At 72.4% G+C, this 114835-nt stretch carries 94 protein-coding genes and 5 pseudogenes (2 of these 99 running past the window's edge); 52 read left to right on the plus strand and 47 right to left on the minus strand.

What is annotated here, in order from left to right; genetic code table 11:
- From ACWD5D_RS14285 to ACWD5D_RS14305, 5 genes and pseudogenes are all read left to right on the plus strand, one after another.
- Nucleotides 1–88, plus strand: partial view of a carbohydrate ABC transporter permease gene (locus ACWD5D_RS14285; RefSeq protein WP_451372965.1) — the final stretch only. 833 nt of this gene lie to the left of the window's left edge; 88 of the gene's 921 nt are visible here — the last part of the coding sequence; its start codon lies off the left edge, out of view; it ends in the stop codon at nucleotides 86–88.
- Between the two features lie 53 nt (nucleotides 89–141).
- Complete coding sequence (locus tag ACWD5D_RS14290) at nucleotides 142–1128, plus strand: hydroxyacid dehydrogenase (protein WP_451373097.1); 987 nt, start codon at nucleotides 142–144, stop codon at nucleotides 1126–1128.
- 35 nt (nucleotides 1129–1163) lie between these two features.
- Nucleotides 1164–1301 (plus strand): annotated as a pseudogene (locus ACWD5D_RS14295) (alkaline phosphatase family protein); the annotation flags it as partial.
- 14 nt (nucleotides 1302–1315) lie between these two features.
- Complete coding sequence (locus tag ACWD5D_RS14300; RefSeq protein WP_451372966.1) at nucleotides 1316–1879, plus strand: HAD family hydrolase; 564 nt, start codon at nucleotides 1316–1318, stop codon at nucleotides 1877–1879.
- Nucleotides 1880–2021: 142 nt separating this feature from the next.
- Complete coding sequence (locus ACWD5D_RS14305) at nucleotides 2022–2870, plus strand: hypothetical protein (protein WP_451372967.1); 849 nt, start codon at nucleotides 2022–2024, stop codon at nucleotides 2868–2870.
- Here the strand turns inward: ACWD5D_RS14305 and ACWD5D_RS14310 are convergent.
- From ACWD5D_RS14310 to ACWD5D_RS14330, 5 genes are all read right to left on the minus strand, one after another.
- Entirely contained in the window at nucleotides 2857–5274 is a 2418-nt protein-coding gene (locus ACWD5D_RS14310; RefSeq protein WP_451372968.1) for a polysaccharide lyase 8 family protein, read from the minus strand. The two genes, ACWD5D_RS14305 and ACWD5D_RS14310, sit on opposite strands and share 14 nt — an antisense overlap.
- A 188-nt stretch (nucleotides 5275–5462) precedes the next feature.
- Nucleotides 5463–5843, minus strand: coding sequence for a hypothetical protein (locus tag ACWD5D_RS14315; RefSeq protein ID WP_451372969.1), 381 nt, complete (start codon nucleotides 5841–5843; stop codon nucleotides 5463–5465).
- Between the two features lie 496 nt (nucleotides 5844–6339).
- Complete coding sequence (locus ACWD5D_RS14320) at nucleotides 6340–7290, minus strand: MurR/RpiR family transcriptional regulator (RefSeq protein ID WP_451372970.1); 951 nt, start codon at nucleotides 7288–7290, stop codon at nucleotides 6340–6342.
- Nucleotides 7291–7349: 59 nt separating this feature from the next.
- Nucleotides 7350–8897 carry a phospholipid carrier-dependent glycosyltransferase gene (locus ACWD5D_RS14325; RefSeq protein ID WP_451373098.1) on the minus strand — a complete coding sequence of 516 codons (1548 nt, stop codon included), beginning with the start codon at nucleotides 8895–8897 and terminating at the stop codon, nucleotides 7350–7352.
- A 304-nt stretch (nucleotides 8898–9201) separates the two neighbouring features.
- Nucleotides 9202–9858 carry a nucleoside/nucleotide kinase family protein gene (locus ACWD5D_RS14330; protein ID WP_451372971.1) on the minus strand — a complete coding sequence of 219 codons (657 nt, stop codon included), beginning with the start codon at nucleotides 9856–9858 and terminating at the stop codon, nucleotides 9202–9204.
- Between the two features lie 155 nt (nucleotides 9859–10013).
- Between ACWD5D_RS14330 and ACWD5D_RS14335 the strand changes: the two genes are divergently transcribed.
- Nucleotides 10014–10754 (plus strand): beta-phosphoglucomutase family hydrolase, encoded by a 741-nt coding sequence (locus ACWD5D_RS14335; RefSeq protein ID WP_451372972.1) that lies wholly within the window; start codon nucleotides 10014–10016, stop codon nucleotides 10752–10754.
- Entirely contained in the window at nucleotides 10751–13096 is a 2346-nt protein-coding gene (locus tag ACWD5D_RS14340) for a glycoside hydrolase family 65 protein (protein WP_451372973.1), read from the plus strand. Before ACWD5D_RS14335 ends, ACWD5D_RS14340 begins: the two co-directional genes overlap by 4 nt.
- A gap of 59 nt (nucleotides 13097–13155) precedes the next feature.
- Here ACWD5D_RS14340 and ACWD5D_RS14345 read toward each other — a convergent pair whose 3' ends face one another.
- Together ACWD5D_RS14345 and ACWD5D_RS14350 are read right to left on the minus strand one after the other, a co-directional pair.
- Complete coding sequence (locus ACWD5D_RS14345) at nucleotides 13156–14049, minus strand: M48 family metalloprotease (protein ID WP_451372974.1); 894 nt, start codon at nucleotides 14047–14049, stop codon at nucleotides 13156–13158.
- Nucleotides 14046–14429 carry a BlaI/MecI/CopY family transcriptional regulator gene (locus ACWD5D_RS14350; protein ID WP_451372975.1) on the minus strand — a complete coding sequence of 128 codons (384 nt, stop codon included), beginning with the start codon at nucleotides 14427–14429 and terminating at the stop codon, nucleotides 14046–14048. Before ACWD5D_RS14350 ends, ACWD5D_RS14345 begins: the two co-directional genes overlap by 4 nt.
- Before the next feature lie 255 nt (nucleotides 14430–14684).
- On the opposite strand from ACWD5D_RS14350, the gene ACWD5D_RS14355 reads away from it, so the two are divergent.
- A complete protein-coding gene (locus ACWD5D_RS14355) occupies nucleotides 14685–15695 on the plus strand; it encodes a lysylphosphatidylglycerol synthase transmembrane domain-containing protein (RefSeq protein WP_451372976.1) in 1011 nt (336 codons plus the stop codon).
- 289 nt (nucleotides 15696–15984) lie between these two features.
- Here the strand turns inward: ACWD5D_RS14355 and ACWD5D_RS14360 are convergent, their stop codons facing one another.
- From ACWD5D_RS14360 to ACWD5D_RS14375, 4 genes are all read right to left on the minus strand, one after another.
- The gene (locus ACWD5D_RS14360) at nucleotides 15985–17415 is read right to left on the minus strand and encodes a sensor histidine kinase (protein ID WP_451372977.1); all 1431 of its coding nucleotides are present in this window, start codon (nucleotides 17413–17415) and stop codon (nucleotides 15985–15987) included.
- Nucleotides 17412–18077, minus strand: coding sequence for a response regulator transcription factor (locus tag ACWD5D_RS14365; RefSeq protein WP_451372978.1), 666 nt, complete (start codon nucleotides 18075–18077; stop codon nucleotides 17412–17414). Before ACWD5D_RS14365 ends, ACWD5D_RS14360 begins: the two co-directional genes overlap by 4 nt.
- Nucleotides 18031–18798 (minus strand): phosphatase PAP2 family protein, encoded by a 768-nt coding sequence (locus ACWD5D_RS14370; protein WP_451372979.1) that lies wholly within the window; start codon nucleotides 18796–18798, stop codon nucleotides 18031–18033. Before ACWD5D_RS14370 ends, ACWD5D_RS14365 begins: the two co-directional genes overlap by 47 nt.
- Before the next feature lie 208 nt (nucleotides 18799–19006).
- Entirely contained in the window at nucleotides 19007–19666 is a 660-nt protein-coding gene (locus tag ACWD5D_RS14375) for a DedA family protein (protein ID WP_451372980.1), read from the minus strand.
- A 514-nt stretch (nucleotides 19667–20180) separates the two neighbouring features.
- Between ACWD5D_RS14375 and ACWD5D_RS14380 the strand changes: the two are divergent.
- Nucleotides 20181–20309 (plus strand): annotated as a pseudogene (locus ACWD5D_RS14380) (HoxN/HupN/NixA family nickel/cobalt transporter); the annotation flags it as partial.
- 96 nt (nucleotides 20310–20405) lie between these two features.
- Here the strand turns inward: ACWD5D_RS14380 and sthA are convergent.
- On the minus strand, nucleotides 20406–21812 hold the full coding sequence (gene sthA, locus ACWD5D_RS14385; RefSeq protein WP_451372981.1) for a Si-specific NAD(P)(+) transhydrogenase: 1407 nt from the start codon (nucleotides 21810–21812) through the stop codon (nucleotides 20406–20408).
- Nucleotides 21813–21981: 169 nt separating this feature from the next.
- Nucleotides 21982–22188, minus strand: coding sequence for a hypothetical protein (locus ACWD5D_RS14390; protein ID WP_451372982.1), 207 nt, complete (start codon nucleotides 22186–22188; stop codon nucleotides 21982–21984).
- Between the two features lie 200 nt (nucleotides 22189–22388).
- On the opposite strand from ACWD5D_RS14390, the gene ACWD5D_RS14395 reads away from it, so the two are divergent.
- The gene (locus tag ACWD5D_RS14395; RefSeq protein WP_451372983.1) at nucleotides 22389–24227 is read left to right on the plus strand and encodes a glycoside hydrolase family 15 protein; all 1839 of its coding nucleotides are present in this window, start codon (nucleotides 22389–22391) and stop codon (nucleotides 24225–24227) included.
- 38 nt (nucleotides 24228–24265) lie between these two features.
- On the opposite strand, the gene ACWD5D_RS14400 is transcribed toward ACWD5D_RS14395, so the two are convergent.
- Entirely contained in the window at nucleotides 24266–27007 is a 2742-nt protein-coding gene (locus ACWD5D_RS14400) for a SpoIIE family protein phosphatase (protein ID WP_451372984.1), read from the minus strand.
- Nucleotides 27008–27247: 240 nt separating this feature from the next.
- Between ACWD5D_RS14400 and ACWD5D_RS14405 the strand changes: the two genes are divergently transcribed.
- A complete protein-coding gene (locus ACWD5D_RS14405) occupies nucleotides 27248–28291 on the plus strand; it encodes a hypothetical protein (protein ID WP_451372985.1) in 1044 nt (347 codons plus the stop codon).
- Here ACWD5D_RS14405 and ACWD5D_RS14410 read toward each other — a convergent pair.
- From ACWD5D_RS14410 to ACWD5D_RS14440, 7 genes are all read right to left on the minus strand, one after another.
- On the minus strand, nucleotides 28254–29024 hold the full coding sequence (locus tag ACWD5D_RS14410) for a 2-phosphosulfolactate phosphatase (RefSeq protein ID WP_451372986.1): 771 nt from the start codon (nucleotides 29022–29024) through the stop codon (nucleotides 28254–28256). The two genes, ACWD5D_RS14405 and ACWD5D_RS14410, sit on opposite strands and share 38 nt — an antisense overlap.
- 59 nt (nucleotides 29025–29083) lie before the next feature.
- On the minus strand, nucleotides 29084–29377 hold the full coding sequence (locus ACWD5D_RS14415; protein ID WP_451372987.1) for a DUF1232 domain-containing protein: 294 nt from the start codon (nucleotides 29375–29377) through the stop codon (nucleotides 29084–29086).
- A gap of 69 nt (nucleotides 29378–29446) precedes the next feature.
- Nucleotides 29447–30616 (minus strand): hypothetical protein, encoded by a 1170-nt coding sequence (locus ACWD5D_RS14420; RefSeq protein WP_451372988.1) that lies wholly within the window; start codon nucleotides 30614–30616, stop codon nucleotides 29447–29449.
- 436 nt (nucleotides 30617–31052) lie between these two features.
- The gene (locus ACWD5D_RS14425) at nucleotides 31053–32417 is read right to left on the minus strand and encodes an FAD-dependent oxidoreductase (protein WP_451372989.1); all 1365 of its coding nucleotides are present in this window, start codon (nucleotides 32415–32417) and stop codon (nucleotides 31053–31055) included.
- A 280-nt stretch (nucleotides 32418–32697) separates the two neighbouring features.
- Nucleotides 32698–33957 carry a C40 family peptidase gene (locus ACWD5D_RS14430; protein ID WP_451372990.1) on the minus strand — a complete coding sequence of 420 codons (1260 nt, stop codon included), beginning with the start codon at nucleotides 33955–33957 and terminating at the stop codon, nucleotides 32698–32700.
- A 208-nt stretch (nucleotides 33958–34165) separates the two neighbouring features.
- A complete protein-coding gene (locus ACWD5D_RS14435; protein ID WP_451372991.1) occupies nucleotides 34166–34861 on the minus strand; it encodes a lipoprotein in 696 nt (231 codons plus the stop codon).
- 98 nt (nucleotides 34862–34959) lie between these two features.
- A complete protein-coding gene (locus tag ACWD5D_RS14440; RefSeq protein ID WP_451372992.1) occupies nucleotides 34960–35673 on the minus strand; it encodes a class I SAM-dependent methyltransferase in 714 nt (237 codons plus the stop codon).
- Between the two features lie 87 nt (nucleotides 35674–35760).
- Between ACWD5D_RS14440 and ACWD5D_RS14445 the strand changes: the two genes are divergently transcribed.
- The 7 genes from ACWD5D_RS14445 (at nucleotide 35761) to ACWD5D_RS14475 (ending at nucleotide 42927) form a co-directional block, all read left to right on the plus strand.
- The gene (locus ACWD5D_RS14445) at nucleotides 35761–36219 is read left to right on the plus strand and encodes a flavodoxin family protein (RefSeq protein WP_451372993.1); all 459 of its coding nucleotides are present in this window, start codon (nucleotides 35761–35763) and stop codon (nucleotides 36217–36219) included.
- 312 nt (nucleotides 36220–36531) lie between these two features.
- Nucleotides 36532–38751, plus strand: a complete 2220-nt coding sequence (locus tag ACWD5D_RS14450; protein WP_451372994.1) for a hypothetical protein — start codon at nucleotides 36532–36534, stop codon at nucleotides 38749–38751.
- Between the two features lie 150 nt (nucleotides 38752–38901).
- Nucleotides 38902–39162 (plus strand): hypothetical protein, encoded by a 261-nt coding sequence (locus ACWD5D_RS14455; protein WP_451372995.1) that lies wholly within the window; start codon nucleotides 38902–38904, stop codon nucleotides 39160–39162.
- A gap of 237 nt (nucleotides 39163–39399) precedes the next feature.
- Nucleotides 39400–40656 carry a beta-ketoacyl-[acyl-carrier-protein] synthase family protein gene (locus tag ACWD5D_RS14460; protein ID WP_451372996.1) on the plus strand — a complete coding sequence of 419 codons (1257 nt, stop codon included), beginning with the start codon at nucleotides 39400–39402 and terminating at the stop codon, nucleotides 40654–40656.
- A 69-nt stretch (nucleotides 40657–40725) separates the two neighbouring features.
- Nucleotides 40726–41751 carry an acyl-CoA desaturase gene (locus ACWD5D_RS14465; protein WP_451372997.1) on the plus strand — a complete coding sequence of 342 codons (1026 nt, stop codon included), beginning with the start codon at nucleotides 40726–40728 and terminating at the stop codon, nucleotides 41749–41751.
- 4 nt (nucleotides 41752–41755) lie between these two features.
- Entirely contained in the window at nucleotides 41756–42235 is a 480-nt protein-coding gene (locus ACWD5D_RS14470) for an SRPBCC domain-containing protein (protein ID WP_451372998.1), read from the plus strand.
- A gap of 191 nt (nucleotides 42236–42426) precedes the next feature.
- The gene (locus ACWD5D_RS14475) at nucleotides 42427–42927 is read left to right on the plus strand and encodes a hypothetical protein (RefSeq protein WP_451372999.1); all 501 of its coding nucleotides are present in this window, start codon (nucleotides 42427–42429) and stop codon (nucleotides 42925–42927) included.
- Between the two features lie 156 nt (nucleotides 42928–43083).
- Here ACWD5D_RS14475 and ACWD5D_RS14480 read toward each other — a convergent pair whose 3' ends face one another.
- Nucleotides 43084–44145, minus strand: coding sequence for a glycerophosphodiester phosphodiesterase family protein (locus ACWD5D_RS14480; RefSeq protein WP_451373000.1), 1062 nt, complete (start codon nucleotides 44143–44145; stop codon nucleotides 43084–43086).
- 170 nt (nucleotides 44146–44315) lie between these two features.
- On the minus strand, nucleotides 44316–45497 hold the full coding sequence (locus ACWD5D_RS14485; RefSeq protein ID WP_451373001.1) for a PP2C family protein-serine/threonine phosphatase: 1182 nt from the start codon (nucleotides 45495–45497) through the stop codon (nucleotides 44316–44318).
- A gap of 269 nt (nucleotides 45498–45766) precedes the next feature.
- Between ACWD5D_RS14485 and ACWD5D_RS14490 the strand changes: the two genes are divergently transcribed.
- The gene (locus ACWD5D_RS14490) at nucleotides 45767–47317 is read left to right on the plus strand and encodes an APC family permease (protein WP_451373002.1); all 1551 of its coding nucleotides are present in this window, start codon (nucleotides 45767–45769) and stop codon (nucleotides 47315–47317) included.
- 30 nt (nucleotides 47318–47347) lie between these two features.
- Here the strand turns inward: ACWD5D_RS14490 and ACWD5D_RS14495 are convergent, their stop codons facing one another.
- The 5 genes from ACWD5D_RS14495 to fae form a co-directional block, all read right to left on the minus strand.
- A complete protein-coding gene (locus ACWD5D_RS14495) occupies nucleotides 47348–48532 on the minus strand; it encodes an iron-containing alcohol dehydrogenase (protein WP_451373003.1) in 1185 nt (394 codons plus the stop codon).
- Nucleotides 48533–48562: 30 nt separating this feature from the next.
- Complete coding sequence (locus tag ACWD5D_RS14500; RefSeq protein WP_451373004.1) at nucleotides 48563–49498, minus strand: NAD(P)-dependent oxidoreductase; 936 nt, start codon at nucleotides 49496–49498, stop codon at nucleotides 48563–48565.
- Nucleotides 49499–49613: 115 nt separating this feature from the next.
- The gene (locus ACWD5D_RS14505) at nucleotides 49614–51134 is read right to left on the minus strand and encodes an aldehyde dehydrogenase (protein ID WP_451373005.1); all 1521 of its coding nucleotides are present in this window, start codon (nucleotides 51132–51134) and stop codon (nucleotides 49614–49616) included.
- Complete coding sequence (locus ACWD5D_RS14510; protein WP_451373006.1) at nucleotides 51131–52243, minus strand: mandelate racemase/muconate lactonizing enzyme family protein; 1113 nt, start codon at nucleotides 52241–52243, stop codon at nucleotides 51131–51133. The genes ACWD5D_RS14505 and ACWD5D_RS14510 overlap by 4 nt, the downstream gene beginning before the upstream one ends.
- Complete coding sequence (gene fae, locus ACWD5D_RS14515; protein WP_451373007.1) at nucleotides 52240–52785, minus strand: formaldehyde-activating enzyme; 546 nt, start codon at nucleotides 52783–52785, stop codon at nucleotides 52240–52242. The genes ACWD5D_RS14510 and fae overlap by 4 nt, the downstream gene beginning before the upstream one ends.
- 236 nt (nucleotides 52786–53021) lie before the next feature.
- Between fae and ACWD5D_RS14520 the strand changes: the two genes are divergently transcribed.
- The 3 genes from ACWD5D_RS14520 to ACWD5D_RS14530 all read left to right on the plus strand — a co-directional run bounded on the left by ACWD5D_RS14520 (nucleotide 53022) and on the right by ACWD5D_RS14530 (nucleotide 56842).
- Nucleotides 53022–53795, plus strand: a complete 774-nt coding sequence (locus ACWD5D_RS14520; protein ID WP_451373008.1) for an IclR family transcriptional regulator — start codon at nucleotides 53022–53024, stop codon at nucleotides 53793–53795.
- Between the two features lie 140 nt (nucleotides 53796–53935).
- On the plus strand, nucleotides 53936–55414 hold the full coding sequence (locus ACWD5D_RS14525) for an NAD-dependent succinate-semialdehyde dehydrogenase (RefSeq protein WP_451373009.1): 1479 nt from the start codon (nucleotides 53936–53938) through the stop codon (nucleotides 55412–55414).
- A gap of 63 nt (nucleotides 55415–55477) precedes the next feature.
- On the plus strand, nucleotides 55478–56842 hold the full coding sequence (locus tag ACWD5D_RS14530; protein ID WP_451373010.1) for an MFS transporter: 1365 nt from the start codon (nucleotides 55478–55480) through the stop codon (nucleotides 56840–56842).
- 74 nt (nucleotides 56843–56916) lie between these two features.
- On the opposite strand, the gene ACWD5D_RS14535 is transcribed toward ACWD5D_RS14530, so the two are convergent.
- Nucleotides 56917–57906 (minus strand): aldo/keto reductase, encoded by a 990-nt coding sequence (locus tag ACWD5D_RS14535; protein ID WP_451373011.1) that lies wholly within the window; start codon nucleotides 57904–57906, stop codon nucleotides 56917–56919.
- 441 nt (nucleotides 57907–58347) lie between these two features.
- Between ACWD5D_RS14535 and ACWD5D_RS14540 the strand changes: the two genes are divergently transcribed.
- Nucleotides 58348–58671, plus strand: a complete 324-nt coding sequence (locus ACWD5D_RS14540) for a hypothetical protein (protein ID WP_451373012.1) — start codon at nucleotides 58348–58350, stop codon at nucleotides 58669–58671.
- 73 nt (nucleotides 58672–58744) lie between these two features.
- Nucleotides 58745–62119: a pyruvate carboxylase gene (locus ACWD5D_RS14545; protein WP_451373013.1), complete on the plus strand. Its 3375-nt coding sequence runs from the start codon at nucleotides 58745–58747 to the stop codon at nucleotides 62117–62119.
- Between the two features lie 85 nt (nucleotides 62120–62204).
- Here the strand turns inward: ACWD5D_RS14545 and ACWD5D_RS14550 are convergent, their stop codons facing one another.
- From ACWD5D_RS14550 to ACWD5D_RS14570, 5 genes and pseudogenes are all read right to left on the minus strand, one after another.
- Nucleotides 62205–62657, minus strand: coding sequence for a hypothetical protein (locus ACWD5D_RS14550; RefSeq protein WP_451373014.1), 453 nt, complete (start codon nucleotides 62655–62657; stop codon nucleotides 62205–62207).
- A gap of 116 nt (nucleotides 62658–62773) precedes the next feature.
- Complete coding sequence (locus tag ACWD5D_RS14555) at nucleotides 62774–63268, minus strand: hypothetical protein (protein WP_451373015.1); 495 nt, start codon at nucleotides 63266–63268, stop codon at nucleotides 62774–62776.
- Between the two features lie 95 nt (nucleotides 63269–63363).
- Nucleotides 63364–64137: a polysaccharide lyase family 7 protein gene (locus ACWD5D_RS14560; RefSeq protein ID WP_451373016.1), complete on the minus strand. Its 774-nt coding sequence runs from the start codon at nucleotides 64135–64137 to the stop codon at nucleotides 63364–63366.
- 124 nt (nucleotides 64138–64261) lie between these two features.
- Nucleotides 64262–65362 (minus strand): annotated as a pseudogene (locus ACWD5D_RS14565) (chitinase); the annotation flags it as partial.
- 96 nt (nucleotides 65363–65458) lie between these two features.
- Nucleotides 65459–68092: a TIM-barrel domain-containing protein gene (locus ACWD5D_RS14570; RefSeq protein WP_451373017.1), complete on the minus strand. Its 2634-nt coding sequence runs from the start codon at nucleotides 68090–68092 to the stop codon at nucleotides 65459–65461.
- Between the two features lie 708 nt (nucleotides 68093–68800).
- Between ACWD5D_RS14570 and ACWD5D_RS14575 the strand changes: the two genes are divergently transcribed.
- From ACWD5D_RS14575 to ACWD5D_RS14600, 6 genes are all read left to right on the plus strand, one after another.
- Entirely contained in the window at nucleotides 68801–71455 is a 2655-nt protein-coding gene (locus ACWD5D_RS14575) for a glycosyl hydrolase (protein ID WP_451373018.1), read from the plus strand.
- A gap of 209 nt (nucleotides 71456–71664) precedes the next feature.
- Nucleotides 71665–72366 (plus strand): SDR family oxidoreductase, encoded by a 702-nt coding sequence (locus tag ACWD5D_RS14580; protein WP_451373019.1) that lies wholly within the window; start codon nucleotides 71665–71667, stop codon nucleotides 72364–72366.
- Between the two features lie 150 nt (nucleotides 72367–72516).
- Nucleotides 72517–73692 carry an FAD-dependent oxidoreductase gene (locus ACWD5D_RS14585; RefSeq protein WP_451373020.1) on the plus strand — a complete coding sequence of 392 codons (1176 nt, stop codon included), beginning with the start codon at nucleotides 72517–72519 and terminating at the stop codon, nucleotides 73690–73692.
- A 113-nt stretch (nucleotides 73693–73805) separates the two neighbouring features.
- Nucleotides 73806–75620: an RICIN domain-containing protein gene (locus ACWD5D_RS14590; protein WP_451373021.1), complete on the plus strand. Its 1815-nt coding sequence runs from the start codon at nucleotides 73806–73808 to the stop codon at nucleotides 75618–75620.
- 106 nt (nucleotides 75621–75726) lie between these two features.
- Nucleotides 75727–76560, plus strand: a complete 834-nt coding sequence (locus tag ACWD5D_RS14595; RefSeq protein WP_451373022.1) for an inositol monophosphatase family protein — start codon at nucleotides 75727–75729, stop codon at nucleotides 76558–76560.
- 92 nt (nucleotides 76561–76652) lie between these two features.
- Nucleotides 76653–76889 (plus strand): chaplin, encoded by a 237-nt coding sequence (locus tag ACWD5D_RS14600; RefSeq protein WP_451373023.1) that lies wholly within the window; start codon nucleotides 76653–76655, stop codon nucleotides 76887–76889.
- A gap of 130 nt (nucleotides 76890–77019) precedes the next feature.
- Here the strand turns inward: ACWD5D_RS14600 and ACWD5D_RS14605 are convergent, their stop codons facing one another.
- Complete coding sequence (locus ACWD5D_RS14605; protein ID WP_451373024.1) at nucleotides 77020–78216, minus strand: acyltransferase family protein; 1197 nt, start codon at nucleotides 78214–78216, stop codon at nucleotides 77020–77022.
- 391 nt (nucleotides 78217–78607) lie between these two features.
- Between ACWD5D_RS14605 and ACWD5D_RS14610 the strand changes: the two genes are divergently transcribed.
- The 3 genes from ACWD5D_RS14610 (at nucleotide 78608) to katG (ending at nucleotide 81988) form a co-directional block, all read left to right on the plus strand.
- Nucleotides 78608–79069 (plus strand): N-acetyltransferase family protein, encoded by a 462-nt coding sequence (locus ACWD5D_RS14610; RefSeq protein ID WP_451373025.1) that lies wholly within the window; start codon nucleotides 78608–78610, stop codon nucleotides 79067–79069.
- Between the two features lie 219 nt (nucleotides 79070–79288).
- Complete coding sequence (locus ACWD5D_RS14615) at nucleotides 79289–79726, plus strand: Fur family transcriptional regulator (RefSeq protein ID WP_451373026.1); 438 nt, start codon at nucleotides 79289–79291, stop codon at nucleotides 79724–79726.
- A 33-nt stretch (nucleotides 79727–79759) separates the two neighbouring features.
- Entirely contained in the window at nucleotides 79760–81988 is a 2229-nt protein-coding gene (katG, locus tag ACWD5D_RS14620; RefSeq protein ID WP_451373027.1) for a catalase/peroxidase HPI, read from the plus strand.
- 93 nt (nucleotides 81989–82081) lie between these two features.
- On the opposite strand, the gene ACWD5D_RS14625 is transcribed toward katG, so the two are convergent.
- Entirely contained in the window at nucleotides 82082–82645 is a 564-nt protein-coding gene (locus tag ACWD5D_RS14625; protein WP_451373028.1) for a GlcG/HbpS family heme-binding protein, read from the minus strand.
- A gap of 254 nt (nucleotides 82646–82899) precedes the next feature.
- Between ACWD5D_RS14625 and ACWD5D_RS14630 the strand changes: the two genes are divergently transcribed.
- The 3 genes from ACWD5D_RS14630 to ACWD5D_RS14640 all read left to right on the plus strand — a co-directional run bounded on the left by ACWD5D_RS14630 (nucleotide 82900) and on the right by ACWD5D_RS14640 (nucleotide 85408).
- A complete protein-coding gene (locus ACWD5D_RS14630; protein ID WP_451373099.1) occupies nucleotides 82900–84126 on the plus strand; it encodes a sensor histidine kinase in 1227 nt (408 codons plus the stop codon).
- Nucleotides 84123–84851 (plus strand): response regulator, encoded by a 729-nt coding sequence (locus ACWD5D_RS14635; protein WP_451373029.1) that lies wholly within the window; start codon nucleotides 84123–84125, stop codon nucleotides 84849–84851. Before ACWD5D_RS14630 ends, ACWD5D_RS14635 begins: the two co-directional genes overlap by 4 nt.
- A gap of 101 nt (nucleotides 84852–84952) precedes the next feature.
- On the plus strand, nucleotides 84953–85408 hold the full coding sequence (locus tag ACWD5D_RS14640; RefSeq protein WP_451373030.1) for a universal stress protein: 456 nt from the start codon (nucleotides 84953–84955) through the stop codon (nucleotides 85406–85408).
- Between the two features lie 21 nt (nucleotides 85409–85429).
- Here the strand turns inward: ACWD5D_RS14640 and ACWD5D_RS14645 are convergent, their stop codons facing one another.
- On the minus strand, nucleotides 85430–86122 hold the full coding sequence (locus ACWD5D_RS14645) for a response regulator (RefSeq protein ID WP_451373100.1): 693 nt from the start codon (nucleotides 86120–86122) through the stop codon (nucleotides 85430–85432).
- A gap of 425 nt (nucleotides 86123–86547) precedes the next feature.
- On the opposite strand from ACWD5D_RS14645, the gene ACWD5D_RS14650 reads away from it, so the two are divergent.
- Both ACWD5D_RS14650 and ACWD5D_RS14655 read left to right on the plus strand, forming a co-directional pair.
- Nucleotides 86548–88929 (plus strand): phosphoketolase family protein, encoded by a 2382-nt coding sequence (locus tag ACWD5D_RS14650; protein WP_451373031.1) that lies wholly within the window; start codon nucleotides 86548–86550, stop codon nucleotides 88927–88929.
- 61 nt (nucleotides 88930–88990) lie between these two features.
- Complete coding sequence (locus ACWD5D_RS14655; RefSeq protein WP_451373032.1) at nucleotides 88991–90061, plus strand: zinc-dependent alcohol dehydrogenase family protein; 1071 nt, start codon at nucleotides 88991–88993, stop codon at nucleotides 90059–90061.
- A 40-nt stretch (nucleotides 90062–90101) separates the two neighbouring features.
- On the opposite strand, the gene ACWD5D_RS14660 is transcribed toward ACWD5D_RS14655, so the two are convergent.
- The gene (locus ACWD5D_RS14660; RefSeq protein ID WP_451373033.1) at nucleotides 90102–90539 is read right to left on the minus strand and encodes a pyridoxamine 5'-phosphate oxidase family protein; all 438 of its coding nucleotides are present in this window, start codon (nucleotides 90537–90539) and stop codon (nucleotides 90102–90104) included.
- Nucleotides 90540–90812: 273 nt separating this feature from the next.
- Here ACWD5D_RS14660 and ACWD5D_RS14665 point away from each other — a divergent pair, with 273 nt between their 5' ends.
- The 5 genes and pseudogenes from ACWD5D_RS14665 to ACWD5D_RS14685 all read left to right on the plus strand — a co-directional run bounded on the left by ACWD5D_RS14665 (nucleotide 90813) and on the right by ACWD5D_RS14685 (nucleotide 95412).
- Nucleotides 90813–92552, plus strand: coding sequence for a sensor histidine kinase (locus ACWD5D_RS14665; RefSeq protein WP_451373034.1), 1740 nt, complete (start codon nucleotides 90813–90815; stop codon nucleotides 92550–92552).
- A gap of 118 nt (nucleotides 92553–92670) precedes the next feature.
- A pseudogene (locus ACWD5D_RS14670) lies at nucleotides 92671–92826 on the plus strand (BON domain-containing protein); the annotation flags it as partial.
- Between the two features lie 126 nt (nucleotides 92827–92952).
- On the plus strand, nucleotides 92953–93555 hold the full coding sequence (locus ACWD5D_RS14675; RefSeq protein WP_451373101.1) for an Rv1733c family protein: 603 nt from the start codon (nucleotides 92953–92955) through the stop codon (nucleotides 93553–93555).
- A 100-nt stretch (nucleotides 93556–93655) separates the two neighbouring features.
- Entirely contained in the window at nucleotides 93656–94912 is a 1257-nt protein-coding gene (locus tag ACWD5D_RS14680) for an SLC13 family permease (protein ID WP_451373035.1), read from the plus strand.
- Nucleotides 94913–94917: 5 nt separating this feature from the next.
- Complete coding sequence (locus tag ACWD5D_RS14685; protein ID WP_451373036.1) at nucleotides 94918–95412, plus strand: universal stress protein; 495 nt, start codon at nucleotides 94918–94920, stop codon at nucleotides 95410–95412.
- 156 nt (nucleotides 95413–95568) lie between these two features.
- Here the strand turns inward: ACWD5D_RS14685 and ACWD5D_RS14690 are convergent, their stop codons facing one another.
- The 3 genes from ACWD5D_RS14690 to ACWD5D_RS14700 all read right to left on the minus strand — a co-directional run bounded on the left by ACWD5D_RS14690 (nucleotide 95569) and on the right by ACWD5D_RS14700 (nucleotide 99538).
- Entirely contained in the window at nucleotides 95569–96027 is a 459-nt protein-coding gene (locus ACWD5D_RS14690; protein WP_451373037.1) for a Crp/Fnr family transcriptional regulator, read from the minus strand.
- Nucleotides 96028–96363: 336 nt separating this feature from the next.
- A complete protein-coding gene (locus ACWD5D_RS14695; protein ID WP_451373038.1) occupies nucleotides 96364–97935 on the minus strand; it encodes an amidohydrolase in 1572 nt (523 codons plus the stop codon).
- Between the two features lie 91 nt (nucleotides 97936–98026).
- Entirely contained in the window at nucleotides 98027–99538 is a 1512-nt protein-coding gene (locus ACWD5D_RS14700; RefSeq protein ID WP_451373039.1) for an APC family permease, read from the minus strand.
- A 223-nt stretch (nucleotides 99539–99761) separates the two neighbouring features.
- On the opposite strand from ACWD5D_RS14700, the gene ACWD5D_RS14705 reads away from it, so the two are divergent.
- Nucleotides 99762–100376: a TetR/AcrR family transcriptional regulator gene (locus tag ACWD5D_RS14705; protein WP_451373040.1), complete on the plus strand. Its 615-nt coding sequence runs from the start codon at nucleotides 99762–99764 to the stop codon at nucleotides 100374–100376.
- Between the two features lie 198 nt (nucleotides 100377–100574).
- Here ACWD5D_RS14705 and ACWD5D_RS14710 read toward each other — a convergent pair whose 3' ends face one another.
- Nucleotides 100575–101576, minus strand: coding sequence for an aminoglycoside phosphotransferase family protein (locus ACWD5D_RS14710; protein ID WP_451373041.1), 1002 nt, complete (start codon nucleotides 101574–101576; stop codon nucleotides 100575–100577).
- A 262-nt stretch (nucleotides 101577–101838) separates the two neighbouring features.
- Here ACWD5D_RS14710 and ACWD5D_RS14715 point away from each other — a divergent pair, with 262 nt between their 5' ends.
- Nucleotides 101839–103086: a glycoside hydrolase family 88 protein gene (locus ACWD5D_RS14715; RefSeq protein WP_451373042.1), complete on the plus strand. Its 1248-nt coding sequence runs from the start codon at nucleotides 101839–101841 to the stop codon at nucleotides 103084–103086.
- Between the two features lie 200 nt (nucleotides 103087–103286).
- On the opposite strand, the gene ACWD5D_RS14720 is transcribed toward ACWD5D_RS14715, so the two are convergent.
- Entirely contained in the window at nucleotides 103287–104063 is a 777-nt protein-coding gene (locus ACWD5D_RS14720) for an isoprenyl transferase (protein WP_451373043.1), read from the minus strand.
- 245 nt (nucleotides 104064–104308) lie between these two features.
- Nucleotides 104309–105409 carry an NADH:flavin oxidoreductase/NADH oxidase gene (locus tag ACWD5D_RS14725; RefSeq protein WP_451373044.1) on the minus strand — a complete coding sequence of 367 codons (1101 nt, stop codon included), beginning with the start codon at nucleotides 105407–105409 and terminating at the stop codon, nucleotides 104309–104311.
- Between the two features lie 350 nt (nucleotides 105410–105759).
- On the opposite strand from ACWD5D_RS14725, the gene ACWD5D_RS14730 reads away from it, so the two are divergent.
- From ACWD5D_RS14730 to ACWD5D_RS14745, 4 genes are all read left to right on the plus strand, one after another.
- Nucleotides 105760–106353 carry a helix-turn-helix transcriptional regulator gene (locus tag ACWD5D_RS14730; RefSeq protein WP_451373102.1) on the plus strand — a complete coding sequence of 198 codons (594 nt, stop codon included), beginning with the start codon at nucleotides 105760–105762 and terminating at the stop codon, nucleotides 106351–106353.
- 142 nt (nucleotides 106354–106495) lie between these two features.
- The gene (locus ACWD5D_RS14735) at nucleotides 106496–107464 is read left to right on the plus strand and encodes a threo-3-hydroxy-L-aspartate ammonia-lyase (protein WP_451373045.1); all 969 of its coding nucleotides are present in this window, start codon (nucleotides 106496–106498) and stop codon (nucleotides 107462–107464) included.
- 93 nt (nucleotides 107465–107557) lie between these two features.
- Nucleotides 107558–107824, plus strand: a complete 267-nt coding sequence (locus tag ACWD5D_RS14740) for a DUF6400 family protein (protein WP_451373046.1) — start codon at nucleotides 107558–107560, stop codon at nucleotides 107822–107824.
- A complete protein-coding gene (locus ACWD5D_RS14745) occupies nucleotides 107811–108038 on the plus strand; it encodes a hypothetical protein (protein ID WP_451373047.1) in 228 nt (75 codons plus the stop codon). The genes ACWD5D_RS14740 and ACWD5D_RS14745 overlap by 14 nt, the downstream gene beginning before the upstream one ends.
- A 28-nt stretch (nucleotides 108039–108066) precedes the next feature.
- Here ACWD5D_RS14745 and ACWD5D_RS14750 read toward each other — a convergent pair whose 3' ends face one another.
- The 3 genes from ACWD5D_RS14750 to ACWD5D_RS14760 form a co-directional block, all read right to left on the minus strand.
- The gene (locus ACWD5D_RS14750) at nucleotides 108067–108894 is read right to left on the minus strand and encodes a maleylpyruvate isomerase family mycothiol-dependent enzyme (protein ID WP_451373048.1); all 828 of its coding nucleotides are present in this window, start codon (nucleotides 108892–108894) and stop codon (nucleotides 108067–108069) included.
- A 112-nt stretch (nucleotides 108895–109006) separates the two neighbouring features.
- The gene (locus ACWD5D_RS14755) at nucleotides 109007–109585 is read right to left on the minus strand and encodes an AMIN-like domain-containing (lipo)protein (RefSeq protein WP_451373049.1); all 579 of its coding nucleotides are present in this window, start codon (nucleotides 109583–109585) and stop codon (nucleotides 109007–109009) included.
- A gap of 185 nt (nucleotides 109586–109770) precedes the next feature.
- Complete coding sequence (locus ACWD5D_RS14760) at nucleotides 109771–111678, minus strand: acyl-CoA dehydrogenase family protein (RefSeq protein ID WP_451373050.1); 1908 nt, start codon at nucleotides 111676–111678, stop codon at nucleotides 109771–109773.
- A gap of 398 nt (nucleotides 111679–112076) precedes the next feature.
- Between ACWD5D_RS14760 and ACWD5D_RS14765 the strand changes: the two genes are divergently transcribed.
- From ACWD5D_RS14765 to ACWD5D_RS14775, 3 genes and pseudogenes are all read left to right on the plus strand, one after another.
- The gene (locus ACWD5D_RS14765) at nucleotides 112077–112754 is read left to right on the plus strand and encodes a ScbR family autoregulator-binding transcription factor (protein WP_451373051.1); all 678 of its coding nucleotides are present in this window, start codon (nucleotides 112077–112079) and stop codon (nucleotides 112752–112754) included.
- Between the two features lie 152 nt (nucleotides 112755–112906).
- Nucleotides 112907–114142 (plus strand): cytochrome P450 family protein, encoded by a 1236-nt coding sequence (locus ACWD5D_RS14770; protein WP_451373052.1) that lies wholly within the window; start codon nucleotides 112907–112909, stop codon nucleotides 114140–114142.
- Nucleotides 114143–114591: 449 nt separating this feature from the next.
- Nucleotides 114592–114835, plus strand: a pseudogene (locus ACWD5D_RS14775) (class I SAM-dependent methyltransferase); its annotated part runs 56 nt beyond the window's last position; the annotation flags it as partial.

The following is a 114835-nucleotide window of genomic DNA, read 5'->3' on the forward strand; positions in this document are numbered from 1 at the left end:
GCTCGTCGCCGTACTCCCGCTGATCGCCGCCTTCGTCTGCCTGCAGCGCTTCTGGCGCTCGGGACTGACCGCCGGTGCGGTGAAGTGAAGGTGCACGTGACCCACCCCCGCCCCACTCCCCGCCCCCGCACCGTCCTCGCCATGGGCACCGACATCCACCACGCCCTGCTCACCGACGGCACCCTCGACCGGCTGCACACGGTCGCCCGCGTCGACACGACCACGACGGTCACGGCGATCACCGACGCGAGCCCGGCCGTGGCACGGCAACTCGCCCACGCCGAAGTGCTCTTCACCCACTGGGGCGCGCCGGCGCTCACCGAGGACGCGCTGCACCTCATGCCCCGGCTGCGGGCCGTCGTCCACGCGGCGGGCTCCGTCAAGCACCATGTCACCGACGCCGTCTGGAACCGTGGCATCACCGTGTCCTCCGCTGCAGCCGCCAACGCCCTGCCGGTCGCCGAATTCACCATCGCCGCCATCCTGTTCTCGGGCAAGCGCGTCCTCGACACCGCCCGCGCCTACGGCCAGGCCCGCCGACAGCCCGACCTGCTGCCGTACTTCAGCGGCCACGGCAACTACCGCCGCACCGTCGGAGTCGTCGGCGCCTCCCGCGTCGGCCGCCGCGTTATCGAACTGCTCCGCCCCTTCGACCTGCACGTCCTCCTTCACGACCCCTACGTCGACCCCGCCGACGCCCGTGCCCTCGGCACCGAACCCGTCGGCCTGGACGAACTCGCCTCCCGCAGCCACGTCGTGACCATCCACGCCCCCGAACTCCCCGCGACCCGGCACATGTTCGACGCCCGGCGCCTCGCCCTCCTCCAGGACGGCGCGACCCTCGTCAACACCGCCCGCGGCTCCCTGGTCGACACCGACGCCCTCACCGCGCACCTGCTCACCGGCCGCCTCAACGCCGTCCTCGACGTCACCGACCCCGACGTACCCCCCGCCCACTCACCCCTGTACACGCTGCCGAACGTGCTGCTCACCCCGCACATCGCCGGCTCCCTCGGCAACGAGCTGGGCCGTATGACGGACTGGGCCATCGACGAGGTCTCCCGCTACGCGCGCGGCCTGCCCTTCGCACAGGGGGTAGGCCCCGAGGAGCTGACCCGCTCCGCATGAGCCGGTCGTAAGCCCGTTGCCACGAAGGGACCTTCATGCCCGCCCGCCGCGTCCTCGTCGTCGGCGTCGACGGCGTACGCCTCGACACGCTCCACCGCCTGCCCACCCCGCACCTCGACGCCCTGGCGGCCGCGGGCTTCCTCACCCCGGTGGAGGTCGACGACGAGACACCCACCCTGTCCGGGCCGTGCTGGGCGACGATCGTCACCGGGGTGGGTGTCGCCCGGCACGGCGGAGGTGTACGAGCCGGCTGCACTCCCTCACCGGGACCGATCCCGCCGCTCTCGCCGCGACCCTGGAGTCCCGCTTCTGCGACGCGGTCCAGGAGGAGGCCGTCCCTCTCCCCAGCGCCCGTGAACTCCTCACTCTTCTCGCCGAGTCGGGTATCCCGGCCGCGCTCGTCTCGGCGTTCTCCCGGCCCGTCGTGAACGCCGGACTGAAGGTGCTCGACGCCGCCGGCGCCCCGGCCATCCGCACCACGTTCGCCGCCGGCGAGACTCCCCGCACCAAGCCCTCCCCGGACCCCTACCTGGCCGCGGCCCGCGCCCTCGCCGTGGACCCGGCGGCCTGCCTGGCCGTCGAGGACTCACCCGCCGGCATGGCCGCGGCGGAGGCGGCCGGCTGCCGGATCCTCGCCGTCCCGTCGTCCACACCGATCACCCCCGCACCCCGCCGCACCGTCCGCCGCGGCCTCGCGGGCATCGGCACCGAGGAGGTCTGGGCGGCCGGGCTGCACACGGCGTCCGCCTGACGTAGGGGGCCCGCCTGAACAGCCGTGCCCACCCGACGTACCGGGCCCGCCGGTAAACGCCGCCACCCCGCGACGTAACCTTTCTGCACCGCCGCCGCCACCTGGCTCCGTGCCCCCGCCAGCCCGCCCGAGGAGACCGCCCATGTCCGCCGACCGCTCCCGACTGCTCTACGTCACCGACCTGGCGTACCCGGCCCGCGGGCGCCGCTACGGCGACGAGGACGTCTTCCTCACCTCCCGGCTGCGCGCCCACTTCGACCTGGCCCTGTGCCACCCGCTGGACGCGGCCGCGCTCATGGACGGCTTCGACGCCGTCGTCGTCCGCAACAGCGGGCCCGTCCTCGGCTACCAGGAGGAGTACGACGCCTTCCGTGCCGCGGCGTTGAGCAAGGGAACCCCGGTCTACAACCCGCTCACCGGCAAGGCCGACATGGCGGGCAAGCAGTACCTGGTCGACCTGACCGCGGCCGGCCATCCGGTCATTCCCACGGTCGACAGCGTCACGGACCTGCACCTGCTGCCCGCGGTCCCGAGCTACGTGGTCAAGCCCAAGTTCGGCGCGGACTCCCTGGGGCTTTCGACGGTGCCCGCCGCCCGGGTCGCCGACGCACCGCTCGCGGACAAAAGCGTGCTCGTCCAGCCCCGCATCGACTTCGCCTACGAGGTGTCCTTCTACTTCGTCGACGACGACTTCCAGTACGCCCTGTACGCTCCCGACCCCAAGCGCCGGTGGGAGTTGAAGCCGTACGCGGCGACCGCCGCGGACCTGGAGTTCGCGCGCCGGTTCATCGACTGGAACGGGCTCGGCCACGGCATCCAGCGCGTCGACGCCTGCCGCGCCCCCGAGGGGGGCCTCCTGCTGGTCGAGCTGGAGGACCTCAACCCGTACCTGTCGCTGGACGCCCTCCCGGAGGAGGCCCGGGACGCCTTCGTGACCGCGCTGACGGCGTCCCTGAGCCGGTTCGTCCGGGGGGCGGTCAGCCGAGCCTGACGGTGATCCGCTGGGTCGCGCCCGTCGTCCGGGTCAGATCCCCGAACGTCAGCGTCAGGGCCTTGCCGGTGGCCGCCGAGGTGACCGTGGCCGGCGCCGCGGTCACCGCGGCGACCGCCCGCCGCCAGGTCAGGGTGAGACCCGTGCGCATACGCATCGGGTCGCTCACGGCGATCACCGCGGTCCCGTCCTCCCGCTCGCTGATCATCACGGAGCACGGGTCGCTCGCGGTGAGCGTTCCGACCGTTCCGCCGGACCAGAAGTTCACCGCGGTGAAGCCGAGCGAGCGCACGGCCACGCCCTGCCGGCTGTCGGTGTTGGCGAGAACGGTCAGCCACTGGGGGTTGGCGGCCCGTGCCCGGGTGTGGGCGGCCGTGGCACCCGGCATCAGCTGGTAGGCGTACGACGCGTTCGCCGGATCGGTGCCGTGGTCGACGTACATCGTCAGGTACTTGCGGTTCAGGACGGTCCTCGAACCGCCCTTGTTGATCGTGCTCCAGCTGCCGTCCCGGGCGTCGCGCAGCGCCCGCACGGTCGTCCCGCTCTGGAAGACGTAGCCGCCGTGCCCGCCGATGTGCGCCCACCGGGCGTCCGTGAGGGTCTGCGACCACGGGTAGGCGACGGGCTTGACCGTGCCGTCGACCGTGAAGGGGGCGCCGCCGGTGGGGCCGAGGTTGCGGTTCTCGACGGTCGTCTCCACGGCCGTCCCGTCGGTGCCGGTGATGCCGGCGCCGAGGCAGACGACCGTGTCGTCCAGGAAGAACCACGACTTCTTGGCCACGAGCGTGGACTGCAGCCCCTGCAGGTACTGCCCGACGGCGGCCCGCTGCCCGTCGCTCGCGCCGCCCACCCAGTTCACGTTCGGCTTCGCGGCACCCCAGTCACCGCCCGCCGCGTCGGCCAGTGCCTTGCGCGAGACGGTCGTCCCGGGCAGCCGGTAGGGGTCGACGGTGGGCCAGAAGGCGTCGCTGTACTGGCCGCCCGCGAACGTGTCGCCCCACCAGTACAGCATCCCCGAACCGGTGTGCCAGCCGCGCAGGTTCTCGCCGTTGCCCGTCTCGTAGTACGTGATCCTGCGATCGGCCATGCTCAGCGAGGCCGCCCAGCCAGGCCTGCGGTGCGTGGCCCGCGCCATGCTCGGGAACAGCCGGTGCCCGACGGGCTCCGGCACCGCCTGCACGGACGTGTCGTCCCCGACGCCCTTCAGCCGGGCCAGGTGCGGCAGGCTCAGCACCGGGTCGGCCAGCGGCGGGCTGTAGCGGTCGCGCTCCATCCAGCCCTTCACGAGGCCCCGCCAGCGGGCGTTCTCCGCCGCGCTCGCGCCCTGCCCGAGCAGCACGATCGAGGCGAGGATCGGGTGACCGCGCAGGTGGTCGTCCTGCTGGATCCCCCTCGGGTCCGACGCCGCGAGCCCCCGGCTGATCGCCCGGCCCGCCACGCCGTCCATCACCAGGCCGTTGTAGAGGAACGGCGCCCACGCGTGCTCCACCGCGTCGAGGACGATCTGCCGGTTCGCGTCCGTGACCTCCCAGGTGGACCCCGCGAGCAGCGCGAACAACATGCCCAGACCGCCCAGCATCACCGAACCGTACGACCCCGTGTAGGGCACGGTCGTGTGCTGGACGAACGAGCCGTCAGGGTACAGGCCGTCGCCCGAGGTGAAGTACGGGAACACGGGGGAGAGGGCGTCCCGGGCCAGGGCCACCTTGGCCGCGTCCGCGCCGACGACACCGCGCAGGGCCAGTACCCGGCACAGGTCGACCCGGTTCGCACCGGTGCTGGTGCCGGTGTAGCTCCCCACCGCCGAGTCGGGCACGAAGTGGTCCACCGCCGCCAGGTAGCCGGCGAGCTGTGCGGCCGACAGGGAGTCGTACATCAGCACGCACACGTCCAACAGCGCCTGCGGGGCGCCGATCTGCCAGCTGTACCAGTTGCCGTACCGGGCCTGGCCGGCGTTGTAGACGTCGTCGTGGAGGTGGTCGAGGCCGGTCACGACGGCGCTGCGCAGGGCGGTGTCGCCGGTCAGGCCGGTGCCCGGCTGGCAGTAGGCCTGTGCGAGCGTGCCGAGCCGGCTGTAACTGGTGTTCATGTTGCCCGAGAAGCCGTACGACTCCTGGTCGGTGTCCGGGTCCGGGTCGGCGTACACCAGGTCGGGCCAGAGCGAGCCGGTGGCCGGGGCCATCGTGGCGAGCAGTCCGCTCGCCGTGGACCCCAGGTCGGCGAGGCGGGATCGGAACGGTTCGGCGGCGGGGTCGAAGCCCTCGCCGAGGATCAGGGTGCGCCACTTCGCCCGGAGGGTCGCGAACTCGTCCGGCGCCGCGAAAGCCCGGGTGCCGAGCCCCAGGGCGAACGCGGTACCCGTGCAGGCGGCCAGAAAGCCACGGCGTGACCAAGGAGTCGTCATGACGGCGGTTTCTAGCACGCACTCGCTCAAACGCTCAATACATCTTACCGAGTTGAGCGTTTCGATCGTTTAGATTCGCTCGCGCTGCGGGGTCTACTGAAGCCCGTCCTCCTCCTGGTGGCGCTGTGCTCGTCGGCCCCGTCCGGTACCGGCGGCACCGGGGCGGCGACCGAGGGCGGTCTGCCGGCTCAGCGGCCGGTGCTGCGGGAGGCGAGCGCCTCGGAGACCGCGCGGACGCTGCGTGCGATGTGCTGGAGCTGCATGACCTCGGCGGCGTACAGCTTGATCGTGTGCTCGATCACCGACTCGGGCAGCCCGAGCACGGGCAGCTCGGTGCGCGCGGTCTGCAGGGCGGTCCGAGCCACGCGGATCTCCTGCTGGACCTGGATCTGCGCGTGCCGGGCGAGCAGCACCGGATGCCGGATCAGTGCCGGGTAGCTGGCGTAGCGGGCCGGGATCAGGTCGCGCAGCCACTTGGCCGCCGAGCGTTCCCAGTCGTAGCTGCCGGGTGTCTTGACCTGGCATGGCCAGTCGGGACTGATGCGCGTGGTGGTCAGTGTCATGGCCATCGCTTCCGGTGTGCGGCGTCGCGGGGGTGGTCCGACGGGTTTGGGGCGGCCCCGGCCTAGGGGATGGCCGGGGCCGCCACGGGCGCCTCGCCTGGGCGACGCGCCATCGAACACCCCGGGCACCGACGTGGGTAGGGGACGGCGGCTTCGGGTGTCCGTTCGAGGGCCCCGGGCGTCGGGAACCGGCGCTGCGGTTGTGTGTGCGTGCGCATCGGCGTTCCGTCGGCTTTCTCGGGGCGGCGTGCGGGCGGTGGGCCCGCTGATGGGAGCCGTGCCCGGAGTCGGCCGGGCGCGATCCGTGAGCAGTATTTATATATGCCGTCGGCTTTGCAAGACGTATGAAAACATTCATGCGCGCTTTGTGGTGGATGATCCCCCTACGGCGCATGATCCGGTGCGAGGGGCGGCCCCCGGGACCCGGTCCCCGGAGTTCGGCCCCCGCAGTTCCGTCCCCTGGGCTCGGTGCCCGGCTCGGCGGCCGGCCCAGTGCCGGGATTCAGTCCTTCAGGAAGAACTGCTGTTGATCGGCTACCTGTTCGTACTTCTCCAGGCGCCCCTGCGTGCGCTCGGGATCGGCGTCGGTCATGGCCTGGAGCAGCGCCGCGGCCATCACGCCGGGCGCGGCGTAGGAGTCGAAGACCAGGCGGGATCCGGTGCCGGTGGCGAAGACGGCGTCGGCCTCGTCGGCGAGCGGGCCGAGCGCCAGATCGGTGATCAGCGCGACCTTGAGACCCGCCTCGCGCGCGACCCGAAGCGCGGTGAGCGTCTCCTGCGCGTGCCGGGGCATCGCGAACGCCAGCACCCAGCTGCCGCCGGCCTCGCGGGACTGCAACAGCGCGTCGTAGGCCACGCTGCCGCCCCGGGTCACCAGCCGCACATCGGGGTGGATCCGGCGGGCGGCGTAGCCGAAGTACTCGGCCAGCGACACCGAGATGCGCAGGCCCAGCACGGTCAGCGGGGTCGAGCGGGACAGCTCCCGGCCGATGTGGATCACCCGGTCGGGGTCGGCGAAGTCGCGGCGCAGGTTCTCCAGGTTCTCGATCTCGGCGTCGATGGCCGACTGGAGCTCGTTGGCGCGGTTCACCTCGCCGGGGGCGCCGGCCAGGGTGCTCAGCGCGATCGACTGGAGCTTCTCCCGCAGCGCGGGGTAGCCGCTGAAGCCGACGGCCGCGGCGAAGCGGGTGACGGAGGGCTGGCTGACACCGACGCGGTCCGCCAGTTCGGTGATCGACAGGAACGCGGCCTCGTTGATGTGCTCGATCAGGTACTGGGCGACACGGCGCTGCCCGGGGGACAGCCGTGGGCCGTCGAAGAGCTCTCTGAGCTGGGAGGTCGGCGCGGCCTCGACCTCCGGGGCGGTCTTGCCCGAAGTGATCGCCGACGCCTGGGCACGTGCCTGCTGCGGCGAGGGTACTGGCCCGACTGGCCCGTCAACTTTGTCTCCCACGAACATTCAACATAGCTCACCCACCGCGGTGACCAGGGAGTTGTGATCCGACGGCAGGCTCATCTGCGGTACAGGGTGATCGAATGGCCCACTTGATCGATCGGTCCGCTGGTGGCGATCAGTTCGGCCAGCCTGCCTCGTGCCTTGGCGGCCGCGGAATCCGACACCACCAGCAGCCCGTGCACCCGGTCCAGGGGCACCGCGCGCGGATCGGAACCGTGGATGCCGTAGTACGACGGCACCCCGCTGCCCTTGTAGACCAGCCACACCCGCTCGCCCGGGTAGCGCTCCCGGAGCCGGTCGGCGAGCCGGCCCAGGTCCTGCCCCCAGTCCACGTTCGAGTCGTGCAGCAGCCGATGCGTGGCCGCCGGCCCGCCGAACGCCTCGTTGGAGTAGGGCAGGTAGTACGGGAACGCGCGCAGCGAACCGACCGCCACGGCCACCACCACGAGCGCGGTCAGCGGGCCCGGCCACCGTCGGCGCGACGTCAGCACGCAGGGCCCCGTCACCGCGAGGAACATCGGCACGAACAGCGCGTACCGCGTCCCGAAGTCCCGCGAGCCCGTCATCGCCGTGGCCAGCAGCACCGCGGGCGGCAGCAGCAGGTACGGAGCCGCCGGCCGCAGCCGTCGTACCGCCAGGACGACGACGGCACCGGCCGCACCCAGCGTGAGCAGCCCGAGCGGCGTCTTCACCAGGAGGGCGGCAGGCAGGTAGTACCAGCGGGAGCCGGTGTACAGGTGCCCGAACAGGTAGCCCTGCCACGGGCGGTCCTCCAGGGCGAACTGCACCCGCATCCCGGCCCGGTACGCGGGCGGCAGGGGCAGCAGGCCGGTCAGCCGCCCGAGCGGCCCGTGCGCCGACGGGACCGGTTCGGCCGGGTCGAACCGCAGCCGGGGATCGACCGCCAGATACGCCGCCCACACCACGGCGACCGTCACCAGCGCCACGACCACCGCCCCCGCCGGCCCCGGCAGCACCTTCCGTCGCCGCTCGGTGCCCGGCCGGGCGGCCCGCACCGACAGAGCCGCGAGCAGCATCAGCACCGGGACCGCGGGCAGTGCGCTCATCTTGGTCGCCACGGCCGCCCCCACGGCGCAACCGGCCAAAGGCACGTACAGCACCGGCCGCCGCCGCGCCCGCCACACCAGCCAGACCGAGGTCAGCACGAAACCGGCCGCCGGCACGTCCAGCGTCGCCAGCGAGCCGTGCGCGATCACGTCGGGGGAGAAGGCGTACAGCGCGAGCGCGGCCAACCCGCCCGCCGTACCCGCCACGTCACGCGCGAACGCCCACGCGACCAGCCCGAACAGCAGCGTCAGCGCGATCACCGGCAGCCGCGCCCACAGCATCAGCCGCCAGGGATCGTTGCCGGACCCGTACAGCAGATGCCGGCCCACGTCCTGCTGGGTGCCCGGGTACGACGGGTCGGCGTGCGGGTCGGCCACCGCGACACCGGCCGCGATCAACAGCTTGCCGAGCGGCGGGTGTTCGGGGTTGTAGCGCAGCCGGTGCTCGTGCAGGTAGTCGGTCGCCGTGGCCACGTACACGGGCTCGTCGATCGTGGGCGTCTGCTCGACGGCCGTGGTGATCATCGCTGCGGCCATCTGGGCCAGCAGCAGCGCCACGAGCAGGGGCACGAGCCATCGCTTCCGGCGGCGCAACCCGGCGTGCACGGTGTGCAGGCGCGCCCGCAGCGGCCTCCCCGTGGATCCGTGGCCGACGGGAGCCCAGCAGGCCCCGGTTGTCCCCGTCGCCTCGGCCGCACCCGCCGCCTCCGGCGTCCCGGGTGGCGGCGCCGCCTGCCCCGCGACGGCGGCTTCGTGCCGATCGCTCGCCATCATCCGCCCCCACGTCGTACCGGCAGCCCCTCCGCCGTGCCCACGTGTACGGTCCGCGACCGGCCGGAGTTCAGCGCACCCCCCGGACGGGCAGCGCGCCGGCCGGTACGACCAGGTCGGCCCGGTCCCGGGTCGTCGCGATCAGGTCGGCGTTGCGCTGGTCCGTGCCCAGGACCCAGGCCACGGCCGCATCGTGGTCCTTGCCGAACTCCTCGTGCCGGGCCACCAGGCGCCGTACGCGCTCCTGCTCGTCGATCTCGCAGAACCACACCTCGTCCAGGCACGACCGTACCCGGACCCACGAACCCTCTTGCAGGAGAAGGTAGTTGCCCTCGGTCACCACCAGCCGGGCGGTGGGCGGCACCGGGACGGCGCCGGCGAGGGGCTGCTCCAGCACCCGCTCGAACCCGGGCGCGTAGACCACCTCGTCGGCGTCCTCGCGCAGCCGTCGCAGCAGTGCCGCGTAGCCGGCCGCGTCGAACGTGTCCGGCGCGCCCTTGCGGTCCCGCAGGCCCAGCCGGTCCAACTCCGCGTCGGCGAGGTGGAAGCCGTCCATGGGCACGTGCGCCGCCCGGGGCGGCCCGCCGTCGTTCAGGGCGCACACCAGGTTCGCCGCCAGCGTCGTCTTGCCCGAGCCCGGGCTGCCCGCGATGCCGAGGATCGCGCGCCGCCCGTCCCGGGCGAGACAACGGGCGCGCAGGAGAAGGTCGTCGAAGGTCAGCGGCACAACGGAGAGTGTGCCACCGGCGAACCGCACGGCATACGGCGCGTGTCACCCACGGGCCCGCCCCGAGCGCGGCGCACGGCGTGTGGTGCTCGACACTCGCCGGCCTGTGCCGTTCGTGTGCCATTCGGGGGTGCGCGTGGGGAAGAGTGTCGAGTATGACTCAGCTCGGTCTGCCCGACACCATCCAGGCCTGTCTCTTCGACCTCGACGGAGTCGTCACCAAGACGGCCGTGGTGCACGCTGCCGCCTGGAAGGAGACCTTCGACGCGTTCCTGCGCGCCCACGAGGGCGAGGGGGCGCGGCCGTTCGACGAGGTCTCCGACTACGACGAGTACGTCGACGGACGCCCGCGCGCCGACGGGGTCCGCGCCTTCCTCGACTCGCGCGGCATCCGTCTGCCGGAGGGAGGTCCCGACGACCCGCCGAACGCCCTCACCGTGCACGGACTCGGCAACCGCAAGAACGGCCTGCTGCTGGAGAAGATCCGCACCGGCGGGGTCGAGGCCTACGAGGGCACGCTGCGGTACCTGGACGCGGTCCGCGCGCACGGCCTGCGCACCGCGATCGTGTCCTCCAGCGCCAACTGCCGGGACGTGCTCCGGGCGGTCGGCGCCGAGCATTACTTCGACGTGCGGATCGACGGCGTGGTGGCCGCCGAGCGGAAGCTGCCCGGCAAGCCCCACCCCGACACCTTCCTGGCGGCCGCCCACGACCTGGGCGTCGACCCCGCGCGGGCGGCCGTCTTCGAGGACGCGCTGGCCGGCATGGACGCGGGCCGCGGGGGCGGCTTCGGCTATGTCGTCGGCGTCGACCGGACCGGCCAGGCGGACGCGCTGTACGCGCACGGCGCGAGCGTCGTCGTGAAGGACCTCGCCGAGCTGGGAGGCAAGCGATGATCAGGGACCGGTCCTACACGGTCGAGCCGTGGACGGTGCGCGAGACGGAACTCGACCTCGACGTCCTCGCCCAGAGCGAGTCGGTGTTCGCGCTGTCCAACGGCCATGTCGGCTGGCGCGGCAACCTGGACGAGGGCGAACCGCACGGCCTGCCCGGCAGCTACCTCAACGGGGTGCACGAGGTGCACGCGCTGCCGTACGCGGAGGCCGGCTACGGCTACCCGGAGTCCGGGCAGACCGTCATCAACGTCACCGACGGCAAGATCGTGCGGCTGCTTGTGGACGACGAGCCGTTCGACCTGCGCTACGGCCGGCTCGTCGCCCACGAGCGCGTCCTCGACCTGCGGCGCGGGGTGCTGGAGCGGACCTGCGAGTGGACGTCGCCGGCGGGTTCCACGGTCCGGGTGCGCTCCACCCGGCTGGTGTCGCTCACCCAGCGGGCGGTGGCCGCCGTGGCCTACGAGGTCGAGGCGGTGGGCCGGCGCAGCCGGGTCGTGATCCAGTCCGAACTGGTCGCCAACGAGAGCCTGCCGGAATCCGGCGGCGACGACCCGCGCGCGGCGATGACGGTGCGATCGCCGCTGGAGCAGGAGGACGGCTTCGCCTCCGGCCACCGGCTCCGGCTGGTGCACCGCACCCGGCGCAGCGGCCTTCGGGTCGCCGTGGCCGCCGACCACGTCGTCTCCGGCCCCGAGCGCACCTCGACCCGCAGCGAGAGCGGCACCGACGTGGCCCGGCTGACCGTGACCTCGGTGCTGGAGCCCGGGCAGACGCTGCGGGTGGAGAAGCTCGTCGCCCACGGCTGGTCCGCCGCCCGCTCGCTGCCCGCCATGGCCGACCAGGTGGACGCGGCGCTCTCGGCCGCCTCGCACGACGGCTGGCAGGGCCTGCTCGACGACCAGCGGGCCCGCCTCGACGACTTCTGGACCGGCGCGGACGTGGAGGTGGACGGCGACGAGGAGGTCCAACAGGCCGTCCGGTTCGCCCTCTTCCACGTGCTGCAGGCCGGGGCGCGCGCCGAGCAGCGGGCGATCCCCGCCAAGGGACTGACCGGCTCCGGATACGACGGGCACGCCTTCTGGGACACCGAGATGTTCGTGCTGCCGCTGCTCACCCACACCGCCCCGCAGGCCGTCGCCGAGGCGCTGCGCTGGCGGTACAACACCCTGGACGCCGCCCGGGAGCGGGCTGCCCAGCTCGGGCTCGGCGGGGCGGCGTTCCCCTGGCGCACCATCGAGGGCTCGGAAGGATCGGCGTACTGGCCGGCGGGCACCGCGGCCTTCCATGTGAACGCCGACATCGCCGACGCGGTCGTCCGCTACGTCGAGGCCACCGGCGACACCCGCTTCGAGAGGGAGACGGGAGTGGAACTGCTGGTGGAGACGGCCCGTCTGTGGTGGTCGCTCGGCCACCACGACCACCACGGCGTCTTCCACATAGACGGCGTCACCGGCCCCGACGAGTACAGCGCGGTCGCCGACGACAACACCTACACCAACCTGATGGCCCGCCAGAACCTGCTCGCGGCCGCCGACGCCGTCCTGCGGCACCCGCGGGAGGCGGAGCGCCTGCGCGTGGACGAGGAGGAGAGCGCGGCCTGGCGGGACGCGGCCGAGGCCATGCACGTCCCGTACAACGACGAACTCGGCGTGCACGAGCAGCACGCCGGATTCACCCGCTACCAGCGCTGGGACTTCGCCGGCACCCGCGCCGACCAGTACCCGCTGCTCCTGCACTTCCCCTATTTCGACCTCTACCGCAAACAGGTCGTCAAGCAGGCCGACCTGGTGCTCGCCATGTACACCTGCGACTCGTTCTTCGAGGAGGAGCAGATCGCCCGGAACTTCGCCTACTACGAGCCGCTGACCGTCCGCGACTCCTCCCTGTCCGCCTGCTGCCAGGCCGTCGTCGCCGCCCGCGCGGGCCATCTCGGGCTCGCCTACGCGTACACGACCGAGGCCGCCCTGATGGACCTGCAGGACCTGGAGCACAACACCCGGGACGGGCTGCACATCGCCTCGCTCGCCGGGACCTGGATGGCGCTGGTGGCGGGCTTCGGCGGGATGCGCCGGGACGGCGAGGGACTGCGCTTCGCGCCACGCCTCCCCGAGCGGCTGCGCCGCCTCGCCTTCCGCCTGCAGTTCCGTGGCCGCTGCCTGCGGGTGGAGATCGGTGCGGACAAGGCGACGTACACGCTCCTCGACGGTCCGCCGCTCACCCTGCGCCATCACGGGGAGACGTTCACCGTGCGCGCCGAGGAGCCACTGGTCCGCGCCGTGCCCCCGCTCCCGCCACGCCCGGCCCCCGAACAGCCCCTGCACCGGGTGCCGAACGGCGGCTGAACGCGCATCGGTGGCGTGGGTGCCGGCTCAGGTCCGGCGCCCACGGGCCCGCTGTCGGCTCAGTTCAGCACGCCCGTCAACAGGCCGAGCAGGTCGCGGGTGGCGTCGACGGCGCCGAGCGCCGCGAGGGTGCCGAGGGCGAGGACGGCCAGCGCGGCGGACCACAGGTGCGGGGGCGGGGCCGTCTGCAGGGCCGCGATGCGGCGGGTGACGGCGCGATCGGTGAAGTGCAGGGCACATCCGGGGCGGGCGTCGCGCGCGGTGAGCGCGGCGCGGGCCAGTGCGCGGGCGGTGGTGCGACGGTCCCCGACGTCGTCCGCCGCCCGCTCGTCCGCCCACCGCTCCACCAGGAAGGTCACGGCGGCACGGACCGGGCCCAGCAGCGGGTTGGCCGCGGCGGCCAGCGTCGCGGCGGTCACCAACATGCCGTGCCGGTGCGCGAGATGGGCCCGCTCGTGCGCGAGGAGCACGCGGCGCTCGGACGGCTCCAGCGCGCCCAGCATCGCGGAGGTGACCACGATCCGGCCCGGCCGCCCCGGAACGGCGAACGCCCGCGCCACCGGCGAGGCGGCGACGACCAGTTCGGTGTCGGCCGGATGCCCCGCGCACAGGCGCCGCAGAGCCCGGCGCGTGGCGCGCTCGCGCCGGATCGCCCCGTACACCCGATGGGCGACGAGCAGGAGGGCGAGACCGGCCGCGACCCCGACCAGCTCGGGTACCGGGTCGACCAGCCGGCGGCCGTCCTCGCGCGCCTCCGCGACCACCGGCGGCGCGTCCCCGAGCAGCGCGGCGGCCAACAGCAGCAGCGACCAGGTGGTGGCGGCGGCGGTGAGCACGGCCGCCCAGGTCAGCACCCGCGCGGCGAGCGCGGGCGCCACGCGCCGGCCGATCGACGGGCTGACGGCCAGAAGCAGCACGGACAGCAGCAGCGGGGTGTAGACGTCGAACCTCATGCGTCGCCTCCGGCGAGCAGCTCGCGCAGCGCCCGTTCCTCCTCGGGGCTCAGACCCGTCACGAACTGCTGGAGCGCCGCGATCGGATCAGGCCCCCGGTCCAGGGCCTCGTGCATCGCCGCGGCGGTCAGCTCCGCCGCGTTCTTGGCGGGCCGGTACGCGCCGCGCCGCCCGTCGGCGTCCCGCAGCACCAGCCCCTTGTCGTACAGGCGCTTGAGGATGGTGTGCACCGTGTTGTAGGCGAGGCCGCCGCCGATCTCGGCCTGGATCTCCGCAGGGGTCAACGGCCGGTCGGTGGCCCAGAGTGCGGCCAGTACCTCGCTCTCCAGCGCCCCGGCGCCGCGCCGCTCCGCTCTGCCGCGGGACCCTGTGACAGCCATGCCCCAACCTTACAGCGCGTAGGGCCGTCCGCCGGATGGCGGTACGCGCTCGGCGAACTCTCGCGATCCACGCTAATTTGTCGGTGTTTTTCCTGACCCTCTCCTTTGTCCCTACAGGCTGTAGGGTTACGGTGTTTCTCCATGTCGCAGGAGCTGAGGGGTGATCATGGCCGGCAGCGCGCACGCCACACTTGACGCGGACCGGCGCGTGCGGATGACTCCTCAGGAGACGCGGTTCGCCGCCGAGGTGGGCGGATGAGCGGGCCGGTCGCGGCGGAGACCGCCCGCGACGACGTCCGGCCCGCCGATGGGCCGCTCGTCGCGTACCCGGCACGTCTCGCCGCCGCCGTCGGACGCCGGCGGGCCTACTGGCACAGCGCCGTCTGTCTCGCCGTACTGCTCTGCGCGGTCTACGTGGGCCGGCGGCACTGGCCGGCCGTGCGGACCGGAGCGGGGCGGCTGGCCGTCGCCGACCAGGGGTGGCTGCTCGTCGGGGCGGCCGCGGCCCTGGGCACGTGGGCCGCGTCGGCGCTCGCCCAGCAGGGCGCGGTCAGCCGACGGCTGCCCGGATCGCGGCTGCTCGCCGCGCAGTTCGCGGCTTCCGCCGCCAACCACCTGCTGCCCGCCGGGGTCGGCGCGGGCGCGGTGAACCTCAGGTTCCTGATGCGCTGCGGACTGCCCGCGGGCCGCTCGGCCGGAGCACTCGCCGTCAAGGCCGGTGCCGGCGCGGTGGTCCGGCTGGCGCTGATCGTGCTGCTCACCCTCGCCTGCCCCGGCCTGCTGCGCGTCCCGCACGTCTCCCCGGTCGCTCTCGCGGCCGGGCTCGGCGCCATCGCCTTCCTCGCCGCGCTCGTGGCCGGGCCGCTGTGGGCGCGCTGCCACCGCGCGGTGACGGGCCTGCTGGCCGACATCCGCGCCGTGCACACCTGCCCCGTCCGCGCGGCGGCCCTGTGGGGCGGCTCGTTCGCCTTCGCCGCCCTGCACTCCGCGGTGGTCATCGCCGTCGCCCAGGCCGTCGAACTGCCCCTGCCCCCGCTGCAGACGGCCCTGCTGTACCTCGCCGCGAGCAGCGCCGCCGCCCTGCTGCCCACCCCGGGCGGCCTGGGCTCGCTGGACGCGGCGCTCGTCTTCGCGCTGACCGCGTCCGGCGCCCCCGGTGCGACGGCCGCCTCCGCCGTGCTCGGCTACCGCCTGCTGACCGTATGGCTGCCGCTGATGCCGGGCCTGCTGGTGCTGACGGTCCTGGTGCGCCGCAAGGCGCTGTGAGCGGGCGGGAGTTCCCCGGCGCCCGCACCAGGTAGGACACCGGTGTTGCGGTGCGCCACACGAGAGGGAGTACGGTCGCCCAGCGCCAGGGCCGCCCGGACGGCCCGCACGCCACCTACTGAGCGGGCCCGAGACGTACCGAGCGGGCCCGAGCGCCCGCCGATGGTCGGGATGTGTCCAGGGCGACCGGTGGCAGCGTCGGCGCCATGACGTCAGAGACCTCTTCGGCCACAGCGGCCGATGCCGGTCCCGGGCAGCAGCGGCCGTGCGACAGGCCGCCTGCCAGCGGTCATCCCGCGGGCAGGCGGACCACGAAACACGCTCCGGGCGCGTGCCCGGCGTCGTGGGACACCTCGCCTCCGGCGGAGCGGGCCAGGCGTCGCGCCAGCGGCAGTCCGAGGCCCGCTCCACCGTGTCCGTCGCCGGGGTCGGCCCGCTTGCCCGGCTGGAACAACAGGTGCACGAAGGACTCGGGCACGCCCGGGCCGTCGTCCGTCACCTCCAGGCGTATTCCGTCGGCGGCCCGGCGCGCCGTCAGCGTGACGGTCGTACGGGCGTAGCGCACCGCGTTCGCGAGCAACGGACTGACGATGCGTTCGAGCAGCGCAGGCTGCACGCCCGCGGTGAGTGGCGCTCCGTCGGCGGTGACGTCGACACGCACCCCCTCGGGGGAGTTCACGGTGGCGGCCAGGTGGTGCAGGACGGGCGGCACGTCGGTCGTGCCGGGTGCCGTCGGCACGCCGTCGCGGGCCTCCTGGAGCAGCGTGTCGCAGATGGTGCGCATCGAGCGGGCCGCCTCGGCCACCACCTCGTGCGTGGCCCGGGTCTCCGCCTCGGTCCGGGGCCGGGAGCCCCACCAGTCCAGCTCGGCGACGATCCGGCTCAGCGGGGTGCGCAGCTCGTGCGACAACTCGCCGGTCAGCTGCCGTTCGTGCCGCAGCACGGCCCGGATACGGTCCAGCAGGGCGTCCAGCGAGGCGCCGAGCGCGGCCAGTTCGGCGGGCCGGCCGGTGCCGGCGAAGCGTTCCCCGGAGGCCACGGCGCTCCACTCGGTCGCCTGGTCCGTCATCGTGCGCACCGGCCGCAGCGCCCGGCCGACCGCCAGGCGGGTCAGCGCGTAGGTGCAGGCCAGAATCATGGCGTCCAGCGCGAACGAGCCCAGCAGCAGCGTCTCGGCCGAACTCCGGTACGGCGACAGGTCCAGCGCCGTCACCACGGTGGCCGGCGCTCCACGACCGGGCAGGGGGTCGACGCACAGCCGGACCGGGTCGTGGCCGTCGATGGTGGCGCAGCGGTGCCCGCCCGCCGCGGTGAGCGTGTCGGCCGTGCGGGTGAGCGCGCCGGCGCGGGAGGCGGACGGGGGGCTCTCCAGGAGCCGGGGGCCCGCGTAGATCCACACGTTGGTGTCCAGGAGCCGGTCGTTGGCGGTCTCCAGGACGCGCACCGTCGGGCCGTGTGTGTCGACCGTGGTGGCGACGGCCGCGGCGCGGGTGCGCAGTTCGTCGTCCGCCTCCCGCTCGAGCCGGTGCCCGGCCACGGTGTTGAAGGCCACGGTGAGGATCAGCATGAGCAGGGCGGCCGTCGTCAGCGCGACGAGCGAGAGGCGACCGCGCAGCGTGCGGGGCCCGAGGCCGGCGGGGAGTCCGAGACGAGCGGGGAGCCGGAGACGAGCGGGAAACCTGGGGCGTCCGGGGCCACCGGGGCGGGCCGGGGTCTTCATATGAGCCGGTGGCCGATCCCGCGCGCGGTGCCGACCGTCAGCTCGCTGCCGGCGGCCCGCAGCTTGCGCCGCAGCCGGGTCAGATACTGGTCCAGGGTGTTGTCGCTGACCTGCGCCCCCTCCGGCCAGCCCGCCCGCACCAGGTCGCGGCGGCGCACGAGCTCGCCGCCCGCCGTCGCGAGCGCGGCCAGCAGCCGGAACTCGGTGGGCGTCAGCTCGATCCGGGTGCCGTCGACGCTCGCGCTGTGGCGCACGGCGTCCAGGGCCAGGCCGCCCGCGGCGGCGGACGCCTGCGGGGGAGCGGACCGTCGCAGAGCGGCGCGGAGCCGGGCGGCCAGCTCGGCGAGGTGGAACGGCTTGGGCAGGTAGTCGTCCCCGCCGGCCGAGAAGCCGGACAGCCGGTCGGTCAGACCGTGCCGCGCGGTCAGGAACACCACCGGGGCGAGGAAGCCGTTCGCGCGCATCGCCTGGCACACGTCCCGGCCGTCCGCGTCGGGCAGCCCGACGTCCAGCACGGCGGCGGCCACGTCGGAGGTGGCCAGCCGGAGGGCGGTGGCGCCGTCGGCGGCGGTCAGCGTGTCGAAGCCTTCGTCGTGCAGGCCGCGCCGCAGTACGTCACGCAGGGCCTGATCGTCCTCGACGACCAGGATCTTGGGGCGCATGTTTCTCCAGCGGTGCGTCGGCCGTGTCCGTGAGGGGTGGGGGACCGGGCTCGTCCGGGCCGGTGCCGGGGCCGGACATCAGGCGGTCGGGCAGCCACCAGGCCGCCGCGCACAGGCAGGCGCCGAGCCAGCCGATCGCGAACAGCCAGCCGCCGAGCACGTCGGTGAACCAGTGCACGCCGAGGAAGATCCGCGTCAGACCGACCGCCGCCCCCCAACATGCCACCGTCAGGCAGACCGGGAGACGGCCCCGCGGTATGCGCAGGCACAGCGCGAGGATCACCAGACCGGCCGTCAGCGCCGAGGTGGTGGTGTGTCCGGAGGGGAAGGACCAGCCGGACGCCTCGGTCCGCCAGTACTCGTGCGGCGGGCGGGCGCGGGCGACCAGTTCCATGACGCCGTACCGGACCGCCTGGCCGGCGGCGAGGCACGCGACCCCGAGCAGCGCCGCCACCACGCGGCGGCGCCGGGTCCGGCCCGAGAGCAGCCCGGCCAGGGTGACCAGCGCGTACGGTACGACCCCGGTGCCGGTGGCGGTCAGCCAGCGGGCCAGAGCCTGCGTCACCGGCGTCCGGTGGCCGACGGACCAGTTCAGCAGGCTGTGATCGAGGAAGAGCGGCGCGCCGTTCCGGCCGGCGACGACCAGGGTGAGCACCCCGAACGCGGCCCAGGCGCCGAGCGCGACACTGCCCGCCAACTCCGCGATGCCCTTGCGATTCATGGCACCCACCGCGTCCGCGGCCCTGCCGCCGGTTGCCACCCATCCGCCTGCCGCGGTCCGGCCACCGTCCCCAGCCCCCTTGCCGTCCCCAGCCCGGTCACTGTCCGCAGCCCCCTCGCCGCCCCTGGCTCAGTCGCTGTCCGCGGCCCGGCCGCAGTCCGCCGCCCGGCCCACGTCCGGGGCCGGGGCTCGCACTGCGGCAGCTTCGTCACCGGGCCTCCTTGGCGGCCCTGCGGGAGCGCAGCACCTCGGCGGCGAGCGGGATCAGCGACACGATCACGATGAGCGCGATGACCGGCAGCAGGTACTTGTCGACGTTCGGGATCGAGGAGCCCAGCGCGTATCCGCCGAGGGTGAGGCCGATGCTCCACACCAGGCCGCCGGCCACCTGCCAGATCGTGAACGTGCGGGCCGGCACGCCGAGCGCGCCCGCCATCGGGTTGAGCACCGTCCGCACCACCGGCACGAAGCGGGCCAGCACGATCGCCTTCGCGAACCCGTAGCGCTCCAGGAGTTCCTCGGCGCGTTGCGCGCCCTCGTGCAGCCGGGCCGACCGGCTGCGGGCCAGCAGGGTCCCGCCGGCCTTGCGGCCGATCAGGAACCCGACCTGCGAACCGGTCACGGCTCCGACGGCCGCCGCGACGAGCAGCGGCCCGAGGGACAGGTGCACGCTCCGGTCGGAGGTGCCGGTGCACAGCAGACCGGCGGTGAACAGCAGGGAGTCCCCGGGCAGGAAGAAGCCGATCAGCAGGCCGGTCTCGGCGAAGAGCACCACGCCGACGCCGATCACGCCGAAGGCGGCCAGCAGCGAGTTGGCGTCGAGCAGGTTGACCGCGAGCTGCGACGACAGGTATGAGGGAGTGGCCATCGCCGCACGCCCTTTCCTTCGGCTAGGTCTTGCTTCGACTGACTCCGACTACACATTTGTAGACGACGACTCAACTGTAGACGATCGGAGCCCGGTCGTGGTTCCCGTCCCGCACCGGCCCGCCGCCGCTTCACTCGCACGGGGCCTTTCCCTCTCCATGGGCAAGGCCTGCCGCCGCCTTTACTGCACAGCTGTTGCGAGTGCGGAGCGATGGCGCAAGGCTGTGCCGCGCAGCCGTACCCGCGCCACCGAAGGACGACCCTCCCGATGACGGCCGCCCCTGGTTCCGCTCCGTCCCTCCCCGCCCGGGCCGAGGACGAGCGCTCGGCCTGGCACCGCGTCCGAGGCTCCATGACGCGGCAGGAGCGGACCAGGGCCGGCGGCATGGCCGCCTTCGTGCGCGCCCCGCACCTCATCGGCGGGGGCACCCTCGTCGGGATCGTCGCACCGCGGCATCTCGGCGCCGGCGGTGCTCCGGCCGGAGGCTCGGCGGACTCCGCAGACGCGGCGGACTTTCGCCCACGGCTGGGCCTTCTCCAAGCCGGTCCGCACGATCTACTACAACCTCACCGTCACCGTCACCGGCCCGTCCGTCGCCGCAGCTCTCCTCATCGGCACCGTCGAACTGCTCGCTCTCCTCGCCGGCGAGGAGAAGCGGACGGCGGGCCTGGCCGCCCCGGCCGAACAGCCCGTCGACCGACCCCGGAGGCGTCCGCGCTTTCTCCCCGAGGCGGTCGGTTCACTCCTCGAGATGGTCGATCTGCCGCAGCTTGTTCGTCGCGTCCAGCGCGGCCACCTTGTACGACTCCGCAAGCGTCGGATAGTTGAACACCGCGTCCACCAGGTAGTCCACCGTGCCCCCGCACCCCATCACGGACTGCCCGATGTGGATCAGTTCGGTCGCCCCGGAACCGAAGCAGTGCACGCCCAGCAGGGTCCGGTCCACCGGTGAGACCAGCAGCTTCAGCATGCCGTGGGAGTCGCCGATGATCTGCCCCCGCGCCAGCTCCCGGTACCGGGCGATGCCCACCTCGAACGGCACCCGGTCCTCGGTGAGCTGGTCCTCGGTCCGCCCGACGAAACTGATCTCGGGAATCGTGTAGATCCCGATCGGCTGCAGGTTGTGCATCCGCCCGACCGGCTCCCCGCAGGCGTGGTACGCGGCCGCCCGGCCCTGCTCCATGGAGGTCGCGGCGAGCGCCGGGAAACCTATGACGTCACCGACGGCGTAGATGTGCCCGACCTCGGTGCGGTAGTGCTCGTCGACCCGGATCCGGCCGCGTGCGTCGGCCGTCAGACCCGCCTTGTCCAGGCCGAGGCCGGCGGTCAGCCCCTGCCGGCCCGCCGAGTACATGACCGTGTCGGCGGGGATCTTCTTACCGCTCTCCAGCACGGTCAGGGTGCCCCGGGGATGCCGCTCGACGGCCGCCACCGTCTCTCCGAAGCGGAACGTCACGGCCAGGTCCCGCAGGTGGTACTTGAGGGACTCCACCACCTCGACGTCGCACAGGTCCAGCATCCCGGGCCGCTTCTCGACGACCGTCACCTTGCTGCCCAGTGCGGCGAACATCGAGGCGTACTCCATGCCGATCACCCCGGCGCCCACGATCACCATGGAGCGCGGCACCCGCTCCACCGAGAGCACGTTGTCGGAGTCCATGATGGTCCGCCCGTCGAACTCCACGCTGTCCGGGCGGGCCGGCCGGGTGCCGGTGGCGATGACGATGTGCTCGGCGCTCAGCAGCCGTTCGTCGCCCGTCACGTCGTCGCTCAGGGCGATCGTGTGCGGATCGACGAACCGGGCCGTCCCCGGGAACAGGGTCACCTGGTTGCGGGAGAGCTGGCTGCGGACCACGTCCACCTCGCGGCCGACCACGTGCCGGGTGCGCGCGGTCAGGTCGGCGACGGTGATCTCCTCCTTGAGGCGGTAGCTCTGCCCGTACATGTCGCGCTGGGTGAGACCGGTCAGGTAGAGCACGGCCTCGCGCAGCGTCTTGGACGGGATGGTGCCGGTGTGCAGGGAGACACCGCCCACCATGTCGGGGCGGTCGATGACGGCGACCCGGCGGCCGAGCTTGGCCGCGGCGATGGCGGCCTTCTGTCCGCCGGGTCCGGATCCGATGACGAGCATGTCGAAGTCGGGCACCCTCGGGAGTCTGGCAGCCGCCGGGCACCCTGCGGAAGGCCCCTGCGCCGCACAGCCTTCCCGGCCGCCGACGGACACACCGATGCGCCGAGCGGACCCGGAACTCTTTCGCGGAGCACCGTGCGCCCGCCCGGCCGGACCCCCGTTGTCGTGTGATTCCCGGACCGCCCTAGGGCAGCAGCTTCTCCACGGCCGCCCATCCTTCGGTCTCCAGCTTGCGCCGCGCCCAGTCGAGGTTCTTCGGGGTGACGTCCCTGCCCGCCGCCATCACCAGGTCCTCCGGCGTGACATTCTGCGAGGGAGCGGTGTGAAGCAGGGCGTCCGGGGTGGTGTGGTCGTCGGGCGACCGGGATCCTTCGGGTGCTGACGTCGACATGATGCCTCCTCCTCGGTCCGGATGACCGCATCCGTGCCGGTGCCGCCGAACGGGGCACACTCTCACCATTGCCCGCCTTCGCGCACCCTGCATCCGGAGGGCATGGCGCGCCGAGACACTGAGCGGTTGCCCAGGCCGGAAGAATTCACCCGCACCTAAGCTGGTACAAGCAGGCACAAAACACCGGGGAGGCCCCAGCGATGGCCGACATTCGCTTCCAGCAGGATCTGTCCGGGATCCCCCGCTACCTGCCGATCGCCGAGCACGGCCTCATCGGCGACCTGCGCACGGTCGCCCTGGTCGGCAGCAACGGCACCATCGACTGGTACTGCTGCCCGTCCTTCGACGCCCCCAGCGTCTTCGCGGCGGTCCTGGACGCCGAGCGCGGCGGGCGCTTCGAGCTGGCCGCCGCCGTACCGGCACGCACCAAGCAGTTCTACTTCCCCGACACCAATGTGCTGATCACCCGGTTCTTCACGGAGGACGGCGTCGGCGAGGTGCAGGACTTCATGCCGGTCAGCGGGGCGGAATGCGGCGCCGCGGTCCGGCACCGGCTGATCCGGCGCGTGGTGTGCGTCCGCGGCACCGTGCCCTTCCGGGCCCTGGTCGCCCCGCGCTTCAACTACGGCGCCGACCAGCACACCGTGAGTGAGCGGGACGGCCTGGTGGTCTTCGATTCCCCCAAGCTGTCCCTCGCGCTCACCTCCACGGTCGCCCTGGAGCACGACGGCCGGGACACGTGGGCCGACTTCAAGCTCAGCGAGGGTGAGACCGCCGTGCTCGCCCTGGACCAGGTCGGCGCAGAGGTGAGCCCGCGCGCCTGCGCCCACGCGGAGGCGGAGCACGAGTTCAACGCGACCGTCGCCTACTGGCGGCGCTGGCTCCAGCAGTCCCGCTACCGAGGCCGCTGGCGCGAGATGGTGCACCGCTCGGCGCTCACCCTCAAGCTCCTCACCTACGCGCCCACCGGCGCCATCGTCGCCGCGCCCACCACCAGCCTGCCCGAGCAGATGGGCGGCGAGCGCAACTGGGACTACCGCTACGTCTGGGTCCGCGACGCCGCCTTCGCCGTCTACGCGCTGCTGCGGCTCGGCTTCAGCGGCGAGGCCGAAGCCTTCATGAAGTTCCTGACCACCCACATCAGCCCCGGGGACGGCGCCGCCTCCGGCCCGCTGCAGATCATGTACGGCATCGACGGGCGCACCCAGCTGCCCGAAAGCGAACTGTCCCACCTGGAGGGACACGAGGGCTCCTCCCCGGTCCGGGTCGGCAACGCCGCCGCCGACCAGCTCCAGCTCGACATCTACGGCGCCCTGATCGACTCCATCTACCTCTACGACAAGTGGGCCCAGCCCATCTCCAGCAGCCAGTGGGACGACGTGTGCCAGCTCGTCGACTGGGTGTGCGACCACTGGGACCAGCCCGACGAGGGCGTGTGGGAGACCCGCGGCGGCCGCAAGAACTTCCTGTACTCGCGGCTGATGTGCTGGGTCGCGATCGAGCGGGCCATCCGCCTCGCCACCCACCGGGGGCTGCCCGCCGACCATCGCCGCTGGCGCCAGCAACGCGACGCCATCTACCGGCGGATCATGGACCGCGGCTGGTCGGAGTCCCGGAGCGCCTTCATGCAGACCGAGGAGGGCGACGTGCTCGACGCCTCCGTGCTGATGATGCCGCTCGCCAAGTTCATCGCCCCCACCGACCCCAAGTGGCTGTCCACCCTGGACGCCCTCACCGAGGACCTGGTCTCCGACTCCCTCGTCTACCGCTACGACCCGCAGGCCAGCCCCGACGGCCTGCGCGGCGACGAGGGCACCTTCTCCATCTGCTCCTTCTGGTACGTCGAGGCACTGGTCCGGGCGGGCCGGCTCGACGAGGCCAGGCTGGCCTTCGAGAAGATGCTCACCTACGCCAACCATCTCGGCCTGTACGCCGAGGAGATCGGCCGCACCGGTGAGCAACAGGGCAATTTCCCGCAGGCGTTCACCCACCTGTCCCTGATCAGCGCCGCCTTCAACCTCGACCGCGCCCTCGGCTGACCGCGGTCCGGCCCGGTCTGACCGGACCGGGCCGGGCCTCAGGGCAACGGCTGCTCCGCCCAGATGATCTTGCCGGTGGGCGTGTAGCGGGTACCCCAGCGCTCGGCGAGCTGCGCGACCAGGAACAGGCCCCGGCCGCCCTCGTCGGTGCTCGCCGCGTACCGCAGATGCGGCGAGGTGGTGCTGTGGTCGGAGACCTCGCAGATCAGCGTGCGGGCGCGCAGCAGCCGTACGCCGATCGGGGCGCGCGCGTAGCGGATGGCGTTGGTGACCAGCTCGCTCAGCATCAGCTCGGTCGTGAACGACAGCTCCTCGAGCCCCCACTCGGACAGCTTGCGGGTCACCGCGGCCCGTACGTCCGAGACGGCCGCCGGGTCGGACGGCACCTGCCACTCGGCGACCCGGTCGGAGCCGAGGACCCGGGTGCGGGCCACCAGCAGCGCCACGTCGTCGCTGGGCCGGGCCGGGAGCCGGTCGAGCACCGTCCGGCAGGTGTCCTCCGGCGAGGCGTCCCGCGCGCGGCCGAGCGCGTCACGCAGCAGCTCAAGACCCTCGTCGATGTCCCGGTCCCGGTCCTCCACCAGCCCGTCGGTGTACAGCACCAGCCGGCTGCCCTCCGGCAGTTCCAGATCGACGGTCTCGAACGGCAGCCCGCCCAGGCCCAGCGGGGGCCCGGCCGGCACGTCCGGGAACTCCACGCGGCCGTCCGGGTACACCAGTGCGGGCGGCGGATGACCGGCCCGCGCGACGGTGCAGTGCCGGGACACCGGGTCGTACACCGCGTACAGGCAGGTCGCCCCGGTGACCGCGGCGGCGCCGTCGGCCGGGGTCTCGTCCTGGTCGATGCGCCCCACCAACTCGTCCAGCAGGCTGAGCAGTTCGTCCGGCGCGAGATCCAGCGAGGAGAAGTTGTGCACGGCGGTGCGCAGCCGGCCCATCGTCGCCGCCGCGTGCAGCCCGTGCCCCACGACGTCCCCCACCACGAGCGCCACCCGGGCACCGGACAGCGGCAGCACGTCGAACCAGTCGCCGCCCACCCCCGCCTGCGCCGGCAGATAGCGGTAGGCGATGTCCAGGGCGTCCTGCTCGGGCAGGGTGCGCGGCAGCAGGCTGCGCTGGAGCGTCACCGCCATGCTGTGCTCACGGGTGTAGCGGCGGGCGTTGTCGATCGACACGGCGGCCCGCGCGGCCAGTTCCTCGGCGAGGGCCAGTTCCTCCGCGTCGAACGGCTGCGGCTTCTGCGACCGCCAGAAGGTGGCCACCCCGAGGACCAGGCTGCCCGCCCGCAGCGGCACGGTGATCAGCGAGTGGATGCCGTACGCCATGATCTGCTCGGTGCGCTCCAGGTCCTGCGCCTGCCAGCCGGTCGCCTCGTCCAGCCGGGGCTCCGCCACGGACTGTCCCGTCGTCAGACTGCGGGCCTGCGGTGAGGTCGCCACGAACCGGATGCGTTCGCCCACCTGGTACAGGGGGGCGTCCTTGCGGACACCGGTGCAGGCGGCCCGGCGCAGCGCGGTGCCGGGTTTGGGTTCCTCGCCGTTCAGCACCGCGTCGAACAGGTCCACGGTGGCGAAGTCCGCGAAGCGTGGGACCGCGAGTTCGGCCAGTTCCTCGGAGGTCCGGGTGACGTCCAGGCTGGTGCCGATGCCGACTCCGGCGTCGTACAGCATGTTCAGCCGCTCGCGGGCCACCTCGGCCCGGCCGGACAGGGCGCGCAGCTCCGTGGAGTCGCGCAGCGTGGTGACGCTGCCGGGCGGGCCGCCGCGCAGGTCGGTGGGGCGCTGGTTGATGGCCAGCAGCCGGTCCTTGACCAGGTGCACCTCGTCGGTGGCGACCCGTCCCGAGGCGAGCAGCCCGGCCGTCTCGTCGTCCAGCCCCAGCTCCAGCACATGCCGCCGCTCGGCGTCCTCGGGCAGGTCCAGCAGTCGTTGGGCCTCGTCGTTGGCCAGCAGCAGGCGGCCGTCGCCGCCGACGATCAGCACACCCTCGCGCACGGCGTGCAGCACCGCGTCGTGGTGCTCGTACATCCGGGTCATCTCGTACGGGCCGAGCCCGTGCGTCTGGCGCAACAGCCGTCTGCTGACCAGGGCGGTGCCGCCGGTGGCCAGGGCGAGGGCCGCCGCCGCCGCGCCGAGCAGCAACGGCAGCTGCTGTTCGGCGACCCCGCCGACGTGCGCGGTGGTGATGCCGGCCGACACCAGGCCGACGACCTTGCCGGCGGAGTCCTTCACCGGCACCACGACCTGCACGAGCGGGCCGAGGGTTCCGTTGACCTCCTCCACGACCGTGCCTCCGGCGAGAGCCGGACCGATCGTGCCGACGAACTTCTTGCCGATCCGGTCCTTCTTGGGGTGCGTGTAGCGGATGCCTTCGGTGTTCATCACGACGACGAAGTCCACCTCGGCTCCCTTGCGGGCGGCCTCGGCGCGCGGCTGGAGGACCGCCGTCGGGTCCGGGGTGCTCAGCGCGGCGGCCGTGCCGGGCGCGTTCGCGAACGCCTGGGCGACGGCGAGGGAGCGGTTGCGGGCCTCCTGCTCACTGTCGTGCCGTACCTGGAGGACCTGCGCCACCACGGCCGACACGACCAGCAGCAGCACGATCACCACTTGCAGGACGAACACCTGACCGGCGACGCTCCGTCCGCTCACCGCCGCGCGCAGCACCGCGGGCCGGGCGCCGTTCACGCCGTCTCCGCCCGGTCTCGGCGTGGCGAGCGGCGGGCGCGGACGCCCGAACGGACGGGGCGGCCGTGTGTCGGGCCGGCCGGGCATTCGGACCATGAGCCATGTCTACACTGCCCGGCCGCGACAGGCGAGAGAGTTGGTGCAGGTGCGGGTGAGATCGACGAGATCCGGGGCCGGGGGATCGGGGCGGGCACGGTGACCCGGCCGGACCACGCTCACACCACTGCCTCACCCGAGTGGCGGGACCCCGAGAGGGCTCCTCGTAATGGACAACGTAATACCGCGTGCCGCAACGCGGGGGCGTCGGCGCGGCTGCACCCTTCGTCAGGAGCCGAGATGACCACCCGCTCTTCGTCCGTCAGTCCCGACGACCCCGACATATCGCCCGAGCACGCCGCCGCCACGGTCGACGTACCGCGCGCGGCCGGTGTCGACCGTTCCGTGGCGGACGTCACCCGCCTGATCACCCTCCTCACCCGGCCGCCCCGCGACACGGACAGCGCCGACGAGGCGATCGGCGCCGCCGGGCAACAGCGCCCGGTGGACGGGGTCTCGCGGCTGATGGAACCGCCGCACCGCACGCCCGCGAAACCCCACCGCGGGCGCGCGGCCGTCCCGGCGACGCCCGTCAACCGGCCCGTCGAGGGTCTTGCCGAACTGCTCGCCGGGCGGGTCGCCGCACGACCCGGGGGCGCCCACACCGGACCACAGCCGGCGCCGCCCGCCGCCGAGTCCGTCTCCGCGCGCAGTACGACTCCGCCCGCGACGACCGCGCCCGCGAAGTCTCCGGCGGCCACGATCTCGGTGGTCAAGTCTCCGACCGCCAAGTCCCCGTCCACCGCGTCCACCGCGTCGCCCGCATCCTCCACGTCGGCCTCGGCGTCCCCTGCGGCGTCTGCGTCGGCTGCGGTCTCTGCTTCGGCGTCGGCGTCTGCCACGTCCGCCCCCGAGACCGGCACGGCGGTCGGCCCCCGGACGTCCGGGGGCCTGGACTGGTGTGCGCGCGCCACCGCGCTGGCCGTGTTCCTGTGCGGGGCCGCCCACGCCCCGCGCTACTGGACCGGCCCGGCCTCCGGCGTCCTCGGGGCCACTCTCCTGGCGTCCGGCGCCTGTGTGCTGCTGGCCCTCGCGCTGCTGGTGCGAACGCCGCAGGTCCGGCTGGGGGCGGCGACCTGCGCGCTGGCCGTCGCGGCGGCGCTCGTCGCCGCACAGGCGCTGGGCGGGAGGTCCGGCCTGCCGGACCCGGCACTCTTGCAGGCCGCACTGCTGGCACCGCCCTGGCTGGCGGGCACGGCCGCCGCCGTCGCCGCCCTCGCGGCCCTGACCGTCCTGCTGACCGGCCTCACTGTGGCGAACCTCCGCCACGACGAGGGGAGTTGAGCCGGCCGTCCGTCGAAGTTCGCACGGGCCGCAGGATCAGGTGACCGTCCTCTCGGACGGCCGCCATGGCGAACGGGAAGGTGTCCGCCTCCAGGCACATCGCCGCGTCCTCGGGGTGGACACCCGCCCGGCCCAGCCGCACCTCCTCGGCGAGCCGGAGCGCGCCGCCGGAACGCCGGGCCCGGTCGAGGTACGGAGCGGGGTCGGCGTACGGGGTGAGGTCGGTGTACGGGGCGGGGCCGGCGTCGGCCGAGCCGGCCCGGGCCGCGATGTACTGGGCGCAGGCCAGGTCCTCTTCGGCCGTCCCGCCGTCCCCGGTGACGACGAAGGTCACGGCGTCCGGGCGGACCCGCCGCAGCAGTTCGGCCGTCGCCCCGGCCACGACGAAGCTCGCGCACAGCAGCAGCCGCGCGTCCGCGACCGCCAGCGCTCCCGCCGTCCCCGCCGTGGTCTTCTGCACGACCGTACGGCCGCGTACGTCGAGGGAGCGCAGCTGGGCGGGCGAGTTGGCCAGGTCGAAACCCGGCACCGGCGCGCCGTCCTGGAAGGCCAGCCAGCCGGGGTGACGGGACTTCAGCTCAAGGGCCTCCTCCTGGGTACCGGTGAAGACGATCTTCTCCGCACCGCCCCTGAACGCCCAGGCGGCCACGGTGAACGCGCGCATCACGTCGACGACCACGGCGACGTCCGGTTTCGTCGGTGCGGTCTGAATGCCGGTGTAGGTAGGTCGCATCGGACCATCGTGTGGCATACCGGAACCGGCGCGCCGCGCGGGGGCGTGCGTACCGGCGTTCAGAACTCGCCGGCCTCCGGCGGCAGTCGGCGCGTGGCGCGCAGGCTGCGCAGGGCGAGGAGCAGGACGCCGATGTCATCCAGGTAGACGGGGTCGGGCAGCAGGTCGGTGGGCAGCACGAGGTAGAGGACCGCGCCCCAGAACACCCAGCGCGGCCCCGTGGGCAGCCCCGCCCGCCGCAGGGTCCGGCGAGCCCGGACCAGCCGGACCAGCAGGACGACGGCGACGGTCAGCAGCAGGACCGCGATGACGACGGCGGCGGCGATCAGCAGCTGGATCGTGGTCGAGTCCATGCGGTCTCCTGTCCCTCGGCTCCGGCGGACGCCGGACCGGTCTCCCTCACGAGTCCGCGCCGGTCCCGGTCACGACGGCCGGCCGGGGCCGTCGGAGCCTGGCGCGTCGTCCGGCGGCGGTGCCTGACGCGATGTCCTGGGGGTGAACCCGAGCCGCTCGAACGTCCGCGTCAGCTGCTGCAGCGGGGACGGCGTCCGGGCCGCGCCGGGCCGCTGCTGCGGCAGGGCCGGGACGGTCCCGTCGCGGTAGGCGGCGAGCGCCTCGTGGGCCTGCTCGGCCGCCTGCCGGTACAGGTCCCGGGACTTCGTCATGGCCTCCAGCGCCTCGGCGTACATCGCCACCCGCCGACGCTCGCGCTCCAGCTCCTCCTGGACGGTCAAGAGCGTCCAGTTCTCGCGCAGATCCGTCAACGCCTCCGCCATGCCCTGCGGCAGCGGCCGGGGCAGGGCGGCGAAGTGCCGTACGGCGCCGAAGAGTTCGGTGGGCTCGGAGCCGTCGAGGAAGACGCTGCGCACGCGGTGCGCCCGCGGGTCGTAGCCGTCCGGCGCGGGGTCCGGGGCCAGCAGGACCGCTCCGCCGCGCGGCACCTCGACGTCGAGGTCCTTCAGCGCCCAGTTGACGGCGCGCAACTGCTGCGGGGCGGCGCGGTGCTCCAGCACGCGGTGGCGCAGCCCCGGCGGCAGCAGCCGTGCCAGGGGCAGCCTGCCGTGCTCGTCCGGGGTCATCGCCTCGTGCACGACCAGGTTGACGCACCAGGCCTCGCGGGCGGCCTCCCGCAACCGGCGCCGCATCTCCTTGTCGTCCTCGGGCAGCGCGTTGACCTGCCGGAAACGCAGACCGGCGACGGTGGGATGGTGGTCCCAGTCACCGTCGTAGCCCGGCGCCGAGCCGCCCTCCGGCCAGAACAGGGTGGCCGGCGAGGCCCACGCCTCGTCCCACGGCTGCTCCGCCTCGGCGACCAGCGTCCACTCGTACCCCTCGGGGCGGGTCTGCCTCGGTACGAGGGTGAGCCGGGCGCGCACCGTGACCGTACCGGCGGCGCGCCAGCGTGCCTCGAAGATCCGGTGGACGGAGCCGTCGGGCACGAGCGGCTCGGCGAAGTCGTCGATGTCCCCGCCCTCCCTGTGCCGGTGCAGGGTGCGGCGGACGACGTCCTCGGTTGCGGGGCCTGTGTGGCGGCCGCGGGCCGCCCAGAGGGTCCCCGGGATGGCAGCGCGGTCGGTGGCGGAGTTCGACATGAGCCAATCTGCTGATGGGGGCGGGTGCGCCCTCCAGTATCACCGCTCGGGGTCGTGACGGGTCGGCCGGGGCCCGCGGGCGGCGCGTCGCGGCGGACGGACGCCCCCGCGTGCGGTGCCCGCGCGGACGCCACGGTGCGCCGGGCGCGCTGGGTGTGTGCCGTGCACCCGGGGAGCGTGCCGTACGCCCCCGGCGACCGCCGTCCCCGCCGTCGGGCGCCCAGACTGGTCCGGCGAACGGGGCCCGTCCACCCATCCGCTTCGGGACGGGCCCTGTTCCGTGGCCAGCCATGGGCTGACCGTGGACGAACGGCGGCGGTGTCCACAGGCGGCCCGAAAGCGCAGGTCCCTGGGGACTGGACACCGCTGGACCCCGACAAGGCCGATCGACGGCCCGGTCGAGGTCCAGCGGTGAAGAAGGGGGGACAGGTGAGACTCAGGCGCCGCTCTCCCGGAGCATGTCCTCGCGCTCGACGATCTTCACGCGGTCGCGGCCCTGCGGCTCGCCCAGCGCCCGCTCGGCGGCGTCCAGCCTGTACCAGCCCTCCCAGGTGGTGAAGCGGACCTCGCGCTCGGCGAGGAAGGCGTCCACCGCCTCCGGCTCGGGCGAGGCGGGGATGTGCAGACGGCCGTTCGCGTGGTCGTCCAGCAGGTTGGCCACGGTCTCGTTGGCGTCGCCCTTGGTGTGGCCGATGAGACCGATCGGACCGCGCCGGATCCAGCCGGTCACGTACGTCGACCGGAGGTGGGAGCCGCTCTCCTCGACGACCCGGCCGCCCTCGTCCGGGACCGTGCCCGAGGCGGTGTCCCACGGCAGCTTGGGCAGTTCCTCGGACAGGTAGCCGACGGCCCGGTAGACCGCGGTGACGTCCCAGTCCTTGAACTCGCCGGTGCCCTTGACGTTGCCGGTGCCGTCGAGGGCGGTGCGCTCGGTGCGCAGCCCGGTGACCTCGCCGTCCTTGCCGAGGATCTCGGCGGGAGACTCGAAGAAGTGCAGGAACAGCTTGTGCGGCCGGTCACCGGTGTCGCGGATCGCCCAGTTCTCGAGGGTCTTGGCGACCATGTCGGCCTGCTTGTTGCCGCGCCGGGTCTCGATCGAGCCCGCGTCGTAGTCGATGTCCTCGGGGTCGACGATGACCTCGATGTTGGGGGAGTGGTCCAGCTCCCGCAGCTCCATCGGGGAGAACTTCGCCTGCGCCGGGCCGCGCCGGCCGAAGACGTGGATCTCCAGCGCCTTGTTCGCCTTCAGGCCGTCGTAGACGTTCGCCGGGATCTCCGTCGGCAGCAGCTCGTCCGCCGTCTTGGCGAGGATGCGAGCCACGTCGAGGGCCACGTTGCCGACGCCGAGCACGGCGACCTTCTCGGCCTCCAGGGGCCAGGTGCGCGGCACGTCCGGGTGGCCGTCGTACCAGGAGACGAAGTCCGCAGCGCCGTAGGAGCCGTCGAGGTCGATGCCGGGTATGGACAGCTCACGGTCGGCCATGGCGCCGGTGGAGAAGATCACCGCGTCGTAGAACGCGCGCAGGTCGTCCAAGCTGATGTCGGTGGGGTAGTCGACGTTGCCGAAGAGGCGGATCTGCGGCTTGTCGAGCACCTGGTGCAGGGCGGTGATGATGCCCTTGATGCGCGGGTGGTCGGGGGCGACGCCGTACCGGATCAGGCCGAACGGGGCGGGCATCCGCTCGAAGAGGTCGATGGACACGCCGGGGTCGGCGGCCACCTCGGACTTCAGCAGGGCGTCGGCGGCGTAGATCCCGGCGGGGCCGGCTCCGACGATGGCTACCCGCAGGGGGCGCGGCATGATCAGGTTCCCTTCGAGCGTGAAACAGGCGACTCGTCGGAAACCCTAAGCTAAGGCAGCCCTAAGTTAGTACGCGGGTCCGGTCTATGACCTCATAAGTCGATCTTATGTCATGTCCAGGTGTCACTTATGGCGCCGGAGGCGGTCGCGCAGAGGGTGGATCGCGCCGGTCAACAAGACGTGGTGGAAGCGGCGTTGCCCGGCGTGGTGGTGGACCGGCGGGAGAGCCGGAGGTGGTGCGCCCGTCGTCGATGCGTCTGGTTCCGGTTCGTCGTGCGCGTCACGCGGGGCGGATCACCCGGTGGATCGCCTTTTCTCCGGCGCCGTAGACCGACTCCTCGCGGATGGACGACCCCGGGCCGGGGGCGTGCACCATCATGCCGTCGCCGACGTACAGGCCCACGTGCCGGTCGTCGTCGAAGAACAGCACCAGGTCCCCGGGCCGGACGGATTCGAGAGTCACCGGGGTGCCCGCGAGCGCCTGCTGGTGCGCGGCTCGTGGCAGCGTGACGCCCGCCGCCCTCCAGGCACCCTGAGTGAGGCTGGAGCAGTCGTAGGAGTCCGGTCCGGTGGCTCCCCAGACGCAGGGCTTCCCGATCTGCGCTCGTGCGAAGGCGATGGCCCTGGCGGCTCGTGCGAGGGGGGTGGGCTCGGGGGTGGGGGTGACGGTGGCCGCCGGCGTGGGCCAGGTGTCCTGTGCGGGTGGGATCTGAGGTGCCGGGGGAGGGGCGTCGAGTCGGGCGGTGTGCCGGGACAGCAGGTCCCGGGCGGCTGCGAGCTTGCGTCGGACGTCGGCCTTGGAGTCCGCGGGGGAGGGGCGCTGGGGTACGGGGACGGGAAGTGCGGTCGTCTTTGCCGTAGCGGCGGAGAGCGGGTCGGGCATGCCGGGGCCGAGGGACTCCGCCGGACTCGCTTCGGCCGGCCGAAGCGCACTCCTGACGGGCAACTCCCCATAAACCGGAGGGAGTTCACTCGCTCCGTCGACGGGAGGTTCGGCCGGTCGCCCTGCGGGAAGTTCAACCGGTCGCCGCGCGGGCAGTGTCGCGGAACGCCGGCTCGACAGGTCTGTGCCGCCCGCCTCCAGGGCGAGCCGCGGCCGCGCGCTCGTACCGGCCGGGGAGGCGCCTTCCGTGAGTTCCGCCGTCGCGCGGCCCGCGCCCGGTGCCGGGGCACCCGTGGGCGGAGCGGGCAAGGCGGGCCGGTCGGTCGCCGTGATCTCCTGCGCGTCGCCCCCCGGACGGCAGATGTCCGCCCGCTCCCGGTTGCGAGCCGGAATCACCGAGGTGTCCGGCAGTCGGTCGGCCGGGAGGGTCGCGGGCACCGTCGGGCCGAGCTTCGCGCGAGCCGCGTCGAACCACTGCCGGGCCACCGCGTCGAGCGCGGGATCCGAGGGCCGGCTCTGCCGCAGGGCGGGCGGCGCGCCCCTCCTGCGTGTCGCCACCGCCATCGCCCGGGTCGCGTTGAAGTTCCCCGTCGCGTTCTCGGCCCGGTCGTAGAGGGAGTCGATCCGCTGCCGCACCTCGTCGCGCTCCGGCGCCATGGGAGACGTGCTCCTTCCTTGCCCTGTAAGGCAGTTGGGCCGACCTGCCGGAAGGTCGTCGGATCTCCCGGCCCGGTGTGCCACTGCCCCGCTCACGGAGCGGGGCAGCCGCGTGGCCTGGCGTCAACCTAACGAACTTGTGTGCCTCGTGTGAAGGTTGACGAGTGGAATGCCTGATGCGTATGCGCGAGGTTCGTCGATGCGTTCGTCAGGCGACACGGAGAGTGCGCTTGGCCAGCTCGTACGCCGGCAGCATCGCCTCGTGCTCCTCGGTGTCCATCCCGCCGAGGTGCAGCACGACCGGGCCGTCGGGCGTGGTGACCGCGAGGGCGCGCTCCTTCTTGGTCTCCTCCAGGAGCTTGCTCGTGTAGAGGTACTCCACCTCCACACCGGCGACGCCACCACCCGTCTTCACGTCGCGGTACTTCTCCTTGCTGACGTTGTCCTCGGCGGCGACGAACGCGCGCAGCACGGTGCGTGCGTCCGCGCCGCCCGGCTCGCCGGTCCACACGCGCAGGAAGCCGATGTGGCCGGCGGGCTTGGCGTCGATCTCGCAGGCGGCGGTGACCGGACCCTGACGCAGGAAACTGTCGGCGAGTGCCCCCGACAGATCGCCGTCCGGCCCGTTCGACGCCTTGGACAGCTCCTTGCCGGCGTCGATGCTCTTGGCCTTCCAGTGCTGGGCGACCGCGAAGCTGACGGGCAGTTCGCAGGCCGAATCAGCGGCGCCGATCGTGCCGCCGCTCGCCACTGCCCCCTTCGTCCCCGCGCCGTCCGCCGTCGCCGACGCGCTCGCGGAGGCCTTCCGGTCACCGTCCGATGACTGCGCACAGCCTCCCAGCACCGCCGTCAGCACCACAGCCTGGACCGCTGCACCCAGCACGGACCCCACCCTGACCTGCACCGTCGTCTCCCCTCCCGTTCAGAGCCGTCAATGTAACCGAGGGGACCCGCAACGTCGTACGCGAGACGCGAGACGGCGTACGCGAGACGGCGTACGCGTCAGGCCGCCTCGCGCCCGCAGTGGAGGAAGAGGTGGGGTTCGGGTACGGCGTCGGGGTGGGCCGGGGAGAAGAGGGCGTGCTCCTCGGCCAGCACGGTCAGGCCCGCCTCCGTCGCGAGCCGGGTGAAGTCCGCGGCGGCGAAGCTCGTCACCCGCACCGGCCGGCCCATGAACACCCCGTCGACGGCCTCCAGATCGAGGGGCACGGTGGCCAGCACGGCGAGGCCGCCGGGGCGCACCGCACGCGCCACCTTGGCCACGACGGCGGACTGTTCGGCGCGGGACATCTGCAGGAGGGAGAAGTACACGCACACCGCGTCGAACGAGCTGTCGGTGAGCGGCAGTTCGCGGATGTCGACGAGGCGGAACTCGGCCTCGGGCACCTGCCGGGCGGCGAGGTCCACCATGACCGGGGAGACGTCGACGCCGAGCACGTGGTGTCCCGCCGCCGCGAGGGTCTGTGCGGTCGGCCGTCCCGTTCCGCTGCCCACGTCCAGGACCCGGCTGCCCGGTTCCAGCCGCTCCAGCAGCCACCGGAGCGAGGCCAGGTGTGCCTCGGAGGAGGCGAACGCCTTCTCGTAGTCGAGTCCCAGCGCGTCGAACACCACGGCGGCCGGTGCCCGGCGGTCGTCCTCGGCCACGACGGCTCCTCTCGTCCGCCCCGACGGGTGTCCGGCCCCGTGCGGGTGCCGTGTCCCGGCAGGTGCCGGCATCCTCGCACCCCGGCCAGGAGCCGACAACGGTGCGTCGGTCCGGGCACCGTTTGCGGGCCGTGGCGCCGGCGGGGCAGGGTTCGGGGCGTGCCTACCCTGCTGATCGTGCATCACACCCCGTCGCCCAACTGCCAGACGATGTTCGAGGCCGTCCTGTCCGGCGCGACCACACCGGAGATCGAGGGCGTGCGCGTCGTCCGCCGAGCCGCCCTGTCCGCCACCGCCTCCGACGTCCTCGACGCCGACGGCTACCTCCTCGGCACCCCGGCGAACCTCGGCTACATGTCCGGGGCCCTCAAGCACTTCTTCGACCAGGTCTACTACCCCTGTCTGGACCAGACCCAGGGCCGGCCCTTCGGCTACTACGTGCACGGCGGCAACGACGTCACCGGCGCGGTCCGCGCCATCGAGGCCATCACCACCGGCCTGGGCTGGCGCCGTGCGGCCGAGGCGGTGAGCGTCACCGGTGAGCCCGGCAAGGCCGACGTACAGGCGTGCTGGGAGCTGGGGGCCACGGTCGCGGCCGGGCTGATGGGTGACGGGTGAGAAGCCGGACCGGGAAGCGGTGCGCGTAGCCCGTTCGGCGGACGTGGTCCCGGCGCACCTCCCGCGAGGAGAAGCGGGCGAACGGCAGGGGTGTGTGTGCCGCGGTTGTGCGACTGCCATATGCCGCCGGGGCGCGGGGACCCGCGGTGGCAGGGGACCGCAGCGCATCCTCCGCCCGAGGGGGGGCGGGTGTGCGCTGCCCGGAGGGATGGAGGTGCGGGCGCGGTGTCCCTCGCCCACGATGGGACCGAGGCCGCGCCCCGCAGGACGCGGTCGCACTCTGTCGCACGTCGTCGAGTCGAGGAGCGTCGGATGCGAGCGGACGGCCACGCACCCAGGCGGCCAGGGCGGAACGAGAGGGACGAGCCGGACGCGCGCGACGAGCCGGATGGTCGGGACGAGCAGGACGCTCGGGATCTGCTGCGCCGCTGCGCGCAGGACGTCGCCGAGGTCGCCGAGGGCATCCGCGCGGTGTCCGCGCGCACGAGTACCGCGCTGCTCGCGCCGTCCCTGGCCGGGTCGGCGCGCCGGCATCCCCGTACGGGCCTGGCCGCGCAGTGGGCGCTGCTGCGGGCCCTGACGAACAAGCGGGGCCTCGGCGGCCCGGCGATCACCGCGCCCAAGGGCATGCGGCACGTTCTCGGCGCGGCCGGGGCGGCGCTGGGCCGGGAGAGCCTGGCCGCGACGGTGGCGGTCACCTCGCTGCGGCTGGGGATCGCCTCCTTGCTGGTCGACCACCCCGAGCTCGAGCGCGACCCGGGCATGCGCCGGCTGACGAACGCCCTCACCGCCGATCGCGCCCCGGTGGCCGTACGCGCCCTGCGCGGCCTGTTCAGGGACCCGGGTGCCCAGCGAGCGCTGTCCGGGCTCGCTCCCCTGATGTCCGAACTCCTCACCGTCCGAACCCTGTTGGACGAGGGTCCGGAGAACGACAGCACACGACGGGCGCCGGGAGTGCGCCGCGAGCTGTCCGCCGGTCCGGCGCACGGCATCAGCGGCTCCCGGCACACGGACACGGACCCCGACCGGGGCGAAGGCGCCGCCGACGCCGTCGACCTCACCGACCAGGAGAAGCAGACCATCGCCACCGAGGGCTCCTTCCTGGGCTTCCTGCGCAACATCGAGACGCTCTCCACCGACGGGCGGATCCTCGTACAGAACGTGCGCGGACCCGACGGCGTCGTCCGGTACGTCGTCCAGGTTCCCGGCATGGCCCCCGGCCGCCCTCGCAACGACTCCCCCCAGGACCTCGTCGGCGCCTGGCGCGACCTGTTCACCGCCGACTCGCCCGGCACCCGCTCGATCCTGCGGGCCCTCGAGGACCACGGCATCCCGCGCGGCGCGGACCTCGCCCTGATCGGGCACGGCGAGGGCGGCATCGCGCTGATGAACGTCGCCCAGGACGACGCGTTCTGCCGCGCCTACCGGGTCACCCACCTGGTCGCCGTCGGCGCCCCGGTCGACGGCAGAAGGCCCGCCGATCCGCGCACCTGGGTCGCCGGCATCACCAATCAGCACGACATCGTGCCCGTCCTCGACGGCAGGGGGGCGGGTTCCGCGTTCGATCCGCACCCGAACCGGTACGAGGTCCACTACGCGGGCCCCACCCACGAGTTCCCGCTGTGCCACATGCTGCGCGAGTACATCGAGCACCTGCGGACCGTCGTCCCCGGCGCCCGCAAGGACGTCGACGAGGCACTCGGCTCGTACCGCGGCCCCGTCGTGCGCACCCAGGCCTACCGGCTCAAGGACCCCGCCCGCCCGCCCGAGGGCTACCCCTTCCTCACCCTGCCCACCACCTCCGTCGCCACCACGGCCGGCCCGGTCGACCTGCCGGTGCGCTACTACGACTCCTCCGCCGCCCACCTGTGCTACCCCGTCGACACCGACACCGTCCGGTTCCTGCTGCCCGACGTCACCTGGATGGTGCCCAGCAGGCTCGGCCGCAGGGCGCTGGCCGTGCTCTCCCTGTACGAGCACCGGTGCACCACCATCGGCCCGTACGCGGAGATCGCCCTGTCGGTCCTGGTGGACGACCTGTGGCAGCCACGCCCGCGCGACATCGCCGTCGACCTGCTGCGCCGCGTCGACCTGCGCCGCACCGGCCGCCACGTCCTCTCGCTGGCCGTCACCAGCGAGGAGGCCCGCACGGTCGCCCGGGAGATCTGGGGCCAGCCCGCCGTCCGGACCACGGCCGAGGCCGATCTCATGGGCCGGGACCTCCGCTTCACCTCGCGGGACCTCGGAATCACCGTCGAGGGCCGCCTCGGCCCAGGCATCCGCTGCCCCGAGGCCGACTGGGTCCTGTACGGCCGGCGCGGCCGGAGCACCGTACGCACCCTGGTCCGCGCCCACGGACCCCTGCGGCTGCACACCGGAACCGGCTTACGGCCGCGCCTGGACACCGCCGCCGCCGAACCCATGGCCGGGCATCTGCGCCGGCTGGGCATCAGCGGCGCCCGGCCGCTCTTCGTCCTGTCCTGCCCGCAAGCCATGCTCCACCGCAGCGCCGGGACGGTCCTGCCGCGCTGAACCCATGAGGACCGCCGGCGGCACACGCGACCGCGACCAGTACTCACGACCGACACCAGCACATACCACTGTCACCGACACCAGCACGTACGACCGCCACCGACACCAGCACATACGACCGCCACCAGCTACACGCGACCGGGAGCAGCCATGGTGACCGAGTCCCTCGAAACGATCCCGTCGACCGGTGAGCTCCTCGACCGTGTGAGCACCTTGCGCACCGACGCCGCCCTGATGGACGACTACGCACAGCGGCTGCTCGCCACCGCCGGGGCACTCACCGACTGCGCGGTGGCGCCGCGGTGGAGCCCGCCCACCCTGGAACGGCAGGCGACCGCCTGCACCACGGCGGCGCGGCAACTGCGCGCCGCTGCCGAGGCGTTGCTCACCCACATGCGAGCCGGGGGCTGACCACGCGCCGAGCCCGGCCGACCCCCGGCCCGGAGCCCGGAGCCCGGAGCCCGGCGGCCGGCGGGTCGGCGGGTCGGCGGCCGGGGCGTCCGCCGCCTCGTGTCCGTGTACCCGCGAGCAGACGGTTGACGGCGCGTCAGTGACGTTCGCACATACGGGTGGTCGCGGAGGCAGTCCTGGGCCGAACGAGTTGTCGCGGTCCGTCGTCCGCCGTCCGCGCCCGGATAATCACCGCTCATGCAGCTCGTGAAAGCAGCAGGCCGCGCGACTCGGCGCGCCCCGGTGGCCGTCACCGGGCTGGGACTGGTCACCCCGGCCGGTGTCGGCCGGGACGCGGCGTGGGCGGGCCTGTGCGCCGGGGACTCCACGGCGACCGCCGACCCCGGTCTGGACGGACTGCCCGTGGCGTTCTCCTGCCAGGTGCCGGAACTGGACACGGCCGGCCTGCTCGGACACCGGCTCAGCCGCCGCCTCGACCGCTTCACCACCTTCGCGCTGCTCGCCGCACGGGAGGCCGTCGCCGACGCCCGGCTCGCCCCCGACGGCTGGGACGGCGCCCGGGTCGGCGTCGTCATGGGTGTCGGCACCGGCTCCATGCAGGGCTGGCAGGCCGAGTTCGACCGGCTCGCCGACCGGGCGCCGGAACGGGTCTCGCCGCTGGCGCTGCCGCGCAGCGTGCCCAACATGGCTGCCGCCGAGATCGCCCTGGACCTCGGCGCCACGGGCCCCAACATGGTCGTCAGCACCGCCTGCGCGTCCGGTACCAGCGCACTCGGCCTGGCCCGGGACTGGCTGCTGTCCGGAGCCTGCGACCTCGTCCTCGCCGGAGGCAGCGAGTCGGCCCGGCTGCGGATGACCGCCGCCTGCTTCGCCCAGATGCGCGCCCTGTCCCGCCGCGCCGACAGCCCCCACGTGGCCTCCCGCCCGTTCGACCGGGACCGCGACGGTTTCGTCCTCGGCGAGGGCGCCGCCGTCCTCGTCCTGGAACGCACGGAGGACGCCCGGGCCCGGGGCGCCCGACCCGTGGCTCTGCTCTCCGGTTTCGGCGCCTCCTGCGACGCCCACCACTTCACCGCCCCGCACCCCGACGGCGAGGGCGCCGCCCGCGCCATCCGCGGCGCCCTCGCCGACGCCGGACTGGAACCCGAGGACATCGACCACGTCAACGCGCACGGCACCGCCACTCCGCAGGGCGACGCGGCCGAGCACAACGCGCTGCACCGGGTCTTCCGCCGGCCCCCGCCCGTCACCGCCGTCAAGGGAACCATCGGGCACGCCATCGGCGGCGCGGGAGCCATCGAGGCGGCCTGCACCGTCCTGAGCCTGTACCACCAGCTGATCCCGCCCACCGCCAACCTGGACACCCTCGACCCGGCGATGGACCTGGACGTCGTCACCAAGGTGCCCCGCCGGCAGCGGATACGAGCCGCCGTCAGCAGCTCCTTCGGCTTCGGCGGTCAGAACGCCGTGCTCGCCTTCACCGCCGTGGACTGACCACCTCCCCTTTGGACATGTCCCAGCCGAAAGGTCGCCCCCTTGTCGGACTTGTCTCGCTCATCGGATTTGTCGGAGTTCTCGGAGTTCTCGGACTTCTCGGAATCCACCCCGCCGGCCCGCCGCGGGCGGTCCTGGCCGAACGCCGAGCAGTTCATGATCGGAGTGTTCGTCGGCGTACCGTTCCTGGCGCTCCTCGCCGCCGGACCCCTCGCCTGGCGGCACGGCCTGAGCCCGACGGACCTCACGCTGGCCGTCGCCTTCTACCTCGTCAGCGGGCTCGGCATCACCGTCGGCTTCCACCGGCACTTCACCCACGGCTCGTTCAAGGCCCGCCGGCCGCTCCGGATCGCCCTCGCCGTGGCCGGCTCGCTCGCCGTGCAGGGCCCTCTGATCACCTGGGTCGCCGACCACCGCAAGCACCACCGCTTCTCCGACCGCGACGGCGACCCGCACTCGCCCTGGCGCTACGGCCACTCGCCCCGCGCCCTCGCCAAGGGGATGCTCCACGCCCACCTGGGCTGGCTCTTCGAGACCGAGCACGCCTCGCCCCGCCAGTACGCGCCCGACCTCGTGCGGGACCGCACGCTGATGCGGATCTCCCGGCGCTTCGGTGGTCTGGTCCTCCTCTCGCTCGCCCTGCCGGCGCTGTTGGGCGGGGCGCTGACCCGCTCCTGGCAGGGTGCGCTGACCGCGTTCTTCTGGGCCGGACTCGTCCGCGTCTGCCTGGTCCACCACGTCACCTGGTCCATCAACTCCATCTGCCACGCGGCCGGTTCCCAGCCCTTCCGCAGCCGCGACCGCTCGGGCAACGTCTGGTGGCTGGCCCCGCTGTCCCTGGGCGAGTCCTGGCACAACCTCCACCACGCCGACCCCACCAGCGCCCGGCACGGGGTGCTGACCGGGCAACTCGACGCCAGCGCCCGCCTGATCCGCTGGTTCGAGCGCCTCGGCTGGGCGTACGACGTGCGCTGGCCCGACCGCCGCCGCGTGGGCGCCCGCCGCCAGGAGCAGCAGGGTGGGGAAACCGCTCCGTCGGCGCCGGCAGCGGTCTGCTCGCCGGAGCCCGGTGGCGGACCCGGCCCGGTAGCGTGAGCCCATGTACGCCACGCGAGTCACCCGGCGGGTGCAGGCGCCCGCGACAGTCGTCTACGAAGCACTGGTCGATCCCGACGCCCTCGCCGCCTGGCGGGTCCCCGAGAACATGACCTCCCACGTCCACACCTTCGAGGCCCGCGAGGGCGGCGCCTTCCGCATCTCCCTCACGTACGACGAACCGTCCGACACCGGGAAGTCCGGCGGGCACACGGACACCTACCACGGACACTTCGCGAAACTCGTCCCCGGCGTCCAGGTGGTGGAGGTGTTCGCGTTCGAGACGGACGACGCGGCCGTGCGCGGCACGATGACCATGACGACGACGCTCACCGAGACGGACGAGGGCACCGCCACCGACGTCGAGATGCTGCACGAGGACGTCCCGGACGGCATCCCCCGTGCCGACAACGAGCTGGGCATGCGCATGGCCGTCGACCAGCTCGCCCGGCTGGTCGAGGAGCGGAACCCGCCGACGGCCTGAGCGGAGGTGGCCGGCCGAAAGGACCGGGAAAGAGGCCGGAATCCGGCACAACCTTCGGTGCTGCGCCAAGCGTGTGAATCGCGCAGAAAGAACGCGGGGAGAAGGGGAACCGCGGTCAGGGAAATGTGGTCTTAAGGGCCATCGACGGCCGGGATCGGTTCGGTCGTGAAGATTCCGGGGGAATGACACACATGTCCATTCGGCACCGCAAGACCCTGCTGACCGCCGTCACCCTGACCGCCGGCCTGACCCTCGGCGCGGTCACGCCCGCCCTCGCCGGCACCGGCGCGAGCCACACCACCCGCGCCGGCGCCGTGTCCTCCGCCCAGGGCGACCCGCGCAACGTCACCCAGCGTGTGGCCGACTTCTACGGCGCCTACATCGACTCCGTGTGGGCCACCGAGGACCCCGCCGCAGGCGCCGACGCCAAGGCGCTGCGCGCCTTCTACCTCTCGAGCGCCACCCAGAAGAAAGTCAACGCGTACGAGAGGAAGAACCACGCCGACGGCATCCTGTTCGCGCAGAACGTGCCGGTGAAGTGGAAGGTCGTCCACACCGGCTCCGGCGCGGGCCACGCCGCCAGCAGGGTCACCCTCACCTGGAGCGACAGCAGGCACCCCGAGGTCACCAGGATCGACGTCCTGTCCGACCTGAAGACCCTGAAGATCACCGACCTGAAGCCGGTGCGCTGACCGGCCGAGACCTGAAGCCGGTGCGCCGACCGGTCGAGACCCGAAGCCGGTGCGCCGACCGGCCGACGGGCGCGCAGTCCCGCCCCGCCCCCACTCGGGGCGGGGCTCGCGACGGTGGTCCGGACGCCCGTCCGGCTCAGCGCCGCTCGGGTCCGCTCAGGCCTGGCCGTGCGGGACGTACGGCCGCGGCAGGCGCATCCCGCGGTCGGCCATGATCTGCCGAACGTGGTCGGGGTAGTCGGTGATGATCCCGTCGACGCCGAAGTCCATCAGCTTCTCCACGGTCGCCGGGTCGTCGCAGGTCCAGGGGACCACCTTGAGACCGCGGGCGTGGGCCTCGGCGACCATCGCCGCGTCCGAGTAGAAGCGGAAGCCGGGGTCGCCCACCTTCCCGTTCTGCGGGAAGCCGTAGTTGGGGGAGAGGGTCGTGACACCCGGGACGGCCGCGGCCGCCTTCACGAAGTCGCCGCCGTAGTCGTCGGCGTCGATCCCGCCCAGCCACGGGGACGCGCCGGGCTTTCCGACCTGCAGGAAGTCGTAGTTGGTCAGCGCGACCAGCGGCCACTTCGGCGCGAGGCGGTGCATCGCCATCAGCGCGCCCCAGTCGAAGGACTGGATGGTGACCTGGCGCTCGATGCCGGAGCGGTGGATCTCCTCGTACACCCGGCGGACGAACAGTTCGCGCGGCGCGGTCTGCTCGGGTGCGCCCGCCTCGACCTTGGTCTCGATGTTCAGCGTGACCTGGTGCGCGTGGTAGCTCTTCACCAGGTTCAGGACGTCCTTCAGCTCGACCATCCGGAAGCCCTTGACGACCTCCTGCTCCGGGAACCCGGGCAGCTGCCGGTAGCCGCAGTCCAGCGTCTTGATCTGGGCGAGCGTCAGGTCCTTGATGTACTTCCCGACGTACGGGTACTGCGGGTCACCGGGGGTGACCGGGCCCGTGTCACGGCACTTGACGCCGCTGATCTGCCGGTCGTGGTTGACGACGACCTTGAGGTCCTTGGTGACATGGGTGTCCAGCTCCAGCGTGGACACCCCGAGCCGCAGCGCCTTGCCGAAGCCCTCCAGCGACTCCTCGGTGGTCATGCCGAGACCGCCGCGGTGCGCCTGGAGGTCGAAACGGGCCTGGGGCGGGTCGTCCTGTGCCGCGTGTGCGGTGACCGGGAACGCGAGGGCCGGCAGCAGGGCCAGACCGGTGAGCAGATGGCGTAGGGACATGCGCGGATTCTCGCAACGCGCGGGACAGGCGAAGTCTGTCACGAACTGAACTTTGACGCAAAGGCAGTTGAACGTGCGCGACATCGAGCCGTGTCCCTGAGTACCGCTCCGTCCCGGACGGTGACCCTTCGCCCCGGCCTGTCCCCACCCCCGTCTGCGCGCCCGCCCCTTCACCCCGCGCCGGACGGGGTCCCGCTGTTCTGCCGCAGCGTCTCGTCGGAGTTTCCGCGGCCGTGGCGGCGGCGCCGGTCCGTGGTGGCGGTGCGGTGCAGGGCGATGAGCGCGGCGTCGTCGCCGAGCCGGCCGCCCGCGTGGGCGAGCAGATCGCGGCGCAGATGGTGCATGAGCGCCTCCGGGGAGTTGTCCGTCCACCGCGCGACCCGGTCGGTCAGCGGATAGAACCGGCCGTGCACGTCGCGGGCCTCGACCACGCCGTCGGTGTACAGCAGCAGCGTGTCCCCGGGTTCGAAGGAGAACACGTCCAGGGTGTGCTCGGCGCTCCCGTGCACCCCGAGGGGCGGTGCCGGGTGCAGGCTCGGCACGGTGACCGCGTTCCCCGGGCTCAGCAGCAGGGGCGGGGGATGGCCGCAGCTGGTCATCAGGGTGATCGGACTGTGGTCCGGGATCTCCACCAGCAGCACGGTGGCGAAGCGCTCGCCCGCCTCCTCCGCGGGCTCCAGCTCGGCGGCGTACCGGGTGATGCTCTGGTCCAGTGTCGCGGCCAGATCCGTCAGTTCGACATGGCGGTGCGCGCTCTCACGGAACGCGCCGAGCAGCAGCGCGGCCTCCCCGATGGCGGGCAGGCCCTTGCCGCGTACGTCGCCGATCAGGACCCGGATTCCCTCGTCGTACTGGGTCGCCGCGTACAGGTCGCCGCCGATCTGTGCCTCGTCCTCGGCGGCGAGGTAGAGGGACGCGATCCGCAGCGGGCCGATCTGTTCGGGCAGCGGCCACATCAGCACGTGCTGCGCCGCCTCGGCGACCGTGCGGACCTGGGCCAGCTGGGCCAGCCGGCGTTGCCGTACGACGCTGTAGACGACGCACATCGCCGAGAGCACGACGAGGGTGATGATCTGCACGATGTGGTTGGTCGTGGCGACCCCGCCGTGGGTGAAGGCGATGAGTGTCTGGGCGGCGACCGCGAGGACGCCGACGAAGGCGGTGGTCCGCGGGCCGGCGAACGAGGGGGTCAGGGCCGGTGCGATCACCAGGGCCGGGCCGAGATGGATCTCCGTGGGCGTGCGCACGTCCACCACCGTGATCACCACGATGAGCGCGATCGGGAGCAGCGGCAACGCGTGTGCCGACCGCCATGGCTGCCGCAGACAGGCACCCCACTCGCGGACCTTCATGCCACCAGCGTGCGCCCGCACGAGACGGACGGCACACGGAGGCAACGCGGCGCACGTCACACGGGAAGAATTGGAATCGGGCATTCCGGACCCGACTTCGGTTCCCGGATATCGGACAGTGATCACGTTGCCTTTATTTCGCCGACCGGATAGCGTCATTCACCGTTCAATCGGTAGCTCGCGACGCTGATCGACCTGGGAAGTCAAGGTCATCGACGATCGGGGTAAATCGGGTTCAACCGAAATCGCAGCATCTAATCTGCTGTGTCATGACACAGACGGCAGTGCGGCCGGCGGCCGACGACACGGCATCCGGTGACGGAGTACGGGGCAAGGGCCTCGGCGGCAATTCCATCGGCCTGCTCGGCAGCGCGGTCATCGGCGTCTCCACCGTGGCGCCGGTCTACTGCCTCACCTCCACCCTCGGCTCCACCGCGGGCGAGGTCGGCCTGCACATGCCGGCCGTGTTCCTCGCCGGCTTCCTGCCGATGCTGCTGGTCGCCTTCGCCTACCGGGAGCTGAACAAGGCCGTCCCGGACTGCGGCACCTCCTTCACCTGGACCGTCAAGGCGTTCGGGCCGCACGTCGGCTGGATGTGCGGCTGGGGCCTGGTCATCGCCACGGTGATCGTGCTGTCCAACCTCGCCGGGGTCGCCACGTCCTACTTCTGGCTGCTCGCCGGGGAACTGACCGGCAGCGGCGCGGTCGCCGGCCTGGACGGGAACAAGGCGGTCCACATCGTCACCTGTCTGGCGCTGATCGCGGCCGCCACCGCGATCAGCTACCGGGGCATGACGACGACGAAGGGCGTGCAGTACGCGCTGGTGGGACTCCAGCTCGTGGTGCTCGCCCTCTTCGTCGTCCTCGCCCTCGGCAAGGCCCGCTCCGGTGCCTTCGCGGGCCACGCCGACTTCTCCTGGTCCTGGCTGAACCCCTTCGCGGTGAAGTCGTTCGCCTCCTTCAGCGCCGGACTCTCCCTGTCGATCTTCATGTACTGGGGCTGGGACACCTGCCTGACCGCCAACGAGGAGACGATCGGCAGCGAGAAGACCCCCGGCCGGGCCGCCCTCATCGCCATGGTGGTCCTCGTCGGCTCCTACCTGACCACCGCGGTCGCCGCCCAGATGGCCGTCGGCTCCGGCACCCACGGCCTGGGCCTGGCCAACCCGGACACCTCCGACAACGTCTTCGCCGCGCTCGCCGGACCGGTGATGGGCCACGCCATGGGCATCCTGCTCTTCGTCGCCGTCCTCGCCTCGGCCGCCGCCAGCCTCCAGACCACGTTCATCCCGGTCGCCCGCACCGTCCTCGCCATGTCGGCCTACCAGGCGCTGCCCGCCTCCTACGCCCGCGTGCACGAGCGCTTCAGGACCCCCGGCCGGGCCACCGTCACCGCCGGCGTCGCCACCGGCGTCTTCTACACGGTCATGACGCTGCTGAGCGAGCACGTCCTCGTCGACACCATCTACGCGCTCGGCCTGATGATCTGCTTCTACTACGCGCTGACGGCCTTCTCCTGCGCCTGGTACTTCCGCCGCGACCTGACCGGCTCCGTCCGCGACGCGCTGTTCAAGGGCGTCCTCCCCGTCCTCGGCGGCCTCCTGCTCACCGCCGTGTTCGGCAAGACCCTCCACGACATGTGGAACCCGGCCTACGGCAGCGGCTCCGCCGTCCTCGGCGTGGGCTCGGTCTTCGTCATCGGCGTCGGACTGCTGCTGCTCGGTGTCGTCATCATGCTGGTGATGCGCCGCCGCAGCCCGGCCTTCTTCCGTGGCGAGGTGCTCACCGCCGGGACCCCGGCCCTGGTGGTCGAGGACTGACCAGGGCCGGGGTCCGGGAACTTCGGCGGCTCAGCGGGGCTCGTACGTACGGGCGAGGATCTCCAGCACCTCGGACTCCCGCGGCAGACGCGGCGCGTTCTTCGTCACCGCGTCGGCGACCGCGCCGGCCGCGATGGCGGGCAGCAGGGCGCGGTCCGCGCCGAGGTCCCGCAACGGCCGCTTGACGTCCAGCGCCCCGGACAGCTCCCGCACGGCGGACACGGCGGCTTTGGCCCAGTCGCCGTCGGCCGGCGGGTCGACCCGCATCGCCCGGGCGACCTGCTCGTAGGGCCCCTGCGCCGCGGGCGCGCTGAACTCCATGACCTCCTCCAGGACCGCGGCCAGGGCGACGCCGTGCGGGGTGCCGGTGTGGGCCGTGATCGCGTGCCCGATGCCGTGGACCAGCCCGAGACCGGAGAGGGTCAGGGCCTGGCCCGCGAGATGCGCCCCCATCATCAGCTCGGCCCGCGCGTCAAGGTCCGTGCCGTCCCGGTGGGCGGCGGGCAGGGCGCGGCTGACCATGGTCACCGCCTGCGTGGCACAGGCCACGGAGAACGGGTTCGCGCCGCGCGAGGCCAGCGACTCGATGCCGTGCACGAGCGCGTCGATGCCGGTCGCCGCGGTGGCCGGCGCGGGCAGCCCGAGCGTCAGCTCCGGGTCGAGCAGGGCGATCCGGGGCTTCACCGAGGGGTGACCGATGTACACCTTGCGGCAGGCCCCGGTGTCCTCGATGACGCCGAAGCCGTTCGTCTCGGCGCCGGTCCCGGACGTCGTGGGGACGGCGATGAGCGGGAGGCCGTCGGCCGCCTCCCACAGGTGGTCGGCGTCGGCGGCCACCGCGTTCCGGTTGCCGACCAGCAGCGAGATGCCCTTGGCCGCGTCCAGCACCGAGCCGCCGCCGAGCGCGACGACCACGGCGGGCCCGAAGGCACGGGCCCGGGCGGCGCCCGCGTCGACGTTGGCGGTGGACGGGTTCGGCGCCACCTCGTCGTAGACGTCGTACTCGACGGCCCCGCCGTCCAGGATCTTCAGGACGCGCTCGGCGACACCGGCCGCGCGCAGGCCGCGGTCCGTGACGACGAAGGCCCGGTCGTGACCGGTCGCCGCGATCAGCTCGGGCAGCTCGCCGATGCGGCCGGCTCCGAACTCGACACGGCAGAAGGGTTCGATGCTCAGCGAGGCGGTGGCGAGTCGGCCGGGGTGGGAAGAGGTCATGGGGTGCGGCTCCTGACTGCTGCGGGCGGGTCAGACGGCGAATGCCGCGCCGTCGAGCGCGGCCGCCGGGTCGGGCAGGCGGAACTCCCGCCCGGCGAGGGACTCGTAGAGGCGGACGGGGCTCATCTCGCCCGCGAGATCGCCATGCTGGGCCTTGGAACGGCGGTAGATCTGCTCGACCAGGGCCGACAGCTCCGTGGACACGCCGAGATCGCGGCCGAGATCCACGGCCAGCCCCAGATCCTTGCAGGCCAGGGCCATGGCGAACGAGTCGTCGTAGTCGCCGTCCGCGAGCACGCACATGATGTCGTTCTCCAGGAAGTTCGAGGCGGCCGGGCTCGCCAGCAGCGAACTGCGCAGAACCCCGAGGTCGACGCCCGCCTTCACGCCCATGGCGAGGACCTCGGAGGTGGCCACCAGGTGGCTGAACCACAGCAGGTTGATCATGAGCTTGACGGTGTAGCCCGCCCCGAGCGGCCCGACGTGCAGGACACGGTCGGGATCGCCCATGGCCTCGAAGGCGGGCAGCGCGATACGGAAGTCGTCGTCGAGGCCGCCGACGAATATCTGCAGGGTTCCCGCCTCGGCGCCGTGGGCCATACCGCTGACCGGCGCGTCGAGCCGGCGCACGCCGCGTGCGTCCAGCACCTCGGTCGCCACGCGTTCGGCGGCCGCCGGTGTCGACGTCGACATGTCGATCCACAGTGCGCCCTCGGGCAGGGCTGCCGCAGCCCCGCCGCGCAGCAGTACGTCCTCCACGATGCGCGGTGTGGGCAGCATGGTGATCAGGAACTCGGCGTCACGGGCGCAGTCGGCGGGGGAGTCGGCCCAGCGGGCACCGAGCGCGAGATGCTCGACGGCTGCCTCGGGCCGGGTGTCGTGCACGGTGACCAGATGCCCGGCGTGGATCAGGTGGCGGGCCATGTGGCGTCCCATGTTGCCCAGACCGATGAAACCGATCCTCATCGTTGTCCTCGCTGCGATTCGAAGGGAAGGAAGGGAAGGAAGGGAAGGAGGAAGGGAAGGGGAGGGGAGGGGTGAAAAGAGGTGGTGGCCGGCGGCGCTGCCGAACCGGCGCGGTTCAGGCGAGATTGATCCACGTGGTCTTCAGCGCGGTGTAGGCGTCCAGTGCGTGCAGGGACTTGTCGCGGCCCGCGCCCGTGGCCTTGAAGCCGCCGAAGGGGGTGATGACGTCGCTGGCGTCGAAGGTGTTGATCCAGACGGTGCCGGCCCGCAGCCGCTTCGCGGTGCGGTGGGCCACGGTCACGTCCCGCGTCCAGACCGAGGCGACGAGCCCGAAGTCGCTCTCGTTGGCGAGGCGTACGCCGTCGTCGACGTCCCCGTCGTACGACACCACCGCGAGGACCGGCCCGAAGATCTCCTCCTGCCCGACCGCGGAGGTGTTCGCCACGCCGTCGAGCACGGTCGGCTGCAGGTAGTTGCCGCCGGTCTCCGTGAGCATCCGGTCGCCGCCGAGCAGCACGGTCGCGCCGTCCTGCCTGCCGCGCTCGACGTAGCCGAGGATCTTGGTGAGTTGGGCCTCGTCCACGATCGGGCCCATCACCGTGGCCGGGTCGAGCGGATCGCCCACGCGGAACGTGTCGTCGGTGATCCGGCGTACGGCGGCGAGGAGTTCGTCCTTGACGGACGCGTGCACGACGACCCGCGAGCCCGCGTTGCAGGTCTGGCCCGCGTTGTAGAAGATGCCCCAGGCCACGGCGGAGGCGGCGGCCTTGATGTCGGCGTCCGCCAGGACGAGTTGGGGCGACTTGCCGCCCGCCTCGACCGCCACCTGCTTGCCGTTGGACTCGCCCGCGTACACCTGGAAGAGCCGGGCCACCTCGGCCGAGCCCGTGAAGGCGATCTTGTCGACGTCCGGGTGCCGGCCGAGCGCCTGCCCGGCCACCTCGCCCCGCCCGGGGACGACGTTGAACACGCCGTCCGGCAGCCCCGCCTCGGTGGCGAGCGCCGCCAGCCGCAGCGCGGCGAGCGAGGTCTGCTCGGCGGGCTTGAGCACCACACTGTTGCCGGTGGCGAGCGCCGGGCCCAGCTTCCAACTGGCGATCAGCAGCGCGTAGTTCCAAGGCACGACCGCGCCCACGACACCCAGCGGCTCCCGGGTGATCAGCGCCAGAGCGTCGCCCGGCGTGGGTGCGATCTCGTCGTAGGTCTTGTCGATCGCCTCCGCGTACCAGGCGATGGTCTCGGCGGCCTTGGCGACGTCGACGCGCAGCGACTCGGTGATGGGCTTGCCCATCTCCAGCGTGTCGAGCAGTGCCAGTTCCTCGGCGTTCGCCCGGATCAGCTCCGCCCAGCGCAGCAGGATCCGCTTGCGCTCCTTGGGCGCGAGGTCCCGCCAGCGGCCGTCCTCGAAGGCGGCCCGCGCGGACCGTACGGCGCGGTCGACGTCCTCGGCCGAGGCGGCCTGCACCTCGGCGAGTACCCGGCCGTCGCGCGGCGAGACGCTCGGGAAGGAGTCTCCGGAAGTGGCGTGCGTGAACGCGCCGTCGACGTAGGGCCGGGTCTCGGGGGCGAGCTTGTCGGCCGCCGCCCGCCACTCGTCGTACGAGCGGTTCAGCAACTCCTCGATGGTGTACGTCACTTGACCCTCCAGCGGTCGATCGCGTCCTCGTCCAGCTCGACGCCCAGTCCGGGCCGGTCCGGCACCTCCAGGCAGCCGTCGGAGTCCACCCCGACGGGCTCGGCGAGCATGAAGTCGCGGCGTTCGGGGGTCCAGCCGGGCGGGTCGTAGGGGAACTCGAAGTACGGGCCGCCGCCGACGCCCGCCGACACGTGCAGGTTGGCGAGCACCCCGATGCCGTTCGTCCAGCTGTGCGGGGTGAACTGGCGGTGCTTCAGGTGGGCCAGCTCGGCGAGCGTGCGGGCGCGGTGCATGCCGATCGCGAGGACGACGTCCATCTGGTAGACGTCGAGGGCGTCCTCCTCCAGGAAGCGCAGCAGCTCGGGCACCGAGTGCTGCATCTCGCCGGCCGCGATGCGCACGCCCGGGTTCTCGGCGCGCAGCCGCTTGAAGCCGTCCAGGTCCGCGTACGGCAGCGGCTCCTCCACCCAGAACACGTCCAGTTCGGCGAGCTGGGCGATGATCTTGCGGGTCTTGGCCAGGTCGGAGGCGTTCGCGGTGTCGCCGGCCATCCGCCAGGACTGGTTGAGGTCGACCATGATGTCGAAGTCGTCGCCGAGTTCCCCGCGCACGGCCCGGACCGCCGCGACGCCCTCCTCGACCCGGTCGCGGTCGATGCGGATCTTCAGCGCCCGGAAGCCCGCCTCGCGCACCTTCAGCGCGGTCGCGACCCGCTCCTCGGGAGACTTCAGCTCGCCGCAGGAGGCGTACGCGGGCAGTCTCTTCGCCGCGTTGCCGAAGAGCTCGGAGACCGGGCGGCCGTGCACCTTGCCGATGATGTCCCACAGGGCGGCTTCCAGCGGCCAGTAGGGCGCGCCGTGGAAGCTGGCCGTCTCGATGGCCTTCACGTGCCGGGTGATGTCGAGCGGGTCCTCGCCGACGAACAGGTGCTTGTAGGTGTCGAAGCCGTCCATGAGGTCGCCGGAGCCGATGCCGGTGATCCCCTCGTCGGTGTGCACCCGCACGATCGTGGCGTCGAAGTGGCCGCGCGGCACCGGGTCCCAGGCCGCGCGGAAGGGCGGGTCGAGCTCCAGCCGCAGCCGGTCGAGCGTGATGTCGGTGATCTTCACCGGGCGAGCACCTCCGCGGACGGTGTGTAGAACGGGTTCGTCGGGCCCTCCTTGGCCGCGTCCAGGACGTCGGCCATCGAGGGTGCGCCCGTCACGGCGGCGCGGACGGCGCCGTGTGCCGCGGCGCGCTGGTTGCGGAAGGACGCGTCGAGGTCGTCGACGCCGGGGTTGACCCACACGGCCGCGATGATCAGCAGCTCGTCGGCCTCCTCGGCCGGCAGCAGGCCCTCCGCGACGGCGTCGAGGACGCCCTGCGCCAGACCCGCCTGGGCGCTGCCCCAGGTGGCCCGCTCGTGCAGCTCGCCCTCGGCGGCGGCCTTGGTGACGAACAGTGTCGACGGCTTGACCGGGACCGACGGCCGTACGACCGTCATGAACGGCACATGTCCGGCGCTCGGCGTGGCCAGCGCGGTCGCCCAGGCCGTCTCGACCGGACCGCCCTTGCGGCCGATCACGACGTTGGTGTGTGCGGCGTTCACGCCGTCGCCGACGAACGACTCGCCGATCAGCGCGGTCGCGGCGAATGAATCCGGGGAAGGCATCGAAGCTCCAGGACCTTCGGTGGCGGGGTTCGGCGGGCGAACCAGGACGCGGACGGGGCCGGAGGAGAACGAACCTCGCATTCGGGGTAAGTGCCTCCGGACCGATGCGGCGAATCTAGGTGCGCCACCTGCCGTCGGCAAGGTGCTCCCGGGAATCGAAATGCCGGTTGCTCTGCGGACAACCCAACCCCTGACCTGGGGGTTCTCAACCGGTTGGACGCGCCTAGGATGGCGCCGTGACGGACACCCCCAGCGTGCGCGGGCACGGTCTGCGTCGGGACATCGATCTGCTGGAAGCCCTCGCCTCCGACGAGGCGCAGCGCACCGGCGGCCTCGGCGTGGTCCGGCTCGCCCAGCTCGTCGGCCGCGAGAAGACCCAGATCTCCCGCGCCCTGAAGGCCCTGGCCGACGAGGGGATCGTCGAACGCGACCCGGACACCCTGGAGTACCGCCTGGGCTGGCGGCTGTTCTCGCTGGTCGCCCGCACCTCCGAGAGCCGGCTGGTGCGCGTCGCCGAGCCGGTCATGCACGCGCTCTCGGCGGACCTGGAGGAGACCAGCCACCTCTGCGTCCTGCACGACCGCGAGGTGCTCACCCTGCTGTCCGTCTCCGGGCACTCCTTCCGCGTCCACGGCTGGGAGGGCCGCGGGGTGCCCGCCTGGCGGCTGTCCGCGGGCCGGGTCCTGCTGGCCGACGCCACCCCGGACGAGCTGTACGTCCGCTTCGGCACGGCGGCCGAGATGCCGGTCCACGAGCTGTGGTCGCTGATCCAGGAGGCCAGGCGGCGCGGCTACGCCCGGGTCAGCGAGGAGTTCGAGGCGGATCTGGTCGGCGTGTCCGCGCCGGTACGGGACTTCCGCGGCCGGGTCGTCGCCGCGCTGAACATCTCCGCGCCCAAGGTCCGCCTCGGCGACCGGCTCGACGAGGCCGGCCGGACGACCGCCAGGGCGGCGGCCCGGGTGTCCACCCTGCTCGGCTGGGAACCACGGCCCGTGGCGCCGCCCAGGTGACACCGCTGTGCCCGGTGAGTTGCCCTCACAGCAACCACCGTTGCGATCCGGCTGAGTGGCCTTGTCGGCCGTATGACGCGCTCGTAAATTCACCGCGCATCGGACGGAACCCCGTCCGGGACGGAGGAAAAGAGCAGCTCATGAACCTCGCCGGCATCGACACCCTCGCCAAGGCCCCGCTCGGCGACGGCGACGTGTTCCTCGGCGGCCGCCGGCTACCGGCCGCCGACGGGCGAACGTATCCCGTGTACGACCCGGCCACCGGCGAGCCGGTGCGCCAGGTGTCCGCCGCCGGCGCCGAGGACGCCCGCGCGGCGCTCGACGCCGCCGAGGAGGCGGCGGACGGCTGGCGGGCCACCCCGCCCCGGCGCCGCTCGGAGATCCTGCACGACACCTTCCGGCTGATGCTCCGGCACCGTGAGACGCTCGCCGACCTGATCGTCCTGGAGAACGGCAAGGCCCGCCGGGACGCGCTCGCCGAGGTCGGCTACGCGGCCGAGTTCTTCCGCTGGTTCGCCGAGGAGGCCGTCCGTATCGGCTCCTCCTTCGGCGACGCCCCCGGCGGCGGCTTCCGGCACGTCGTACGCAGGCACCCGGTCGGGGTCACCGCGTTCGTCACGCCGTGGAACTTCCCGGCCGCCATGGCCACCCGAAAGATCGCCCCGGCTCTGGCGGCCGGCTGCCCCGTGCTGCTCAAGCCGGCCCCCGAGACCCCGCTGACCGCGCTCGCGGTCGCCGCCCTGATGGCCGAGGCCGGACTGCCCGACGGCCTGCTGAACGTGCTGCCCACCGACCGCGCCCCCGAGGTCGTCTCCGCCTGGCTCGGCGACGAACGGGTCCGCAAGTTCTCCTTCACCGGCTCCACCGCCACCGGCAAGCTCCTCCTGGAGCAGGCCGCCGCGAACGTCGTCAACGTGACCATGGAACTCGGCGGCAACGCGCCCTTCGTCGTGTGCGCGGACGCCGACGTCGACGCGGCCGTGCGCGGGGCGATGGACGCCAAGATGCGCGGCGGCGGCGAGGTCTGCATCGCCGCCAACCGGTTCTACGTGCACACCGACGTCGCCGCCGAGTTCACCGAGAAGTTCGGTGCCGCCATGGCCGCGGTGCCCGTCGGACCCGGATCGCGGGAAGGTGTCGGGCTCGGCCCGATGATCAACCGCGCCGCCGTCGACAAGATCCGCTCCCTCGTCGACGACGCGCTCGAGCGCGGTGCGCGGATCGCCGCGCAGGGCCCCGTCCCCGACGGACCCGGCTTCTACCACCCCGCGACCGTCCTCACCGACGTCCCCGACGACGCCCGCATCCTGCACGAGGAGGTCTTCGGCCCCGTCGCCCCGCTCACCACCTTCACCGACGAGGAGGAGGTCCTCGCCCGCGCCAACGCCACCGTCCACGGCCTGGCCGCCTACGTCTACTCGCGCGACGTCGCCCGCGGCCTGCGGCTGACCGAACGCCTGGAGGCGGGCATGGTCGGCCTCAACCGGGGCCTGCTGTCCGACCCGGCGGCCCCGTTCGGCGGTGTCAAGCAGTCCGGCCTCGGCCGGGAGGGCGGCCGCGAGGGCATCGAGGCCTTCCTGGAGACGCAGTACGTCGCCCTGGACTGGCCCACCGACTGACCGGCCGCACCCGCCACCATCGTTTCGCCCCCGGATCCGCCCGTCCCCAGACAAGGACCGCTCATGGCAACGACGCCGCCCACGACTGAACACCAGTTCGACACCCCAGAGGTTCCACCGACCCCGGAGCTCCTGCGCGAACGCCGCCGCCTGCACACCAAGCTGAAACTCGCCACCCAGATCGGCGAGGGCATCGACGGCTACATCATCGGCGGCATCGGCATGGCCATGGCCGCCCTCACCACCGACCTGCACCTGTCCACCGTCATGGAGGGCCTGGTCGGTGCCTCGCCGCTGATCGGCATCTTCGTCGGCGGCCCGCTCTTCGGCCGGCTCGCCGACCGGTACGGCAGACGCCCGGTGTTCCTCGCCGACATGCTGATCTTCCTGGTCGGCTCGGTGCTGCAGTTCTTCGTCGCCGACGGGCTCCAGCTCTTCCTCATCCGTCTGGTCATGGGCATCGCGATCGGCGGCGAGTACGCCATCGGCGCCCCGCTGCTGTCCGAGTACGCGCCCCGCAAGGGCCGCGGCCGACTGCTCGCCAGCCTGGAGATCAGCTGGTACGTCGGCTACGCGCTCGCCACCGTCGTCGGAGCCGTCTTCAAGGACGTCCAGGACGGCTGGCGCTGGACACTGGCCAGCAGCGCGGTCATCGCCGTGGTCTGCGTGGCCCTGCGCGGCGGCATCCCCGAGTCGGCGCGCTGGCTGCTGAGCAAGGGGCGCAGGGCCGAGGCGGAGGAACTCATCGCGAAGTACGGCATCGAGGTCGACGTCGCCGCCGAACTCGACGAGACGTCCCAGTCCCAGCAGCCGGGATTCCGGGCCCTGTTCAGCCGACGGCACCTGCGCAGCACGGTCTTCGCGAGCGTGTTCTGGGCGGCGCTGGTACTGCCGTACTTCGCCATCGGCACCTTCTGGACCCAGGTCTTCGACGCCCTGCACATGGGCGACAACGCGGTCGCCGCGCTGCTGGTCTACTCCTTCACCGCCGTCGCCGGCGTCACCGCGGGCTGCCTGGTCGTCGACCGTATCGGCCGCCGCAAGCTGCTGATCCCGCCGTTCTGGATCACGGCCGCCTCGCTGGCCCTGGTCGCGCTGTGGCCGTCGTCCACCCCGGTCATCGTCGGCGGCTTCCTCTTCTTCATCTTCCTCAACGCCGCATCCAGCGCCCTGACCGCCGTCTATCCGCTGGAGGTCTTCCCGACCTCGCTGCGCGCCACAGGCGTCGGTTTCGCCACGGCGATGAGCCGGGTCGGAGCGGCCGTCGGAACCTTCCTGCTGCCGATGGGACTCGACCGCTACGGCGCCCGCTTCGTGCTCCTCGTGGGCGCCGGCGTCCTCGCCATCGGCGCGGTGGTCTCCCAGTTCCTGGCCCCCGAGACCACCGACCTCGACCTCGCCCAGGCGGCCCGCACCGAGGCGCCCTGAGGTGGTGCGGGGAACCGCCGTCGGTCAGCCACGACGAACTCGCGGTAGACCGACGGCGGTTCCACGCACGGTGCTCAGCCGTTGACCGCGCGCATCCCCGCCTCGTCGTACCGCTCGCCCGACACCTCGGGCAACTCCGCGTCGATGCGGGCGAGGTCCTCCTTGGTGAGCTCGATGTCGACCGCGGCCGCGTTCTGCTCAAGGTAGGTGCGGCGCTTGGTACCCGGGATCGGCACCAGGTTCTCGCCCTGCGCCAGCACCCAGGCGATCGCCAGTTGGGCGGGGGTCACGCCCTTCTCGGCGGCGATCTCCTTCACCTTCGCCGCAAGCCGCAGGTTCGCGTCGATGTTGGCGTCGGCGAAACGGGGGCTGCTGCGGCGGTAGTCGTTCTCGTCCAGCTCCTCGGCGGAGGAGAAGCGGCCGGCGAGGAAACCGCGCCCGAGCGGCGAGTAGGGCACGAAGCCGATGCCGAGTTCCCGGCAGGCGGGCAGCACCTCGGCCTCCACGTCCCGCGACCACAGCGAGTACTCGCTCTGCACCGCCGTCACCGGGTGGACGGCGTTCGCGCGCCGGATGGTCTCCGCGCTCGCCTCGCTCAGCCCGATGTACCGCACCTTGCCCTCGGCGACCAGCTCGGCGAGCGCGCCGACCGTCTCCTCGATGGGCACCTTCGGGTCGACCCGGTGCTGGTAGTACAGGTCGATGTGATCGGTGCCGAGGCGCTGCAGCGAGCCGTGGATCGAGCTGCGGACGTGCTCGGCCGAGCCGTCCTGCGGGCCGACCGTGCTCATGTCGCCCGGCACCGCGTCGTCCATCCGGTAGTTGAACTTCGTGGCGATCACGTACTCGTCGCGGTGCCCCCGGATCGCCTCGCCCACCAGGGACTCGTTGGTGAGGGGCCCGTAGAGCTGTGCGGTGTCGAGGAAGTCGACGCCGAGTTCCAGGGCGCGCCGGATGGTCGCGATGCCCTCGTCCTGGTCCGCCGTGCCGTAGAACGCGGACATTCCCATGCAGCCGAGGCCGATGGCCGATACCTGGAGATCCCGCAGACTGCGCTGTCGCATGTCGTGTCCCAGCCTTTCCCGCACTCTCGATGGTCCGTCCCCCCCGCGCACGGAGCCCCTCATCCATCTAGCGACGGATCGCGTGCACCGGCATCCCGTGGCCGCGTCGCACGGCGGCACCGGGGCGGTGCGGGCTGTGTGCGCCGGGGTGTCCACGACGCTACGAGCTGGAGTGCACTCGAAGTCAAACGGCCCGGTCGACGGAGGGCGGCGACGTCTCCGGGGGCGGCCGGGTTGCCTCTTCGGCACCCGATTCTTGTCACGGTGACGCACGGGTGACGGATCTTGACGACCGGCTCCCGGATCGCTGAACTGAGACGGCCGGAAGCGGGGCAAAGGGGGAACGATGCACGTGACGGGGGAACGATGCACGTGACGGGGGAAGAGGAACCGGAGGCGACGGGCCGTCGTCTCTCATGAGCGGCGACGCCCTCCGCCGCCGTGGTCGGCCTGTTCACCTATCTGGCGGTGGTCCGGCGCGCTCCCGTGGTGTTCGCGCTGACCGGTGGATCGATGGTGTGGGAGTCGATCACCGTCCCCGACCTGGCCGGCCGCGAACACCTGATCGACGTGGGCGCGGCGATCGCGCGGGGACTCCTGCACGGCCGCCGCGGGCAGGTGCGAGCCGCCGTACGGTCCCTGCTACCCACCCGGAAGGCCGAGTCCGGGCCGGCGCCCGCACCTCCGCCGGACTTCCCGAAGAAGCCCCAGCAGCCACGTCAATGTGACCCTTTTCGCACTTCGACTCGTGCGGGTGCCCCCTAATGTTGCCGCGACGTACGGCAGGTCATGGCTGACACCATGGTGCTCGTCGCCGGCAGGCTGAAGGGAATCCAGGATGTTCCGCAAGGTGCTGGTCGCCAACCGTGGAGAGATCGCGATCCGCGCGTTCCGGGCGGGCTACGAACTCGGCGCGCGCACAGTCGCCGTGTTCCCGCACGAGGACCGCAACTCACTCCACCGGCTCAAGGCCGACGAGGCGTACGAGATCGGGGAACCCGGGCACCCCGTGCGCGCGTATCTCTCCGTCGAGGAGATCGTGCGCGCCGCCCGCCGCGCCGGAGCGGACGCCGTCTACCCGGGCTACGGCTTCCTGTCCGAGAACCCCGAACTCGCCCGTGCCTGCGAGGAGGCGGGCATCACCTTCGTCGGGCCGAGCGCGGCGACGCTGGAGCTGACCGGCAACAAGGCCCGCGCGGTCGCGGCGGCGCGGGCGGCCGGCGTGCCCGTCCTCGGCTCCTCCGCGCCCTCCACCGACGTCGACGAACTCGTGCGCGCCGCCGACGAGATCGGCTTCCCGGTCTTCGTCAAGGCGGTCGCGGGCGGCGGCGGCCGCGGCATGCGTCGCGTCGAGGACCCCGCGGTGCTGCGCGAGTCCATCGAGGCGGCCTCCCGCGAGGCCGCGTCCGCCTTCGGCGACCCGACCGTCTTCCTGGAGAAGGCCGTCGTGGACCCGCGCCACATCGAGGTGCAGATCCTCGCCGACGGCGCGGGCAACGTCATCCACCTCTACGAGCGGGACTGCTCGCTGCAGCGCCGCCACCAGAAGGTCATCGAGCTGGCGCCCGCGCCCAACCTCGACCCCGGACTGCGGGACCGGATCTGCGCCGACGCCGTCCGCTTCGCCCGTGAGATCGGCTACCGCAACGCGGGCACCGTCGAGTTCCTCCTCGACCGCGACGGCAACCACGTCTTCATCGAGATGAACCCGCGCATCCAGGTCGAGCACACGGTCACCGAAGAGGTCACCGACGTCGACCTCGTCCAGTCCCAGATGCGCATCGCCGCCGGCGAGACCCTCGCCGACCTCGGCCTCTCCCAGGACACCGTCAGGCTGCGCGGCGCCGCCCTCCAGTGCCGTATCACCACCGAGGACCCGGCCAACGGCTTCCGCCCGGACACCGGCCGGATCAGTGCCTACCGCTCGCCCGGCGGCTCCGGCATCCGGCTCGACGGCGGAACCACCCACGCCGGTACGGAGATCAGCGCCCACTTCGACTCGATGCTGGTCAAACTCACCTGCCGGGGACGCGACTTCAAGGCAGCCGTCGGACGCGCCCGGCGCGCCGTGGCCGAGTTCCGCATCCGCGGCGTGGCCACCAACATCCCCTTCCTCCAAGCCGTCCTGGACGACCCCGACTTCCAGGCCGGGCGGGTCACCACCTCCTTCATCGAGGAGCGCCCGCACCTGCTGACCGCGCGCAGCTCCGCCGACCGCGGCACCAAGCTGCTCACCTACCTCGCCGACGTCACCGTCAACAAGCCGCACGGCGAACGCCCGGACCTCCTCGACCCCACCACCAAGCTGCCGCCGCTGCCGGCCGGCGAACCCCCGGCCGGATCCCGCCAGTTGCTGGTCGACCTCGGCCCCGAGGGTTTCGCCCGCCACCTGCGCGAGTCCCCGACGCTCGGCGTCACCGACACCACCTTCCGCGACGCCCACCAGTCCCTGCTCGCCACCCGGGTGCGCACCAAGGACCTCCTCGCCGTCGCCCCGGTCGTCGCCCGCACCCTGCCCGAGCTGCTGTCCCTGGAGTGCTGGGGCGGCGCCACCTACGACGTGGCACTGCGCTTCCTCGCCGAGGACCCCTGGGAGCGGCTGGCCGCCCTGCGCGAGGCCGTGCCCAACATCTGCCTCCAGATGCTGCTGCGCGGCCGCAACACCGTCGGCTACACCCCGTACCCGACCGAGGTGACCGACGCCTTCGTGCAGGAGGCGGCGGCCACCGGCATCGACATCTTCCGCATCTTCGACGCGCTCAACGACGTCGGCCAGATGCGGCCCGCGATCGACGCCGTCCGCGAGAGCGGCACCGCGATCGCCGAGGTCGCCCTCTGCTACACCGCCGACCTGAGCGATCCCCGCGAGCAGCTCTACACCCTCGACTACTACCTGCGCCTCGCCGAGCAGATCGTCGAGGCCGGCGCGCACGTCCTGGCGGTCAAGGACATGGCCGGCCTGCTGCGCGCCCCGGCCGCCGCGAAGCTGGTCTCCGCGCTGCGCCGCGAGTTCGACCTCCCCGTGCACCTGCACACGCACGATACGGCGGGCGGCCAGCTCGCCACCTACCTCGCCGCGATCCAGGCGGGCGCCGACGCGGTGGACGGCGCGGTGGCCTCCATGGCCGGGACGACCTCGCAGCCCTCGCTCTCCGCGCTCGTCGCCGCGACCGACCACTCCGAGCGGCCCACCGGCCTCGACCTCCAGGCCGTCGGCGACCTGGAGCCGTACTGGGAGGGCGTGCGGAAGATCTACGCCCCGTTCGAGGCGGGCCTCGCCTCCCCGACCGGGCGCGTCTACCACCACGAGATCCCCGGCGGCCAGCTGTCCAACCTGCGGACCCAGGCCGTCGCCCTCGGCCTCGGCGACCGCTTCGAGGACATCGAGGCGATGTACGCCGCCGCCGACCGCATCCTGGGCCGCCTGGTCAAGGTCACCCCGTCGTCCAAGGTGGTCGGCGACCTCGCCCTGCACCTGGTCGGCGCCGGTGTGTCCCCGGCGGACTTCGAGGAGACCCCCGACCGGTTCGACATCCCCGACTCGGTCATCGGCTTCCTGCGCGGCGAGCTGGGCACCCCGCCCGGTGGCTGGCCCGAGCCCTTCCGCACCAAGGCCCTCAAGGGCCGCGGCGAGCCCAGGCCGGTCCCCGAGCTGTCCGCCGAGGACCGCGAGGGGCTGTCCAAGGACCCGCGGGCCACCCTCAACCGGCTGCTGTTCCCCGGCCCGACGCGGGAGTTCGACACGCACCGGCAGTCGTTCGGCGACACCAGCGTCCTCGACAGCAAGGCCTTCTTCTACGGTCTGCGCCCGGCCAAGGAGTACGCCGTCGACCTCGAGCCCGGTGTACGTCTGCTGATCGAGCTGCAGGCGGTCGGCGAGGCCGACGAGCGCGGTATGCGCACCGTGATGTCCTCGCTCAACGGCCAGCTGCGGCCCATCCAGGTCCGGGACCGGGCGGCGGCCTCCGACGTGCCGGTGACCGAGAAGGCCGACCGGGCGAACCCGGGGCATGTGCCCGCGCCGTTCGCCGGTGTGGTGACGCTCGCGGTGGCCGAGGGCGACGTGGTGGCGGCCGGGGCGACCGTGGCCACCATCGAGGCGATGAAGATGGAGGCCACGATCACCGCGCCGAAGGCGGGCCGGGTCTCCCGGCTGGCCATCAACCGGATCCAGCAGGTGGAGGGCGGCGACCTGCTGGTGGAGATCGCCTGACACGAGCTGACGCGGTCTGCCGCGGGCTGACGCGCGTGTGTGGGCCGCGACCGGGCGCGTCCGGTCGCGGCCCACACGCGTCAGGTCACAGGCGCCCGGCCGGGTACCGCAGGCGCGCGAGAAGCAGGTTCGGGTCGCACCGGGTGACGGAGGCGGCGCCCGGCACGTGGACGCTCCGGCCGCGGACGGCCACCGAGGCCGCGTTGGACAGCCTGTCCTTCCCGGTGAGCACGACGGTGCGGCTGCCGTCGCGGCGCACCAGGACGACCTGGCCGCTGTGGGCCGGCGCGGCCGGCACGGTCCGGCCGTGGCCGGGGAAGACGAAGTCGTCGATGCCGTCCAGCTTCGTGGCCCGCGTCTCGACCGGGCCGACGGGGTGTCCGGGTTCGCGACGGTCGGCAGGGTCGCGAGGACGCGGGTGGTACCGGCGACGCGTGATGTTCTCGGGCGTCTGCCGCGTGATGTTCTCGGGCGTCTGCCCGCAGGCCAGGTCGAAACTGGAGGCCAGGTCGAAGTGGGCGACGACGTGCGGGGTCACACCGACATGGCGCTGTTCCGGTCTCCGCGGGCGGGAGCCGTGGCCGCGAGGTCGCCCGCGCGGACCACGGCTCGGCGCCGTCCGAGGCGCACCCGGACGAAGCCCGGGCGGACCGCTCAGTCCCAGAGCGGGTAGGTCATGACCTGGGTGAAGCCGTCCGGGCGCGCGCCCGAGTAGGTCAGGCTCATCTGCGTGAAGTGCGTGACGTTCGGGTCCTTCTTCCACGGCTCAGGGCGCTCCAGCCGGACCGTCACCGGGTAGGAGTGGAACTTGCCCGCCGCGCAGTAGGGCTTGCAGTCGTTGACCGCGTTCATCCCCTCGGCGACCGCCGATTGGTCGGTCCACTGCGTCCAGTTCAGCTGCGTGAGGACGCTGTTGCCGTCGCCGCAGGCCAGGATGAAGTCCGTCGGCCGCACGTGGCGCGCCCACGTGCAGTCCACGAGCACCGGCCGGGGTGCGGGCTTGGCCACGGGCGCGGAGGCGGTCGCGGACATGGACGCGGTGGCGGAGGCGGAGCCGCCCGGAGGACTGGCCGAGGCCGTGGTCATCGCGGCCGTGAGCAGAACTCCCGCCGCGAGGGTGACTGCCGTTCCCACCAGTGATCCGCGCATGGCCGCTCCCACTCGTCGTGCTGTGTTCCGACCGAGTGGTCACGACGCTACGACCGTCCGTCCGGATCCACCAGTCGCGCAGGTCACACCGCGTGTCACCCGTGCGAGACGGTCAACTTGTAGAACGCGACCCGGGCCCCGTTCGTGGTGCTGTCGGAGGAGGACTGATTGTACGACCCGGCCTTGAAGTACTGCTTGTACGGATTGAAGGACGACGGGATGTCGTAGCGGGTCGTGGTGCCGTTGACCGTCAGCTCGATGGTGTTTCCGCCGGTCACGGCGATGGTGTAGCTCCACGTGCGGCCGATGGACACATGGCCCACGGTGTGCGGGGTCTGTCCGCCGGACGGCGAGTTCTCGGTGCCGAGCACGATGTCGCCGTTCGCGTGCTGGTACAGCTCCAGCAGCGGCTTGGTGGAGGAACCGCCGGAGCCGAGGTGGATCTGGCCGACGCACACGTTCTTGGTCACCGAGACGACCCGCAGGGTCGCGCTCATCCGGTGCGAGCCGCTCAGCGACCAGTCGGCGGCGCTGCCGTCGCGGTTCATCTCCCTCAACTCGGAGCGGGCGTAGTTGGAGTTGGGCGTGGTCACGCCCTTCTCGGGCGCCCAGAACGTCATCGCGCCGTCGCGCGTGTCGGTGTAGAAGTACGCGTCCTGGTAGCCGTTCGCGCCCTGCAGCCGCGAGGAGGGGATGGTGTTCGGGTGGCCGGGCGAGCCGACGGGCTCCTGGAGCTGCCAGATCGACAGGTCGAAGTTGCCGCCGGGCGCGACATGGGGATCGGCCGCGTCCGCGCTGCCGCCGAGGGCGGTGAGGACGAGGGTGAAACCCGTGGCGGTCGTCACCGCGAGAAGCCGGGAACGGGTCATGTGGGGGGTCCTTCCACTTGAAGGATGCGCTCCCAAGGATGCGTTCAGCGATGTGAACGCTGAACGCATCCTTGTTCGCCGATGACCCGGAAGGTAGAGGCGTGAAGCAGACACGTCAAGAGGGTCAGCAGGCGCCCTCGTCCTGCCACGGACCCCACTCCGCGCCGCTCGGCGCTTCGTTCTGGGTCCACCACTTGGCCTTCCGGTTGTGGTGGTCGTACGAGGCCTCGTCCCCGTTCGTGTACACCGTCGTCGCACTCCAGGGCGTCTTGCAGGACGTGCTCGGCGGAGTCGTGGTCGGCGTCGGGGTGGGGGTCGCAGTGGGAGTGGAGGAGGGCGGGGTGGCGCCCGCGAACCGCACGGAGAACGTGGCGAAGTCCCAGGAGTTCTGGGGCACGCTGGAGCAGGTACCGGATGTGCGGCCGCCGTTGTCGGGCGGAGTGCACTGCCGGTCGCGGTTCAGGGACCAGAACGTGAACCGGTCCATGTGGTGACTGGTCGCGTAGTCCAGCACGGTCTGGAAGTCGCTCTGCCCGAAGTACTCGCCGGTGTCGCTGCGGCCGTTCATCCCGGAGAAGCCCTCATGGGCGTAGGCGGTGGCCTGGTCCCAGCCGAAGGTGGACTGGAGGATCGAGTTGAAGCTGGTCAGCGCGCCGGTCTGGCTCGCCGCGCCGTTGAACCCGCCGTCGAACGGCATGATGGAGAAGTTGTTCGGGGTGAACTCCTGCGACTTGGCCTCCAGCAGCATCTGCTTGCCGAACCAGCCGGTGCCGTCGGCCGTGCCGGCCGTGGTCACGGACACGTACAGGCCGGGGTTGTCCTGTTGGAGGATCTTCGCCGCGCCGATCTCGTTCCTGATCGCGGCGCTGTTCTCGTACTCCGGCTCCTCCAGGTCGAAGTCGATCGCGTGGAGGCCGTACTTGGTGATCACCTGCTGGTACGCCGCCGCCGTGGACGCCGCGTCCGCGCAGGCCTGGCCCAGCTTGGTGCCGCCGTAGCCGCCGATGGAGACGGAGACGTCACCGCCCTTGGCGCGGATGGTGCTGATCACCGACTGCACGGCGGTGTCCGAGGAGACGGGCGCGGTGCCGCCCCAGGTCGGTGAGCAGCCGCCGCCGTCGGGGGCGAGGACGAAGGCCAGTTGGAAGGCCTTCAGTCCGGTGGCGTCCATGATGGCGGCCGCGTCCGGCGGGTCGTTGTCCAGTGGCATCAGGTAGGGGGCGGCCCCAGCCTCCGACGGCTGTCACGCTCACGTCAATAGATTGGTCTAGTCCAAAGGCTTCTTTGGACTAGACCAAACGATTTCTTTACCCGGGAGCCCCTACGTGAGGCGCACCGTGAAGCCGCGGTCGAGCGGGAGACTCGGCGTGCTGATCGTCGTCACACGGGTGTCCGCGTCGTACGACCAGGCGGAGTCCGGGAGTTGACGCCCGTCCAGGAGGACGTCCGCCGGTGCGGAGTCCCCGTGCACCGTGAACCGGTACGACCGCGCGTCCACCTTGCCCGCGTAGGCACCCTTGCTCGCCCCGACCGAGACGGTCGTCCCCCGCGGGTCCGTGTGCACGGACACCCGCTGGGTCGCGACCGCGCCCTTGGTGAAGTCACGCGTCACGCCGTCGTCCTCGTAGAGCGTGTAGTGGCCCGTGCCGTGGGCCGAGGGGTACAGGTCCCAGTCCAGCTCGTGCCGGTCACGGCTCTGCCAACTCGTCGTTCCCTCGGGCCACATGGGCACGATCGCACCCTCGCGCACGAACAGCGGGAGCGTGTCCAGCGGTGCGTGGTACCCGTTCAGGGTGGTGGGGCCCTGGTAGGTGCGGCCCGTCCAGTAGTCGGTCCAGGTGCCCTTCGGCAGGTAGATGCCGTCGCGGGTGTCCGAGTCCTGGTAGACGGGCGCCACGAGGAAGTCCCGGCCGGACAGGAACTCGTACTTCGCCTGCGCGCCCAGGGTGTTCGGGTCGTCCGGGTACTCCAGCCACAGCGGACGCACCGCGCCCACACCCGTCCTCGCCGCCTGCGCCGACAGCGTGTACATGTACGGCAGCAGCCGCTCCTTCAGCTGAAGGTACTTGCGGTTGATGGAGGTGTACGGCTCCCCGTCCAGCCAGGGCTGCTGGTCGGCGGGCTTCTTGGCGGTGATGTCGCTCGCCCAGCCGTCCATGGTCATGATGGCCGGCAGGAACGCCTTCCACTGCAGGTCACGGGCGTACATCTTCGCGTCGTGCCGGTAGATGCTGCCCACGTCACCGGTGTTGTACGCGATGCCCGACATCGTCGCCCCGGCGTACGTCGGGATCTGCCAGCGGATGTAGTCCCAGGACAGCTTCTGGTCGCCGCTCCACAGCACCCCGCAGCGCTGGGCGCCCGCCCAGGACACCGGAAGCCACACGAAGCCGCGCGCGTCGCTGTTGTCCTCGATCCCCTTCTTCGCCGCGTCGCACGCGTCCAGCGCGAACTTGTAGCCGTTGCCCACCCAGGCCACGTCCAGCTTCGCCACCCGCTGGCCCGCCTTGACCTGGTCGGCGAGCTTGTCGATGCCGTTCTGCGTCCACAGGCCGAGCTGCGCGTCGTGGTCCTGCAGGCCCTTGGCGGTCTGCTCCAGGTTCTCGTACCCGCAGCCGTAGCCGTCGTTGACCAGCATCCAGCCGAGCGGCATCTGGTGCTCGGTGTAGCCGTCGGCGATCTTCAGCGCGTCCAGGGTGTGCCGCTCGCCCCGGTTGGCGTTGTGCAGGTAGCAGTCGGAGTCGCCGGGTTCGAGGCCGTACACCGGAGGCATGAACGGCTTGCCGACCAACGCCGTGTACTTGCCGATCACCTGCTTGGCGTCGCCGAGGAAGTAGTAGGCGTCCAGGCGCCGTTCCTGCTGACCCGTGGTGACCGGCGCGCCGAAGGTGTACACGCCGGGCGCGAAGGTGTTGCGGAAGACGCCGTAGCCCGCGCTGGAGAGGTAGAACGGCTGGGAGTTGTTGTAGCCGCCCTCGTTCCAGTCGAAGCTGTTGGCCACGTACATGGTCTGCCCGCGGTGCGAGAAGCTGCCGTTCTGCTCGCCGCCGCCGAAGAACTGTTCGTCCGCAGCCCGCTCCAGACTCTGCCGCATCCCGCCCGTGGACCAGCGCAGCGGCTTGTCCTCCTGCCAGATCCGGGTGCGGTTGTCGGCCTTGTACAGCCCGAAGCGGAGCGGCTTCTTGTACACGCGCAGGACGGCCTCGGGGGACCGGATGCCGTAGTAGTCGCCCGCGTCGAAGGACGAGGTGTGCCGCTGGAGCGCCGGCCGCTCGCGCACGATCGCCGTGCCGGCCGGATCGCTCAGCGAGCCCGACGGGTCGGCCTGGAGCCGCAGTCGGCCGCCTTCCAGGAAGTCGGCGCGGGCCTTGAGGCCGCCCGCCTCGACGGTGTAGCTGCCGTCGCCGCCCGAGAAGGACGTGAGGTCACCGGCGTCCGTGGTCGAGGGCAGGTACGCGGTGCCGGTGAAGGAGTTGTCGTGCACGTCGTACGGCACGACCACGACGTGGTACGTCCCCGACGCCCGCGGTATCACCGTGGCCTCGGGGTCGGCGGTGCCGGCGCTGGACGCCACCTGCTTGCCGTGGTCGTCGTAGACGTACATGTCGAAGTCGTCGGACGGGTGCTCCCACGCGATGGACAGCGGGACGCCGCCCTCGGGGTTGTCGTCCCAGTAGCCGTCGGGCACCGAGACGGTCAGGTCGAAGCGGTCGCAGACCTTGTTCTCGGGGTCGTCGGCGGCGGCGGGACAGCTCTCGGTGCCGCCGCCGGTGCCCTTGGCGTAGACCGGGCTCTGCCAGCTGACGCTCGCGTGACCGGGGTCGAGCACGCCGCCGGTCGCTGTGGCGGCGGCAGCGGTGGGCGCCGGAGCGGCGAGCACGGTCCCGGCCAGGACGGTCGCCAACCCCAGCGGAACCCAGGCCGGCCACGGCACACGATGTCGGATTCTTCGCACGGCGGAACAGCTCCTCTCGCACCCTTGCGGACTGACTGTTCTTGCTGTGTGTGCTCGTAAGCGCTCGAAATGAGCGTCAATCGAGCAACTTCACGCACGAAGCCTGGGGGTTGACGCAGGGTCATGTCAATAGCGCGGCTGGGCGCGGGGAAGGTGCGTCTCCGTCGGGCGGAGGGGTGGGGGACGGGTGCGTGGTGCTGGGTGGCGCCACTTGGCGCCATGTGCCGGTCGCGTGGCGCCATCTGGTGCCAATCTGTGCCGCCGGAAGGGTGCGGGTGGGTGTGGCGTCACGTCTACTCAGATCGCCCTGCTCGCATTTCACCAGACGGGAGGGGCGCTCATGGATTTGTGCCAGGCGTGGCGCCGCCCGGCCTTCCGTGTTGAGAGCCCGTTCCCCCCTCTCGGCCGAGTCCCGCCCCCGTCGGGGGAGACCGATCGCCCGCGCGGCCTGCGCAACACCGTCCTTGCCCACCCCCGGCTGCGCGAGCCGGCCGACCGGCTGCTGAGGACGCCGGGGGAGATGCGGCCCCCCGGCGGCGCGGCCTCGTCCGTGGCGGTAAGTCTTCCTCGGAAGCGGGTGGTTGACGGGCAGAACCTGTCCATGGTGGCAGGTTCTCGTCAAAGGTTTCACCAAGCGGCGGACGCGCCCGGCGTCCCGTGATCGGGTCTCCTGCGTCGGCAGAGTCGATGCCCCTCGGGAGGTCCCTGGTGTCCGTGCCAACCCGCAGAAGACGGTGGTTCACCGTCTGCGCACTCACCGCGTCCGCCGCGCTGGTCGCGATACCCCCGTCCGCCGCCTCCGGCCGCGGCGACGTCAGCCCCTTCGGTGTCCGCGCGCTCGGCCAGCTCGCCAAGGAACGCGAGCAGCCGGCGGCCACCATGACGCCGAATCTGAAGGCGGAGGACGACGGCGGAGGCGAGGCGGACGAGATCGCGGAGGGCGCGGACCAGTTCGCCGAGGCCCGCACCTCACCCGGCGTCGTCGCGCCGGGCGCGTACGGCGCCGCCTGGCGCGATCTGCAGAAACTCCCGTCCACGGACGGCGATTGGCGCCACGTCACCGGACTGCCGTACAACTCCGACGACGGGCGCTACCGCGACATCGACTCCAACTCCAGCGGCGGCTCCGGCAACGTCACCGGCCGTATGGCCGCGATCGCGGCCGACGACGACGGCTACGTGTACGCGGGCAGCGCCGGCGGCGGAGTGTGGCGCTCGCACACCGGGGGCGGCCGCTGGCAGCCCATCAGCGACCGGCTGCCCGCCCAGTCCACCGGCGCCCTCGCCGTCGACGGATCGGGCCGGTTGTGGCTCGGCACCGGCGAGGCCACCACCAACGCCGACGCCTACCTCGGCAGTGGCGTCTACGTCCTCGCCGACCCGCACCAGGGCACGTTCTCCCCGCGCCGGCGGATCGGCGGCGACGAGCTGGACAGCACCACCGTCCACGAACTGCGCTTCGGTGGCGACCGGGTGTGGGCCGCCACCAGCAAGGGTGTGTGGAGCCACTCCACGAAGCGGCTGAGCGGCGCCTGGACCCTGGAGTACGCGCCCAACCCCGAGTACCTGCCCGGGGGTTCGAAGGCGGGCGACCCGAGCGCGCCGTACAAGAACATCGCGAACGACATCGCCATCGACCCCAAGGACCCGTCCAAGGTGGTCCTCGCCGTCGGCTGGCGCAGCGGCGACGACTACAACGGCTTCTTCACCAAGGTCCGCGGCGCCTGGACGCGGATCACCAGCGGCCTCGGCGATCTGCCTGCCGACCCCGACGGTGTCGGCAACGTCACCTTCGCCCGCTCCGCCGACGGCTCCCGCTACTACGCCATCGACCAGTCCCCGGAAGAGCTCAACACCAACCCGGACAGCGGCCTCGAAGGCATCTTCGTCTCCAAGTCCGGCTCGCCCACCGGCCCCTGGACCCGGATGGCCGACTACAAGGGCCTGGCCGCCGACAACTCGGCGCTGACCTCGCCCGGTTACATGCCCGGCGTCCAGGCCTGGTACAACCAGTTCCTCACCGTCGACCCGAGCGACCCGCAGCACGTGTACGCCGGACTCGAAGAGGTCTACGAGACCAAGGACGGCGGCGGCACCTGGTCCACCGTCGGTCCGTACTGGAACTTCGGCTTCTCCTGCTGGAGCATCGACCCGGCCGAGCAGACCGGTGACTGCAACCCGACCACCCACTCCGACCAGCACGGCGTCGCCATCGGCCGGTACCACGGCAAGAGCTGGGTCTACGTGGGCAACGACGGCGGCATCTACAAGCGCCCGGTCGCCGGCGCCCAGGACACCGACGGCCATGCCACCGACTGGACCTCCCTCAACGACGGCACGATCGACACCCTCCAGTACTACTCCGTGGGCATCGGCAAGGACCTCGACCACGGCGGCGTCACCGTCACCGGCGGCCTCCAGGACAACGGCCAGTCCGTCCTGCGCAGCGACGACAAGGTGATGGGCTCCAACTTCGGCGGCGACGGCGGCGACACGCTCACCGACCCCGCCAACGGCTGCGACATCGCCGAGGAGTACGTCTACCTCGCCATCCAGGTCACCCAGAACTGCGCGCTGAACGACGGCAGTTGGATCACCGACCCGAGCAAGGCCACGTCGTACGGCGTCGCCCCGGCCGACAACGCCACCGGCGAGGCCCGCTTCATCGCCCCGCTCGCCGCCGACCAGAAGAACGCCGCGACCTGGATCGCCGGCGGCCGCCACATCTGGGTGCAGACCCACGGGTACGCCATCCGCAGCGGCTCCGAGTGGACGAGCGTCCACGACTTCGGCCCCGGACGCGTCGCGACCGCCGTCGCGGCCTCGGGCGGGAAGGTCTACGCCGCCTGGTGCGGGCCGTGCAACAACCAGGGCTTCGCCCGTGGCATCGCCGTGGGCAACGCGGACGGCACCGGCTGGCACGACATCGCCCTCCCCGTGGACGCAGCCGTGCCCAACCGCTACCTGAGCGGCTTCGCCGTCGACCCGAAGAACGCCGACCACGTGTTCCTCACGGTCAACGGCTTCTCCCGGCACTGGACCGAGGGCCCCGGCGCGGGCGTCGGCCACGTCTTCGAATCCACCGACGGCGGCACCACCTGGAAGGACATCTCGGCGAACCTGCCCGACGTGCCCACCGACTCCGCGCTGGTCACGGCGGACGGCGGCCTCGCCGTCGCCACCGACCTCGGCGTCGTCCACCGCGCCCCGGGCCGTACGACCTGGCAGCGCGTCGGCGACCTCCCGGCCGTCGCCGTGCTCCAGCTCAAGACCGGCCCCGACGGCCGCACCCTGTACGCGGCCACCCACGGCCGCGGCATCTACGCGATCAAGCTGCGCGACCTCGACCGAGCGCCCCGCTGACGCGCTGAACGTCCCGCGGGCGCGCTGAGCGCCGCGCGGGCGCACAGAACGGGTGACCCCGGTACCCCCAGGGTCACCCGTTCTGCGTGTACGGCGCCGGCACGCCACGGATGTCCGCACGAAGGGGCTCCCAGCCCCCGCCTTGAGCGAAGAAACCGATCGGTTTACGATGAGGGAAACCGATCGGTTTCATGTGTCTGGAGGCTGCTGTGACCGCACTGAAGAACTCCGTCGTCCTCGTCACCGGCGGTAGCCGGGGCATCGGAAAGGCCCTGGTGGAGGAGTTGCACGCGCGGGGAGCCGGGAAGGTGTACGCCACCGCCCGCGACCCGCGCACGATCACCCACCCCGACGTCGTCGCGCTGCCCCTGGAGGTCACCGACCCCGCCTCCGTCGCGGCTCTCGCCGAGCAGGCGCCCGACGTGACCGTGCTGATCAACAACGCCGGCATCGCCGTCGGCGCCCGGGTCCTCACCTCCCCGCTCGACGACATCCGCCGCGAGTTCGAGGTCAACTACTACGGCCCGCTGCTCCTCACCCGCGCCTTCGTGCCGGTCATCGAGCGCAACGGCGGCGGCCACATCCTGAACGTCCACTCCGCCCTGTCCTGGCGCGCCGACGGCAGCAGCTACAGCTCCACCAAGGCCGCCCTGTGGTCGCAGACCAACAGCCTGCGCCTGGAGCTCCAGCCCCGGGGCATCCAGGTGACCGGCCTGCACATGGCGTACGTCGACACCGACATGACGGCCGGCATCGACGCCCCGAAGGCGGACGCCCACGACATCGCCGTGGCCGGGCTCGACGGCATCGAGTCCGGGGCGTACGAGGTGCTCGGCGACGACACCACCCGCTGGGTGAAGTCGGTGCTCTCGCAGGATCCCGCGGCGATGTACCAGCAGCTCGCCGAGTAGACCCGGGAACGGCCGGGGCCGAGGTCCCCCGCGTGCTTGCCCGGCCCCCCGGACGCGACCGAATGTGGTGCCTCGGTTTGCCCGCCCCGCCCTCCATGGCGTACCTGTGCCTTCGACCGAGACGGCGGAACGCGACGGTGGGGTGGACCGATGGCACGCATCCTGGTGATCGGCGGCGGCATCGCGGGCACGGCGACCGCGCTGGGCCTGCACAGGGCCGGACACGACGTCGCGGTCTTCGAGGCGCACCCCGACACCGCCGAGGACCTCGGGGCCTTCCTGACCCTGGCGAGCAACGGCATGCGGGCCCTGGCCCAGCTCGACGCCGCGGACGCCGTCACGGCCGTCGGTTTTCCGCTGACTTCGCTGCGCCTGATGGACAGCCAGGGCACCGAGGTCGCGCGGGCACCGCTCGCCGGCGCGGACGTACCCTCCCTGCGCTACCGCTGTCTGCGCCGCGGCGAGCTGAACGCGGCTCTCCAGGCCGAGGTGGTCCGGCGCGGCGTGCCACTGCACCACGGCGCCCGCCTGACGTCCGTGGACGAGAGCCCCGACGCCGTCACCGCGGTCTTCTCCGACGGCAGCACGGTCACCGGGGACCTGCTGATCGGCGCGGACGGCCTGAACTCGGCCGTGCGCCGGCTCGTCGTCGCACCCGACGCGCAACCCCGGTACGCGGGCCAGCGCGTCTTCTACGGCTACACGGACGGCGACCCCGCGGGCGAGGGTACCGGCGCCATCACCATGGTCCGCGGCACCGAGGCCGCCTTCGGGTACGCGGTCTCCCCGGCGGGGGAGACGTACTGGTTCGCCCGTGTCAGCGGCGACCCGCTGCCTGTGGACCGTTTGGACCAGGGCACCGCAAAGGGGCGGCGCGCCGAACTGCTCCCGCTCCTCGGCAAGGACGCCACGCCCGCCGCGGACATCGTCGCCGCCTGCGCCGCGGACATCATGGTCACCAACGCCACCGAGCTGCCGCTCGGCACCCCCTGGCACACGGGCCGTGTCCTCGTCGTCGGCGACGCGGCCCACGCGGCCTCACCGGCGACCGGACAGGGCGCGTCGATGGCTCTCGAAGACGCAGTCGTCCTCGCCAAGGCCCTGCGCGACATCCCCGATCCGCGCACCGCGTTCGCCGTCCACGAACACCACCGCCGCCCGCGCGTCGAGCACAACATCACCGTCAGCGGCGGCATCTCCCGCGGCACCCACACCCCCTCACGCGCCCGTTCCGGCGCTCCCGACGCCCTGAGCGCGGACGACGCGCTGATCCGTCGACTGGACTGGGAGACGCCGCTCGACGAGACCTTCGGCCCGGGGGTCTGAGCGGCGCGCTGCCGCGAAAGTGCAAGAGGGCGAGCATGGGAGTCCATTGCCGCGGCGGCCGCCCGGCCCGGATCGTTCCGGTGCAACCGGCCCTTCGGCAACAAGGAGCACTCGTGCGACTCTTGAGCAGAGCGGGCGGCGCCGTGACCACGGTCGTCGCCCTGGTCCTGGGCGGCGGCACGGCGGTCCCGGCGTCCGCCGCCTCCCCCGACGCCGACGCGACGTACAGCGTGACCGTGGGGACACCGGTACCGTTCGACAACCCCACGGACACCCCCGCCACGCCCTACCTCGACCGCGACGGCACGTTCCACTACCAGCAGTCCGCCGCGCTCTACGGCGCGAACGACCCGCGCACCTGGGACTTCTACACCGGCAGGAACTTCGACACCGCCACCTTCGACAAGAAGCTGAGCCGGGCGGTGAACCCCGCCAACAGCGCCGACCGCAACGACGACACCACCTGGCGGTGCAACAACAGCCCCACCGGCCGTGAGGCGACGTACGCCCCGGCCGGCTCGCACTACGCGCAGAAGAACTACTGCGACCTGTCCGGCGTGTGGGTCGACCCCGACACCGGCGACTGGTACGGCCTGGTCCACAACGAGTTCACCCCGCAGCCCTTCGGCGACGGCCTCCACTACGACGCCATCGACTACGCCGTCTCCACCGACCGGGGCCGCACCTGGACCGTCGAGGACCACGTCATCACGTCCCCGTACAGCACGAAGCGCGGGGACACGACGGCCTTCCCGAACCAGACGTACTCCTACGGCGACGGCGACCAGCGCCTCTTCGTGGACACCGCCTCCGGCTACTTCTACGCCTATTACGGCTCCCGGATCGTGGACAAGAAGGGCGGCTGGAAGGCCTTCTACGAGCACGTGGCCCGCGCCCCGATCTCCGCGAAGATGGCGCCCGGCTCCTGGAGCAAGTGGTACGACGGCTCCTGGTCCCAGCCCGGCACCGGCGGCCGGGAGAGCAACATCGTGCCCGTCGACACCGGCCACCCCACCGGCTACACGCCCGTCGACGCCGAGTACGACCCCGCGAACACAGGCACCTCCGCCGAGCAGATCGCGGCCGGCAAAATGCCCCCGACCTCCCCGCTGTTCGTCATGAACATCGCCTACGACGCCTACCTCGGCCTGTACATCGGCGAACCACAGGCCGTCGACCAGAGCGGTGACTCGCCGCAGTACTTCTACGCCACCGACGATCTGGCCTCCCAGAAGTGGCACCTCATCGGCGACACCGGTGCCTACACGAACGCCTCCTGGTACCGCTGGTTCCTCGACAGCGCCAACCGCACCGGCTCCGCGATCGTCGGCAAGTCGTTCCGCTCCTACTGCGCCTTCGGCTGCCACCACGACGCCTACGGCGAGTACGTCGACGTCACGATCGACCCAGCGGAGCACGCCGCGTCGCCGGTCGAGACCGGCCGCCGCTACCGCGTCGCTGCGGGCACCGGAAGGGTCCTCGCCCAGACCTCCGGCGGCCCGGCGACGACCTCCGTCGCCGATTCCACCGGCTCCCTCCGCGAGTCCTGGGTCTTCACGCCCACCGGTGACGGCGCCTTCACCCTCGCCAATGCCGAGACCGGGCGCCTGCTGGGCGTCGACTCCGCCTCCACCGCCGGCCGCGCCTGGGGCGCCAGGCCGACCGCCACAGCGGCACCGGCCGGTGGACCGACCGTCGGCCAGCAGTGGTTCCTGATCCCGAACACCGGCGACGAGCACACCTACCGTCTCGTCAACCGCTACAGCGGCCTGGTCCTCGCCCTGTCCGGGACCTCCACCCGCCGGGTCGAGACCACAGCGCCCCGCAACTGGACCGATTCCAGCGGCAGTTCGGTCGGCGGCGGACGTACCGCCGGCGAGCAGACCCTGTCCCTGACACCCGAGGGTCCCTCCCCGCGCGGGAAGTAGCCGTACCACCCGGGCGTCCGGTCCCCGCGGACCGGACGCCCGAATTCCGTACCTGCCACGGGAGTTGAGGCCAGAGCCGACTGCGGCGGTGACTATCCTGCGGACCATGTCGATCGTCAACGGGGAGTCCGACGCCCAACTGGCCCTGGCGGCCGCACAGGCGGGCGCGGAGGTGGTGCGCGCGATGTACGGGGGAGCCCTCGCGCGCTTCGAGAAGGGGGCCGGTGACTTCGCCACGGCGGCGGACATCGCCGCCGAGCAGGCCGTCGTCGAGGTGCTGCGCGGGGCGCGGCCCGACGACGCCGTGACCGGCGAGGAGAGCGGCAGCACCGGCGCGGCGGGCGCACACCGGCGCTGGCTGGTCGACCCGCTGTGCGGGACGCTCAACTACGCGGTGCACAACATGCTCGTAGCGGTGAACGTGGCCCTGCGGGTGGGCGACGAGATCACGGCGGCCGCGGCGGCGGACCCGTTCAGCGGCGAGGTGTTCTGGACCGACGGCGACCGGGCCCGGGTCCGCAGCGCGGGCACCGACGAGGAACTGACGCCCTCCCCGGACTCCCGTCTGGTGGACGTCAACCTCGACCCGCCCTTCCCCAACGCACCCGGCTTCAGGGCGGTCCGGCTGCTGGCCGATCCCGGGTTCGGCGAGCGGTTCCGCCCCCGGGTGGTCTCCACGACCCTCGCGGTCGCCTGGGTGGCCGCCGGCCGCAGGGCCGCGTACGTCACCGACGGCGATCTGCGCGACAGCGTGCACTTCGCGGCCGGCATCGCCCTGTGCCGGGCCGCGGGCTGCACGGTGACAGGCATTCACGGCCAGCCCCTGCACACCGGCGCCGGCGGGCTGATCGCGGCGGCCGACGCGGACACCCATGCCGCACTGGTCGAGTTGGCCGGGAACCGGACACGGCAGCCCGACGGGGTGCCCCGCCTCGCGTAGCGCCCCGAACGGCGTAGCAGGGCAGGCGGCCTGGGCGCGCTGCCGGTCAGATGGAAGCGTTCAATCGTCTACCAGTGAGGCAACTCATGCGTATGCGCAGCTTTGCTACCACGGCCGTTCTCGCCGGTGCCCTCGCCCTGACGGGCACCACGGCAGCCCACGCGGCGGACCCCGATCCCACGACCGGCGTGGCCTACGACAGCCCGGGAGTCCTCTCGGGCGACGTGATCCAGGTCCCGATCGACATCCCGATCAACATCTGCGGCGATTCGATCGACCTCATCGGGCTGCTGAACCCGGCCACGGGTAACGTCTGCACCAATTCGTGACGCCGGCCGTGCGCCGGTCCCGGCCGAGGGGACCGGCGCACGGCCGTGCGCGGAGAGTCGAGCGCTCGCCCGCGAGTACGGGATGGGGCATCACGCAGACCCGGGCAGGGTGCCGAACGCGCCGGCCGGTTCAGTCCGACGCGGCCTTCGACTCCTCGCGGCCGGACGGCACCGGCTCCCGTTCCGCGGCCGGCGCCGAGCGGGCGCGGCGGCGCAGGAGCAGGCGTCTGGCGGGGCGTTCGACCGCCTCGTACAGGAGCCAGGAGAGCGCGAGGGAGAGGGTGAAGGCGGCGGTGGTGACCGCCAGGCCGGCGAGGATGCCGAAGTGGGGTTTCGTGCCCAGCAGGCTCGTGCCCGCGCGCAGGACCAGCAGATGGATCATGTAGAAGGCGAACGACAGTTCACCCAGCCGCACCAGCCGCCGGTGCCGCCACAGTGAGGGCAGCCCCTTCAGGTCCGCGACGGCCGCCGCGGGGATGAGCACCGTGAACCCGGCGAGGGTGCAGAGGGTCGCCGGGTAGCCCGGGGTGACCTGCGGGACGAGGAAGTAGCCGATGACGGCCAGGGCCAGCGACGCCTCCAGTCCGGGCCCGCGCCACCGGCCGAGCAGCACCAGCCGCGCCGTGACCGCGCCGAGCACGAACTCGGGCAGACGGGCGGCGGGCAGGGAGTACATCGACTGGTTCGTCCAGTGGTGGGTGTCCGCCCGCGCCAGGACCAGCACCGCCACCACCGCGAGGCCGCCGAGCGCCAGTGTGCCGCGGGTGCCGAGCCTGCGCAGCAGCAGGAACAGCAGCGGGAAGGCGGCGTAGAAGAACGCCTCGCAGGCCAGCGACCAGCTGACCGGGTTCAGCGTCTGCCACCAGGGGTGCCACCAGGAGTGCAGCAGCAGGACGTTGGCCAGCGCCTGGGACGGTGTCGGCCTCGGCTGCCGGGCCAGCGTGTACGCCATGAGGAACGCGACGGTGAGGGTGACCAGGTGCACGGGGTAGACCCGGGCGATGCGCCGCCGCCAGAAGCCGAGCGCGCGGTCGTGCGGCCGGGCCGACCACGTCAGCACGAATCCGGAGAGCACGAAGAAGAACGACACCCCCGTGGCGCCGGCCCCGAAACCCCAGAAGACGAGGCGGCCGGCGTAGCCGCCGAAGTAGCCGAAGTTGTTGACGTGCAGTCCGAACACCAGCAGCGCCGCCATCCACCGCAGCCCGGTGAGCGACGGCAGGGAGGGCCTCGCGGAGGGTGGGGAGGATCTGGACGCGGCCGTGTTCGTGGCCGCGCCGGTCCGTGCGGGCGGCGTCCGGTTCGACCGGGTCGTCGCCGTACTCATCCAATCACCTGCCGCAGAAGGTTCGCGTGGGGCATGAAGGGGAGCGTTGCCGCTTCGGGCCCTCTCATTCACGTCACGTGGGAAACGTCACACTGCTGCCGAACGACAGAACCCGAGGTATGCCACGGATGGCCCGACATGGTGCACCCGTACGAGTGAGGGCCGCCTGGCCGCCCGGCGCGCACGGCAGAACCCCCGCCCATCCGTGTGCACTTAGTTCAAGTGAGAGCACTTGCGCTTTGTTCAGGACGACGCCACGGCCGCGGCCCGATTCGCCCGGGTCCGGGGGACCTCCTGACCACGGAGCCGGCGGAGGAGGGGGCGGTGGCCGGCGCCGGGGCATGGCGGCGCCCTATGGACAGGCCGCACCCGCACTGGAAGCATCCCGATCATGAATCGGAGCGTGCGCGTGCGGCCCGCCGAACCCGGTGACTACGACCGGATCGTCGCCGTCGTCGACGAGTGGTGGGGGCGGCCGATCAGCTCGGTGCTGCCCCGCCTCTTCCTCGACCACTTCCACCGCACGAGCCTGATCGCCGAGGACGACACCGGCCTGGCGGGCTTCCTCGTCGGGCTGATGTCCCCGTCACAGCCCGACGCCGCCTACATCCACTTCGTCGGTGTGGCGCCCCGACTGCGCGGCGGGGGACTGGCACGCCGCCTTTACGAGTGCTTCTTCGAGCGGGCCGCGACCGAAGGCCGTACGCGGGTCACGGCGATCACCTCCCCGCAGAACGGGCGCTCCGTCGCCTTCCACGCGGCGATGGGGTTCACGGTCACCGGCCCCGTTACCGGCTACGACGGCCCCGGAGTCGACCGCATGGTCTTCGAGCGCCTGCTCGACGCGCCCTGACGCTCCCGGCGCCGTGCTCACCCGTACGAAGGACCCCTCGGCTTGCCGTGGCGTCCCGCCGGGGACAGGGTCACATGATGCGTACGGGGGGTGCGAAACGCATCCGAAGGCATGCACAGGAATTATGTGCGCAAGCAAATTCCAGGTGCGGTCACGAAACCAGAATTGCATCGTTCGTTTTCTTGAATGCCTCATGTTTATGAGGGTAGGTTCGGCCTCATGACCGCATCCCAGACTCCGACCACCGCCGAGGAGCTGCGCGGTGCCGGCCTGCGCGTGACGGCGGCCCGCGTCGCGCTGCTGGAAACCGTCCGGGACGGTGACCACCTCGGCGTCGAGGCGATCGCCTCCGGGGTCCGCGAACGCGTGGGCCACATTTCCCTCCAGGCTGTCTACGAGGCCCTGCACGCCCTCACGGCCGCGGGCCTCGTGCGCCGTATCGAACCGGCCGGGAGCCCCGCCCGGTTCGAGGGGCGTGTCGGCGACAACCACCACCACGCCGTGTGCCGCGCGTGCGGTGCCGTCGTCGACGTCGACTGCGCGGTCGGCGACGCACCCTGCCTGACCGCGTCCGACGACCGTGGCTTCGCCATCGACGAGGCCGAGGTCGTCTACTGGGGCACCTGCCCCGACTGTTCCACCGGCCGCAGTTTCTGAGCACCGAGTTCCGTCCAGTTCGGAAGGATTGCCATGACTGACAATTACGACGAGTTCGCCGCGGAGAAGTCGGAGGAGGGGAGCGGCGGCTGCCCCGTCGTGCACGGCCGCGCCCCGCACCCGACGCAGGGCGGCGGCAACCGCCAGTGGTGGCCGGACCGGCTCAACCTGAAGATCCTTGCCAAGAACCCCGCCGTGGCCAACCCGATGGGCGAGGGCTTCGACTACGCCGAGGCGTTCAACGCCCTCGACCTGCCCGCCGTCAAGCGGGACATCGAGGAGGTGCTCACCACCTCCCAGGACTGGTGGCCGGCCGACTTCGGTCACTACGGCCCGCTGATCATCCGTATGGCCTGGCACAGCGCGGGCACCTACCGCGTCAGTGACGGCCGCGGCGGCGCCGGCGCCGGTCAGCAGCGCTTCGCGCCGCTGAACAGCTGGCCGGACAACGCCAACCTGGACAAGGCCCGCCGTCTGCTCTGGCCGGTGAAGAAGAAGTACGGCAAGAGCCTGTCCTGGGCCGACCTCCTGATCCTGTCCGGCAACGTCGCGCTGGAGTCCATGGGTTTCACGACCTTCGGCTTCGGCGGCGGCCGCGAGGACGTGTGGGAGGCGGAGGAGGACGTCTACTGGGGTCCCGAGACCACCTGGCTCGACGACAAGCGCTACACCGGCGACCGCGAGCTGGAGAACCCGCTCGGCGCCGTCCAGATGGGCCTCATCTACGTCAACCCGGAGGGCCCCAACGGCAACCCGGACCCGCTGGCCGCGGCTCGCGACATCCGTGAGACGTTCGGCCGCATGGCGATGAACGACGAGGAGACCGTCGCCCTCATCGCGGGTGGCCACAGCTTCGGCAAGACCCACGGCGCGGGCCCGGCCGACAACGTCGGCGCCGACCCCGAGGCCGCCGGCCTGGAGGAGCAGGGCCTGGGCTGGAGGAGCACCTACAACACCGGCAAGGGCGCGGACGCCATCACCTCCGGCATCGAGGTCACCTGGACCACCACGCCGACCCGGTGGAGCAACAACTTCTTCGAGAACCTGTTCGGCTACGAGTGGGAGCTGACGAAGAGCCCCGCCGGCGCCAACCAGTGGAAGCCGAAGGACGGCGCGGGCGCGGGCACGGTCCCGCACGCCCACGACGCGGCCAAGAAGATCGCGCCGAGCATGCTCACGACGGACCTGTCGCTGCGCTTCGACCCGATCTACGAGCCGATCGCCCGCCGCTTCTACGAGAACCCCGACCAGTTCGCGGACGCCTTCGCCCGTGCCTGGTACAAGCTGACCCACCGCGACATGGGCCCGAAGCGGCTGTACCTCGGCCCGGAGGTCCCGCAGGAGACGCTGCTGTGGCAGGACCCGCTGCCGGAGCGCGAGGGTGAGCTGATCGACGGCGCGGACGTCGCGGCCCTCAAGGCCAAGCTGCTCGACTCGGGCCTGACCGTGGCCCAGCTGGTCTCCGCCGCGTGGGCGTCCGCGTCCACCTTCCGCGGCAGCGACAAGCGCGGCGGTGCCAACGGCGGCCGTATCCGGCTGCAGCCGCAGCGCGGCTGGGAGGTCAACGAGCCCGACGAGCTGGCCCAGGTGCTGCGCGTGCTCGAGGGCATCCAGCAGGAGTTCAACGCCTCGTCCGGTGCCAAGAAGGTCTCCCTGGCCGACCTCGTCGTCCTCGGCGGAGTCGCGGCCGTGGAGAAGGCCGCCAAGGACGGCGGCCACGAGGTCGAGGTGCCCTTCACCCCCGGCCGTGTCGACGCGGGCGACGAGCACACCGACCCCGAGTCCTTCGCGGTGCTGGAGCCCGCCGCGGACGGCTTCCGCAACTACGTGGGCAAGGGCAACCGCCTGCCGGCCGAGTACCTGCTGCTCGACAAGGCGAACCTGCTCACTCTGAGCGCCCCCGAGATGACCGTCCTCGTCGGCGGCCTGCGCGTCCTCGGTGCCAACCACCAGGGCTCGCGCCACGGTGTCCTCACCGAGACGCCCGGCACCCTGACGAACGACTTCTTCGTCAACCTGCTCGACCTGGGCACGGCGTGGAAGTCGACGTCCGAGGACCAGAGCACGTTCGAGGGCCGCGACGCGGCCACCGGCGCGGTCAAGTGGACCGGCACCCGTGCCGACCTGGTCTTCGGCTCCAACTCCGAACTGCGTGCGCTCGCCGAGGTGTACGCGTCGGACGACGCCAAGGAGAAGTTCGTGAAGGACTTCGTCGCGGCGTTCGACAAGGTCATGAACCTCGACCGGTTCGACCTCGCCTGAGCATCGCGGTGAAGGCCTGAAGTACCGCACGACGGCGTCCGGTCCGACCCCGCTGGGTCGGACCGGACGCCGTCGTCATGCCGGGGGCGATGCTCAGTGGCCGAGCGCCGCCACGCCCGCCCGCGCGTACTTCTCGTCCAGGTCGCCGGACGGGGCGCCCGCGACGCCGATGCCCGCGACCGGGGCACCCTTGGCGGTGACCGGAGCGCCGCCGCCGAGGAACAGCGTGCCCGGGATGTCCTTCAGGGTCGGCGCCTGCTCAAGGCGCTTGGCCAGCTCCGAGGTGGGCGCGTTCCAGGAGACCGCGGTGAACGCCTTGCGCTGGGCGGCCTCGTACGACTGCGGGCCCGCGCCGTCACCGCGCAGGGTGACCAGCGTGTTGCCGTTGCGGTCGACGACCGCCACCGACACCTGCCGGCCCTCCTTCTTCGCGGCGTCGATCGCGGCCTGCGCCGCCTCGGTGGCCGCGCCGAGGGTGAGGTGCGTGCTCTGCGTGAGGCTGCCGCCCCGCGGGGACACGGCGGCGGGGGCGGCGCCGGCGTCCGAGCCCGCGGCGTTGGCGGCGACCGTACCGACGACACCGGCGCCGACGACGGCGAGGGCGGCACCACCGAGCAGGACGCGACTACGGCTGGACGGCTTCTTGCGGCTGGGCATGACAGGACCTCTCTGCGGTGGGAAGCACGGGGACGGGGGGACGCCGTCCCCCCACACCGATCCTCGGTCCGGAACCGGCCGTTGCCCGTCGGCGGACCGGTGGTCCCGGGGGTCATCCGATCGGATGACCCTCTACGCTGCGGGCGAGGGAACAATGGAGGGTGTTTTCCCAGTTCAACGTCGAGATCAGGCGCCGGAGCGGGGGCTGCGACGAGACGGTGGACAAGGGAGCGGACATGAGGGAGGCGGCGCCGATGGCCACGCCCGAGCGGGAGACGCCGAAGGCCGGGCCCGAACGGCAGGCGCCGACGGCCGCGCCCGAACGGGACGACAGCCGCACTCTCGCCTTGGTCATGCACACGGCGTTCTACGTGCTGCTTGCGGCGTCCGTCGCCCGCTACCTGGCCCGGCACGCCGAGGGCCCGCGCACCCCCTGGATCATCGGGCTCTCCGTGCTGCTGGCCGTGCTGTACCTGCTCGGCCCGGCGCCCGGCGCCCGCCCCAGCTCCCGCCGGCTGACCTGGCTGGGCCTGGTCGTCGCCACCTGGGCCCTGCTCGTCGTCCTCGCGCCCAGCTTCGCCTGGTGCGCCGTCCCGCTCTTCTTCACCGGCCTGCGCACCCTTCCGGTACGCGTCGCCGTGCCGCTCGTCGCGCTGCTGACGGCGCTGGTGGTGGCGGCCCAGCTGAGCCTCGCGGGCTGGTGGGACCCGAACCTGCTGCTCGCGCCCCCGGCCGTCGCCGCCGTCGCCACGACCGTCTACGTCGTCATGCAGCGCGAGGCGGCCCGCCGGGACGCCCTGATCGCCGACCTGGTCCGCACCCGCCGGGTCCTCGCCGCCACCGAGCGCCGCGAGGGCACCCTCGCCGAACGCGAGCGGCTGGCCCGGGAGATCCACGACACCCTCGCCCAGGGCCTGTCCAGCCAGCGGATGCTGCTGCAGGCCGCGGACCGGCTCTGGGACACCGCCTCCGGCACGGCACGCGACCACGTGCGCACCGCGGCCGACATCGCCGAGCAGAGCCTCGCCGAGGCCCGCCGCTTCGTCCACGACCTGACCCCCGCCGATCTCGCCGAGGGCGGCGGCCTGCTCCAGGCCCTGGAGGCGGTCGCCGAACGGGAGACGTCGTCCACGCTCACGGTCCGCGTCCACACGGAGGGCACACCGCCGGCCGTGCTGCCCGCTCCCGTGGAGTCGGCCCTGCTCCGTATCGCGCAGGGCGCGCTGGCCAACGTCCGTGAACACGCGGCCGCCACGACGGCCACCCTCACCCTGACCTGCCTGGAGGACCAGATCGTCCTGGACGTGACGGACGACGGCCGCGGCTTCGACGCGGAGGCGGTCCCGGCCGCCGAGGGGCGCGGTCACGGCCTGCCCGCCATTCGCGCCCGCCTGAGCCAGCTGGGTGGCACCCTGACGATCGAGTCGGCCCCCGGCGAGGGCACGGCACTGTCGGCGGCGATCCCCTTGGAGCGGAGATGAACGAGACACCCGATACGCCCGCGACGCGACGGACGTCCGAAGCCGGCGCGACACCCGAGGAACCCCAGTCCGCCGATGCGCCCGCGGCAGCCGGTGGCACACCGTCCGTGCGCATCCTCGTCTGCGACGACCACGCCGTCGTACGCGCCGGACTGCTCGCCCTCCTGCACAGCACGCCGGACATCGAGGTCGTCGGCGAGGCGGGCAGTGGCGAGGAGGCGCTCGCCCTCGCCCGCAAGACGAACCCGGACGTCGTCCTCATGGACCTGCAACTGGGCGACGGGATCGACGGCGTGGAGACCACCCGCCGGCTGCTGTCCGCCGCACCCGCACCGCACGTGCTGGTCCTGACGACGTACGACACCGACGCCGACGTCACCCGCGCCATCGAGGCCGGCGCCACCGGCTACCTCCTGAAGGCCGAGCGCCCCGAGGACCTCTTCGCCGCCATCCACTCCGCCGCCCAGGGCCGCCCGGCGCTGTCGCCCCCGGTGGCGGACCGCGTGATGTCCCGCCTGCGCAACCCGCGCCCCGCCCTCACCCCGCGCGAACGCGACATCCTCGTCCACCTCGCCCGCGGCCTGCCCAACCACGCCATCGCCCGCGCCCTCTTCATCAGCGAGGCCACGGTCAAGACCCACCTGCGCCGCATCTACGACAAGCTCGGCGTGGACACCCGGGCGGGCGCGGTGTCGGTCGCGAAGGAACAGCGGCTGCTGCCCTGAGCGGATGCGCTGCTGTGGCGGTGCGACGCCACCTCGCGCAGCGTGGGACGGGAGGGGCGAACGCCCCGAGGCCTGCCCCGGCCGCGAGAGAGGTGGGACGCATGGACACGGAGGTTTCCCGGCCCAGGGTCGTGGTGGGTCTCGACGGCTCGGCGACCTCGTACGCGGCGCTGCGCTGGGCTGTGCGCTATGCCGCGCTCCTGGGCGGCACCGTGGACGCCGTGGCGGCCTGGGAGCTTCCGGGCATGTACGGCTGGTCGGCGCCCGCGGTGGACATGGACGTCGACGAGGAGGAAGCCCGGGAGCGGATCAAGGGGGAACTGACCGCGGCGCTCGGCGCCGAGACGGCCGCCTCCGTGCGGGCGCTCGTGGTGCACGGCAACCCCGCCGACGTCCTGCTGCGGGCCGCCGAGGGCGCCGCGGCACTGGTCGTCGGCAGCCGGGGCCGGGGCGGTTTCGCCCGTGCCCTGCTGGGTTCCGTCAGCCAGCACGTGACGTACCACGCGAGCTGCCCCGTGGTGATCGTGCGCCCCGAGGCCGAGCACGGCAAGGACTGACGCGGGCCGGTCAGGACGGCGTCAGCGCGAGTCGGGGGTGTGCGGGTGCGACTGGGAGGCGAGCACCGCCGCCTGGACCCGGCGCTGCACGCCCAGCTTGGCCAGCAGCCGTGAGATGTGGTTCTTGACGGTCTTCTCCGACAGGAACAGCTTCCTGCCGATCTCACGGTTGGTCAGGCCCTCCCCGATCAGGGTGAGGACGTCCCGCTCCCGGGGCGACAGGCTCGCCAGTTCGGGCGGCGACGACGGTGTCGCGGCGGGGTCGGCGCGCAGGGAGCGCATCAGGCGGGCCGTCGTCTCGGGGTCGAGCATCGACTGCCCGGAGGCGACCGTGCGCACCGCCGACACCAGGTCGGAACCCTTGATCTGCTTCAGCACGTAGCCCGCGGCGCCGGCCATGATCGCGTCGAGCAGGGCCTCCTCGTCGTCGAACGAGGTCAGCATCAGACACGCCAGCTCCGGCATGCGGTCGCGCAGTTCCCGGCAGACCGTGATGCCGTCGCCGTCCGGGAGACGCACGTCCAGGACGGCGACGTGCGGGCGCAGGGCGGGGCCGCGTACCAGGGCGTGCTCGGCCGTGTCCGCGTCGCCGACCACGCGGATGTCCGGCTCGGCGCCGAGCAGGTCGGTCAGGCCACGGCGTACGACCTCGTGGTCGTCCAGCAGGAACACCCGGATCGGATCCTGCTCGGTGAAGGTGCGCGGCTGCGCCATGACGACCTCTCGTTCCGCGGTCGGGGACAGGCTGCGGACGGCCCCGAGGCCGATCATCGCCCGCCGGCACCGCGAGCACCAGGGCCGACCGGCCCCACTTCACCGGCGCGCGACGTGCGCGGGGCCGCGCACGGTCACGTCACGTGCGGGGCGACTCCGCAGGGTCACCGCAACTCGGAGAGGGCCGTTCGGCCCCTGTTCCCACCGGCGCCCCCACCATCAGGCTGGAAGCGGATCACTCTCGTTCCGGGGAGCTTGCCCCTTTGCCCGTTCGTCACCACGACCGCCCCGCCGACCGCCCGGGTCGGCCGCCCGCGCGGGCACGGTGCCGCACCGCGCGGCGCGCCCGGTGGCCGTAGTGTCGGACATGTCGTGATGTTCCCCGCATACCGGACGACCGCCGACGACGACTCCCGGAGCCTCTCATGTCCCAGGCCGACCACCCGGACGCCACCGGACTCACCGACGAGGAACTGCGCACCCTGGACGCGCACTGGCGCGCCGCCAACTACCTGGCGGCCGGCCAGATCTACCTGCTGGCCAACCCCCTGCTGACCGAACCGCTCCGGCCCGAGCACATCAAGCCGCGCCTGCTCGGCCACTGGGGCACCTCGCCCGGCCTCAACCTCGTGTACACGCACCTCAACCGTGTGATCAAGGCGCGCGGGCTGGACGCGCTGTGCGTATGGGGGCCGGGGCACGGCGGGCCCGCCGTCCTCGCGGGCTCCTGGCTGGAGGGCAGCTACACCGAGACCTACCCGGACGTGACACGGGACGCGGCCGGCATGGCCAGGCTGTTCCGGCAGTTCTCGTTCCCGGGCGGCGTGCCGAGCCATGTGGCGCCACAGACCCCGGGCTCGATCCACGAGGGCGGGGAACTCGGCTACTCGCTCGCACACGCCTACGGCGCCGCCTTCGACCACCGCGACCTCGTCGTGGCCTGCGTCATCGGCGACGGTGAGGCGGAGACCGGACCCTTGGCCGCCTCCTGGCACTCCAACAAGTTCCTGGACCCCGTGCACGACGGAGCCGTGCTGCCCATCCTGCACCTCAACGGCTACAAGATCGCCAACCCGACGGTGCTCGCCCGCCTCCCCGAGGCCGAACTCGACGCGCTGCTGCGGGGATACGGACACGAGCCCCTGTACGTCGTCGGCGACGACCCCGCCGAGGTGCACCGCGCCCTGGCCGCCACCCTCGACACGGCGCTGGACCGCATCGGGCTGATCCAGCGCACCGCACGCGCGGACGGCGACGGCGAGCGCCCGCGCTGGCCGATGATCGTGCTGCGCACCCCGAAAGGCTGGACCGGCCCGGCCGAGGTGGACGGAGAACCGGTCGAGGGCACCTGGCGGGCCCACCAGGTCCCGCTGCCGGGCGTCCGGGAGAACCCGGAACATCTGCGGCAGTTGGAGCAGTGGCTGCGCTCGTACCGGCCCGAGGAACTGTTCGGCCCCGACGGCCGGCCCGTCGCGGACGTCCTCGCCTGCGTCCCCGAGGGAGCGAGGAGGCTCGGGTCCAACCCGTACGCCAACGGCGGCCTGCTCGTGCGCGACCTCCCGATTCCGCCACTCGACACCTTCGCCGTCCCGGTCGACAAGCCCGGCACGAACCTGCACGAGCCCACCCGCGTCCTCGGCGCCCTCCTCGAACAGGTCATGAAGGACACCCGGGCCGACCGGAACTTCCGGCTGGTCGGCCCGGACGAGACCGCCTCCAACCGGCTCGACGCCGTCTTCGACGCCAGCGGCAAGGCCTGGCAGGCCGCTGTGCTGCCGGTCGACGAACACCTGGACCGGCACGGCCGGGTCGTGGAGGTCCTGTCCGAACACCTCTGCCAGGGCTGGCTGGAGGGCTACCTGCTGACCGGCCGGCACGGGCTGTTCTCCTGCTACGAGGCGTTCGTGCACATCGTCGACTCGATGGTCAACCAGCACATCAAATGGCTGAAGACCTCCCGGGAGCTGACCTGGCGCGCCCCCGTCGCCTCGCTCAACTACCTGCTCACCTCCCATGTGTGGCGCCAGGACCACAACGGCTTCTCCCACCAGGACCCCGGCTTCGTCGACCACGTCCTCAGCAAGAGCCCCGAGGTCGTCCGCGTCTATCTGCCGCCGGATGCCAACACCCTGCTGTCCGTGGCCGATCACGTCCTGCGCAGCCGCGCATACGTCAACGTGGTCGTCGCCGGCAAGCAGCCCTGCTTCGACTGGCTGACCATGGAACAGGCCGAGGCGCACTGCGCGCGCGGTGCCGGCATCTGGGAGTGGGCCAGTACCGACAACGGCGGCGAACCCGACGTGGTCCTCGCCTGCGCGGGGGACGTCCCCACCCTGGAGGTGCTGGCCGCCGCGCAGTTGCTGCGCCGGCATCTGCCCGACCTGGCGGTGCGCGTCGTCAACGTCGTCGACATGACCCGGCTGATGCCGCGCGGCGAACACCCGCACGGCATGCGGGACTTCGAGTACGACGGCCTCTTCACCACCGACAAGCCGGTGATCTTCGCCTACCACGGCTACCCGTGGCTGATCCACCGCCTCGCCTACAGCCGCGCCGGACACCATAACCTGCATGTGCGCGGCTACAAGGAGTCCGGCACCACGACCACCCCGTTCGACATGGTCGTGCGCAACGACCTCGACCGCTTCCGCCTCGTCATGGACGTCATCGACCGGGTCCCCGGCCTCGCCGTACGCGCCGCCCCCGTACGCCAGGCGATGGCCGACGCCCGCACCCGCCACCACACCTGGATCCGCGCCCACGGCACCGACATGCCCGAGGTCGCGGAGTGGAGCTGGAACAGCTGAACACCCGTCCGGCCACGACGTGGCCGGACAGCCCGCCACACCGGAGAGGGTGAGGAGCGCCATGAAAGGTTTCGTCTTCCACGGCCCGGGAGAGTCCGCCTGGCAGGACGTCCCGGACCCGGCGATCAAGGACCCCACCGACGCCATCGTCAAGGTCGAGGCCGTGACGATCTGCGGGACCGACCTGCACATCCTCAAGGGCGACGTGCCCGAGGTGCATCCCGGAACCGTGCTGGGCCACGAGGCCGTCGGCGAGGTCGTCGAGACCGGCGGCGACGTGCGCAGCGTCCGCCCCGGGGACCGGGTCCTGGTCTCCTGCATCAGCTCCTGCGGCCAGTGCCGGTTCTGCCGCGAGAGGCGTTACGGGCAGTGCCGGGGCGGCGGGGGCTGGATCCTCGGCCACCTCGTCGACGGCACCCAGGCCGAGTACGTCCGGGTGCCCTACGCCGACCTGTCCGTGTACTCGCTGTCCGGCGGCCTGCGCGGCCAGGACGCCGTGCTGCTGGCGGACATCTTCCCGACCGCCTACGAGGTGGGCGTCCTCAACGGCCGTGTACGGCCCGGAGACACCGTGGTCGTGGTCGGTGCCGGCCCGATCGGGCTCGCGGCGATCGCCACGGCCCGCTTCTTCTCGCCGGAGCGGATCATCGCGGTGGACCTGGCGACGGCCCGGCTGGAGGCGGCCCGGCGGTTCGGCGCGGACGCGGTGGCCGACGCGAACGAGGCGCCCCGCCAGCTGGTCGACGACCTGACCGACGGGCTCGGCGCGGACGTCGTCATCGAGGCGGTCGGCGCCCCGGAGAGTTTCGAGCTGTGCACCCGCATGGTCCGACCCGGCGGACACGTGGCCAACATCGGTGTGCACGGCAAGCCCGCCACGCTGCACCTCGAAGACCTGTGGATCAGGGACGTGACGATCAGCACCGGGCTCGTGGACACCTACTCCACGCCCACCCTGCTGCGGATGGCCGCCGCCGGCCGGCTGCCCACCGCCGAGATGGTCACCCACACCTTCCCGCTCGCCCTCATGGAGGAGGCGTACGAGGTCTTCTCCCGGGCCGGCGAGACCGGCGCGCTCAAGGTGGTGCTCGGCGCAGAACCGCACACGGAAGTGGCCGTCCCCGCGGCCTGACCGCCCGCGCCGGGCGTGTGACGCGGCCGTCCCGGCCGTGTCACACGTCCCGGGCGATCAGCACGCCGCTGACCAGATCGGGCCGGACGCGCACCGCCCGGTCCACGCCCGGTTGCGCCTCCCGCGGACCCAGCAGCCCCCGGATCCGGGCGAGTTCAACGGGGTCGACGACCGGCCGGGCGTAACCCGTGACCACCACGCTCCAGCCGAGGTGCGTGTCCGGGTCGATGACGTCGGCCTCGAAGGCGACCACCACACCGACCCCGTCGTCCCGCGGGTCCCGCGCGGTCAGCGCCGCGTCCTCGGGGACGCGGAAGACGATGTCGCCCCCGTCCAGCACATGCCGGACCGGGCGCACGGCCGGCAGGGCCTGCCGGGTGAAGACGATCCTGCCCAGGGACACACTGCCCAGCAGACGCAGCGCCTCGGCACGGTCGAGGTCGATACGCCGGTGTGCGGGGCGGTCGTCACGGATCATGGCCCACTTCTTCGGGGGGTGCGATGCGGGCTTCGGGGGTGCGATGCGAGCGGAAGGACTCCACGGGGGAAGCGGAGCGACACCGCGGGGGAACCGGTGCCGCTCCTGACCCCACTGTCGCGCGCGGCGCCCCCGCCCTCCAGTGCCGTTCGGCCCTCGCCGAGGGACCGGCCGTCCCACGGCCCCCGGGCGTACGGACCCGCGCCGGGGCCGATACGGTGAGAAAAGCCCCCCGGTCCGGATCCCCGCACCGTGGGGACCGGGAGGAACGTGGTGACCGGCCCCGAGGCGCCCCGCGTACGGCTGCCGCAGCTGAAGCTGGACGAGCTGCTGGAGGAGGTCCAGGCACGGCTCGACGCTGCCCGTGGCACCCGCGACCGGGTGCACAGCCTGCTGGAGGCGGTGCTGTCCGTCGGCCGGGAACTGGACCTGGAGCAGGTCCTGCACTCCCTGGTGGACGCGGCCGCGGTCCTCGTGGACGCGGAGTACGCCGCCCTCGGCGTCATCGGGCCGGACGGCAGGACCCTGTCGGCCTTCCACACCGTGGGCGTCACCGCGGAGCAGATCGCCGAGATCGGCCCCTACCCGCAGGGGCACGGCATCCTCGGCGAGCTGATCCGGCACCCGGAGCCGCTGCGCCTGTCGAAGATCTCCGAACATCCGGCCTCCTACGGCTTCCCGCCCCACCACCCCCCGATGAACAGCTTCCTCGGCGTCCCGATCCGGATCCGCGACCAGGTCTTCGGCAACCTGTACCTGACCGAGAAACGCGGCGGCGCCGACTTCGACGCGGAGGACGAGTCCGTGCTGTCGACGCTGGCCGTAGCGGCCGGCGTCGCGATCGACAACGCCCGCCTGTACGAGGAGTCCCGGCTGCGCGAGCGCTGGCTGCGGGCGAACGCGGAGATCACCCACAGCCTCATGTCCGGCAGCGAGCGCGCCGAGGCCCTGGACCTGATCGCCGGACGCGCCCGGGAGATCACCGACTCGGCCCTGGCCGCGGTCGCGATGCCGCTGGAGGGCGGCGCGTCGCTCGGCGTCGAGATCGCCCTCGGCGTCGAGGCGGACGCGCACCGGGGACTCGTGCTTCCCCTGGACAAGACCCTGATGGGCCTGGCGTTCTCCACCGCCGCCCCGGTCACCAGCGACGACGTCGCCCATGATCAGCGGGTCGCTCCCGACCCTCCCCGCTTTCGCGGCCTCGGCCCCGCCGTGGCCGTCCCCATCGGTACGGGCGAGCACGGGGTGCGGGGCGTGGTGCTGCTCGCCCGCGAAGCCGGCCGGCCGGTGTTCTCGGGCAAGGAGACCGAGATGCTGCGGGCCTTCGCCGCGCAGGCCGCCCTCGCCATGGAGCTCGCCGAGCGCCGGCAGGACGCCGAGCGGATCGCACTGCTCCAGGACCGCGACCGGATCGCCCGGGACCTGCACGACCTGGCCATCCAGCGGCTGTTCGCCACCGGGATGACCCTGCAGAGCGCGGGCCGCTTCATCGACCACCCGGAGGCCGCCGAGCGGGTCCTGCGCGCCGTGGACGACCTGGACGAGACCATCAAGATCATCCGCTCCACGATCTTCGGGCTGCGCACCCGCGAGGGCGCGCCCGGCAGCGGGCTGCGCGCCCGGGTCGTGCACGTGGTCGGCGAAGCGGCCCCGGTCCTGGGATTCGCGCCCTCCGTCCGCATGGAGGGCCTCGTCGACACCGACGTACCCCGCGACATCGCCGACCACGTCGTGGCCGTGCTCTCCGAGGCCCTGACCAACGTCGCCCGGCACGCCCACGCCCACCGGGCCGACGTGCGCCTGCGGACCGACGGCCGCACGGTGCGCCTCACCGTCTCGGACAACGGCGTCGGCATCCCGCCCGACGGCCGCCGCAGCGGGCTGCGGAACATGGCCGAGCGGGCGCGGCAGTCGGGCGGAGGGCTGGAGGTGTCCGGCCCGGAGGGTGGCGGCGCCAGGATCGAGTGGTGGGTGCCGTTGCCCTCGCGGCAGGCGGTGGGCGAGGAGCGGTAGGGGGTGGGTGGTACGGCGTCGGCGCGGGGCGTTTCCGTACGGGCGCGGGCATGAGGTTCCGGGGCGTGCGGGCACGAGATCCCGGAGTGCTCGCGCGCGCGGTTCGAACCGCTCCGACATGGGGTTTTCGGACGCTCGGACGCGAGGTTCCCGCCCTCGTCCGGCGGACGCCCGGACAGAGGTGCAGGATGGTGTCGTGACGCTCACGGGCCGGGTCCGCGACACGGTTCCGCTGCCGTCCGCGGTCCGCCTCGCGCGGGCCGGGGCAGGCGTGGTGGAGGTGCGGTGCGCACGGTCCGGTCCGCCTCGTCACCGGGACCTCGACCCGGACCTTCCGGGGGCCGAGCGGCCCCGTTCGCAGGCGCGGACGGTCGCCGGCACGCGAGAGGAGGCGGCGACCATGACACGGACACCTCCCACGACGGTCACCCGGGTGCGGCTGTGGCGCTGGAAGCGCAACCCCCTCAAGCGGCACTGCGACGTCGTCGAGGCCTGGATCGTGCTCGCCACCTGGCTCCTCGCGGTGGCGGCCGGTGTGTTCACCGGCCAGGACGCGGCCCACTCCATGGACGCGACGTTCTCCGCACGGCGGGCCGAGGTGCACCCCGTGTCCGCCGTCCTCACCGAAGCCGCGGCGCGGACCACGCCCACCGACAACGGGTACGAGGACGGCCGGGTGTGGGCCGCCGTACGGTGGACGGCCGCGGACGGCACCGTGCACACGGACCGCGCGAAGGTCGTCCCCGGCACTGCGGCGGGCACCCCGGTGACGGTCTGGGCCGACGGTGCGAACCACATGGTCTCGCCACCCGCGAGCAAGTCGGAGGCCATGCTGCAGACCGTCCTGGCCGGAGTGCTCGTCGCACAGGTCGCGGGCACGACCGTCTGGGCCGGCGGACGGCTGGTCCGGGCCCGGCTGGTCCGGCGACGGCTGGCCGAGTGGGACGAGGAATGGCGGCGGGTCGAGCCCGAGTGGCGGAACCTGAGCGGAGGCAGGGGCTGACGGGGGTTTCGCGTCGACGCCGGCTGGCGCCAAAGGGTGTCGATGTCGGCGGCGCCCAGCCTGATACGGCCGTCGGCGGTGTCGGGGAGAAGATCTGGTCGTGAACTCATCGATCGCGGAGGCGCTCTCCGTCCTTCTGCTCCTGACAGTGCTGACGTGCGCCGTCGTTCGCCCGTTCGGATGGCCGGAGGCGGTTGTCGCCGTCCCGGCCGCGGGCGTGGTCATCGCCACCGGAGCGCTCTCGCTGGGGCACGCCCGCGAGGAGGCCGAGCGGCTCGGGCCGGTGATCGGGTTCCTCGCGGCCGTCCTGGTCCTGGCCCAGCTCTGCGACGGCGAGGGACTGTTTCAGGCGTGCGGGGCATGGATGGCCCGTAGTGCCGCGGGGCGTCCGCGCCACCTGCTCGCGCAGGTGTTCGCGGCCGCCTCGGTGATCACCGCGGTGCTCAGCCTGGACGCCACCATCGTGCTGCTCACCCCGGTGGTGTTCGCCACGGCCGCCCGGCTCGGCGCCCGGCCGAAACCGCACGTCTATGCCTGCACCCACCTGTCGAACACCGCGTCACTGCTGCTGCCCGTCTCCAACCTCACGAACTTGTTGGCCTTTGCCGCCAGCGGGCTGACCTTCACCCGCTTCGCCACCCTGATGGCCATGCCCTGGCTGGTCGCCATCGCCACCGAATACCTGGTCTTCAGGCGGTTCTTCGCCACCGACCTGGACGCCGGAGCTCAGGCGCCACCCACCGCCGAGCGAACCGAACTGCCGGTATTCGCCCTGGTCACCGTCGCGTGCACGCTGGCCGGGTTCGTCCTGACCTCGGCCATGGACATCAACCCCGCCTGGGCGGCCTTCGCCGGCGCCGTCGTGCTCGCCGTGCGGGCTCTGGCCCAGCGCCGTACCACGCCCACCACCGTCGCGCGCGCCGCCGCGGTGCCGTTCCTCGCCTTCGTCCTGGCTCTGGCCCTGGTGGTCCGCGCGGTCGTGGACAACGGGTTGGCGAGGGGGCTGGGGCACCTGGTCCCGAGTGGCACGGGACCGGTGGCCCTGCTCGGCATCGCGGCACTGGCCGCGGCGCTGGCCAATGTCATCAACAATCTGCCCGCCGTGCTGGTGCTGCTGCCACTGACCGCCCCGTCGGGGCCGGGAGCGGTCCTGGCGGTCCTGCTCGGTGTGAACATCGGCCCGAACCTCACCTACGCCGGCTCCCTGGCCACGCTGCTGTGGCGGCGCATCGTCCACGCTCACGACGGCGATGTCGAACTCGGCGAGTTCACCCGGCTCGGGGTGTTCACCGTGCCTGCCGCCCTGGGACTGTCGGTAGTGGCACTGTGGACCTCGCTCACCCTCGTCGGAGGCTGACCACCGTGAAGATCATCGTCTGGATCACCGAGGGCACCTGGCCCGCCGGCATCGACGCGGTCCGCGCCCACGCGGCCGACGACGCGGACATCGTGCTGCTCCACGTCACCCCGGCCGACGTTCCGGGTGCGGCGCACGGCGCGTTCGCGGGTCTGCTCGGCCGGGGCCACTTCGAACGCGACCCCGGCACACGACTGGAGCACCTGGCCACCGCCTTCGCCGACCAGCTCCTCGACCAGGCAGCGCGGCGTCTGGGGCGCCCGTGCGCCCGCGTCGACCGCACCGGACGCGTCGAGCGGGAAGTCGTCGCCGCAGCCGAGGGCGCCGACCTGCTCGTCCTCGCCCGTGACGGTGACCGCACCCATCTCGGGCCGCACAGCCTCGGGCCGACCAGCCGATTCATCGTCGACCACGCCCCGTGCCCCCTGCTGCTGGTATGGCCCGAGCCCGCCCCCGGCATCGCCACCATCCCGCCACCGCACCCGCCGCACCACCGCTAGCCACGGACATCGGGCGCCGACCGCCTCCTGCGAAGGGCACCATGCCAAGAATCGGCTCGACTCTCCGTATGCCGGTGATCGAGGCTCCGGGATCGCCGGAGCGTCCGGGTGAACTCCTGAGAACGTCGTGGACTGCTGCCGTACGGCACCGAACGCTCAGGCCGTCGCGCCGCTGCCGTACGGGGCATAGAGGTCGAGCAGCCGGATGCGGGAGGCGTGCAGCCGCTGGGCGACCACGCGCCCGACCCACACCGCGATCGCCCGGCCGAACGTGGGATCCTGCGCACACAGCTCCCGTACGGCGTCGGCGTCGAACTCCCAGGCCCGCACCGGGCTCATCGCCTCGCCGCCCAGCTGCCACAGGCGGGGCGTGAAGTGCCAGGACCAGCCGACGAGTTCGCCGTGTCCGAGCGACTCGATGACGGCGGGGCGGCGGCCGGGCACCCGCAGGTCGAGGGCGACGGTTCCGGTGCGCACGATCCAGAACCGGTCGGCGCGCCGGCCCTCCTCGAAGAGACGGGTACCGGCCTCGAAGGAGACCTCGCGGGCGAGGCGCATCAACCTTTCACGGTGCTCGGGTTCGAGTGCCGTGGTCATGGTGGTGGCGGAGGTCATCGCACCGGCTCCCTTCGTCGCTGGTGCTCCCAGCCTGCGCCCGCCCGGGTGCCGGCCGCCACGGGCCGCCCGGACCCGGGGGATGGGCCGTTCGGCCCCTGCGCGCGACGGCGCCGGGTGGCCTCGGGGACCGGGCTCCGCGAAGACGGCAGGACACTCACCTCGCGTGGCGCGTGGGCCGCGCGGGCCCGACCCCGTGGGCCGCGCCGACCGGCCCCGATCGACCACTCCTGGCACCTGCCCGCGGCCCCGGCTTCCGGTTCCCGTGCCGTTCGCCTGCACGGCAGCAGCGGGCTGGGCCGACCTGCTGGTCCGACGGACCGCCGACGCACGTGGTCAGTTGCCCCGGTGCACCACGTGGCCGCCCGTCACCGTCAACACGACCGGCGCGTCGGCCAGTTCGTCGCCGGGGGCGAGGACGGGGTCGACGGAGAGCGCCGTCAGGTCGGCCCGCAGGCCGGGTGCGACGCGGCCGGCCACGGCGGTCTCGCCGGCGGCGGCCGCCGCGTGGGTGGTGCAGCCCTCCAGAGCCTGCAGGGGCGTGAGTCCCGGCCGCTGCGCTGCGGCGCCCTTCGGGTGGCGGGCCGTGGCCAGGACGGCGCGGGCGTCGTAGTGCGCGATGGGCCAGTCCGAGCCGAGCGCGACCGTGGCCCCGGCGTCGCGCAGGTCCCGCAGCCGCCAGGCGCGGGCGGACCTGTCGGTGCCCAGGCGCTTCGACCACTCGTCGGTGCCGTCGTCCCTGGTGTAGCCGGTGTGCGGCGGCTGGAGCGATGCGGCGACACCCAGCTCGGCGAAGCGGGGGAGGAGGTCGTCGGGGGCCGTCTCGATGTGCTCGATCCGGTGCGCCCCGTGCCCGCCGGGGCCCAGTGAGGCGACGGTGTCCAGGACGTGGCGCACGGCCGCGTCCCCGATCGCGTGCGTGGCCGTCCGCACACCCGCCGCGTGCAGGGTGCGCACGGCGGCGGCGTACGCCTCGGGGTCCGGCCAGAACGCCTCCGTGCCCTGGCCGTGGCAGTCGGGGTGGTCCAGCCACGCGGTGCCGCCCTCGACGGTGCCGTCCATGAAGAACTTCACCCCGCCGACGAGCCAGTGCCGGCCGCCCCGGCCCTGCATCCCGATCAGCTCGCGCAGGGCGTCGTCGTCCGCGCCGGGCATGCACCAGGGCGCGAATCGCAGCCGGACGGGCAGCACGGTCTCCTCGGACACCGCGGTCATCAGGTCCAGGTCGCCGCCGTCCATCACATGGGCGCCGGTCAGTCCCGTGGCGGCCATGGCGGACAGCAGCTCCAGCAGGCGGGCGCGCCGCTCGGCATACGACGGACGCGGTACGACGTCCATGACCAGGTCCATCGCCGCGTGCTCGACGAGATGACCGGTGGGCCGGCCCTCCGCGTCGCACACCACCTCGGCGCGCTGGGCGAAGGAGCGCGGGCCGGTCACGCCGGCGGCGGCCAGGGCCGGGCCGTTGACGAGGGCGGAGTGGCCGTCGTACAGGCGCAGGAAGGCGGGCGCGGAGCCGAGGACGTCCGCCACCAGGTCGTGGTGGACGGGACGGCCCTCGAAGGCGTTGTGGTCGAGGCCGTGGCCGAGGACCCAGCCGTCGACCCGCTCGGCTGCGGCGAGCGCCGCGCGCAGCCCGGCCAGGTCCCGTACGCCCGACAGGTCCGCGCCCGTCGCCATCTCCAGGGCCCACACCGGATGGCTGTGGGAGTCGGTCAGGCCGGGCACGAGGTGCGCGCCGGTCAGGTCCACCACCTCGGTGCCGGGGCCGCGCCAGTCCCGTACGTCGTCCTGCTCGCCGACCGCGGTGATCACGCCGTCGCGCACGGCGACAGCCGAGGCGGTGGGGCGGGCGGGGTCGAGGGTGCGGACCTGGGCGCCGGTGAGGATGAGGTCGGCAGCGGGCATCAGAGGAACTCCTGTACGGATGACGGTCATTCGGCGGGCCGGGCGGGCCGGGGGCCACGGTGGGTTCGGCGAGCGCGGCGGCGTCGGGGGGTCAGGTGAGCGTGGCGGCCTCGGTCGGCCGGTCGGCTTCGGCGGCCTCGGCGGCTTCGGCGGGCTCGGCGGCGAAGGCGTCGTACACCTCGGGGTGTCGGCGGCGCAGCCACCACGCCAGCGGGAAGCCGAGGACGAAGACGGCCGGGGCCACGACGACGAGCACCGTGTTCACCGTTGCGGAGGCACCGGTGAAGAGGTCCATGTGGCCCACCACCAGCACGATCGCGGTCGCCAGGAGGACGGTGGCGGCGACGGGCGCCACCAGGGTCCGCAGGGTGCCCTCCTGATGGCGGACGCGCCGGAAGTAGCAGGGCACGGCGATCGCGGCGAGCAGCTGGAGCAGCAACAGGCCGATCATTCCCGGGGTGTTCACCCACAGCAGCAGCTGCTGGTACGGGTCGGCGCCCGCGGCCCAGAACGCGAGGACGACGGCCGCGCCGAGGACGGTCTGGGCGATGCCCGCGACGTACGGCGAGCGGTGGCGGTGGTGGATGCGGCCGAGCCGGCGCGGCAGCACGCCCTCCTCGGCCAGGGCCAGGGCGTAGCGGTTGATGGCGTTGTGGAAGGCGAGGAGGGAGGCGATGACGCTGGTGATGATGAAGATGTGCATCAGGTCCGCCGCCCAGCCGCCGACGTAGGTGGTGATCGCGGTGAAGAACAGCCCGGCCGGGTCCTTGCCCGCCGCCTGGACGACCTTGTCGTCGCCGAAGGCCTGGACGGCCACCCACACGATGAACGCGTAGAACAGGCCGAGGAAGGCGACCGCGAGGTAGGTGGCGCGCGGCACCGTGCGCTCCGGATCGCGGGCCTCGCGGCGGTAGATGACGGTCGACTCGAAGCCGGTGAACGCGGCGAACGCGAACGCGAGGACGGCGGCCGTGCCGGGGACGAACACGTGCGCCGGGGCCAGGGAGCCGAGCGACAGTCCGTGGGCGCCGCCCTTGAGCAGGACCCCGCCCGCGAGCAGCACGAGAATCCCGGTCTCGGCGACGAGCAGGATGCCGAGCAGCTTGGCGCCGAAGTCGATCGAACGGAAGCCGCCGTAGCCGATCAGCAGGAGTCCGGCCAGGGAGACGGGCAGCCAGGGGACGTCGGTGCCGAAGAGGGAGTGCAGCGTGTCCCGGGTGGTGGAGGCGAGGAGGCCGTAGACGCCGATCTCCATGCCGTTGTAGCCGACCAGGGCCAGCAGGGCCGCGCCGATGCCGACCGGGCGGCCGAGGCCCCGGGTGATGAAGGCGTAGAAGGCGCCGCCGCTTCTGACGTGGCGGCTCATCGTGGTGAAGCCGACGGCGAAGACCGCGAGGGTCAGGCCGGCGAGGAGATAGCCGACGGGTGCGCCGATGCCGCCCAGCAGGATCGCCAGGGGAGCGACGCCTGCCATCACGGTCAGGGGGGCGGCGGCGGAGACGACGAAGAAGGCGATGTCGGCGGTGCCGAGGGAGCCGGAGCGGAGTGTGGCCGCGTCGGACCGCACTCCTTCCTCCGGGATCTCGGACGTGGTCACGGACATTCGGGGGAGCCCTTCTGGCGGCGGACGGGAGGGGGGTCCCGGTGGCGGGGCGGTCGGGTGCGCGGGCGCCGGCGGCCGGAGCGTGGGTGCGCGGACCCGAGCCGACGAATCCGGGCGCACGGAGGGATGACGAGCGCCCGGAACCGGAAACCTAAAGGCTTTCGGTTTCCGCAATGTAACCTGCCGTTGGGTATCCGGGAAGACCTCAGGGGGAACGCTGACCATGGGACGGCCGCGCACACCGCTCCTCGACCGCGAGCGCATCACCACGACCGCGCTGCAACTGATCGACGAGAGCGGCGACTTCAGCGTCCCGCAGATCGCCCGCCGGCTCGGCGCCCAGACCGGCTCGGTGTACCACCATGTGGACGGCCGGGACGGCATCGTGGAACTGCTGCGGGAGCGGGTGGCCTCCGCGATCGACACCGCCACCCTGGACCTCGAGCCGTGGGACGCCGCCGTCGAGGCCTGGGCCCGCTCCTACCGCGCCGCGTTCGCCGCGCACCCCCGGGCCATCCCGATGCTGATGACGTCACCGGTGCGAGCGCCCCGGGTGCTGGAGCAGTACGAGCGCGCGGTGGACCGGCTCCTCGGGGCCGGATTCGCCCCCGCCGAGGTCATGCCGCTGATCGTCGCCCTGGAGAACCTGGTCCTGGGCTCGGCCCTCGACCTCGCCGCCCCCGAGGCGATGTGGGAGCTGACGGACCGGACGCCGACGCCCCGCCTCGCCGAGGCCCTCGCAGCGGTGGGGGAGGGCCGCGCCGACCGGGCCTTCGACGTCGGCCTCGCCGCCTTCATGAACCACGCGCGGGCCGTACTGGACGGCCGGAAGAGCTGACCTCCGCTCTCCGGCGGCCACGCGGTGTGATTTCCCGCCGCTCTCGGCCTGCATCGCCGGATTTCCCGGTACCGCAAGTGCCACGCCGGCGCCACGGCCTGGGCCGCGTGCAAGCACCTCCTGCGGATCTTCATCAGCGCTCGCGGGGAACTGCTCCGCGCCGACGAGCAGGCGGGCCCGACGGTCTGACCGCCCCGCCTAGAGCGGCGGATCCTCGAACAGCTCCAGCAGGGTGCGGGCGCTCTCCGCGGCCGCCGGAACGCAGTCGGCCGCGCCCGGGAACAGGCGGCCCCAGGCGCGGACGCGGCCCATCGCGCCGAAGCGCCAGGCGAGGCGCACCGCGCGGCGCAGTTCCGCCGTCGTCCGGCCGGCTCCCGTCCACGGCTCCAGATAGGCGTCGCGCAGCCGCGGCAGCACGTCGGCTCCGTACTGGTCGCAGGCCCGCCGGGCCGGGACCCACAGACTGCAGAACGGGTGGGAGACGACGGCGTCGCCCCAGTCGAAGAAGGTGTACCGGCCGGGCTCCGGGTTGAACAACTGGCCGTCGTGCAGGTCCGCGTGGTCGAGGGAGTCGGGGATCCCGAGGGCCGCCAGTTCGGCGGACCACTCCACCAGCCGGGGTCGCAGCCGGGCGAGAGTTGCGTGTTCCGCCGGGGTCAGTACGGGGTTGGTGGCGAGCAACTCGTCGAAGGACTCGGGCAGTTCCGGGGTGCGGATCCTGGGCACGCCTGCCGTCCCGATCTCCTCCGCGTGCGGGACCAGGGCGCGCTGCATGCTCGCGTACTGGCGCAGAAGGTCCTCCCATGCGCGGGGCGGTACGGCGTCGCGCTCCAGCACGTCCCGGAAGAGGTCGCCTCCGTCGGGCAGCAGCGACCAGCCGCGGTCGGTGTCGACCGCGAGCGGCGCCAGGACGTGTTCCGGCACCCAACGGGCCAGCGCGGCGCTCAGCGCGGCCTCGAATCCGCCGGCCGGCGGGCTCGCCTTGAACCAGACGGCCTCCCGCCCGGCCACCGGGACCCGCATCAGAACCGACCAGGGCCGCAGCCGCACCCGCAGGTCACCGCCGGCCCGCAGGCCGTGCGCGGCGAGTGCGCCGTCCACCCAGTCGAGGGCGGCGGCCCGCCAGGTCTCCTGTTCCCAGGGCGTGACCACGTCCGGGTACCGGCCCCGGTCCACGGTCGGTGAGACATCGTGTCGCATCGGCCCATCCCAGCATCGCGACCCACCGGCCGGCCAGCGGTTTACCCCGGTGAGCACGATCCGACCCGGGGGCGGGCGGTCTCCTCGCGCCGTCGATCGTGGCCGATTCCGCGCTGCTTCCACGGCAGCTCGAAAAGGGCATCGACAACCGATCCGTTCATGTGCATGAACATGGCCCACGTGGGTGTACATGAGGGTTCCGGTTGTGCGACGCTCCATCAACTTCCGCACCATGACATCGAGTTGGAGGGGACACAGCCCGATGAACCTTTCGCGACGTTCCGTGCTGACCACGGCGGCCGGTGCCGCGGCGCTGTGCGCGACGCCTGTGGCGGCGGCTCACGCGGCCGCACCCGCGAGTGACGACCGGACCCCGGCCCCGGGCGAGGACACCGCCCGCACGCTTCGCGCCGCCGCCGACTACGCGATCGGCAAACTACGCACCGTCGCGCCCACGGTGACGGCCTTCCCGGTGGGCACGAAGGCCGAGAAGTGGGTGTACTCCCAGAACGGCGACTGGGTCGGCGGCTTCTGGCCCGGCACGCTGTGGATGGCCTGGCTCCACAGCGGGGACGACACCTTCCGCACCCTGGCACTCGACTCCGCGAAGAAACTCGCCCCCCGCCAGTACGACACCAGCACCCACGACCTCGGCTTCCTCTTCTATCCGTCGTGGGTCACCGCCTGGCGCCTGACCGGCGACGACACCTGGCGCGCCGGCGCCGTACGGGCGGCCGACTCGCTGATACGGCGCTACAACCCAAACGGACACTTCATCCGGGCCTGGGGCGCACTGGACGACCCCAACAACGCGGGCCGCGTCATCATGGACACGATGATGAACCTGGACCTGCTGGACTTCGCGACCCGGCAGACAGGTGACGCCAAGTACCGGAACATCGCCGTCGAGCACGCCCGGACCGTGCGGCGCACGTTCCCCCGCCCGGACGGTTCGACCCCGCACGTGTACGACTTCGACCCCGCCACCGGCGCTCCGATCGGCCCGAACACCGTCCAGGGGTACAGCCCCACGTCCTGCTGGGCACGCGGACAGTCCTGGGGCATCTACGGGTTCACCACCATGTACCGGCGCACCGGCGACGAGCAGTTCCTGGCGACCGCGCGCAGCCTCGCCGACTACGCGCTGGGCGCCCTGACACCGGACCACGTGCCCGTCTGGGACTACCGGGCGCCCCAGCAGCCCTACGACGTCAAGGACGCCTCCGCCGGCGCGATCATGGCCTGCGGCCTGCTCGACCTGGCCGCCGCGTCGGGCCGCCCCCAGTACCGGGACTCGGCCCTTCGCATCCTGACCGCGCTCGCGAAGACCTGCCTGACGGACAACTCCACCCGCGCCCAGGCCGTCGTCGCCCGCTGCACCCGCAACCGGCCCGCCGAGGACGGCATCGAGATCTCCCTGCCCTACGCCGACTACTACCTGCTGGAAGGCATCCTGCGCGTGCTGCGCCCCGAGGACGCCGACCGGGCCATCGACCTCTCCGGCCACTGACCGGCCCCGGGGCAGCCCGGAGTCGTACGCCGGGGCGGCGTGCGTGCCCCTCGATCTCGACGGAAGCCAAGTTGGCGGAAAGGGAGTCGGCAGAAAGGGAGTTGGCGGAAAGGGAGTTGACGGAAAGGGAGTCGGCGGACTGCCGCGGAGACGGGACGCCTGCCGTGCGCCCGTCCCCGCGGCCACCCGGCACCGCGCCGTCAGCGGCCGTAGCGGCGGTCGCGGGCGGCGTACGAGCGCAGGGCACGCAGCAGGTCTATCTGACGGAACGCCGGCCACAGCACGTCCACGAAGTGCACCTCGGCGTACGCGGACTGCCACAGCAGGAAACCCGACAGCCGCTGCTCCCCGGAGGTACGGATGATGAAGTCCGTGTCGTGCCCCGCCGGCGAGTACAGGTTGTCGGAGATGTGCTCCAGGTCGAAGTCCGCCGCCAGCTCCCGCGGATCGCCGCCGGCGCCGATGTGCTTGTCGAAGGCCGCTCTGACCGCGTCGACGATCTCGCGGCGCCCGCCGTACCCGACAGCCACGTCGACCTTGAGCCCACCGCGGCCGAGTGTCCCGGCGGCGGCCTGCTTCAGCACACGGGCGGTTTCGCCCGGCAGCAGGTCCAGCGCGCCGATGATCTCGATCTCCCACGGTTCGCCCGGGGCACAGATGCGCTGGACGGTCTCCTCGATGATGTCGAGCAGCGGGCCGAGTTCATCGGCCGGCCGGTGCAGGTTGTCGTCGGACAGCATCCACAGCGTGACGTGCTTGATGCCGGCGTCGGTGCACCAGTGCAGGAAGTCCGTCACCCTGGCGCCGCCCACGCGGTAGCCCTCACGCACGTCCTGATGGCCCGCACCCCGGGCCCAACGCCGGTTGCCGTCCAGCATGATCGCCACGTGCCGTGGCCTGGGCAGGCCCTCCAGCTTGCGGTTCAGTCGCCGTACGTACACCGCTTCCAACGCCGACCGCAGGGCTTTCCATGCCACGCCGATATCCCCTCTCCGACCCGTGATTGAGGCGGCAACGATATTGCCACGCTTTTCGAGCGCGTCGCACAGCCCTTCGTCCCGGGCCGCGGCGACCGGTCGGCGGAAGGTTACGCTGCGCCGACCGGTCAACTCCTCGGCCCCCGTGGCCTGCTGCGCGCCGCGGACTCGCCCTGGCCGGCTGCTCGGGGGGCACCGGACCCGACTGGCGGGCGCCGGCTCGGGGCACCGCGCACCGCCGTGGGCTATGCGCGGTGGTACTGGATCGGGGTGGTGACGTTGCCGCCGAGTTCCTGGGCGGCGTGCCGTGCCCAGTACGGGTTGCGCAGGAGTTCACGTCCGAGGAGGACGGCGTCGGCCTGGCCGGAGGCGACGATCTCCTGGGCCTGGGCGGGGTCGGTGATTAGGCCGACGGCTGCCACGGGCATGCCGGCGTCCTCGCGGACCCGCTCGGCGAAGGGCACCTGGTAGTGGGGGCCGGTCTCGATCCTCGCGTCGGGGGCGTTGCCGCCGGTGGAGACGTCCATGAGGTCGACGCCCCGGGCCTGGAGCTCCTTGGCGAAGCGGACGGTGTCGTCGGCGGTCCAGCCCTCGCGGTCGTCCTCGGGGTTCTCGGTGAGCCAGTCGGTGGCGGAGATACGGAAGAAGACCGGCAGGTTCTCGGGCCACACGGCGCGCACCGCCTCGACGACCTCGAGGGCGAACCGGCTCCGGCCCTCGAAGGAGCCGCCGTATTCGTCGGTGCGGTGGTTGCTGTGCGGGGAGAGGAACTGGTGGATCAGGTAGCCGTGGGCGCCGTGGAGTTCGACGACCTCGAATCCGGCGGCCAGGGCGCGTTCGGCGGCGTCGGCGAACTGCTGGACGATCTCTCGGATGTCGGAAGTGGTCAGTTCCTTCGGGACGGTCGAGGACTCGCTGAAGGCGATCGCGCTGGGGCCGGACGGCGTCCAGCCGTAGGGCTCGTCGGGCGCGATCTGACGTCCGCGGTCGACCCAGGTGCGCTCGGTGGACGCTTTGCGTCCGGCGTGGGCGAGCTGGATGCCCGGGACGGTGCCCTGGGACTTGAGGAACGCGGTGATCCGCTGGAAGGCGGCGACCTGCGTGTCGTTCCAGATTCCGAGGTCGTAGGGGCTGATCCGTCCCTCGGGGTGGACGGCCGTGGCCTCGGTGATGATCAGGCCGGTGCCGCCGGCGGCTCGGGCGGCCAGGTGCGTGAAGTGCCAGTCCGTGGGGACGCCGACCGCGTCACCCTCCGGCGCCGCGCTGTACTGGCACATGGCTGCCATCCAGATGCGGTTGGGGACGGTCAGCGACCTGAGGGTGTAGGGGGTGAAGAGTGAGGTCAACGGAGAACTCCTTGTACGTGGCCGGGGTCGGGCCTGTGCAGGGGCTGTGATCAATCCACGTCGGCTGTGCGGCGCATACCCTTAATAATTGCATGCGCCTTCTATTTGTTCCAGCCGTATAGCAGCGCATGAAATCAGTCATCCTGGTCGGCCTCAAGGGATGGCGGCGGCCGCTGTCCAGATGTACTGTCCAGATTTAGAAAAATAGTCGAGCAGAAGCGGTCGGGCCGTGTGCGAACGTGCGCAGGTCCGCGGAGGCATGCATGGACCACGACGTCACGGCAGGCACGGCTGCCTCCGCCGCAGCCGCCTCCGCCACGACCACCGCGGACGAGCACCTCGTTCAGGAGATGGAGAAGGTCGCCGTCGCCCTGGGGCGGATGTTTCCGGGGCTGTGCGAGGTGGTGCTGCACGACCTGCGCGACCCGCAGCACGCGATCCGGGCCATCGAGAACAACCTGTCCGGCCGCCGGATCGGGGACTCGGCGACCGAGCTGGGCCTGGCCCGCATCGCCGACCCGCAGTACCCCAGCGTCATCCAGAACTATCCCAACCGGTTCCCCGACGGCCGCCCGGCGAAAAGCACGTCGATCGGGATCAGGAACGGCGCGGGCGAGTACATCGCGGCCCTGTGCCTGAACCTCGACGTCTCCGTGCTGTCGCCGGTCACGCTCGCCCTGTCCAACCTCGTCGCCACCGACACCGAGCACCGTGACCAGGCGCTGGAGACCTTGCGGGACCGCAACAACCGGGAACTGCGACGGGCCGTCGAGGCCCGCGCCGCGGAACGCGGCGGCACGCCGAGATCACTGGGCCGCGAGGACAAGAGGACCCTCGTACGACAGCTGCACCAGGACGGCTACTTCGACTCCCGCGACGCCGCCCAGGCCATCGCGGATCTTCTCGGCGTGTCCCGCGCGACGGTCTACAACTACACGAAGTGAGGGAACCGCCCGAAGCCAAGGGCCGCTCATGAGCCCCCCGGCTGCCGTCCACCTTCCACCTCCCCCCGTTCCCCCCCAGGTCCACCCCCCCAGGTCCCCCCGGGTCCACCTCCACCGTCCACCTCCACCGCAAGGACACGTCATGCCCGACGCCTCGCCCGTCACGTTCGACGACGTCTGTGAGGCCGCTGTGCGCCTCAAGGGCATCGCCCATCGAACCCCCGTCCTCACCTCCCGCACGCTCGACGACCTCGTGGGCGCCGAGGTGTTCATCAAGTGCGAGAACTTCCAGCGGATCGGCGCCTTCAAGATCCGCGGCGCCTACAACGCGGCCGCCCAACTCCCTCCCGAGCAGCTCGCCAAGGGCATCGCCGCCTACTCCTCCGGCAACCACGCCCAGGCCACCGCCCTCGCCGCCCGTGAACTGGGCACCAGCGCCGTCATCCTGATGCCCGAGGACGCCCCCCGCTCCAAGATGGAGGCGACCGCCGGCTACGGGGCCGAGATCGTGACGTACGACCGCTACACCCAGGACCGCTCCGCCCTCGGCGAGGCCCTGGCCGAGGACACCGGTCTGGCCCTGATCCCGCCCTACGACCACCCGCATGTCATCGCCGGCCAGGGCACCGCCGCCCTCGAACTCCTCGAGGACACCGGAGAGCTCGACGCGCTCGTCGTACCCGTCGGAGGAGGCGGCCTCATCGCCGGCAGCGCCGTCACCGCCAAGGCGCTGTACCCCGGCATCCGGATGATCGGCGTCGAACCCGAGGCGGGGGACGACACCAAGCGCTCGCTGGAGAGCGGCGAGCGCGTCACGATCCCCGTGCCCCGCACCATCGCCGACGGCCAGGCGATCGCCACCCCGGGCGAGATCACCTTCGGCATCAACCGGCGTCTGGTCGACGCCGTCGCCCTGGTCAGCGACGAGGAGATCGTCCAGGCCATGAGGTTCGCCTTCGAGCGTCTGAAGATCGTCCTGGAGCCCAGCGGCGCCACGGGCCTGGCGGCACTGCTGGCCGGACGCGTCGACGACCTCCCGCGGCGGATCGGTGTCATCGCCTCGGGAGGCAACATCAACACCGAGCGGTTCGTCGAACTCATCGGCGGCTGACCCGCAGGTCAGCGCCCGGCACCGCGCTGACCTGCTGTGACTTCTCCCACCTGCTCTTGCCTCGACGGGAAAGGCTTACCTACGTTCGGTCGTATGTCCTCCTTCGACCCCAGCCTTCCCGGCGGACCGGACGAGCCGGTCGACTTCGTCGTGGACCTGACCGCGCACGAGATGCTCCGGCGCACGCACGCGCTCGCCGCGCTCGGCCCCGACTGGGACCCCGTCGCGGCGCTGCGCGGCGAGGAGGAGGCGTACGACCTGCTGTACTCCGGTCTCGACGCGGAACAGCGGCGCATCTACGACGAACTGCTCGCGGCCGGGGTGCTCCCGAGGCGCGGGGGCGGCGATGCTGCCGCTTGATCCGCAGGCCGACATCGGGCGCCGGGCCTGGGTGGACTGCCCGAACTGCGACGACCGCAGCGGGTGCGCCACCTGCGGGCAGGGGCGTACCTGCCACGCCCACTGGCGCTACCTGCTCTCCAACACCGGAAGCCTGCTCCACCTCCAGTGCCCGTCCTGCACCCACGTCTGGACCCACGAGACGAACTTCGGCGCCACCCGGTCCCAGGGGTGACGCGGGCCGCTCCCGGAGGTGACGCGGCTCAGGGTGCGGTGAACAGCGTGGGGAAGCGCGGGGCCAGCCAGGGCTTGGGTCCCCAGGCGAGGATCCGGCCTCCCGCGATGGCCCGCCAGGGGTTGAGCCGGCCCAGCGCGATCAGCAGGAACGCGGTCGGGTCGAGGAGGATCGTGCAGTCCGAGCGGCCCGCCGGCAGCCCCGGTGTCACCTCCACGACGCCGTCGGCCAGGGAGACGCCGAAGGCCTCACCACCGCGCAGCCGGATCGTGTAGCGGGCCGAGAGGCCGGCGGTGGCCGCGCTGTTCGTGACGCGCGGCATGACCGAGAGCATGAACGGCATGCACAGACTCACCCGCGGCCGGTCGACCATGTGCGGGCGGCCCAGGGCGCGCGCGAGATCGTATCCGTGGCCCAGCATGTGCGTGAGCAGGTACGACGCGAGAACGGTCCGGTCCATGTGGCCCAGCGGCGTGGCCGGCACGGCACCTTCGGCAGCGGGGCGCGCCATGGCGTCCAGGAACAGTGAGGCCTGCTCCGCGATCATCGTCGCCAGTGGATCCGCCCGGCGCTCGGCGAAGACGGTGAGGGACTCGGCGTTGGCCGCGGCCAGGCTCTGTGGTGTGCCGTCCCCGTAGGGGCGTTCGCGCCCGGACGCGAGGTCGGCCATCAGCTGGTTGGCCAGGGCGAGATGGGCGGCCGCCTCGCCGAAGGTCCACTCCGATCCCGGCACGGGAGCCGCCGTGTCGGGCGCACCGCGCACCAGCGTGGCGATGTCCTCGGCGGTCGCCCGTATCGCCTGCTCGAGCCCCTCGGGCAGCCGCCCTGTGCCGTCCTGCCGTTCCGTCGCGTGCACGCCGCCCGCCCCTCCCGCCTGTCGCCCCCGTGCGCACGGGGTGCCGGTACCCAACCAGACCAGAGGGCGTGCGGCAAGGCGCGGGGGGCGTGCGCCGCGCTCCTCACCTCACTCAGCGGCTGCCCGTCCAGTTGTGGGCCACGTCGATCACCAGGCGGTCGGGCAACTGGATCACCCGGAACGGCAGGCGGGCACGGACCCCGAGCCCGATCTGTGTCTCTCCCTCGAAGCTGCCGGCGAACCGGGTGTCCCTGAAGGTGCGGTACCCGGTGAGCCGCACGCCCGGAAGGGTGTGGCCCACCCGTCCCGGGTACGTCGGCGCGCCGGTCGCGGGGTCGTAACTCGGCGCGCCGACACGGACGTCGAGGACGGCCCCGCCGCCGACCGGGATCGGGCGGCCGCTCGCCGTCTGGCGGAGCTCGTGGACGTACCTGACGGAGTAGCCGAGGGACCGGCCACCGCCGGGCACGTCGAACACGATGCGGTCGAAGCAGGCGTGCCGGCCGGTCCTGATGTCCTTGAGCGGCACGGCCCCGGCGGTGGGACCGCCCTTGGCCCCACTGCCCCAGCCGGTCGGGCAGGCCGTGACCTGCGCGGCCGCCACCGGAGCGGCGCCCGCCGCGGTCGCCGCCGCTCCCACGCCGGCACCGGCCAGCACGAGCGCCGCTATCGCTGCCCCCATTCTTCGCATGATGTCCCCCTTGGTCGAGTCATGCTGTTATGGGGTGAGACACACGGATAGGGCGAATGGTTGCGGCGTTCGCGGGAGACCGGGAAACAGTCGCGTCCCCGAGTGCGCGGGCTCGGGTGACCGCCCGCGGCAGGGCGGGGGTCCCGGCCCTGCCCGGCAGTGGTGGGGCCGGGGCGGGAGTGGGGCTACTCGGCCGGTACGGCGTAGTCGGCGAGGGAGACGCAGCCGGAGTTGGCCATGGGGACGCCGTCCAGGTAGGCGGCGGGCAGGTCGAACGCGTCGACCAGGTCGTTCATGTGCGGGGCGAGTTCGTGGAGGACGTCGTCCAGGAGCTGGGGCAGGCCGTGGACCTGCTCGGGGGAGAGGTGGCCGTGCGCCAGCAGGTCGCCGGTGTACGTGCCGATCTCCTGCAACAGGAACAGCAGGCAGAGACGTTCCAGCAGCTCTCCGGCCGCGGGGTCGTTCGCGCGGGCGGCGGCGTCCAGGAAGGCGTCGGCGGCCCGGAGCCGGGCGTGCACCGACACCATCTCCAGGGCGGCGGAGGAGGCGCCGTTCCAGCGGGCCACGGGGTCCTTGGACGGGCCCTGGCGCAGCTGCGCGCGCGCCCGGTCCTGCCAGACGGACTCGGCCCGGGCCAGCAGCCCCCGCACATGCCGCGGATCCCTCAGTCGTGAGGCCCCGCCCGGGGGTTCCGGGGCCTGTCGGGGCGGCTGGTGCGCGAAGAGCATCTCGGCGGCGGCCTTCACCCAGATCACCGTGTTGTCGCCCTCGGCGGTGACCGTGCCCTCGATGTAGTGCGGGAACTCGGACAGCCCGTTGACGGCGAACAGCCCCTGGGCGCCGCAGCGTTCCCGGCACTCGATGGTGATGTCGCGTGCCTGCCAGGTGATCCAGCTCTTGGCCACGGCGACCAGACGCTCGGCCTCCGCCCGCCGCTCGGTGTCCCCGCCGCTGCCGTGGGCGGCCCAGTCGGCGAGCGCGGAGCGGTGCAGGAAGGTCATGGCGTAGGCGGTGGCGAGGCCCTGGAGCAGGGGTCTGTGATGGGACCGGTGGGCGTTGACCGGGATGCGCTGGCCCGCGCGCGGTCCGCTGACGTGCCGGTGGTCGCCGTAGCGGACGGCTATGGCCAGGGCGGCCCGGGTCGCGCCGACGGCGGCGCCGCTCATGCACAGCTTGCCCATGGTGACCCGGGCGATGGACTGCAGGAACCGCTTGCGCCGGTTGCCGAGGGTGCTGTGCAGCCGGCCCTCGGCGTCCAGTCGGCCGTGCTCGGACTCCAGCAGGGCGTCACGTGCCAGAAGCACGTGGTTGAACGAGGTCAGGCAGTGGTCGACCGGGGCGCCCGTGCGCATGGGCAGCCTGCGCACGCCCACCCCCGGCAGCGGACCGTTCTCGTCGCTCAGCGGGGTCAGGAAGAGGAAGACGCCCTCGTCCCGGCCGGCCACGAGGAGACGGGCGGCCACCACGGCGCTCTTCGGGCCGCCGGTCATGCTGGTGTTGGGCATGAACTTCTGTGCCCCGGGGTGCGGCGTGTTCAGGACGAACCGGCCGGTGCGCGGGTCGAGTTCGGCGGTCGTCTCCAGCGCCGAGGCGTCGTTGCCGTGCTCCAGCTCGGTGCACAGAAACGTTCCGACACGCCGGAGGGTCGTGAAGTCGGACAGGTCGCGCGGACCGGCGCCCGCATGGTCGAGCAGGGAGCCGAGGAAGAGGTTGTAGTGGATGCTCGCCACCGTGCACAGGCCCCCGCCGCCGTCCACGATCGCCGCCCACTCGTGCAGTGCTGCCAACTTCGCCGGATCGTCGGCGAGTTGTTCCGGCTCCCCGGCGGTCTCGTTCACCAGCCGCAGCCAGTCGTAGGAGAGGGCAGCCCGTTCGGCGGCCCCGAGTCCCGGACGATGGCGGAAGGTGTCCTCTGCGATGAGCCGGCGCCATCGGCCGTGTACGGCTTCTCGGTCGTCGCCTCTGCCGTCGTCGAAGACGAGCCGGGACAGGTCCGCGACGAGGGACGTGTCCTGCTGAAACCCTTGACTGGCGCTGAACTGCTCGACCCCTGGCGCTGAGAGGAGATCTTCCTGAGGTGTCAGAAGGGCCATGGCCTGCTCCCGTTTGGTCACGGATCCGGAAGGATGGGATGCGCAGTGTCAGAAGATACGGACCTCCCGGTTTGCTTATCAAGCAAAATCTTCGCGGATCAGTTACCGATTGATTGCATATCGTGTGCAACTCCTGAGCCGTCAAGTGATCGAAGATGACAACTTCTTGCACGGTCGCTACGCCCACCACCCGCGCCCGGAACAGTGGGTTGGGCGTTGAGATACCGGGCGACACGTTTTATTGTGGCGGTCGGCGACGGGTCCGGATGCCCGGCAGGAGTGGTGCTCAGTGGGGTGCGCTCGCGCTTGAAAGGCCGAGTTCCAGGGTGGCAGGATGCATACCTGTCGGTCTCTTTTCGTCACCGACCGGTCCGTGAAGCCAGTGCGGAGGGTGTGCCGTGGCCCTGCAGGAACGAGCGATCAGGACAAGGCGCAACATCCTGGTCGCAGCAGCCGACGTGTTCGCCGACGTCGGCTACGAGGCGGCGACGATCTCCGAGATCCTCCAGCGGGCGAACGTCACCAAGGGCGCCCTCTACTTCCACTTCGCCTCCAAGGAACAGCTCGCCCAGGCGGTCCTGACCGACCAGCTCAACTCCGTACCGGAAACGCCGCCGCGTGAGCTGGTGCTCCAGGAGGGGCTGGACGCCGGTTTCCTCCTCGCCCATCTGCTCAGTGTCGGCGACCCCCTGGTGCGGGGCAGCATCCGCCTCACCGTGGACCAGGGGTCACCGCAGGACGGACTCGACCGACGGGTGCCGATGGCCTCGTGGATCGAGTACAACGCGAAACTGCTCGCCCGCGCCAAGGCGAACGGTGAACTGCTGCCCCACGTCGACGTCGAGGCCTCGGCCAAGGCGTTCGTCTCCGCGTTCACCGGCGCCCAGGTGCTGTCCAAGATCATGAGCGATCACACCGACCTGATGGAGCGCGTGGTCGACCTCTACCGCCACCTCATGACCAGCATCGCCGTCCCCGCGGTGCTCGTACGCCTGGACATGGCCATGGACCGGGGCCGCCGGGTCCACGAGGAGGCCCTGGGCCGAGGAACGGAAGAGGCCGAGGCCGCCGGCTGAGCGGCACCTTCCCGGAGGCACGGGAACGGCTGCCGTCGGTGCGGTGAGGGGGCGCCGCACCGGCGAACACGTCTGGTTGTGGGGAGGGGCGACTCTCCCTCGGGCACGTCGCAACGCAACAACGTGAAGCAGGACCGACCCAGGGAGTTCCGATGGAGAAGACCGCCTGCCCGTACGCCTTGGACATCACGGGCCGTGACCACATGGGAGAGGCCGCGAAGCTGCGCGCCCAGGGCCCCGCCGTACCTGTCGAACTGCCCGGCGGCGTGATCGCCTGGGCCGTCGTGCAGCAGACGTACGTGGAACGGCTGTTGGCCGACCCGCGTGTCTCGCGCAGCGCCCGCCTGCACTGGCCGCCCTTCATCGAGGGGAAGATCACCGAGCAGTGGCCGCTCTACCCGTGGGTGGCGAACGAGAACATGCTGTTCGCCTACGGGGAGCACCACAGCAGACTGCGCCGCCTCGTGGCCGGGGCGTTCACCGCGCGGCGCTCCGAGACCCTGCGCCCGAGGGTCGGGGAACTGGCGGCCGAACTGCTCGACAGCCTGGGCGAAGTCGCCCCCGGCACCCCCGTCGACCTGCGCACCGCGTACGCGGAGGTGCTCCCGCTGCGCGTCATCTGCGAGCTGTTCGGGGTCCCGCGCGGCGCCGAGACGGACGCCCTGTCCGCGGCGCTGAGCACGGTGTTCAGCTCCACCGTCTCCGCCGCGGAGATGGAGGCGTCGCGGATGGAGGCCTTCGGACGGCTCGCCGCGCTCGTGCAGGCCAAGCGGCAGGAGCCGGGCGAGGACCTCACCAGCTCGCTGATCGCGGCCCGCGACAACGACGACCGCCTCACCGAGGACGAACTGCTCGGCTCCCTCTTCATGTTCATCGCAGCCGGGCAGGACACCACCGCCACCCTGATCACCAACGCGGCCGGCGCCCTGCTGACCCATCCCGAGCAGCTGGAGCATGTCCGGGAGGGCCGGGCGACCTGGGCCGACGTGGTCGCCGAGGCGATGCGGGTGCACACGCCCGGCGCGTACTCGCCGCTGCGGTTCGCGGTGGAGGACATCGACCTCGACGGCGTCGAGATCCGCAAGGGCGAGGCCATCCTCGTCAACTTCGCGGCGGGCGGCCACGAGACCGACCGGCACGGGCCGGACGCGGACCGCTTCGACGTGCTGCGCACCGACCGTGACATCCTCGGCTTCGGCCACGGACCGCACCGCTGCCTCGGCGCCCCGCTCGGCGAGATCGAGGCGGCCTCCGCCCTCGCCAAGCTCTTCGACCTCTTCCCGGAGGCGCAACTCGCCTTTCCTCCCGAGGAGTTGAAGCCGCTGCCGACCTTCATGCTCAACGGCTACCAGGCACTGCCCGTCGTGCTGCGCCCGTCGGCCTCCTGAGCACACGAGAGGCCACGGCCCCGGGTGCTCCCGCCACGGCGACTCCGCCGCTCCCCGTGAGCCGGCGGAGTTCCGTGCCACCCTGATGTCCGGTTAGAACACCGGGCAGACGGTTTATTTCGGGTGGATGGCGCGCACCCGGACGCCGAAGGAACCTCGCCACGTCGGGAGTTCGTCGGTTCGTACCCTCTTCCAAGGGCTCTGTCCCGGTATCCCGTCAGGTCCTGCCGCACGCGTCTCCCCTAAAACATACTGGACATGCGGTTTGAAACGGATCAGGGGCTCCGGGGTCCCACCGGATCCGGCCCCGGCCGACCTGGTGCCGGCCCGGGGAACCGCCTCAGGGCCTGACATCGACCTATGCTGTGCAGCTCGGGCAGGGCTGCCGATCCACTCCCCGGCGCAGCGGCACCTCGCACCTGCCGACGACGAAGGTGCGGAGGCCGACGGTGAGTGAAGGCTGGGTGTGGGACGAGACCCTGTTCTCGGGTACGGCCGCCCACTACGAGCGGGGGAGACTGCCGTACGCCCCCGGACTGGCCCCGCTGCTCGCCGATGTCCTGCGGCTGGACGGAAGCGGCCGGCTCCTCGACGTCGGCTGCGGACCCGGCACCCTCGCCCTGCGCCTGGCGCACCTGTTCGCCGAGGTCGTCGGCGTGGACCCGGACCAGGGGATGATCGCCGAAGCCGAGC

This window comes from Streptomyces sp. NPDC002520 (assembly GCF_053595235.1).

Bases quoted from the DNA above. Each gene is read 5' to 3' on its own strand.
- ACWD5D_RS14700 (WP_451373039.1), bottom strand. From the start codon at position 99,538: ATGTCCGTGACCACGTCCGAGATCCCGGAGGAAGGAGTGCGGTCCGAC.
- ACWD5D_RS14585 (WP_451373020.1), top strand. From the start codon at position 72,517: ATGGCACGCATCCTGGTGATCGGCGGCGGCATCGCGGGCACGGCGACC.
- ACWD5D_RS14410 (WP_451372986.1), bottom strand. From the start codon at position 29,024: ATGCGACCTACCTACACCGGCATTCAGACCGCACCGACGAAACCGGAC.
- ACWD5D_RS14455 (WP_451372995.1), top strand. From the start codon at position 38,902: ATGGTGACCGAGTCCCTCGAAACGATCCCGTCGACCGGTGAGCTCCTC.
- ACWD5D_RS14345 (WP_451372974.1), bottom strand. From the start codon at position 14,049: ATGAGGTTCGACGTCTACACCCCGCTGCTGCTGTCCGTGCTGCTTCTG.
- ACWD5D_RS14715 (WP_451373042.1), top strand. From the start codon at position 101,839: ATGAACCTTTCGCGACGTTCCGTGCTGACCACGGCGGCCGGTGCCGCG.
- ACWD5D_RS14760 (WP_451373050.1), bottom strand. From the start codon at position 111,678: ATGGCCCTTCTGACACCTCAGGAAGATCTCCTCTCAGCGCCAGGGGTC.
- ACWD5D_RS14595 (WP_451373022.1), top strand. From the start codon at position 75,727: ATGTCGATCGTCAACGGGGAGTCCGACGCCCAACTGGCCCTGGCGGCC.
- fae (WP_451373007.1), bottom strand. From the start codon at position 52,785: ATGCCTTCCCCGGATTCATTCGCCGCGACCGCGCTGATCGGCGAGTCG.
- ACWD5D_RS14365 (WP_451372978.1), bottom strand. From the start codon at position 18,077: ATGCGCCCCAAGATCCTGGTCGTCGAGGACGATCAGGCCCTGCGTGAC.
- ACWD5D_RS14450 (WP_451372994.1), top strand. From the start codon at position 36,532: ATGCGAGCGGACGGCCACGCACCCAGGCGGCCAGGGCGGAACGAGAGG.
- ACWD5D_RS14495 (WP_451373003.1), bottom strand. From the start codon at position 48,532: ATGACCTCTTCCCACCCCGGCCGACTCGCCACCGCCTCGCTGAGCATC.
- ACWD5D_RS14660 (WP_451373033.1), bottom strand. From the start codon at position 90,539: ATGATCCGTGACGACCGCCCCGCACACCGGCGTATCGACCTCGACCGT.
- ACWD5D_RS14545 (WP_451373013.1), top strand. From the start codon at position 58,745: ATGTTCCGCAAGGTGCTGGTCGCCAACCGTGGAGAGATCGCGATCCGC.
- ACWD5D_RS14710 (WP_451373041.1), bottom strand. From the start codon at position 101,576: ATGCGACACGATGTCTCACCGACCGTGGACCGGGGCCGGTACCCGGAC.
- ACWD5D_RS14655 (WP_451373032.1), top strand. From the start codon at position 88,991: ATGAAAGGTTTCGTCTTCCACGGCCCGGGAGAGTCCGCCTGGCAGGAC.
- ACWD5D_RS14525 (WP_451373009.1), top strand. From the start codon at position 53,936: ATGAACCTCGCCGGCATCGACACCCTCGCCAAGGCCCCGCTCGGCGAC.
- ACWD5D_RS14745 (WP_451373047.1), top strand. From the start codon at position 107,811: ATGCTGCCGCTTGATCCGCAGGCCGACATCGGGCGCCGGGCCTGGGTG.
- ACWD5D_RS14425 (WP_451372989.1), bottom strand. From the start codon at position 32,417: ATGCCGCGCCCCCTGCGGGTAGCCATCGTCGGAGCCGGCCCCGCCGGG.
- ACWD5D_RS14730 (WP_451373102.1), top strand. From the start codon at position 105,760: ATGGAGAAGGTCGCCGTCGCCCTGGGGCGGATGTTTCCGGGGCTGTGC.
- ACWD5D_RS14355 (WP_451372976.1), top strand. From the start codon at position 14,685: ATGAGCGGGCCGGTCGCGGCGGAGACCGCCCGCGACGACGTCCGGCCC.
- ACWD5D_RS14415 (WP_451372987.1), bottom strand. From the start codon at position 29,377: ATGGACTCGACCACGATCCAGCTGCTGATCGCCGCCGCCGTCGTCATC.
- katG (WP_451373027.1), top strand. From the start codon at position 79,760: ATGACTGACAATTACGACGAGTTCGCCGCGGAGAAGTCGGAGGAGGGG.
- ACWD5D_RS14490 (WP_451373002.1), top strand. From the start codon at position 45,767: ATGACACAGACGGCAGTGCGGCCGGCGGCCGACGACACGGCATCCGGT.
- ACWD5D_RS14340 (WP_451372973.1), top strand. From the start codon at position 10,751: ATGATCAGGGACCGGTCCTACACGGTCGAGCCGTGGACGGTGCGCGAG.
- ACWD5D_RS14675 (WP_451373101.1), top strand. From the start codon at position 92,953: ATGACACGGACACCTCCCACGACGGTCACCCGGGTGCGGCTGTGGCGC.
- ACWD5D_RS14615 (WP_451373026.1), top strand. From the start codon at position 79,289: ATGACCGCATCCCAGACTCCGACCACCGCCGAGGAGCTGCGCGGTGCC.
- ACWD5D_RS14315 (WP_451372969.1), bottom strand. From the start codon at position 5,843: ATGGCCATGACACTGACCACCACGCGCATCAGTCCCGACTGGCCATGC.
- ACWD5D_RS14770 (WP_451373052.1), top strand. From the start codon at position 112,907: ATGGAGAAGACCGCCTGCCCGTACGCCTTGGACATCACGGGCCGTGAC.
- ACWD5D_RS14405 (WP_451372985.1), top strand. From the start codon at position 27,248: ATGACCACCCGCTCTTCGTCCGTCAGTCCCGACGACCCCGACATATCG.
- ACWD5D_RS14420 (WP_451372988.1), bottom strand. From the start codon at position 30,616: ATGTCGAACTCCGCCACCGACCGCGCTGCCATCCCGGGGACCCTCTGG.
- ACWD5D_RS14430 (WP_451372990.1), bottom strand. From the start codon at position 33,957: ATGGCGCCGGAGCGCGACGAGGTGCGGCAGCGGATCGACTCCCTCTAC.
- ACWD5D_RS14305 (WP_451372967.1), top strand. From the start codon at position 2,022: ATGTCCGCCGACCGCTCCCGACTGCTCTACGTCACCGACCTGGCGTAC.
- ACWD5D_RS14375 (WP_451372980.1), bottom strand. From the start codon at position 19,666: ATGGCCACTCCCTCATACCTGTCGTCGCAGCTCGCGGTCAACCTGCTC.
- ACWD5D_RS14645 (WP_451373100.1), bottom strand. From the start codon at position 86,122: ATGGCGCAGCCGCGCACCTTCACCGAGCAGGATCCGATCCGGGTGTTC.
- ACWD5D_RS14470 (WP_451372998.1), top strand. From the start codon at position 41,756: ATGTACGCCACGCGAGTCACCCGGCGGGTGCAGGCGCCCGCGACAGTC.
- ACWD5D_RS14640 (WP_451373030.1), top strand. From the start codon at position 84,953: ATGGACACGGAGGTTTCCCGGCCCAGGGTCGTGGTGGGTCTCGACGGC.
- ACWD5D_RS14460 (WP_451372996.1), top strand. From the start codon at position 39,400: ATGCAGCTCGTGAAAGCAGCAGGCCGCGCGACTCGGCGCGCCCCGGTG.
- ACWD5D_RS14480 (WP_451373000.1), bottom strand. From the start codon at position 44,145: ATGTCCCTACGCCATCTGCTCACCGGTCTGGCCCTGCTGCCGGCCCTC.
- ACWD5D_RS14555 (WP_451373015.1), bottom strand. From the start codon at position 63,268: ATGCGCGGATCACTGGTGGGAACGGCAGTCACCCTCGCGGCGGGAGTT.
- ACWD5D_RS14440 (WP_451372992.1), bottom strand. From the start codon at position 35,673: ATGCCGGCACCTGCCGGGACACGGCACCCGCACGGGGCCGGACACCCG.
- ACWD5D_RS14705 (WP_451373040.1), top strand. From the start codon at position 99,762: ATGGGACGGCCGCGCACACCGCTCCTCGACCGCGAGCGCATCACCACG.
- ACWD5D_RS14560 (WP_451373016.1), bottom strand. From the start codon at position 64,137: ATGACCCGTTCCCGGCTTCTCGCGGTGACGACCGCCACGGGTTTCACC.
- ACWD5D_RS14400 (WP_451372984.1), bottom strand. From the start codon at position 27,007: ATGGTCCGAATGCCCGGCCGGCCCGACACACGGCCGCCCCGTCCGTTC.
- ACWD5D_RS14740 (WP_451373046.1), top strand. From the start codon at position 107,558: ATGTCCTCCTTCGACCCCAGCCTTCCCGGCGGACCGGACGAGCCGGTC.
- ACWD5D_RS14475 (WP_451372999.1), top strand. From the start codon at position 42,427: ATGTCCATTCGGCACCGCAAGACCCTGCTGACCGCCGTCACCCTGACC.
- ACWD5D_RS14600 (WP_451373023.1), top strand. From the start codon at position 76,653: ATGCGCAGCTTTGCTACCACGGCCGTTCTCGCCGGTGCCCTCGCCCTG.
- ACWD5D_RS14395 (WP_451372983.1), top strand. From the start codon at position 22,389: ATGGCCGACATTCGCTTCCAGCAGGATCTGTCCGGGATCCCCCGCTAC.
- ACWD5D_RS14610 (WP_451373025.1), top strand. From the start codon at position 78,608: ATGAATCGGAGCGTGCGCGTGCGGCCCGCCGAACCCGGTGACTACGAC.
- ACWD5D_RS14500 (WP_451373004.1), bottom strand. From the start codon at position 49,498: ATGAGGATCGGTTTCATCGGTCTGGGCAACATGGGACGCCACATGGCC.
- ACWD5D_RS14485 (WP_451373001.1), bottom strand. From the start codon at position 45,497: ATGAAGGTCCGCGAGTGGGGTGCCTGTCTGCGGCAGCCATGGCGGTCG.
- ACWD5D_RS14755 (WP_451373049.1), bottom strand. From the start codon at position 109,585: ATGCGAAGAATGGGGGCAGCGATAGCGGCGCTCGTGCTGGCCGGTGCC.
- ACWD5D_RS14325 (WP_451373098.1), bottom strand. From the start codon at position 8,897: ATGGCCGCAGCGATGATCACCACGGCCGTCGAGCAGACGCCCACGATC.
- ACWD5D_RS14530 (WP_451373010.1), top strand. From the start codon at position 55,478: ATGGCAACGACGCCGCCCACGACTGAACACCAGTTCGACACCCCAGAG.
- ACWD5D_RS14690 (WP_451373037.1), bottom strand. From the start codon at position 96,027: ATGACCTCCGCCACCACCATGACCACGGCACTCGAACCCGAGCACCGT.
- ACWD5D_RS14735 (WP_451373045.1), top strand. From the start codon at position 106,496: ATGCCCGACGCCTCGCCCGTCACGTTCGACGACGTCTGTGAGGCCGCT.
- ACWD5D_RS14535 (WP_451373011.1), bottom strand. From the start codon at position 57,906: ATGCGACAGCGCAGTCTGCGGGATCTCCAGGTATCGGCCATCGGCCTC.
- ACWD5D_RS14360 (WP_451372977.1), bottom strand. From the start codon at position 17,415: ATGAAGACCCCGGCCCGCCCCGGTGGCCCCGGACGCCCCAGGTTTCCC.
- ACWD5D_RS14335 (WP_451372972.1), top strand. From the start codon at position 10,014: ATGACTCAGCTCGGTCTGCCCGACACCATCCAGGCCTGTCTCTTCGAC.
- ACWD5D_RS14310 (WP_451372968.1), bottom strand. From the start codon at position 5,274: ATGACGACTCCTTGGTCACGCCGTGGCTTTCTGGCCGCCTGCACGGGT.
- ACWD5D_RS14350 (WP_451372975.1), bottom strand. From the start codon at position 14,429: ATGGCTGTCACAGGGTCCCGCGGCAGAGCGGAGCGGCGCGGCGCCGGG.
- ACWD5D_RS14605 (WP_451373024.1), bottom strand. From the start codon at position 78,216: ATGAGTACGGCGACGACCCGGTCGAACCGGACGCCGCCCGCACGGACC.
- ACWD5D_RS14635 (WP_451373029.1), top strand. From the start codon at position 84,123: ATGAACGAGACACCCGATACGCCCGCGACGCGACGGACGTCCGAAGCC.
- ACWD5D_RS14695 (WP_451373038.1), bottom strand. From the start codon at position 97,935: ATGCCCGCTGCCGACCTCATCCTCACCGGCGCCCAGGTCCGCACCCTC.
- ACWD5D_RS14630 (WP_451373099.1), top strand. From the start codon at position 82,900: ATGGCCACGCCCGAGCGGGAGACGCCGAAGGCCGGGCCCGAACGGCAG.
- ACWD5D_RS14370 (WP_451372979.1), bottom strand. From the start codon at position 18,798: ATGAATCGCAAGGGCATCGCGGAGTTGGCGGGCAGTGTCGCGCTCGGC.
- ACWD5D_RS14625 (WP_451373028.1), bottom strand. From the start codon at position 82,645: ATGCCCAGCCGCAAGAAGCCGTCCAGCCGTAGTCGCGTCCTGCTCGGT.
- ACWD5D_RS14650 (WP_451373031.1), top strand. From the start codon at position 86,548: ATGTCCCAGGCCGACCACCCGGACGCCACCGGACTCACCGACGAGGAA.
- ACWD5D_RS14390 (WP_451372982.1), bottom strand. From the start codon at position 22,188: ATGTCGACGTCAGCACCCGAAGGATCCCGGTCGCCCGACGACCACACC.
- ACWD5D_RS14290 (WP_451373097.1), top strand. From the start codon at position 142: ATGGGCACCGACATCCACCACGCCCTGCTCACCGACGGCACCCTCGAC.